Annotated in this window: 114 protein-coding genes, 5 tRNA genes and 6 pseudogenes (2 of these 125 cut by a window edge); 89 read left to right on the top strand and 36 right to left on the bottom strand. The window is 52.2% G+C overall.

Features of this window, described 5'->3' with window-relative positions; all coding sequences use genetic code 11:
- Positions 1–1,611: the 5' portion of an AAA domain-containing protein gene (locus GWK74_04685; protein QHU90770.1), read on the bottom strand. Its footprint begins 624 nt before the window's first position; 1,611 of the gene's 2,235 nt are visible here — the first part of the coding sequence; it begins with the start codon at positions 1,609–1,611; the stop codon falls past the left edge of the window.
- A gap of 73 nt (positions 1,612–1,684) precedes the next feature.
- Here GWK74_04685 and GWK74_04680 point away from each other — a divergent pair, with 73 nt between their 5' ends.
- The gene (locus GWK74_04680) at positions 1,685–2,167 is read left to right on the top strand and encodes an ASCH domain-containing protein (GenBank protein QHU90769.1); all 483 of its coding nucleotides are present in this window, start codon (positions 1,685–1,687) and stop codon (positions 2,165–2,167) included.
- Positions 2,168–2,327: 160 nt separating this feature from the next.
- On the opposite strand, the gene GWK74_04675 is transcribed toward GWK74_04680, so the two are convergent.
- Positions 2,328–2,879 carry a hypothetical protein gene (locus GWK74_04675; protein ID QHU90768.1) on the bottom strand — a complete coding sequence of 184 codons (552 nt, stop codon included), beginning with the start codon at positions 2,877–2,879 and terminating at the stop codon, positions 2,328–2,330.
- 18 nt (positions 2,880–2,897) lie between these two features.
- Between GWK74_04675 and galE the strand changes: the two genes are divergently transcribed.
- Positions 2,898–3,911: a UDP-glucose 4-epimerase GalE gene (galE, locus tag GWK74_04670; GenBank protein QHU90767.1), complete on the top strand. Its 1,014-nt coding sequence runs from the start codon at positions 2,898–2,900 to the stop codon at positions 3,909–3,911.
- Between the two features lie 68 nt (positions 3,912–3,979).
- Here galE and GWK74_04665 read toward each other — a convergent pair whose 3' ends face one another.
- Positions 3,980–5,500, bottom strand: coding sequence for a sulfatase-like hydrolase/transferase (locus tag GWK74_04665; GenBank protein QHU90766.1), 1,521 nt, complete (start codon positions 5,498–5,500; stop codon positions 3,980–3,982).
- A gap of 84 nt (positions 5,501–5,584) precedes the next feature.
- Here GWK74_04665 and GWK74_04660 point away from each other — a divergent pair, with 84 nt between their 5' ends.
- From GWK74_04660 to GWK74_04640, 5 genes are read left to right on the top strand one after another with little or no spacing between them, the layout of a single operon-like run.
- Complete coding sequence (locus GWK74_04660; GenBank protein ID QHU90765.1) at positions 5,585–6,409, top strand: transporter substrate-binding domain-containing protein; 825 nt, start codon at positions 5,585–5,587, stop codon at positions 6,407–6,409.
- Positions 6,403–7,068, top strand: a complete 666-nt coding sequence (locus GWK74_04655) for an ABC transporter permease subunit (protein ID QHU90863.1) — start codon at positions 6,403–6,405, stop codon at positions 7,066–7,068. Before GWK74_04660 ends, GWK74_04655 begins: the two co-directional genes overlap by 7 nt.
- A 40-nt stretch (positions 7,069–7,108) precedes the next feature.
- Positions 7,109–7,834 carry an ATP-binding cassette domain-containing protein gene (locus tag GWK74_04650; protein ID QHU90862.1) on the top strand — a complete coding sequence of 242 codons (726 nt, stop codon included), beginning with the start codon at positions 7,109–7,111 and terminating at the stop codon, positions 7,832–7,834.
- An 11-nt stretch (positions 7,835–7,845) separates the two neighbouring features.
- Positions 7,846–8,457, top strand: a complete 612-nt coding sequence (locus GWK74_04645) for a hypothetical protein (protein ID QHU90764.1) — start codon at positions 7,846–7,848, stop codon at positions 8,455–8,457.
- 49 nt (positions 8,458–8,506) lie between these two features.
- Positions 8,507–9,427: a hypothetical protein gene (locus tag GWK74_04640; protein ID QHU90763.1), complete on the top strand. Its 921-nt coding sequence runs from the start codon at positions 8,507–8,509 to the stop codon at positions 9,425–9,427.
- A 101-nt stretch (positions 9,428–9,528) separates the two neighbouring features.
- Here GWK74_04640 and GWK74_04635 read toward each other — a convergent pair whose 3' ends face one another.
- Together GWK74_04635 and GWK74_04630 are read right to left on the bottom strand one after the other, a co-directional pair.
- Positions 9,529–9,996, bottom strand: coding sequence for an NUDIX domain-containing protein (locus GWK74_04635; protein ID QHU90762.1), 468 nt, complete (start codon positions 9,994–9,996; stop codon positions 9,529–9,531).
- Between the two features lie 67 nt (positions 9,997–10,063).
- Positions 10,064–10,140, bottom strand: a tRNA-Pro gene (locus GWK74_04630).
- A 118-nt stretch (positions 10,141–10,258) separates the two neighbouring features.
- Here GWK74_04630 and GWK74_04625 point away from each other — a divergent pair.
- Both GWK74_04625 and GWK74_04620 read left to right on the top strand, forming a co-directional pair.
- Positions 10,259–12,021: pseudogene (locus tag GWK74_04625) on the top strand (ATP-binding cassette domain-containing protein).
- 149 nt (positions 12,022–12,170) lie between these two features.
- Entirely contained in the window at positions 12,171–14,018 is a 1,848-nt protein-coding gene (locus GWK74_04620) for an ATP-binding cassette domain-containing protein (GenBank protein ID QHU90861.1), read from the top strand.
- A 48-nt stretch (positions 14,019–14,066) separates the two neighbouring features.
- Here GWK74_04620 and GWK74_04615 read toward each other — a convergent pair whose 3' ends face one another.
- Together GWK74_04615 and GWK74_04610 are read right to left on the bottom strand one after the other, a co-directional pair.
- The gene (locus GWK74_04615; GenBank protein QHU90761.1) at positions 14,067–16,349 is read right to left on the bottom strand and encodes a S8 family serine peptidase; all 2,283 of its coding nucleotides are present in this window, start codon (positions 16,347–16,349) and stop codon (positions 14,067–14,069) included.
- 3 nt (positions 16,350–16,352) lie between these two features.
- On the bottom strand, positions 16,353–17,381 hold the full coding sequence (locus GWK74_04610; GenBank protein ID QHU90760.1) for an AAA family ATPase: 1,029 nt from the start codon (positions 17,379–17,381) through the stop codon (positions 16,353–16,355).
- Positions 17,382–17,631: 250 nt separating this feature from the next.
- Between GWK74_04610 and GWK74_04605 the strand changes: the two genes are divergently transcribed.
- On the top strand, positions 17,632–17,913 hold the full coding sequence (locus GWK74_04605; GenBank protein ID QHU90759.1) for a DUF3892 domain-containing protein: 282 nt from the start codon (positions 17,632–17,634) through the stop codon (positions 17,911–17,913).
- Positions 17,914–17,987: 74 nt separating this feature from the next.
- On the opposite strand, the gene GWK74_04600 is transcribed toward GWK74_04605, so the two are convergent.
- From GWK74_04600 to GWK74_04590, 3 genes are all read right to left on the bottom strand, one after another.
- Complete coding sequence (locus GWK74_04600; GenBank protein ID QHU90758.1) at positions 17,988–18,449, bottom strand: YbhB/YbcL family Raf kinase inhibitor-like protein; 462 nt, start codon at positions 18,447–18,449, stop codon at positions 17,988–17,990.
- A 9-nt stretch (positions 18,450–18,458) separates the two neighbouring features.
- A complete protein-coding gene (locus GWK74_04595) occupies positions 18,459–19,193 on the bottom strand; it encodes a hypothetical protein (GenBank protein QHU90757.1) in 735 nt (244 codons plus the stop codon).
- 198 nt (positions 19,194–19,391) lie between these two features.
- Complete coding sequence (locus GWK74_04590; protein ID QHU90756.1) at positions 19,392–20,204, bottom strand: hypothetical protein; 813 nt, start codon at positions 20,202–20,204, stop codon at positions 19,392–19,394.
- A 293-nt stretch (positions 20,205–20,497) separates the two neighbouring features.
- Here GWK74_04590 and GWK74_04585 point away from each other — a divergent pair, with 293 nt between their 5' ends.
- From GWK74_04585 to GWK74_04550, 8 genes are all read left to right on the top strand, one after another.
- Positions 20,498–21,115, top strand: a complete 618-nt coding sequence (locus GWK74_04585; GenBank protein ID QHU90755.1) for a hypothetical protein — start codon at positions 20,498–20,500, stop codon at positions 21,113–21,115.
- A gap of 46 nt (positions 21,116–21,161) precedes the next feature.
- A complete protein-coding gene (locus GWK74_04580; protein ID QHU90754.1) occupies positions 21,162–22,190 on the top strand; it encodes a hypothetical protein in 1,029 nt (342 codons plus the stop codon).
- Positions 22,191–22,279: 89 nt separating this feature from the next.
- The gene (arcA, locus tag GWK74_04575) at positions 22,280–23,515 is read left to right on the top strand and encodes an arginine deiminase (protein QHU90753.1); all 1,236 of its coding nucleotides are present in this window, start codon (positions 22,280–22,282) and stop codon (positions 23,513–23,515) included.
- Positions 23,516–24,505, top strand: a complete 990-nt coding sequence (argF, locus tag GWK74_04570) for an ornithine carbamoyltransferase (protein QHU90752.1) — start codon at positions 23,516–23,518, stop codon at positions 24,503–24,505.
- Between the two features lie 34 nt (positions 24,506–24,539).
- Positions 24,540–26,093 (top strand): YfcC family protein, encoded by a 1,554-nt coding sequence (locus GWK74_04565; protein ID QHU90751.1) that lies wholly within the window; start codon positions 24,540–24,542, stop codon positions 26,091–26,093.
- Entirely contained in the window at positions 26,093–27,046 is a 954-nt protein-coding gene (gene arcC, locus GWK74_04560; protein QHU90750.1) for a carbamate kinase, read from the top strand. The genes GWK74_04565 and arcC overlap by 1 nt, the downstream gene beginning before the upstream one ends.
- A gap of 123 nt (positions 27,047–27,169) precedes the next feature.
- Positions 27,170–28,078: a hypothetical protein gene (locus GWK74_04555; protein ID QHU90749.1), complete on the top strand. Its 909-nt coding sequence runs from the start codon at positions 27,170–27,172 to the stop codon at positions 28,076–28,078.
- 59 nt (positions 28,079–28,137) lie between these two features.
- Entirely contained in the window at positions 28,138–28,710 is a 573-nt protein-coding gene (locus GWK74_04550; protein ID QHU90748.1) for a hypothetical protein, read from the top strand.
- A 49-nt stretch (positions 28,711–28,759) separates the two neighbouring features.
- Here the strand turns inward: GWK74_04550 and GWK74_04545 are convergent, their stop codons facing one another.
- On the bottom strand, positions 28,760–29,329 hold the full coding sequence (locus GWK74_04545; protein QHU90860.1) for a CHAP domain-containing protein: 570 nt from the start codon (positions 29,327–29,329) through the stop codon (positions 28,760–28,762).
- A gap of 243 nt (positions 29,330–29,572) precedes the next feature.
- Between GWK74_04545 and GWK74_04540 the strand changes: the two genes are divergently transcribed.
- The gene (locus tag GWK74_04540) at positions 29,573–30,337 is read left to right on the top strand and encodes an ATP-binding cassette domain-containing protein (GenBank protein QHU90747.1); all 765 of its coding nucleotides are present in this window, start codon (positions 29,573–29,575) and stop codon (positions 30,335–30,337) included.
- A gap of 1 nt (position 30,338) precedes the next feature.
- Complete coding sequence (locus tag GWK74_04535) at positions 30,339–31,457, top strand: ABC transporter permease (protein ID QHU90746.1); 1,119 nt, start codon at positions 30,339–30,341, stop codon at positions 31,455–31,457.
- A gap of 36 nt (positions 31,458–31,493) precedes the next feature.
- Here GWK74_04535 and GWK74_04530 read toward each other — a convergent pair whose 3' ends face one another.
- Complete coding sequence (locus GWK74_04530; GenBank protein ID QHU90745.1) at positions 31,494–31,919, bottom strand: hypothetical protein; 426 nt, start codon at positions 31,917–31,919, stop codon at positions 31,494–31,496.
- Between the two features lie 157 nt (positions 31,920–32,076).
- On the opposite strand from GWK74_04530, the gene lysS reads away from it, so the two are divergent.
- The 3 genes from lysS (at position 32,077) to GWK74_04515 (ending at position 36,385) form a co-directional block, all read left to right on the top strand.
- The gene (lysS, locus tag GWK74_04525) at positions 32,077–33,603 is read left to right on the top strand and encodes a lysine--tRNA ligase (GenBank protein ID QHU90744.1); all 1,527 of its coding nucleotides are present in this window, start codon (positions 32,077–32,079) and stop codon (positions 33,601–33,603) included.
- A gap of 229 nt (positions 33,604–33,832) precedes the next feature.
- Positions 33,833–35,428, top strand: coding sequence for an MFS transporter (locus GWK74_04520; GenBank protein QHU90743.1), 1,596 nt, complete (start codon positions 33,833–33,835; stop codon positions 35,426–35,428).
- 36 nt (positions 35,429–35,464) lie between these two features.
- On the top strand, positions 35,465–36,385 hold the full coding sequence (locus tag GWK74_04515; GenBank protein ID QHU90742.1) for a hypothetical protein: 921 nt from the start codon (positions 35,465–35,467) through the stop codon (positions 36,383–36,385).
- A 364-nt stretch (positions 36,386–36,749) separates the two neighbouring features.
- On the opposite strand, the gene GWK74_04510 is transcribed toward GWK74_04515, so the two are convergent.
- Positions 36,750–37,454, bottom strand: coding sequence for a thioredoxin domain-containing protein (locus GWK74_04510; GenBank protein QHU90741.1), 705 nt, complete (start codon positions 37,452–37,454; stop codon positions 36,750–36,752).
- A 55-nt stretch (positions 37,455–37,509) separates the two neighbouring features.
- On the opposite strand from GWK74_04510, the gene GWK74_04505 reads away from it, so the two are divergent.
- On the top strand, positions 37,510–38,535 hold the full coding sequence (locus tag GWK74_04505) for a CBS domain-containing protein (protein QHU90740.1): 1,026 nt from the start codon (positions 37,510–37,512) through the stop codon (positions 38,533–38,535).
- Positions 38,536–38,562: 27 nt separating this feature from the next.
- Positions 38,563–39,420, top strand: coding sequence for a hypothetical protein (locus GWK74_04500; protein QHU90739.1), 858 nt, complete (start codon positions 38,563–38,565; stop codon positions 39,418–39,420).
- 16 nt (positions 39,421–39,436) lie between these two features.
- Here GWK74_04500 and GWK74_04495 read toward each other — a convergent pair whose 3' ends face one another.
- A complete protein-coding gene (locus GWK74_04495; protein QHU90738.1) occupies positions 39,437–39,829 on the bottom strand; it encodes a prepilin-type N-terminal cleavage/methylation domain-containing protein in 393 nt (130 codons plus the stop codon).
- Positions 39,830–39,917: 88 nt separating this feature from the next.
- On the opposite strand from GWK74_04495, the gene recA reads away from it, so the two are divergent.
- The 3 genes from recA to GWK74_04480 are packed head-to-tail and all read left to right on the top strand — an operon-like array spanning position 39,918 to position 42,217.
- Positions 39,918–40,988 carry a recombinase RecA gene (gene recA / locus GWK74_04490; protein ID QHU90737.1) on the top strand — a complete coding sequence of 357 codons (1,071 nt, stop codon included), beginning with the start codon at positions 39,918–39,920 and terminating at the stop codon, positions 40,986–40,988.
- Positions 40,988–41,512, top strand: a complete 525-nt coding sequence (locus tag GWK74_04485) for a hypothetical protein (protein QHU90736.1) — start codon at positions 40,988–40,990, stop codon at positions 41,510–41,512. Before recA ends, GWK74_04485 begins: the two co-directional genes overlap by 1 nt.
- A 45-nt stretch (positions 41,513–41,557) precedes the next feature.
- Positions 41,558–42,217, top strand: coding sequence for a hypothetical protein (locus tag GWK74_04480; protein ID QHU90735.1), 660 nt, complete (start codon positions 41,558–41,560; stop codon positions 42,215–42,217).
- An 11-nt stretch (positions 42,218–42,228) separates the two neighbouring features.
- Here GWK74_04480 and GWK74_04475 read toward each other — a convergent pair whose 3' ends face one another.
- The gene (locus tag GWK74_04475; protein QHU90734.1) at positions 42,229–43,494 is read right to left on the bottom strand and encodes a hypothetical protein; all 1,266 of its coding nucleotides are present in this window, start codon (positions 43,492–43,494) and stop codon (positions 42,229–42,231) included.
- Between the two features lie 80 nt (positions 43,495–43,574).
- On the opposite strand from GWK74_04475, the gene GWK74_04470 reads away from it, so the two are divergent.
- The 4 genes from GWK74_04470 (at position 43,575) to GWK74_04455 (ending at position 45,159) form a co-directional block, all read left to right on the top strand.
- Positions 43,575–44,237 (top strand): hypothetical protein, encoded by a 663-nt coding sequence (locus GWK74_04470; protein ID QHU90733.1) that lies wholly within the window; start codon positions 43,575–43,577, stop codon positions 44,235–44,237.
- 63 nt (positions 44,238–44,300) lie between these two features.
- The gene (locus GWK74_04465; protein ID QHU90732.1) at positions 44,301–44,507 is read left to right on the top strand and encodes a hypothetical protein; all 207 of its coding nucleotides are present in this window, start codon (positions 44,301–44,303) and stop codon (positions 44,505–44,507) included.
- Between the two features lie 152 nt (positions 44,508–44,659).
- A complete protein-coding gene (locus GWK74_04460; GenBank protein QHU90731.1) occupies positions 44,660–45,016 on the top strand; it encodes a hypothetical protein in 357 nt (118 codons plus the stop codon).
- 67 nt (positions 45,017–45,083) lie between these two features.
- Positions 45,084–45,159: transfer RNA gene (locus GWK74_04455), tRNA-Ile, on the top strand.
- On the opposite strand, the gene GWK74_04450 is transcribed toward GWK74_04455, so the two are convergent.
- Positions 45,116–47,125, bottom strand: a complete 2,010-nt coding sequence (locus GWK74_04450) for a recombinase family protein (GenBank protein QHU90859.1) — start codon at positions 47,123–47,125, stop codon at positions 45,116–45,118. The two genes, GWK74_04455 and GWK74_04450, sit on opposite strands and share 44 nt — an antisense overlap.
- A gap of 746 nt (positions 47,126–47,871) precedes the next feature.
- Between GWK74_04450 and GWK74_04445 the strand changes: the two genes are divergently transcribed.
- A complete protein-coding gene (locus GWK74_04445) occupies positions 47,872–48,522 on the top strand; it encodes a hypothetical protein (protein ID QHU90730.1) in 651 nt (216 codons plus the stop codon).
- Between the two features lie 9 nt (positions 48,523–48,531).
- Complete coding sequence (locus GWK74_04440) at positions 48,532–48,999, top strand: hypothetical protein (protein ID QHU90729.1); 468 nt, start codon at positions 48,532–48,534, stop codon at positions 48,997–48,999.
- 819 nt (positions 49,000–49,818) lie between these two features.
- Here GWK74_04440 and GWK74_04435 read toward each other — a convergent pair.
- The 3 genes and pseudogenes from GWK74_04435 to GWK74_04425 all read right to left on the bottom strand — a co-directional run bounded on the left by GWK74_04435 (position 49,819) and on the right by GWK74_04425 (position 52,750).
- Positions 49,819–50,352, bottom strand: a complete 534-nt coding sequence (locus GWK74_04435) for a hypothetical protein (GenBank protein ID QHU90728.1) — start codon at positions 50,350–50,352, stop codon at positions 49,819–49,821.
- Between the two features lie 668 nt (positions 50,353–51,020).
- Positions 51,021–51,278, bottom strand: a complete 258-nt coding sequence (locus GWK74_04430) for a helix-turn-helix domain-containing protein (GenBank protein ID QHU90727.1) — start codon at positions 51,276–51,278, stop codon at positions 51,021–51,023.
- A gap of 350 nt (positions 51,279–51,628) precedes the next feature.
- Positions 51,629–52,750, bottom strand: a pseudogene (locus GWK74_04425) (hypothetical protein).
- Positions 52,751–52,858: 108 nt separating this feature from the next.
- Between GWK74_04425 and GWK74_04420 the strand changes: the two are divergent.
- Entirely contained in the window at positions 52,859–53,446 is a 588-nt protein-coding gene (locus tag GWK74_04420) for a hypothetical protein (GenBank protein QHU90726.1), read from the top strand.
- Between the two features lie 150 nt (positions 53,447–53,596).
- Here the strand turns inward: GWK74_04420 and GWK74_04415 are convergent, their stop codons facing one another.
- A complete protein-coding gene (locus GWK74_04415; protein QHU90725.1) occupies positions 53,597–54,511 on the bottom strand; it encodes a hypothetical protein in 915 nt (304 codons plus the stop codon).
- 136 nt (positions 54,512–54,647) lie between these two features.
- Between GWK74_04415 and GWK74_04410 the strand changes: the two genes are divergently transcribed.
- Positions 54,648–54,788 (top strand): hypothetical protein, encoded by a 141-nt coding sequence (locus GWK74_04410; GenBank protein QHU90724.1) that lies wholly within the window; start codon positions 54,648–54,650, stop codon positions 54,786–54,788.
- Here GWK74_04410 and GWK74_04405 read toward each other — a convergent pair.
- The 3 genes from GWK74_04405 to GWK74_04395 all read right to left on the bottom strand — a co-directional run bounded on the left by GWK74_04405 (position 54,782) and on the right by GWK74_04395 (position 58,630).
- Positions 54,782–55,681, bottom strand: a complete 900-nt coding sequence (locus GWK74_04405) for a hypothetical protein (protein ID QHU90723.1) — start codon at positions 55,679–55,681, stop codon at positions 54,782–54,784. The two genes, GWK74_04410 and GWK74_04405, sit on opposite strands and share 7 nt — an antisense overlap.
- A 519-nt stretch (positions 55,682–56,200) precedes the next feature.
- Positions 56,201–57,484: a hypothetical protein gene (locus tag GWK74_04400; protein ID QHU90722.1), complete on the bottom strand. Its 1,284-nt coding sequence runs from the start codon at positions 57,482–57,484 to the stop codon at positions 56,201–56,203.
- A 366-nt stretch (positions 57,485–57,850) separates the two neighbouring features.
- On the bottom strand, positions 57,851–58,630 hold the full coding sequence (locus GWK74_04395) for a hypothetical protein (GenBank protein QHU90721.1): 780 nt from the start codon (positions 58,628–58,630) through the stop codon (positions 57,851–57,853).
- A gap of 302 nt (positions 58,631–58,932) precedes the next feature.
- On the opposite strand from GWK74_04395, the gene GWK74_04390 reads away from it, so the two are divergent.
- From GWK74_04390 to GWK74_04345, 10 genes are all read left to right on the top strand, one after another.
- A complete protein-coding gene (locus GWK74_04390) occupies positions 58,933–59,271 on the top strand; it encodes a phosphoenolpyruvate carboxylase (protein ID QHU90720.1) in 339 nt (112 codons plus the stop codon).
- Complete coding sequence (locus tag GWK74_04385; GenBank protein QHU90719.1) at positions 59,268–59,519, top strand: hypothetical protein; 252 nt, start codon at positions 59,268–59,270, stop codon at positions 59,517–59,519. The genes GWK74_04390 and GWK74_04385 overlap by 4 nt, the downstream gene beginning before the upstream one ends.
- A gap of 316 nt (positions 59,520–59,835) precedes the next feature.
- A complete protein-coding gene (locus GWK74_04380) occupies positions 59,836–60,429 on the top strand; it encodes a methyltransferase (protein ID QHU90718.1) in 594 nt (197 codons plus the stop codon).
- Complete coding sequence (locus tag GWK74_04375; protein QHU90717.1) at positions 60,426–60,695, top strand: hypothetical protein; 270 nt, start codon at positions 60,426–60,428, stop codon at positions 60,693–60,695. Before GWK74_04380 ends, GWK74_04375 begins: the two co-directional genes overlap by 4 nt.
- The gene (locus GWK74_04370; GenBank protein ID QHU90716.1) at positions 60,676–60,918 is read left to right on the top strand and encodes a hypothetical protein; all 243 of its coding nucleotides are present in this window, start codon (positions 60,676–60,678) and stop codon (positions 60,916–60,918) included. The genes GWK74_04375 and GWK74_04370 overlap by 20 nt, the downstream gene beginning before the upstream one ends.
- A 62-nt stretch (positions 60,919–60,980) precedes the next feature.
- Positions 60,981–63,131 carry a type IV secretion system DNA-binding domain-containing protein gene (locus GWK74_04365; GenBank protein QHU90858.1) on the top strand — a complete coding sequence of 717 codons (2,151 nt, stop codon included), beginning with the start codon at positions 60,981–60,983 and terminating at the stop codon, positions 63,129–63,131.
- A 187-nt stretch (positions 63,132–63,318) separates the two neighbouring features.
- On the top strand, positions 63,319–64,122 hold the full coding sequence (locus GWK74_04360; protein QHU90715.1) for a hypothetical protein: 804 nt from the start codon (positions 63,319–63,321) through the stop codon (positions 64,120–64,122).
- A 19-nt stretch (positions 64,123–64,141) separates the two neighbouring features.
- Positions 64,142–64,516 (top strand): hypothetical protein, encoded by a 375-nt coding sequence (locus GWK74_04355; protein ID QHU90714.1) that lies wholly within the window; start codon positions 64,142–64,144, stop codon positions 64,514–64,516.
- Between the two features lie 332 nt (positions 64,517–64,848).
- Positions 64,849–66,303, top strand: coding sequence for a hypothetical protein (locus GWK74_04350; protein ID QHU90713.1), 1,455 nt, complete (start codon positions 64,849–64,851; stop codon positions 66,301–66,303).
- A gap of 62 nt (positions 66,304–66,365) precedes the next feature.
- On the top strand, positions 66,366–66,656 hold the full coding sequence (locus GWK74_04345) for a hypothetical protein (protein ID QHU90712.1): 291 nt from the start codon (positions 66,366–66,368) through the stop codon (positions 66,654–66,656).
- Between the two features lie 25 nt (positions 66,657–66,681).
- Here GWK74_04345 and GWK74_04340 read toward each other — a convergent pair whose 3' ends face one another.
- Complete coding sequence (locus GWK74_04340) at positions 66,682–66,972, bottom strand: hypothetical protein (protein QHU90711.1); 291 nt, start codon at positions 66,970–66,972, stop codon at positions 66,682–66,684.
- 215 nt (positions 66,973–67,187) lie between these two features.
- Here GWK74_04340 and GWK74_04335 point away from each other — a divergent pair, with 215 nt between their 5' ends.
- The gene (locus GWK74_04335) at positions 67,188–67,388 is read left to right on the top strand and encodes a hypothetical protein (GenBank protein QHU90710.1); all 201 of its coding nucleotides are present in this window, start codon (positions 67,188–67,190) and stop codon (positions 67,386–67,388) included.
- A 102-nt stretch (positions 67,389–67,490) separates the two neighbouring features.
- On the opposite strand, the gene GWK74_04330 is transcribed toward GWK74_04335, so the two are convergent.
- Complete coding sequence (locus tag GWK74_04330) at positions 67,491–67,925, bottom strand: hypothetical protein (GenBank protein ID QHU90709.1); 435 nt, start codon at positions 67,923–67,925, stop codon at positions 67,491–67,493.
- Between the two features lie 277 nt (positions 67,926–68,202).
- Here GWK74_04330 and GWK74_04325 point away from each other — a divergent pair, with 277 nt between their 5' ends.
- The 4 genes from GWK74_04325 (at position 68,203) to GWK74_04310 (ending at position 70,749) form a co-directional block, all read left to right on the top strand.
- Positions 68,203–68,895 carry a hypothetical protein gene (locus tag GWK74_04325; GenBank protein ID QHU90708.1) on the top strand — a complete coding sequence of 231 codons (693 nt, stop codon included), beginning with the start codon at positions 68,203–68,205 and terminating at the stop codon, positions 68,893–68,895.
- A 624-nt stretch (positions 68,896–69,519) separates the two neighbouring features.
- The gene (locus GWK74_04320; protein QHU90707.1) at positions 69,520–69,960 is read left to right on the top strand and encodes a hypothetical protein; all 441 of its coding nucleotides are present in this window, start codon (positions 69,520–69,522) and stop codon (positions 69,958–69,960) included.
- A gap of 28 nt (positions 69,961–69,988) precedes the next feature.
- Positions 69,989–70,065, top strand: a tRNA-Met gene (locus GWK74_04315).
- 129 nt (positions 70,066–70,194) lie between these two features.
- Complete coding sequence (locus GWK74_04310) at positions 70,195–70,749, top strand: hypothetical protein (protein QHU90706.1); 555 nt, start codon at positions 70,195–70,197, stop codon at positions 70,747–70,749.
- A 3-nt stretch (positions 70,750–70,752) separates the two neighbouring features.
- Here the strand turns inward: GWK74_04310 and GWK74_04305 are convergent.
- The 4 genes and pseudogenes from GWK74_04305 to GWK74_04290 all read right to left on the bottom strand — a co-directional run bounded on the left by GWK74_04305 (position 70,753) and on the right by GWK74_04290 (position 73,484).
- Positions 70,753–71,052, bottom strand: a pseudogene (locus GWK74_04305) (divalent cation tolerance protein CutA).
- 17 nt (positions 71,053–71,069) lie between these two features.
- Positions 71,070–72,446 (bottom strand): FAD-dependent oxidoreductase, encoded by a 1,377-nt coding sequence (locus GWK74_04300; protein ID QHU90705.1) that lies wholly within the window; start codon positions 72,444–72,446, stop codon positions 71,070–71,072.
- 7 nt (positions 72,447–72,453) lie between these two features.
- Positions 72,454–72,753, bottom strand: a complete 300-nt coding sequence (locus tag GWK74_04295) for a hypothetical protein (protein ID QHU90704.1) — start codon at positions 72,751–72,753, stop codon at positions 72,454–72,456.
- Positions 72,753–73,484 (bottom strand): hypothetical protein, encoded by a 732-nt coding sequence (locus tag GWK74_04290; GenBank protein ID QHU90703.1) that lies wholly within the window; start codon positions 73,482–73,484, stop codon positions 72,753–72,755. Before GWK74_04290 ends, GWK74_04295 begins: the two co-directional genes overlap by 1 nt.
- A gap of 164 nt (positions 73,485–73,648) precedes the next feature.
- Here GWK74_04290 and GWK74_04285 point away from each other — a divergent pair, with 164 nt between their 5' ends.
- The 3 genes from GWK74_04285 to GWK74_04275 all read left to right on the top strand — a co-directional run bounded on the left by GWK74_04285 (position 73,649) and on the right by GWK74_04275 (position 74,457).
- Positions 73,649–73,807, top strand: coding sequence for a hypothetical protein (locus GWK74_04285; protein ID QHU90702.1), 159 nt, complete (start codon positions 73,649–73,651; stop codon positions 73,805–73,807).
- Between the two features lie 117 nt (positions 73,808–73,924).
- A tRNA-Met gene (locus tag GWK74_04280) sits at positions 73,925–74,001 on the top strand.
- Positions 74,002–74,136: 135 nt separating this feature from the next.
- A complete protein-coding gene (locus GWK74_04275; protein ID QHU90701.1) occupies positions 74,137–74,457 on the top strand; it encodes a hypothetical protein in 321 nt (106 codons plus the stop codon).
- Positions 74,458–74,462: 5 nt separating this feature from the next.
- Here the strand turns inward: GWK74_04275 and GWK74_04270 are convergent, their stop codons facing one another.
- Complete coding sequence (locus GWK74_04270; GenBank protein ID QHU90700.1) at positions 74,463–75,146, bottom strand: hypothetical protein; 684 nt, start codon at positions 75,144–75,146, stop codon at positions 74,463–74,465.
- A gap of 9 nt (positions 75,147–75,155) precedes the next feature.
- Here GWK74_04270 and tilS point away from each other — a divergent pair, with 9 nt between their 5' ends.
- The 11 genes and pseudogenes from tilS (at position 75,156) to GWK74_04215 (ending at position 87,677) form a co-directional block, all read left to right on the top strand.
- Complete coding sequence (tilS, locus tag GWK74_04265) at positions 75,156–76,001, top strand: tRNA lysidine(34) synthetase TilS (GenBank protein ID QHU90699.1); 846 nt, start codon at positions 75,156–75,158, stop codon at positions 75,999–76,001.
- A gap of 27 nt (positions 76,002–76,028) precedes the next feature.
- The gene (gene hflB / locus GWK74_04260; GenBank protein ID QHU90698.1) at positions 76,029–77,897 is read left to right on the top strand and encodes an ATP-dependent zinc metalloprotease FtsH; all 1,869 of its coding nucleotides are present in this window, start codon (positions 76,029–76,031) and stop codon (positions 77,895–77,897) included.
- A 36-nt stretch (positions 77,898–77,933) separates the two neighbouring features.
- A complete protein-coding gene (gene murJ / locus GWK74_04255) occupies positions 77,934–79,565 on the top strand; it encodes a murein biosynthesis integral membrane protein MurJ (GenBank protein QHU90857.1) in 1,632 nt (543 codons plus the stop codon).
- Positions 79,565–80,539, top strand: coding sequence for a GTP-binding protein (locus tag GWK74_04250; GenBank protein ID QHU90697.1), 975 nt, complete (start codon positions 79,565–79,567; stop codon positions 80,537–80,539). The genes murJ and GWK74_04250 overlap by 1 nt, the downstream gene beginning before the upstream one ends.
- Positions 80,540–80,543: 4 nt before the next feature.
- Positions 80,544–81,191 (top strand): hypothetical protein, encoded by a 648-nt coding sequence (locus GWK74_04245; GenBank protein QHU90696.1) that lies wholly within the window; start codon positions 80,544–80,546, stop codon positions 81,189–81,191.
- Between the two features lie 238 nt (positions 81,192–81,429).
- Positions 81,430–82,302, top strand: coding sequence for a hypothetical protein (locus tag GWK74_04240; GenBank protein ID QHU90695.1), 873 nt, complete (start codon positions 81,430–81,432; stop codon positions 82,300–82,302).
- A 538-nt stretch (positions 82,303–82,840) separates the two neighbouring features.
- A pseudogene (locus GWK74_04235) lies at positions 82,841–83,831 on the top strand (nitroreductase).
- A 178-nt stretch (positions 83,832–84,009) separates the two neighbouring features.
- Complete coding sequence (locus tag GWK74_04230) at positions 84,010–85,713, top strand: hypothetical protein (GenBank protein QHU90694.1); 1,704 nt, start codon at positions 84,010–84,012, stop codon at positions 85,711–85,713.
- Between the two features lie 119 nt (positions 85,714–85,832).
- Entirely contained in the window at positions 85,833–86,198 is a 366-nt protein-coding gene (locus tag GWK74_04225; GenBank protein ID QHU90693.1) for a hypothetical protein, read from the top strand.
- Positions 86,199–86,257: 59 nt separating this feature from the next.
- Positions 86,258–87,217 carry a GTP-binding protein LepA gene (locus GWK74_04220; GenBank protein QHU90692.1) on the top strand — a complete coding sequence of 320 codons (960 nt, stop codon included), beginning with the start codon at positions 86,258–86,260 and terminating at the stop codon, positions 87,215–87,217.
- Positions 87,218–87,219: 2 nt separating this feature from the next.
- Positions 87,220–87,677, top strand: a pseudogene (locus tag GWK74_04215) (hypothetical protein).
- 250 nt (positions 87,678–87,927) lie between these two features.
- On the opposite strand, the gene GWK74_04210 reads toward GWK74_04215, so the two are convergent.
- A complete protein-coding gene (locus tag GWK74_04210) occupies positions 87,928–88,077 on the bottom strand; it encodes a hypothetical protein (GenBank protein QHU90691.1) in 150 nt (49 codons plus the stop codon).
- A 110-nt stretch (positions 88,078–88,187) separates the two neighbouring features.
- On the opposite strand from GWK74_04210, the gene GWK74_04205 reads away from it, so the two are divergent.
- The 6 genes from GWK74_04205 to dnaK all read left to right on the top strand — a co-directional run bounded on the left by GWK74_04205 (position 88,188) and on the right by dnaK (position 94,330).
- Positions 88,188–88,700 (top strand): hypothetical protein, encoded by a 513-nt coding sequence (locus GWK74_04205; protein QHU90690.1) that lies wholly within the window; start codon positions 88,188–88,190, stop codon positions 88,698–88,700.
- Positions 88,701–88,750: 50 nt separating this feature from the next.
- A complete protein-coding gene (locus tag GWK74_04200; GenBank protein ID QHU90689.1) occupies positions 88,751–89,470 on the top strand; it encodes a hypothetical protein in 720 nt (239 codons plus the stop codon).
- Complete coding sequence (locus tag GWK74_04195) at positions 89,471–90,871, top strand: hypothetical protein (GenBank protein QHU90688.1); 1,401 nt, start codon at positions 89,471–89,473, stop codon at positions 90,869–90,871.
- Between the two features lie 43 nt (positions 90,872–90,914).
- A complete protein-coding gene (locus tag GWK74_04190; protein QHU90687.1) occupies positions 90,915–91,625 on the top strand; it encodes a transcriptional regulator in 711 nt (236 codons plus the stop codon).
- A 145-nt stretch (positions 91,626–91,770) separates the two neighbouring features.
- Positions 91,771–92,295 (top strand): nucleotide exchange factor GrpE, encoded by a 525-nt coding sequence (gene grpE, locus GWK74_04185; GenBank protein ID QHU90686.1) that lies wholly within the window; start codon positions 91,771–91,773, stop codon positions 92,293–92,295.
- Between the two features lie 142 nt (positions 92,296–92,437).
- On the top strand, positions 92,438–94,330 hold the full coding sequence (gene dnaK, locus GWK74_04180) for a molecular chaperone DnaK (GenBank protein ID QHU90685.1): 1,893 nt from the start codon (positions 92,438–92,440) through the stop codon (positions 94,328–94,330).
- 45 nt (positions 94,331–94,375) lie between these two features.
- On the opposite strand, the gene GWK74_04175 is transcribed toward dnaK, so the two are convergent.
- Both GWK74_04175 and GWK74_04170 read right to left on the bottom strand, forming a co-directional pair.
- Positions 94,376–95,122 (bottom strand): hypothetical protein, encoded by a 747-nt coding sequence (locus tag GWK74_04175; protein ID QHU90684.1) that lies wholly within the window; start codon positions 95,120–95,122, stop codon positions 94,376–94,378.
- 92 nt (positions 95,123–95,214) lie between these two features.
- Positions 95,215–95,757, bottom strand: a pseudogene (locus GWK74_04170) (CYTH domain-containing protein).
- Between the two features lie 82 nt (positions 95,758–95,839).
- Here GWK74_04170 and dnaJ point away from each other — a divergent pair.
- The 12 genes from dnaJ (at position 95,840) to GWK74_04110 (ending at position 105,612) form a co-directional block, all read left to right on the top strand.
- Complete coding sequence (dnaJ, locus tag GWK74_04165) at positions 95,840–96,955, top strand: molecular chaperone DnaJ (protein QHU90683.1); 1,116 nt, start codon at positions 95,840–95,842, stop codon at positions 96,953–96,955.
- A 40-nt stretch (positions 96,956–96,995) separates the two neighbouring features.
- Positions 96,996–98,498 carry a DUF1704 domain-containing protein gene (locus tag GWK74_04160; protein ID QHU90682.1) on the top strand — a complete coding sequence of 501 codons (1,503 nt, stop codon included), beginning with the start codon at positions 96,996–96,998 and terminating at the stop codon, positions 98,496–98,498.
- 182 nt (positions 98,499–98,680) lie between these two features.
- A complete protein-coding gene (locus tag GWK74_04155; GenBank protein ID QHU90681.1) occupies positions 98,681–98,914 on the top strand; it encodes a hypothetical protein in 234 nt (77 codons plus the stop codon).
- A 5-nt stretch (positions 98,915–98,919) separates the two neighbouring features.
- Positions 98,920–99,192: a hypothetical protein gene (locus GWK74_04150; protein QHU90680.1), complete on the top strand. Its 273-nt coding sequence runs from the start codon at positions 98,920–98,922 to the stop codon at positions 99,190–99,192.
- A gap of 364 nt (positions 99,193–99,556) precedes the next feature.
- On the top strand, positions 99,557–100,063 hold the full coding sequence (locus GWK74_04145) for a hypothetical protein (protein ID QHU90679.1): 507 nt from the start codon (positions 99,557–99,559) through the stop codon (positions 100,061–100,063).
- Positions 100,064–100,065: 2 nt separating this feature from the next.
- Positions 100,066–100,983 (top strand): RimK family alpha-L-glutamate ligase, encoded by a 918-nt coding sequence (locus GWK74_04140; protein QHU90678.1) that lies wholly within the window; start codon positions 100,066–100,068, stop codon positions 100,981–100,983.
- A 24-nt stretch (positions 100,984–101,007) separates the two neighbouring features.
- Positions 101,008–101,496: a DUF192 domain-containing protein gene (locus GWK74_04135; protein QHU90677.1), complete on the top strand. Its 489-nt coding sequence runs from the start codon at positions 101,008–101,010 to the stop codon at positions 101,494–101,496.
- Complete coding sequence (locus GWK74_04130; protein QHU90676.1) at positions 101,493–101,984, top strand: hypothetical protein; 492 nt, start codon at positions 101,493–101,495, stop codon at positions 101,982–101,984. The genes GWK74_04135 and GWK74_04130 overlap by 4 nt, the downstream gene beginning before the upstream one ends.
- 69 nt (positions 101,985–102,053) lie before the next feature.
- Positions 102,054–102,130, top strand: a tRNA-Lys gene (locus GWK74_04125).
- A 98-nt stretch (positions 102,131–102,228) separates the two neighbouring features.
- Positions 102,229–103,683, top strand: a complete 1,455-nt coding sequence (locus GWK74_04120; protein ID QHU90675.1) for a hypothetical protein — start codon at positions 102,229–102,231, stop codon at positions 103,681–103,683.
- A gap of 159 nt (positions 103,684–103,842) precedes the next feature.
- Positions 103,843–104,838, top strand: a complete 996-nt coding sequence (locus GWK74_04115; GenBank protein QHU90674.1) for a hypothetical protein — start codon at positions 103,843–103,845, stop codon at positions 104,836–104,838.
- Positions 104,839–104,895: 57 nt separating this feature from the next.
- Entirely contained in the window at positions 104,896–105,612 is a 717-nt protein-coding gene (locus tag GWK74_04110; protein ID QHU90673.1) for a YebC/PmpR family DNA-binding transcriptional regulator, read from the top strand.
- Between the two features lie 172 nt (positions 105,613–105,784).
- On the opposite strand, the gene GWK74_04105 is transcribed toward GWK74_04110, so the two are convergent.
- A complete protein-coding gene (locus tag GWK74_04105) occupies positions 105,785–106,099 on the bottom strand; it encodes a hypothetical protein (GenBank protein ID QHU90672.1) in 315 nt (104 codons plus the stop codon).
- On the opposite strand from GWK74_04105, the gene GWK74_04100 reads away from it, so the two are divergent.
- The 4 genes from GWK74_04100 (at position 106,092) to ruvA (ending at position 111,188) form a co-directional block, all read left to right on the top strand.
- Complete coding sequence (locus GWK74_04100) at positions 106,092–107,627, top strand: hypothetical protein (protein ID QHU90671.1); 1,536 nt, start codon at positions 106,092–106,094, stop codon at positions 107,625–107,627. The genes GWK74_04105 and GWK74_04100 overlap by 8 nt on opposite strands.
- Positions 107,628–107,696: 69 nt before the next feature.
- On the top strand, positions 107,697–108,179 hold the full coding sequence (ruvC, locus tag GWK74_04095) for a crossover junction endodeoxyribonuclease RuvC (protein ID QHU90670.1): 483 nt from the start codon (positions 107,697–107,699) through the stop codon (positions 108,177–108,179).
- A 7-nt stretch (positions 108,180–108,186) separates the two neighbouring features.
- On the top strand, positions 108,187–110,613 hold the full coding sequence (locus tag GWK74_04090) for a PBP1A family penicillin-binding protein (GenBank protein QHU90669.1): 2,427 nt from the start codon (positions 108,187–108,189) through the stop codon (positions 110,611–110,613).
- Positions 110,610–111,188 (top strand): Holliday junction branch migration protein RuvA, encoded by a 579-nt coding sequence (gene ruvA / locus GWK74_04085; protein QHU90668.1) that lies wholly within the window; start codon positions 110,610–110,612, stop codon positions 111,186–111,188. The genes GWK74_04090 and ruvA overlap by 4 nt, the downstream gene beginning before the upstream one ends.
- Before the next feature lie 82 nt (positions 111,189–111,270).
- Here ruvA and GWK74_04080 read toward each other — a convergent pair whose 3' ends face one another.
- Together GWK74_04080 and GWK74_04075 are read right to left on the bottom strand one after the other, a co-directional pair.
- Entirely contained in the window at positions 111,271–112,107 is an 837-nt protein-coding gene (locus GWK74_04080; protein ID QHU90667.1) for a hypothetical protein, read from the bottom strand.
- An 84-nt stretch (positions 112,108–112,191) separates the two neighbouring features.
- Positions 112,192–112,653, bottom strand: coding sequence for a hypothetical protein (locus GWK74_04075; protein QHU90666.1), 462 nt, complete (start codon positions 112,651–112,653; stop codon positions 112,192–112,194).
- 275 nt (positions 112,654–112,928) lie between these two features.
- Here GWK74_04075 and GWK74_04070 point away from each other — a divergent pair, with 275 nt between their 5' ends.
- Both GWK74_04070 and ruvB read left to right on the top strand, forming a co-directional pair.
- Positions 112,929–113,243 carry an HIT domain-containing protein gene (locus GWK74_04070; GenBank protein QHU90665.1) on the top strand — a complete coding sequence of 105 codons (315 nt, stop codon included), beginning with the start codon at positions 112,929–112,931 and terminating at the stop codon, positions 113,241–113,243.
- Positions 113,244–113,274: 31 nt separating this feature from the next.
- Positions 113,275–113,799, top strand: the 5' portion of a protein-coding gene (ruvB, locus tag GWK74_04065) for a Holliday junction branch migration DNA helicase RuvB (GenBank protein QHU90664.1). Its footprint extends 477 nt past the window's final position; the window shows 525 of its 1,002 coding nt (coding positions 1–525); the start codon lies at positions 113,275–113,277; its stop codon lies off the right edge, out of view.

Raw genomic sequence — 113,799 nt, 5'->3', positions numbered from 1 at the left:
TGGCGGCGAGCCAATCAGGCGGGCCACGGCGTGCCGCTCCATGTACTCACTCATATCGATGCGGATCATAGCGTGTTCGTCGTCGAATAATTCGCGACACAGGCTGCGGGCTACCTCTGTTTTACCAACGCCGGTGGGGCCGAGGAAGAGGAAGGAGCCGATTGGCCGGTTGGTATCACTGAGGCCAGCGCGCGAGCGGCGAATGGCGCTGGCCACCGCGGCGATGGCTTTATCTTGACCAATTACTTGGGTGCTGATATGTTCTTCTAATTTGGTTAATTTGCTTGATTCAGTCTCGATCAGCCGCTCCACCGGGATGCCCGTCCAGCGCGCCACCACGCTGGCGATGTCATCAGGTGTGACTTCTTCGCGCAGCAAGCGGTCAGCCGGCGGGATAGCCGCCAGTTCTTGGCGGGCGCTAGCCAGCTTTTTCTCCAACTCTGGCAGGTCGCCGTATTTGATGCGGCTGGCGGTGGCCAGGTCAGCGTCGCGTTCGGCAATTTCTAGTTGCGAGCGCAGACTATCCATTTTTTCGGTAGCAGTATTGACGGTCTGGAGAATATCCTTTTCGTGCTGCCATTTGCTATCAATCACCTCGGCCTGAGCCCGAAGGTCGGCGATTTGTTGCTTGATTTCCTCTGTGCGGGTCTTGGCGTGGTCAGATTTGTCTTTTTTCAGCGCGGCTTCTTCAATCTCCAGCTGCAAGCGGCGGTTATTCAGCCGATCGAGAGCAATCGGTACACTCTCCAGCTGCATCTTCAGAGCGCTGGTCGCTTCATCCAGGAGGTCAACTGCCTTGTCAGGCAAAAAGCGATCGGGCAGATAGCGGGTGGACAGCCGCACCGCCGCCACGATGGCATCATCAGCAATCTTGACACCGTGGTGGACTTCGTACTTTTCCTTGAGGCCACGCAGGATAGCGATGGTGTCATCAAAGCTTGGCTCACCAACGTAGACTGGCTGAAAGCGCCGCTCTAGGGCTGCGTCTTTCTCGACATGTTGGCGATACTCGGCTAATGTTGTCGCACCGATCATATGTAATTTACCGCGCGCCAGGGCAGGTTTGAGCATATTGCCGGCATCCATGCTGCCTTCGGTTTTGCCGGCGCCGACCATGGTGTGAATTTCATCAACGAACAAAATAATTTCGCCGGCGGCTTCTTCAACTTCTTTCAAAATTGCCTTGAGGCGCTCTTCAAATTGGCCGCGAAAGCTCGCGCCGGCTAGTAAGCTGGAAATTTCCAAGGAAATCAGTCGCTTGTCTTTCAGCGACGCCGGTACGTCGCCCTTGACGATGCGCTGCGCTAGGGCCTCGACGATGGCGGTTTTACCGACGCCCGGCTCGCCGATCAGCACCGGGTTATTCTTGGTGCGCCGGCTCAAGATTTGCATGGTGCGGCGAATTTCTTCGTCGCGCCCGATGACCGGATCCAGTTTATGTTCCCTGGCGAGCGCCGTGATATCAGTGCCGAATTTCTCCAGCGGCTGCTCAAGCTCTTCTTGCATAGTTGGTGGCATAGGTCCTCCTTTGATTTTTTGGGCTTTTTTAAGTCCGTATTTATGACGCGCCGCGGCAAGAGACAGAGCGGGGATAATTGATACAATTATCATAGCAAATTAGCACTCTCAGTGCAAGAGTGCTAACTTAGTTTACCGATTGCTGAACTTGTCCTATACTGTCGGTATGAGTCGTTATATTTTGATGTCGATTCAAACTCGTTATGCCGAGAAAATTTTTCGTGGTGAAAAGCGATGGGAATTTCGTAAATCCTTGCCGCGCCACAGCAAAGACGATGAGCTAACCGTAGTCGTTTATTCGTCGGGGGGTGACCGGGCGGTTATCGGCGAATTTCGGGTTGGACGTGTCATGCGCTGCCCACTGGATGAGTTGATGCGGCTCACTGGGTATGATACGGATGAGCAAGCCGTGCAGTGGTTTTCGCGCTATTATGCGGGGCGGAAACAGTGTGGCGCGTTAGAGATACTGGCGTCGGTGCGCTACGACCAGCCAATTTCTTTATCACAGTTACGTCAGGTTCTGCCAGCATTTCGCCCGCCACAAAACTTCAGGTATATTTGGCCTGATAGCGACCTAGCAGCACAGCTTAGTGAAATGAGCGCGATATGCCCAGATATTCTTTCCAAACTTTCAAAACCTCGTCACTAAATTCCGGCAAGAGCTGCTTCTCACTAATCAATTCTTTTATAAACTCATAATATTTTTGCTCTTTAGCGTGAATATCGCCAGAAAAGAACAGACCTAAGATTTCATCGTTATGTTTCTTGTCTAATTCCTTATATTTATCTGTCGATAACCGACCTGTTATTTACGACTGGGCTAACTGCTCGATAAACCCGCGGTAGCATTTATATGCCGACCAATGTTCCTGGCGATACTGATACTTAACATAGCGCAACGAGCCCATTAACACATCCAGATAATTGTGCTGCTCATCTGATTCTGTCCATATTTTGCCGGATTCTTTGGCGGGCTGGTCTGTGTGGTTGTTTTGGAAAATTAATGTTGAATTTGGAAATAATTTAGTTTTATCAGGTAATAAAAAGCCGATGTCAATTTTATGAAACAAGCTCATGCCGCTTAGGAAAAACGAACGAGCAACTTCGTGATTATTCTGAGCAATAGTATATGTCGCAATGATACTAAATTGATTATCAAGAGTCTTGTGCGTATAATCTTCGGCAACCTCTGGATAGTTAGTTATGGCTGTAAGGTTAATGTCGGAAAATTGGTCATCATCAAATACAGCTCGCGAACCGAAAACATACAGCTCGTTAATGTATGGATTATGGTTCAGTGCTGCGAGTAGGTCTGGCGGGATGGTTACAGTGTGCATCTGATATAATAATACTAGAATCATAGCGAAAGGAATATTTCAATGAACATTCTCGTTACTGGCGGTGCTGGCTATATCGGCAGTCACACTATCATTGAACTACTAGCCTCGGGTCACGGCGTGGTGGTGGTTGATAATTTATCAAATTCATCTGCCGAGAGTTTGCGGCGGGTTGAGGAGATCACCGGCCAGTCGGTGCCGTTTTATGAGTTCGATCTGCGTGATCGAGTGCGACTGGCGGAGTTGTTTAGGTCTGAGACAATTGACGCAGCGATTCATTTTGCGGGCCTGAAAGCCGTCGGCGAGTCGGTGGAAAGGGCGCTGCTCTATTATCAGAACAATCTGGAAAGCACATTGACGCTGCTGGATGTCATGCAGGAATTTGATGTGAAAAAGCTGGTCTTTTCGAGTTCGGCAACAGTGTATGGCGACCCGGCACGGCTGCCGATTACCGAGGATATGCCGTTGTCGGCGACTAATCCGTACGGACAAACCAAGCTGATGATTGAGCAGATTCTGCGCGATGTGGCGGCAACCAGGCAGGGCTGGCAGTTTACCTCGCTGCGCTATTTCAATCCCGTTGGCGCCCATCCGAGCGGCCGTATCGGTGAAGATCCGTCGGGCATTCCGAATAATTTGCTGCCGTTCGTATCGCAAGTGGCAGTCGGCAAGCGCGACCACTTAAGCGTGTTTGGCGACGATTATGACACGCCGGATGGCACGGGCGTGCGCGATTATATTCACGTGGTTGATTTGGCACGGGCGCACGTGGCGGCATTGGAACATTTGGGCGAGCCGGATGAATGTAAGGTGTATAACATCGGCACTGGCCGCGGCACGTCGGTGTTGGAATTGGTGAAAGCGTTTGAAACAGCGTCTGGTAAGGAAGTCCCATACCAAATCACGCCGCGCCGGCCGGGCGACATTGCCGCGTGTTATGCTGACCCGGGTTTGGCGGAGGCAGAACTGGGCTGGCGAGCGGAATTGACCATTGAAGACGCCTGCCGCGACGCCTGGAATTGGCAGAGTAATAATCCGAACGGTTACGAGACGTGATTCCCTTGACATACTTATTCAATCCGGCGGGGCGACTCGTCGGATTTTTATGTAGGCGAGACATGTATTTATGAACTGCTCAAGATTCGCCGCTCGTAGTAAGTTGAGCGTTTGGCAAGTTCTGCATTGAGCTGGTCGATGCCGCCAAATTGTTCGACCAGTGTCTGGCGATTTGAGAATAAATTAGTACCCAGCCCCATACGGTCGCCGTCCACCGTCACGCCCAGTGCCGCCAGGGTCGATGGATACATGTCAAAGGCAGCGAATTGGCGGTTGGTGGCGCGAGTTGGCTGGACAGCGGGGTTAATAAAGGCGTTATAAATGGTTCGTTGGTAGGGAGCGCCCGCAATCTTTTCTTCGTAATAGGGCGTCTGCATGCCGAGGTGGTCGCCGCTAATGATGATGGTGGTATTGGCGTAAAATGGTTGTTGCTTAACCCAGTCAACGAAGGCGGCAATTTGTTTGGAAGCACAGGAGTGGACATTATCATACTTTGCTTCAAACTGCTGTTTGCAGATGTCTTTGTCCATCCAGCCGTCGGTGAAGTGAGTATCAACAGTCAGCATCTGCAGGTTGAATGGCTTGTCGGACTTACTGAGACGGGTGGCCTCGTCGCGGGCAAATTGAAAGAGCTTTTTGTCTTCGTAGCCCCACCATACCTTGTAATCCTGTGGGACTAACCCATGTTTTTGGGCGTAGGTAAGATCAATAATGTGATAATCGCCGTGTTGCTCCAGTAATTTATCGCGGCCGCCGAAGGCTTTGTTTGAGCCCATGAGGAATGATTGGTTGTAGCCAGCCTTTTCAAGTACCTGCCCGAGGGTATAAGCGCCCGGCAAGAATTTATTAAAATCACCCATACCGTTGCGGTCGCGGTCACCGAACACCCCGCCGTCTTTGAGCGGCACGCCGGCGGATTGAGCGGTCATGCCGGCTACCGTCCAAGTGGTGCCGTGTGCAGGCAGGGCGCCGCCGAGACCTGAGGGTCGGTGTGAAAATGAGGTGTTAGTCAGTGCCAATTTCTCTAACTCCGGAATGACTGATTTGTCGCTCATGCCGCCATTGGCTTTGGCGGCGGGCGTATTTTCCAGCGACTCGACGTAGATATAAATTAAGTTGCGTTTGGTACTAGGAAACGTCAATTTGACGCCGCGCGGATCGACATAATGCTGATCATAGATCTTTGACGACTGAGCGAGGGCGATGACGTAGGCGGGGATGCTGAAACTTTGAACTAACAGCGCTAGGCTGATCATGAATAGGCCGCCCGCGTAATACGCTTGGTGGCGTAAGCGGAGCGGTTGTTTTTTCCAACGTAGTTTGAGGATGATTGGTAGTAGTAAAATGATGAGCAGCCCAATGACGTAGGGGATATTTTCCCAGACGGCTGAGGTAAAGCTGCTAGACTGCCCACCCGCCAGGCCGTTCTTGAAATAAAATAAAATCTCGTCAATCTTGGCGTCACGAAATTGCACAATTTTATAACGGCTAGCGACAAAGAAAACAGCGCTACATAGTAATAGCAAGACGATAGCCACGCGAATGATAATGCGGTTGTTGGCGCCGCGGCCAGACGGAGAGGTGCTCATAATGATATTATACAACGTTTGTCTGGGTACGTGGGCTGTTTGGGGGCTTATCATTTCTTTTCAAAGCGCGTATACTAAATAAGCATGAACAGAACGAAAGCGCATCATCGGGGGTTTGGCGTTAGTTGGTGGATAGGCCTGGGGCTGTTTGTGGCGTTGATTGGCTTTATGGCGTTTGACATTTTGCAGCGCGAAGGTGGGTTTGGCAAGAGTGATGACGTATTGGTGATGGGTACCAATGCCGGGTTCAAGCCGTTTGAGTACAAGCAGGGTAATGAAGTTGTTGGTTTTGATGTTGATTTGGCGAAGGAAATTGCCCGCAGTATGAACAAGAAGCTAAAGATTGAAGACATGTCGTTTGACGGATTGCTGCCAGCATTGGAATCAGGGCAAATTGACATGGCGGTGGCTGGTATGTCGGTGACACCGGAGCGCGCCAAAAATGCGCTGTTTTCCGAGCCGTATTATTCCGCCTCGCAGCGGATCATTGTCAAAAAAGGTAGCCCCATTCGCAATAGGTATCAGCTGACGGGCAAGAAGATTGGTGTGCAGTTGGGTACGACGGGTGATACGCTGGCCAGGAAGATTGTCGGCGCTAAGGTGTCGCAATTTCCAACAGCACCAAGTGTATTGACGGAGTTAAATGCTGGTGGCGTCGAGGCGGTTATTTTGGATGATGCGCCGGCTGCTCAGTACACGGCGGGCTTTCCGAACTTAGCGATTTTGCCGGGTGAGTTATCAAGCGAGCACTATGCGATTGCCATCAAAAATAATGATCACGACTTGCTGGAAAAAATTAACCGAGTGTTGGCGGATATGAAAAAAGACGGTCGGTACGACAATCTCGTCCGCAAGCATTTTGGTGTCGCAGCGCTTGAATCGATGAAGAAAAAGGAGCTTGAATCGTGAATTTCCTGGAAGTGATTTTCGGCGATGGCCGGTGGCTGTATTTGTGGCACGGCCTAGAGGTGACCTTGGTGCTAACAGTTCTATCATTGCTCCTCGGTACAATCATTGGCCTCGTGGTAGCGCTGCTTCGTACCTCGACGATCAAACCGCTCAACTGGATTGGCAAGATTTATGTCGACATCATTCGGGGCACACCGCTTCTGGTCCAGCTGTTGATTATGTACTACGTCGTTTTTGGCTCATATCAATTCATGCCGAAGATTTTCGTGGCAGCGATTGCCTTTGGCATCAACAGTGGTGCCTATATTGGCGAGATCATCCGCGGTGGCATCGAAAGCGTTGACAAGGGGCAAATGGAAGCGGCGCGTTCGCTGGGTTTTAGTCGCTGGCAGGCTATGCGTCTGGTGATTTTGCCACAAGCGCTTAAAAATTCATTGCCAGCGCTGATCAGCGAATTCATCGCCCTACTAAAAGAGACCTCGGTGGTTGGCTGGATCGGGCTGAATGACATCATGCGTGGCGCTGACAATATTCGGTTTCAAACGGCCACGGCGTTTCAGTCATTGTTTGCTGCAGCGGTGATGTACTTGGCGTTGACCGCCATATTTACCCGTGTGATGACCCGAGTAGAGAGGAGACTAAAAGATGGCAGTGAATAAGGTGAAGGAAGTGGCGCAACCGAGCATTGAGCACCCAGCAATTATCACGGTGGCTAACCTCAAAAAACAGTTTGGTAGTAACCGCGTGCTCAGGGATATTGATGTTGAAATTTATGAAGGCGAAGTGGTGGTGGTCGTTGGCTCAAGTGGCTCTGGTAAATCAACGTTTTTGCGCTGCTTGAATTTACTGGAGACGCCGACCGGCGGGCGCATTGTCATCGACGGCGTGGAAACGACAGCGCCAAAAGTCGATCTGAACGCTTTGCGCCAAAAAGTTGGCATGGTGTTTCAATCGTTCAATCTGTTCCCAAACTTGAATGTGCTGGATAACATCAAACTAGCGCCGCGGAAACTGCGCAAACTGTCTGATCGGGCGGCGACGCGCCTGGCAAAGAAATTGCTGGCGGACGTGGGGCTGGCGGACAAAGCCAACGCCTTTCCTTCGCAGCTCTCAGGCGGGCAAAAGCAGCGCGTGGCTATCGCGAGAGCCCTCGCTATGGAGCCGGACATCATGTTGTTTGACGAGCCAACCTCAGCGCTTGATCCAGAGATGATTGGTGAAGTGTTGGACGTGATCCGTGAGGTTGCCGCCAAAGGTATGACCATGGTCATCGTCACGCATGAAATGAAGTTTGCGCGCGAAGTGGCTACGCGGATGATTTTCCTGGACAAGGGCGAGATTATCGAAAATGGTCCGCCAGGGCAGGTGATGGATCATCCGGTGACTGAGCGGGCGCGGAAGTTTTTTGGCGTCAAAGGGAAGTGAGGGAGGTTCGGATGAAACATACCAAGCTAGCCAAACGCCAGAACAAACGGCTGTGTTTGGCCATCGGTTTTGTTGGTATCATTGCTATCGTCATATGCGGTTGGTATATGTGGTCGCGCCCGCAGACACCTCCGTCACCGCAGTCCTCAGACGCTGCTCGTTTCAAGACCGCTTACTCCCGGGTGGCTGATGACAATCGCTTCGTCTTTGCTTCGGCTGGCGAGGTTTTGGAGAAGTTTGAATCAGGCAGTGGCTTGATTTTCCTTGGCTTTCAGCAGTGCCCGTGGTGTCAGCAGCTGGCGCCAATTGTCGACACCGCCGCCAAGGCTGAGGGCTTGGACAAGATTTACTATCTCGACATTCGCCATGCCCGCGAAACCAATGATGCTACCTACAAAAAATTGGTTGAGAAACTAAAGCCGCATCTTCGCACCGACGAGAACGGACAACCGCGAGTGTATGTTCCTGATGTGACGGCACTAAAAGACGGCCGTGTCGTCGGTCATTTCCTCCAAGAAACTACCGCTGACGGCGAAAAGGCTACGCCTGATACTTATTGGACAAGGGAACGCCGTGCTCGGGCGGTTGAGCGGCTGAGGCAGATGATTCGGGCCATGCGGTAGTATGATAATAGCTATTTTCAAAATAATAATTTTATGTTATAACACAAATATGGATACCGAGCGTGGAGCAGCATGTCGCCTTCTGGTCGAGACAACTAGAAGGCCGTCTTTGCCTGACATGTCAGAGCAAGTTGATCATATGTCCAGGGAGTTTTATCCAGAGCTTGATTTAGACAATAAACCATTGCTGTATGTTACACCGAACTTCCCCCCTGTCGCTACAGCTGAGCCACACAGAGATTTATCACGTGAAGGCTCGTCTCGCAACGGAGCATTTACTGTAGATGTGAAAACAGTTAGTGGCTCCAAGGAAGAGTTTGCTATTAAGCGGCTTCCACTGACAACTGCTCTTGCCGAGGTCGCCATGACCCAGTATGTTAGTACGCAGGGACTGGCCCCCTTCTCAATTCAAGCACTTATGATAGCAGGGAAGCCCATTAGTTCCAAGTACCGTTCGGCATGGATCATGACTCGATTCGATGAAAAAGCGGTCAACTTTGAGGGTCTTGCATGGCGTGAAATGAGCTCAGAGAATATCAAACAGCATTTAATGGATGCTCTTTTGGCATTATCTGCGTTGCATAAAATACATATTGCTCACAAGGATGCCTTTATGCGTAATCTTGTCCGGCTGTCGGGTTCTGATGGTGATAATTCAGCGACTCGCTATATTGACTTTGAATATGCGAGGAGTTTTCGTGATTATGTTGAGCAAGTTAATCACGGTGAGGATATTCTTCGTGCGCAAGGATATATCAATAGATCAGTTCAAGGTGACCTCCGGTCGTTACTTATTGACGCTATATCAGTTTTGGCGAATCAGCTCAACCAGTCTCCGGCCGATAGGTGGAAGCTATTAGAAAAATGTCTAGATAGTTACCAGGAAATGATGTCTGCGAGTGGAAATTCAACTGCACTTAGGGAAGCGGCCGACCATGCAATAAATACCCTACAGCGTGACTATATGTAGCAAATTATTGGGGTGTTAGCTAAAAATGGTACGTTAAGCACGATAGATTATCCGAAAACTGGCTATAGCAAAATCTTTGGTAAATAGTCTCGGTGGGATTGTTACAATTCGCTCATCATCTGAACGTCGGTCGACTCATTAACCAGCCAGTTGAGGTCAACCTCCGTTAGGTAGCTCGGCAAAATCCGCGTAGTTTTTGGATCGACAAAGCCGCACTCCGCTACTTCCTCAACGCCGTGCGATGTTTGCTCCAGGTCGATGTGCCGGTAATCACGCCAGTTGGTGATGGCAAAGAAAAACTCGAGCTGCTCGGTAGCGCCGTGTTTAGACGAGGGGTTGGTGTCGGTGAATTGTTGGATGAATAATAGCTTGCCGATGGTTGGCTTGACGCCAGTTTCCTCAATCATCTCTCGGCGTAAACCGTCCAGTAAACTTTCACCCAGCTCCAAACCACCGCCCGGTGCACACCAAAACTCTCGCCCCGTGCCGTTATTTGCGGTTAATTTCTGGCAAAAAATCTCGCCCTGATCGCTGATAATAATTCCGCGTACGTTAACTCGTCGCTGCATATAGCCTCCTTTATTTTGCTTATAGCCAGAGGTTCTTGCCAGTGAACGTACGCTTCAAATAATTTCCTGGTCGGGGTGATCCGATTTGAACGGACGACCTCACCGTCCCGAACGGTGCGCGCTACCAAACTGCGCCACACCCCGACGCTAAAAATAGTATAAGCCGAGCGGGTGATTTTGTCCAATCACCGTCCGCCAGAGTGGAGCTGGGCCGCCGCTTAGTGTTATAATAGAAGTTGGCTTTGGGTGGTAAAGGAATAATATGAAACATATTTTACGGATTTTTAGCGGCTACTGGCTGATGTTTATCATCTTGGTCGGTTTTACCTACGCTATGGTCATGGCGAATTTGTGGCTGCCTGATAAGATGTCAGAAATTGTCAATAACGGCATCATCAAGCAAGATATGCCGGCGATTTGGCACAACGGACTAGCGATGATTTTGGTGACGGCGGCGGGCGGACTGTGCTCGATTATCGTAGGATTTTTGGCCTCCCGGATTGCCACTGGTGTGGCGCAGAAACTACGAATGGAACTATTTGAGCGGGTCGAGAGTTTTGCGCTAGCGGACTTCAATAAATTTTCGACCGCCTCGCTAGTTACCCGATCGACCAATGATATTCAGCAAATTCAAATGACGTCAATTCTGCTGCTGAGCATGGCTTTACTGGCGCCAATTATGGCGGTCGGCGGTCTGCAAAAGCCATTCATAATGCGCCAAATTTGAGCTGGATCATCGCGCTGGCGGTGTCGGTGCTGCTGGTGGTCATTGCCGTGTTGTTTGTCATTGCTGTGCCGCGGTTCAAGAAATTGCAAACGCTGGTGGATAAACTGAATCTGGTGACGCGTGAAAACTTGGTGGGTTTGAAAGTCATCCGGGCGTTTCACAATGAAAAAATTGAGCAGAAAAAGTTCCAGCAGGCTAATGCCGAGCTGAATAAGATGAATTTATTTGTCAATCGGCTGATGATGCTGCTTGAGCCGATCATGACGCTGGTGATGAACTTTTCTAGCGTGGCGATTGTCTGGTTTGGTGCGCATTTGATCAGCAGCAGCACGTTGCAAATCGGTAATATGATGGCGTTTTTGGAATATGCCATGCAGGTGATTATTTCCTTCTTGCTGCTGTCAATGGTGTTTATCATGGTGCCGCGGGCGGCCGTGTCGGTAAAGCGGGTGGGCGAGGTGCTCGACACGCTGCCGTCAATTGTTGACCCGCAGTCGCCGCAGCAATTGCCAAATGACGCTACGGGTAAAATTGAATTCAAAGACGTCACTTTTACCTATCCAGACGCTGATCTGCCAGTGCTCTCTAATATCAATTTTACAGCCGAACCAGGGCAAACCACGGCGTTCATTGGCAGTACCGGCTCCGGCAAATCAACGTTGATCAATTTGATCCCGCGCTTTTATGATGTGTCGGCGGGACAAATTTTGCTGGATGGCATGGATATTCGCCAGCTCAAACTGGAAGAATTGTACGATCAAATCGGTTATGTGCCGCAAAAGGGCGTGCTGTTTAGCGGCACCATTGCCAGTAATATCAAGTACGGCAACGCCAAAGCCAGCCAAGAATTGGTTGAAAAATCCGCTAAAATTGCTCAAGCCACCGAATTCATCAGTGAGCTGAAAAACGGCTACAAAAATGACATCGCTCAAGGCGGCAGCAATGTTTCCGGCGGTCAGCGGCAGCGTTTGTCGATTGCTCGGGCGATTGCTGTTGAGCCGAATGTCTACATTTTTGACGATTCGTTTTCGGCGCTGGATTTCAAGACTGACGCTAAATTACGCTCGGCACTGGCCAAAGAAACCAAACATAAAACCGTGCTGATCGTCGGTCAGCGCATCAACACCATCATGAACGCTGACAAAATCATTGTGCTGGACGAAGGCAAAATTGTCGGTCAAGGCACGCACCAGGAATTGATGAAAAATTGCCAAGTCTATCAAGAAATTGCCGCTTCCCAGCTCTCAGAAGACGACCTACAGAAAATGTCGGCAACGACCGCGAAAGGGGCGGCATAATGGCTCAGCAAAGCATGAAAAAACGCCAGCCAGTGAAGATGGGCGGTCCAATGGGCGGCGGTATGGGCGCCGGCGAAAAAGCCAAAGATTTCAAAGGCACGGTCAAGAAGTTAGCTAAATATTTGGCAGAGTTTCGCTGGCAAATGCTCATGGTGGCGATTTTTGCGGTCGGCAGCACAATTTTTGCCATTGTCAGCCCGAAGATTTTGGGTGGCGCTACCAACCAAATTGTCGAAGATTTTGTCAGCATCAAAGCCTACGAAACCATCACTGAGAAATTACCAAAAGGAGCGTCGTTGCCGGCGGGCACGACCGGTGCTGATGTTCTGAAGCGGCTACCGAACAAGTCGGAAATTGAAAGTCAAATTCCGTCGAGCCAGCTCGATACGATCAAAAAACTTGACCTCAGCCAGCGTCCGGAATTTCATTTTGATGCCATTTGGCGGATTGTGCTATTACTGGCCGGTTTGTACGTGCTTAGCGCCATTTTCCGCTACATTCAAACTTGGCTGATGACCCAAGTGACGCAGACAGTCACTTTCAGAATGCGCCGGCAATTGTCCGAAAAAATTAACCGTTTGCCGCTGAGCTATTTTGACAAGCAAACCTACGGCGAAGTCCTCAGCCGCGTCACCAATGATGTCGATACCATCAGCCAAACACTCAACCAAAGCCTGTCGCAGGTCGTGTCTTCGACAGTGATGGTCCTGGGAATTTTGGTGATGATGTTTTCCATCAGCTGGCAAATGTCGCTGGTGGCGCTATTGGTGCTGCCGCTGGCTGGCGGCGTGGTGACGTTGATTGCCAAAAGTTCGCAAAAGCAATTCCTTCGCCAACAGACACAGCTGGGAGAACTGAACGGCCACATCGAGGAAATGTATGGCGGCCACCAGGTGATGCGAGTGTTCAACGGCCAGAAAAAGTCGCTGGCTAAGTTTTCGCGGGTGAACGATCAGTTGCAGGAAAGCGCCTGGAAAGCTCAGTTCTTGTCGGGGTTGATTTATCCGATCATGAATTTCATCGGCAACATCGGCTACGTCATCATGGCGATTTTGGGCGGCTGGCTGGCGATTGAAGGCCGGCTGAAAATTGGCGACATTCAAGCTTTCATCCAATACATCGACCAGTTCAATCAGCCGCTGGTGCAGGTCGCCAACATCGCCAACATCTTGCAATCAACAGCGGCGGCGGCCGAGCGGGTGTTTGAATTTTTGGACGAGCCTGAGGAAAAGGCGGAGGGCAAGGATTTGGTGAAATTGACTCACGTCAAGGGCGAAGTCGAATTTGACAACGTGGTCTTTGGCTATAAGCCTGACCAAACCATCATCAAAGGTTTGTCGGCGCACATCAAGCCAGGTCAGCGCGTGGCGATCGTCGGTCCAACGGGCGCGGGCAAAACCACCTTGGTCAATTTACTGATGCGATTTTACGAAATTAACAGCGGCGCGATCAAAATCGACGGCGTCAATATAGCCCAGATGAAGCGCAGCGACGTGCGGCAAATGTTTGGTATGGTGTTGCAGGATACTTGGTTGTTTAACGGCACGATTCGCCAAAATTTGCTCTACGGCAATCCAACAGCCAGTGAAGAAGAGATGGTCGCCACCGCCAAGGAGGCGCATGTTGATCACTTCGTGCGGTCGCTGCCGGGTGGTTATGACATGATGCTGGGTGAGGAAGCCACGAACATTTCACAGGGCGAAAAGCAGCTATTGACGATTGCCCGGGCAATGCTGGAGCGCACGCCGATGCTGATTTTGGACGAAGCCACCAGCTCGGTTGACACCCGCACCGAAGTGCTTATCCAAAAAGCTATGGATAAGTTGATGCAGGGCAAAACTAGCTTCGTCATCGCCCACCGCCTGAGCACCATCCGCGACGCTGATCTGATCTTGGTCGTCCGCGACGGCAACATCATTGAGCAAGGCAAGCACGACGAACTACTGCAGCAGAACGGCTTTTACGCTGAGCTGTATAATAGTCAGTTTGCTGAGTGATTGGGCGTTGATTATAGAATAACATCTCTTAATATTATAAATACAGATCTAGTCAAAGTGAATTACCTCCTGTGATTTTTCATGTAGGTCAACTTGAGTATCAATATCTATCTCATTAACAATCCATCCCGCCAAGCGTGCTTTTTGAATAAAATCGTGAACTCTGTTTATGTCGTTAATTTCTTTAAGGGTAACTACAAGTCCAAACTTAATACCGTACCCGTCGCGTTTTTCTAATCGTTCCTTAGTTTTTATGCTTACGCCCCACATGCCAGATTCATATGCTTTTCGGGCTCTTAATTTGGATCCATACTTTTCACGTATATGCTTAGTATTGTCCCATTTGCGAAATAATTTTCTTGCCTCACCTTCATATACAAAACCACCAGTAGTTTGAGTATTCTTGTTGATTGTTTTTATACCCCTGTGATTAATCCTTCCTATTGATATATCCAGCTCCGTATTAGTGTAGTCCACACCCTGGTTAATTGAGCACTTGGGGAAGTAACACAGAGTAGCTTTGGCGACAAAAGGGTGGGTCTCTTTATTAACAGGTACTGGTATGTTATATGCATAAGTGTCATACTCCTTAGAGATGCCGTTTATCACAAACTTGATTTCATTGTCCTTAGACTTAACGATATCGTCGATTTTTATTGGCACCGATCCATGTCCAATAAGTGGAGCTATACTTTGATTATTGCCGGTATCTTCCCAGCCTGTAGCCACATCGACAATTAGCGCCTTTGCTACTTCGCGGCTCAATCCTAGTATTTCTATAAGGTATGCTAACTTACGAGTAACCCACGGTGCGGCAAATGATGTGCCAGACAGAAACTTGTAAGTGTCTGCGGATATACATACATGGATATTATCTCTGTAATCGCTGCCGTCTCCACCATATGCACTAACGTCAGGCTTGTTAAAGAATGAGAGCACACGCCCCTTTCGAGAATAAGAGGCTGGGTTATTTTCCTTATCTACGGAGTTTACTACTATGGAGTTTATTGAATCTGCGGGTGCTCCAATTAGCATTTCTCTCTTATGCATATCTGGTTTATTAGTTCCGGCGATTACGAATATCACATCGTTATCAAATTGAATTCTATCTAACTCTGCAGCCTCTGGCGAAATAAAGTTGTCATTGATTTCTTGATCAGACCCTAGCGACAGATTCCACACCTTAATGTCTCGGTTATTAGCGACAATTTCTCGAATAAGTTTGACTACTGTAAACGAACTAAATTTTCCGCTAACCGCCACGCCAAAGTGCCGAACTCTAAAATTTCCGCATCCATCATCTAGAGCGGGGTTTAGCCTGTGACCGTCGACAATAATTGACGAAACCGCCGTTCCATGCCCGTAGTCTTTTGGCTGCTTTTCTATATCGTTTGACACCATATCTCGATAATCTACCCACTCACTAAAGTAAACGCTTGTGTCAAATAGTGTATCAATGACGCCAATAATCGGTTGATTACTTGGCTTATCTATAGTGTCCGCTTGATTAGCATATTGAGAGACCTCCACAGCAGCGTTACTGCCGCTGGTTGGGATATTCTCTAGGTTTAACTTGGTGAAATCGTTGACGGACATTGCGATAAGGTAGGGAGCTTTGCTCTGGAGCAGCTCTATCTCATCTGGTTGTAGTAAAAGTGTAGGTGCAGTCTCGTTATTGCCAAGCATCTTCCCTGGATTAATTGTGATGCCAATAGACTGTAATATAGATAAAATATTGTCATCTGTCTTGTAGATTGTAATGATCTGATTATTATTGGCATTTGCTTCACGGTTTGGTACACTAAAACTCTCAATATAGTATGAATCGACTACTATATTAAGGAAGACTGACTCACTTAGGTTATAGTCCTCAAATTTTATGTTTTTATGTTTTATTTTATCTATCTGATTGTGTTTTATTGTGCCATCAAAAATGGTATCTAGGAGCCGTATACTATTCTCGACCTTTACTATTGTGTCGGTCAGTGCTTCATTGCTAATATAGTGCGTAATGATGTGTTTCGGATGTTTTACGTCTGTTTTGTCAAAGCACGCACCAACCACAGATTCGTTTGATTTTTTTCCTTTGTTGAAGTAGCCGCTAATACGATTACTTTTTGCAATTACATCTATATAGTGTATATCTATCAAGGCGCCAGTGATCAATTTTTCGGTCTGCCAGTAACTGTCTAATCCTTTTAATTCTTTAAGTAGCCTTTTCAGATGAATGGATTCCACTGATTTTGTGCCTTTTGGTATGTTGGGGGGTCCTGGGCGACCACTGCTTGGTCTTTGATTAAGGGTGCCGCGAAGCTGTAGAATGCTGTTCATGAGTTATCCTTGTAGCTCTCTTGCAACTTGGCTTTTTGATATGCTTGTTAATATTTCTATCTCACGTACTGAAAAACCTTGATTTTGAAGTGTCTTGATATCGCTTGGACCCGAGATGGCCTCGTAGAGCTTTTTCAAGTAAGCATATTCATTAGTCGGATCGCTAAATGCGACTGAAGTCTTTATGATATTCTTCAATTCGCCTGGGTAGGGTATTTTATCCATTGTAGATATAATCTTTCTAAATAAACGCATGTTGCGGCCGGCAAACTTAAACTGGATTAAGAGATCGTTTAGTATTGACTCTGCGATATCAAGCAGTTCGTTCTTGTTGTACCTATTAAAATTGACAATGGCGTCAAAACGCCTAGTCAATGCCTTGTCGAATTGAGCGAATAGGTTAGTAGTAGCGATAAGAACAATACTGCCATTTAAACCATCCAATCCCTTAAGAACAGACGAAGTGACTCGTCCCATCTCGCGTAAGTCATTAGAATTTATACGGTCTAGAGCAATGGCATCAATTTCATCAAACATGATTATTGCTTTTTCCGGATTTGGTAAAGCTCGTATTTCCTGAAATACCGAAGCTATATTTTTAGACGTCTGCCCAAGCTTGCTGTCAATAACACTATCAAAATCAACAGAGTAGAGATCACGGTTGAGAATGCGAGCGATCTGCTTTACTGTCTCTGTCTTGCCAGTGCCTGGGTCACCCTCAAATAAGAACTTATTAAAGCCAGCGTGGTGCCTAATGGAGTTAATGACGCCAATGATATCATTCATAATGAAAGTGGGTAGCGGTAATGAATCTCCTGTCAGGCTTACTTTATTAAAGAAGGATGATTGGTATTCATTGCTTTGCGGAACGAATGTGTTAGCGCCGGACAATAGAGCCATAATATACTCGGCTAATTGGGAATCTCCAGCTTGATCAAATAGCTTAGCAATGATATACGCTTCATTTCGAAAACCTGCATCATTATGCTCTGCGTAGTATTTAATTAGGTTGAGTATATTCTTCTTGCGCATTTGTTCCCTCATATTATTAGAGTATCATCTCTGGGACACAAATACAATATTTTGGGACACATCATCCCATTGCTTTATTTGTGCAGATGCTATATTATAGTGGTAATCGGGGTAGGAACCTCGGGGGTAGAAATAGGAAAAGCGCCTATGTGGCGCTTCCTTACACAATAGTTTTCCAACAAATTGTACAGTTCCTATAATACCACACATATTAATAAGTGGTAATTCCGCCACAGAAAGGATAGTTATCATGGCTGTTCGAATTAGGGCAATCACAAAGCCCGAAGGTGATGAGCGATATGAAGCGATCTCACACTATTGGGCGAACAATGACAGAGGTGCACTGATTCCTCTTGAGCGTAACTGGTTTATTGACTGGCTTGACGCTAACGGAACTTACGCTTTTGTATCGGAAGATGGTGATGAAGCACGTTGTGATGTGAAATACAATGGACATATTCGTTTTTTGCAGACACGCGCAGACGCTTCGTGGGCGAATAATCTACTAAACTTACCTCGTAAGCGAGTATAGACAAATAGGGGGTAATATTCGTTAAAAACATCTCGGTAAATCCGGGATGTTTTTGCGGGGGTGTAAGATTGTATCTAGCCCCGCCGCAAAATATCCAACACACCAAACCTTCCAGTCAATACGGCCCGGTCGATGATGTGCGGCGTGAGGGCGGCGATGAGTTCTTTAGGTTTGGTGTCGCTTGGTAAATCCAGTGTTGTATCCAGCGCGTACACGTAAAATTGATAGCGGTGCGTGCCAAACGGCGGTTGCGGTCCGTTCCAGCCAGGGCGACCCCAGCTGGTGATGCCTTCGACGGCACCAGCGGGCAATGACTCGCTGGCAATTTCTGCGGTTTCTGCCGGCAAGTTCCACACTGTCCAGTGATAAAACCCGTCACGTCCAGGCGCGTCAGGGTCGTGGCAGACGATTGCCAGGCTTTTGGCGTCTGACGGCACGTCGCTGATCTCGAGCGGCGGGCGTTGGTTGCCGCCGAGCTTGGAGTAAACTTTTGGTATTTTAGCGTTTTCGGCGAACGCAGGGCTAGTTATTTTCATACTATGATTTTAGCATAGTGATATTTTTGTCGCTTCGGGTACGTGAAGGTCAAAATCAATATCGGTTTTCTGGACAATCTCGTAACAAGACGACACTGCTGGGTTGTCTGGTAATTCAATTATTTTTCCATCATTAAATAGCTGTCCTTGTCGGTAGATGTTGTGAATAAACGGTACATTTGGTTTTGTTTTTCTCAAGCGATATAACGCTGATTCATGCCGTGTTTCGCCATCTGTAACAACTTCGGGCTGCGTATGCCATTGTCCCATAATGCATAATGTTGGTAGAGAGCCGTCAATTCCGAGGATATTTTTAGCTAGCTGCTCTTCTCGTTCTTGCGGGCTTGGTGGTATGATGGCATCCTCATCTAAATTGTCAAAAAATGTATCAATAAAAACGAGCTCTTTAAGTTGATTTTGCTGCAGAAGAATTGCTATCGTTTTTATCATCTCAAGAGATAGAACGCTTAAGTCAAAAAGGTCTTCATCAACTAAGGAAAAATCATAAGAATTGATCTTTACTGAATTGATGAAGTCAAACACAGTAGGGCTAGCTTCAATGGCCAATCGTTGTATGCAAGTTTTTTTAACCAAGGTATAGACGATATTGGCTTTTTCTTTTATGCCGTGAATTTCACCATAAACAATTAGGTTTGACTTTTGTAAGCCAGGTAGCAGGAGATCGAGGTGTTTTATGTCTAATTGTTTCGGCAAGAATGTTTTGATGATTTTGTGCTTGTTCATAATATACTCTTTGATAGGTTACCCCGTGCCCTTGCAAAAACACAAGGGCACGGGGTGTGACGTGGGACTAGTCGTCCGTCGTCTTGGGCTTGCCGGATCGGGTCAGGAAGGTCGACGAGTCGACCTCCGAATCAACGATCGTGGCAACTTTCGCGGAAAAGATCTCGGCGTTGTTCATGCTTCACCTCCTTTCGATTGTCAGAGTAGATTTTTTTCCACCAAGCAGCGCGCCATGTGTGCGGCTGCCGGGAGGCCTATCTCATCGGTGTACCCCAACCATTGACCATTTGGGTTTGCCTCAAGGAAATACAAGTCTCCGATTTCGTCTATTGCGAAATCAATTGCAGCAAATCCAAGACCTAGCGAAGTCAGCAGAGAACGAACCTTTCGTTCAATGTCTTCGGGAAGGGTGTAATCAATGACATACCGACTACCAGACTCCTGTAGAGACCTCCAGTCTACTGCTCTGGGCATTGTCTCTTGTGGAATCTGGCGGGCGACGAAGATCTGTTTTCCGATACAAGTGACCCGTAACTCACTTGTTTTTCTGATAAACCTTTGCAGGATGATCGGTTGTGATTTAATCAATTCCAAGGAGTCTATCAGTTCATCTGTCATGAGCGTGGTTTCTATCATGTAGCCTGTATCATCAAGATCTAGGCTAGATACAGATACCGGTTTGAATACGGTTGGCGCTTCTAGACAGAACTGGCGAGCTGCGTCTGGATCTGATGTAATCAGCGTGTCGGGCATTGGCAGCCCAATACGCTTTGCAATCGACAATTGATATGGCTTAATCCTAGCCGCATGAATGGAGATAGGGTGATTAATCCAAAACTTGTCGTGTAGCAGAAAACACAGACCATTTAATACGTCATGTATCTCTTTGTCTACGATAGACCTTTGAACTGGATCCTGGATACTCTCAAGAAATCCGTAGGTTTGACTGAACCCGAACGGCTTTCTGTACCATACGCTATCAATACTACGAAGATCTGTAATTTCTCCCAATTGCTTATATAGTATACTACCGTTTGAATAGTCAAAAGAGATACTACATTGTCCTTGGATTAAAAGATCCGTATCGATCCGTATAATACGATCTACCTCTGAGTCAATGCATTGGCTCACCGCTCCAACATGAGGGTCGTCCAGAGAATTGGTCAGTATGAGAATTGTAGTCATGGTCTACTCCTGAACGAATAGATGATGGTAAGGAACGCGTTTAGAAATTCTCGATGCTTGTTTCAGCATATATATATCGATTATTTGTCAATACTCCGGAGGTTATTTATAATGACGTTATGAATAAAGTTGACCAACTCCTCGCCAGACATCCCATCATTTCCGACCAAGTTGACGCCAAAGAGCTCGGCGTCTTGCTACGAGAATTGGAAAAGGTGCTGCAAAGCGGCGCGGCAGGCAACATCGTGGAGTTTGGCTGTTATGTCGGCACGACGAGTTTGTTCATTCGGCGGCTGCTGGACGCTTATGATTTTACCGGTGAATTTCATGTTTACGATTCGTTTATGGGCTTGCCAGAAAAAACTCAAGCAGATACCAGTGCTGCAGGTGAGCAGTTTAAGGCGGGTGAACTGCTCGCGCCACGCAAGACCTTCGTCCAGAATTTCAAAAAGGCAGGACTAAAACTGCCGATCATTCACAAAGGTTGGTTTGCTGATGTTACTCCTAACGACGTACCGGAAAGTATCATCTTTGCGTTTTTTGACGGCGATTTTTATGAGTCAATTGCCGATTCGTTTCGTGTGTGTGACGGCAAATTTCAGGAAACAGCGACCATCATCGTTGATGACTACGCCAATGAGGCGCTCCCAGGCGCCGCGCGGGCGGTTGATGAATGGCTGAAGTACCATCTGGCTCGGCTGACAGTCGAGGCATCCTTGGCGATCATTCGAGAATGAGGCATATTTGACGATAGCTAATTTTTCCTGCATAATAATTAAGGCTATGATGACATTTTTTACTACATTCTCCTCGTCATTCCAGCTGGCGATATCATTCTGGCCATTTGCCGCACTGCTCTTGACATTTCCGCTGCTCGTTGTACAGTATATGCGATTACGACGGCTAGTAGTCGGCAGGATGGTCATGGTGTATCTGGTTGTATTGTATGCACTGGGACTCGTGGCGTTTACGCTCTATCCGATGCCAGATAATCCAGCATGGTTCTGTGCGCATCATGCAGTCTCACCACAACTACATCCGCTCGCATCAATTATGGACATACAGGCTGAAGGGTTGCGGGCTGTTCTACAGGTAGTGATGAATATAGTCTTTTTTATGCCGTTCGGTATGTTTTTACGAGTGATGTACCCTGTACGCTGGTACATGGTTGTACTATTAGGACTCGTTCTATCACTAACGATTGAAGTGACCCAGCTAACGGGTGCGTTTGGCTTGTATCCATGTAGTTATAGGCTGTTTGATGTTGATGACTTGTTGCTCAATACCGGAGGTGCTTTGGTCGGCTATTGGTGTGGTCGGTTGCTGCCGGATCTGCGCAATGTAAAGCATGGCGAGACCGTGACAACACAGCCGGGCCTAGTGCGGCGATTAGTGGCGTTTATACTTGATGTGGTTGTGGTGCTTGTAGTGAGGACGTGTATCGGTATTATATTGTATATCACGATGCCGGGTTTAGCGGGAAATACTGTTGCGGGACTGTCATATGGTATTCTCGCTGGCGGTGAGTTAGTAGTCCAGCTGATCATGCCGCTCATGATGAGTGGGCAAACGATTGGCGGCTGGATGACGGGAATATCATTGGATGATCGTGAACGTTCTTGGCCTCATCGATTGACAATGTATCTGCTGCGATTGGGGTATATTGGCTTGTTCATGTATGGCATTATACTGGGGCCTAGGGCCGGTATGCCTATTGTCATTGGCTGGCTTGGGGTGACATTAGTTAGCTGGTGGCGATACCGGCGTTTGCCGTATACGATTATTGATGCAGTTTGGCCTCGTAGGCGGTAATTCACACGGCTCGCTAAGCGATGCTTGTGTTCTTGGACGTATATGCTACTATTGTTAGTATAACCATAAACAAAAAGGGGATGGGGGGTATGGATCCATTACATATTACATCAGAAATTGGCCGACTCAAGGCGGTGCTGTTGCATCGTCCGGGCGAAGAATTAGAAAACTTAACACCAGACTACTTGACTGATCTGCTGTTTGACGACATTCCGTATTTGCAGGTCGCCCAAAAGGAGCATGATGCGTTTGCTCAGGTATTGCGTGATCACGGTGTCGAGGTGTTGTATCTCGATCAGCTGGTGACCGAGGCGCTATATACTGATCAACTACGTGAGCAGTTTGTTGATGAAATGTTGGCAAATTCGAAGCAAGGGTCACGCCGTGTTACCAGAGTGCTGCGCCAATTCCTGCTGGACCTGCCAACGAACGCGATGGTGCGTAAAATTATGGCCGGTGTGCGCAAGGACGAGATTACGCTGCCGCCAGACCAGCACCAGCAATTGCATAATATGATCGAGAAAAATCACTATCCATTCTACCTCGATCCGATGCCAAATCTGTACTTTACCCGCGACCCGGCTGCAACCATCGGTCATGGTCTGACGATCAACAAGATGCACTGGCCGGCCCGCCGCCGCGAATCGCTGTTCATGCGCTATATCATTGATCATCATCCACGGTTTGCCGGCAAGAATGTGCCGGTGTGGTATGATCGCCATGAAAAATTCTCAATTGAAGGTGGCGATGAGCTAGTCTTGAGCAGTGAAGTGATGGCCATCGGTGTATCGGAGCGCACCACGGCTGAGGCGATTGAAAAGATGGCGACGAAACTGTTTGCTGGCTCTGGCTTTAAGAAAGTCGTTGCCATGGAAATTCCGAAGTCGCATGCCTTTATGCACCTGGATACGGTGTTTACCATGATCGATCGGGACAAGTTTACCATTCATCCAGAAATTCGCGATCGTGGCGGCAAGATGAATTGTTTCGTATTGGAAAAGGTTGAGGGACAGCCGTTCCCGCGCATTACGCACGAGACGGATCTCGAGCATGTCTTGCGGGTGGCCTTGGGTCTGCCGAGCGTTACCTTGATCGAATGTGGTGGCGGTGATCCGATCGCAGCAGCCCGCGAGCAGTGGAACGACGGCTCGAACACCTTGGCGATTGCGCCGGGCGTGGTGGTGACCTATGACCGCAACTATGTCACTAACCAAAAATTGCGCGAGCACGGCGTTGAAGTTATCGAAGTCAGCGGTGCTGAGCTTGGCCGCGGCCGTGGTGGTCCGCGCTGTATGAGCATGCCGCTAGTAAGGGAGGATGTATAAATGGCACAAAGTTTGAAAGGGCGATCATTCCTAACACTGGGTGATTTTACGGCCAGTGACATTCGATTGCTACTAACGACGGCAAATGAGTATAAGCGGATGAAGTACGCTGGTACGCCGCATCGGATTCATGAGGGCAAGAATATTGCGCTACTATTTGAGAAAACCTCGACGCGGACGCGCTGTGCCTTTACGGTGGCAGCCAACGACCTCGGTATTGCGCCGGAATATCTCGGCAAGGACGATATTCAGCTTGGCAAGAAAGAGACGGTCGAAGACACCGCCAAGGTGCTGGGCCGGATGTTTGATGGCATTGAGTTTCGCGGTTTTGCGCACAAAACGGTAGAAGATTTGGCGAAGCACGCCGGCGTGCCAGTGTGGAACGGATTGACTGATAAGTTCCACCCGACGCAGATTCTAGCCGACTTTATGACTATCGAGGAGCACCTCGGTCGGCTGCACGGCGTCAAGCTGGTGTTTATCGGCGACGGCCGCAATAACATGGCCAATAGTTTGCTGCTCGGCTCGGCCATCATGGGGCTGGATTTCCGGATTTTGGCGCCGCGTGAATTGTTCCCTGAAGAGGGCCTTGTCCATCGTGCGCACGAATTAGCGCATCAGAGTCATGGGCGGATTACTATCACTGATAATTTTGAGGAAGCCCTGCGCGGTGCCGATGCCATCTATACCGATGTTTGGGTATCGATGGGTGAAGAAGATAAGTTCGCTGAGCGCATCAATCAGCTGCGTCACTTCCAGGTTAATCGTGACATGCTGAACCTCACCGGTAATCCTGAGGTCAAGTTCATGCACTGCCTGCCGGCCTTTCATGATGCATTGACCACGACCGGTCAGCACATCAGGGACGACTTCGGACTGGAGTCAATGGAGGTGACGGATGATGTCTTCCGCTCGCCAAATTCGATTGTCTTTGACCAGGCGGAAAATCGTATGCATACCATCAAGGCGGTTATCGCTTTGACGCTGTAGATGTCGTAATACAGGAGTAAAGGAGGCTCCGGACATGGTAGAAAAAATGAAAAAAATTAAGAAAAAGCTGCGCTCGCCCTCAGCCTTTACCGTGCTGTTTGTGGTGATTGCCTTGATGGCAGTCCTGACGTGGATTATCCCGTCTGGTGTGTACAACACAAAACCAGATCCAAATGATGCGGAAAAGACAGTGCGCATCGCTGGTACGTATAAACAGACCGATAAAGTCACTACTAAAAAAGCCGATGACGGCACCGAGACAACCACCGACTCCCGCCAGGGTTTGTGGGATGCAGCACTTGCGCCGATCAAGGGCATGAGTGAGAAGCTCGACGTCATCGTCTTTGTGTTGATCCTTGGTGGCTTCCTCGGGGTGACGATGAAAACTGGTGCGCTGGATGCGACGCTCGGTGCCATGCTGCGCAAGATGAAGGGCAAGGAGAAATGGCTTATCCCAATTCTCATGACGTTCTTCGCTATCGGTGGTACCACCTACGGCATGCAGGAAGAGGCGGTGGCCTTTTATGCGCTGGTGGTGCCGATCATGATGGCGGCTGGCTACAACGCTATGACCGCGGTGATGGTGATCGTGCTCGGTGGTGGTGTTGGTGTGCTTGGCTCGACCTTGAATCCATTTTCGACTGGTATTGCTGCCAAGTCGGCTGACGTGCCGCTCGGTAATGTGTTGGGTCTTCAATCAATAATTTTGCTGCTCTGTTTGGTCGCAGCTATCGTGTTCACCATGCGATACGCGTCAAAGGTAAAGGCCGGTAAGTATAAAGATGATGTTCGGTATAAGCCAGCCACCACCGCACTTGATATGAGCAACGTGCCAGAGTTTACCGGTCCGCGTAAAGCAGTGATGGCGGTCTTTGGCGTCACCTTCCTATTGATGATCATCTCGCTGATCCCGTGGGGCAACTGGGGGATCACGCTGTTCGCTGATATCCATAAGTGGTTTGCGGGGCTACCGGTCGTTGGTGCTATCTTGGGTCTCGATCATGTCTTACCATTTGGTGAGTGGTACTTCAACGAGATCTCGACCCTGTTCCTGTTGTCAACCTTAGTCATCGCAGCGATTTATTATCGCCAATTCAAAAAAGAGGAAGTCTTCGTTGTTGACACCTTCCTGAAAGGTACAGCCGATCTACTGAGTGTGGCACTGATCATCGCAGTAGCAGCTGGTGTTGGCGTGGTGATGCAGAATGGTGCCATCCAAGACACGATCATTAGCTGGGGTGAATCTGCACTGAAGGGCGCGGGTAGTTTCGTCGGTGTTCTCGCCTACATCTTCTACTTGCCGATGAGCTTTATCATTCCGTCGTCATCAGGTCTAGCGGCAGCGACTATGCCAGTTATCGCGCCGGTGGCTGACCTAGTCGGCTCCAGCAAGGAGATCATCGTTGTCGCATTTGCAACAGCATCGGGTCTGTTGAATATGATGGCGCCAACCATTGCTTCGTTGATGGGCGGTCTGGCCCTAGCCGGCGTGTCGTACCGTGCATGGTTGAAGCGCTCAATGCCAATCATGGTGGTCTTTGCGATCATTAGCCTCGTAGCTATCATGGTATACGGAGCCATCGCCTAATGAATCAGCAGCGAACCATTGTCGTCGCACTGGGAGGTAACGCCCTGCAACGTCAGGGCGAGGCCTCGTCCCAAGCGCAGCAGCGAGTGGCCGACGAAACAATCGCTCAGCTCCTGCCGCTGATTCAAGCTGGCCACCGCGTAGCCATTGTCCACGGCAATGGCCCGCAGGTCGGCAACATCGTCCTACACGAGGAAGCGATTAACACTGAGGCGGTGCCGAGCTTACCGCTGGAGGATTCTGGTGCGATGAGCCAGGGCCTCATTGGTTTTTGGCTGCAGCAAGCGATCCACGATGCGCTGGCGACTCGTGGTGTGCATGATAAGTATGCAGTGAGTATCGTTACCCAGACGGTGGTTGATCAAGCTGATCCGGCATTTCAAAATCCGACCAAGCCAATCGGGCCATTCTATTCAGAAGAAGAGGCCAAGAAGGTACAGGCCGAGCGCGGTTATACGGTGCGCGAGGACTCGGGTCGTGGCTGGCGGCGCGTTGTGCCATCACCAAAGCCTCAGGAGATTGTCGAGGCTCCCGTCATCAAGGCGCTGGTTGATGCCGGCGTGTTGGTGGTCTCGACTGGTGGTGGCGGCATTCCGGTGCTGCGTGACGCATCGGGCCAGTTAAGCGGCGTGGCGGCGGTGATCGACAAAGATTTTGGGGCGGCCAAGCTAGCGGACACACTCAGAGCGGATACACTATTGATCCTAACTTCGGTTGATGCAGCCAAGATCAACTTTGGTCAGCCAACAGAGCAGTCGCTCGGCGAGGTATCGGTCGAGGAGCTGCAGCAGCACATTGATGCTGGGCAATTTGCGGCCGGCTCAATGCTACCGAAAACCCAAGCGGCACTGAGTTTTGTGGCTGGTGCTTCGGGGCGCACGGCGATCATTACCTCGCTCGAAAAAACTGCTGATGCCATTAACGGTGCCGCCGGTACGCGCATCAAGAGTTAGCTCTCATATGAACACTCAAAACCACCAGTCGGATAGCTCGGCTGGTGGTTTTTGATGATGGCCTCCGAAGCTTATTGTCATCTAACCGGTACCAAAATATCTCAAATGAGCTATACTAAGAACATGATAGAATACCTGCATTCAACAGGCGAGGTGATCGCACCGATTCAGACATTGCGTAGCGGCAGTTGGCTGCGCTGCGAACGGCCAACCGAAGAGGAAGTGTCCGAGCTGCTGACGCTGGGGATGGATGAGGACATGATTAGCGACGCGCTTGACCCGCATGAGGTACCGCGTATTGAGTTTGATGATGAGTGGACGTACTTGATCGCCCGGCTGCCGGATACCGACGATGATTTTAATGATTTTACTACGCCAATTTTGTTCGGCATTCACAAAGAGTATGTGGTGACATTGTCGCGCGATAGTCTGGGTCGGCTGTGGCAGCCGTTTATTGATAAGACACGGGTACGGACGTCGCGGCGGATTGAACTGGTGGTGGCGATGATCGAGGCGGTGTCGGGTCAGTACCAGCGGCGGGTGGCGACCATCAATCGCCAGATGAGAGCGGCGACTGACGATATTCACACCTTGCGGGCGCGTGATATCGTCACCCTGACCGAGTATGAGCGCAAGTTAAATGACTACCTGGATGCCTTGCTGCCGATGAACTGGGCAATTGAGCGGTTGATCGCCAATCGCAGCTTGCGACTCAAGGACGACGACAAGGATGACGTCGAAGATATTTCCATCGACCTCGAGCAGGTGATTAGCCGGTGTAAATCGCTGCTGCGAACCATCACCAATGTGCGTGATAGCTACCGGGCGGTGATGGATACCCGACTGAATGAGACGATTCGGTTGCTGACGGTGATCACGGTGGCGCTGACTATCCCGACGATGGTGGCCGGGCTGTATGGCATGAATGTGCCCTTGCCGGCCGCGGAGAGCCCGGTGACCTTTTGGGTGGTTATTGGCGGTAGCGCGCTAGCGGCGCTGGCGATTGGCTATTATTTTTTGAAGCGGCGCTGAGATCCCTCGGGCGGGATGGCGCTTGTGCTTACCATTGTTTTTGGGTATAATAAAGCAACATGGACATCAAGAAACTAATTCACTTTTTTAAGGATAAATTAGCGCAGCTACCGGCTATGCGCGAGCTGCATGATCCTGAAAATTCGCGGTTCGTTGCCTGGTGGAGTGAGGTGATGGCGACCGGCGAGGAAATGGGCGACGCGTATATGCACCGAGTGATGCGGATCGAGTTTTTGCCGGCGATCGTTTCCGAAGGTGGGGATAATTCCGAGGAATTTGCTCAGGCCTATCAGCGTGGTATGGATGAGGCGGAAACGTTGATGCGGGCGACGATTGAAGGCCTGGAAAACCTCCAACGCAAGGCTGAAGCCGCCAAGCGCAGCCCCAAGCATGCGCACGAAGTGGTCTCGCCTTACGTTGCTCTTAGCGACGAGCAGGTCAAGCAAGTCACTCAGGCGATGCGCCTCGATCGGTATGATGGCCAGACGCAGCGGACGGTCAAGCGCCTCCTCGAGGAGCTCAAAAATGGTGGCACAAACAAGGATGCTATCGTTGACGCCGTAACGTGGCTGGCTGAGCAGCAGCCCGATGCATTGGTGGCGTTTCTGCTAGCGGCAAGTCACGCGGCGTAATGCGGCCACTCGGTTAGGCGTGGGCGATCCCGCATCAGACGGGCTAGGCTTATTCTGCTAGCACGCCATATCCCAGTAGTCCATCGTAGCGCTTATCGTGGTTGATGAATACGCGAATGCGGTTCATCTCATTACCGCCAACCGTCGTGAGAACGCCACTGTCATTTTTCAGTACAATATTAGTATGGTCACCAAACACCGGCGAATTGCGGTAAATTGCCACGTCACCGGGACGCGGTTGATAGCCAGAGCCAGCAGGTTTGAATCGACTGTCCGCTTCGTAATATTCACGCAGGGTAAATGTTCCCGGAATGCGCCAGCCGCCAGTGTGCGGATTCTTTAATGGCGCGCCCGCCTGCTGCATGATCCAGCTCACAAAATCGGCGCACCAGGCTTCACTGACGCCTTGGCTGAACTTGGTGCCGGCGGATTGTGCTTCGAACTCGGTTTTGGCGAGGCTGATAATTTTTTGCCGGGTCGGATGTAAATTTGTGGTATCAAGCTGCGGGAACGTCGCCTCGCCGCGTGATGAATCAATGCTGCCAGCGGCTGCTAGCGAATGAAGTTTATGAGTAATTTTTGGCCAATACAGCGCACCGAGACTGATACAAACAGCCATTAGCGGTACTAGTACCAACGCGAACACGTACCGTTTCTTGAGGCGACTGTGCGGCCGCGTGATAGAGAGGTGGGGCTTCTTTGGCATGTGGTTAGTATAACGGCATCGTGTCGGTTTGGCTAGCCCTCTCGGGTTGCATACCCCACGCAGAGTGCTATAATAACTAACTAAAGATAGGCTGGCAGGGAGTCGTTCTATCACTAAGGTATGCAGTGCTGAAACAGAGCGCGGAAAGGAGTTTGTATGGCTCAACCCGAACCAATCATAACAGTTGACCAACTCGTCAAGACGTACGATGGCAAGAATGTCGTCGACAGCGTGTCGTTTGAGGTCAAGAAAGGCGAGATCTTCGGCATCCTCGGCCCGAATGGCGCTGGTAAGACGACGACGCTAGAAATGCTCGAGGCACTGAGGACAATTGATGGCGGCACGGCGACCATCGACGGGATTAACGTTGCCAAGCAGCCGAAGCATATTAAAAACATCATCGGTATCCAGCTGCAATCGACGACGTTTTACGACAAGCTAACCTTGCGCGAACAACTGAAAATGTTTGCCAGCTTGTACGGACAAATGGTCGACGCCGATGCGCTGCTGGCCAAGGTGCAATTGACCGACAAAGCCAAAAGCTATGTCGAGCAGCTCTCAGGCGGGCAAAAGCAACGCTTCGCTATCGCTTCGACGCTGGTTAACAATCCGACGGTGCTGTTCCTCGACGAGCCGACCACTGGGCTGGATCCGCAGGCTCGCCGCAATCTCTGGGATTTAATCAAAGAGATTCGCGATGAAGGCATCACTATCGTGCTGACCACGCATTATATGGACGAGGCTGAGCTGCTGTGCGACCGCTTGGCGATTATGGATAATGGTAAAATCATCACCATTGACACGCCGCACAATCTGATCCAGCAGCTATTGGCGCGCGGTTTCAAGAAAAAGCAAGTTGTCGAGCAGGCCAATTTGGAAGACGTATTTATTGACTTAACAGGAAAGGCGATTCGGGATTAGTATGAAAAAATATTGGACTGGTGTATTCGGGCAAGTACGCGCCCAGCAAAAACGCTTTATCCGCGATAAAATGTCGCTGTTCTTTACCTTCCTGTTTCCGTTGCTATTCTTGTTTATATTTGGCTCAATCTTTAAGGATCAATCAACCAGCTTTAATGTGGCGATTATCAATAATTCACAAACAGAATTTGCGAAAAATTTTGTCGATAGCGCCAAGGGAAACGCTAAAGATTCGGTTCTCAAGATCAAAGATGTCAAGGATATGGACGATGCCCGTGAGAAGCTCAAGCGCTCGGAGCTGAACGGCATCATTGAACTACCGAGTAGTTTTGGCGAAGTAAAGGGAGAGGGCAATAATGCCAAGCCAGCCGGTACGATCAATGTGCTGTACGGCAAGGGATCGGAGCAGACTGGTAGTGCGCTGACGGCAGTGATGGGTCAGGTTGCTGATGAGATCAATAAGCACCTGGGCCAGCCGGAAGCACCAATTAAAGCCGCCGGTAAAGCAGTTGGCGATGAGCAGCTAAAATCGTTTGACTATACCTTTACGGGACTGCTCGCCTTTAGCTTGATGAGCATGGGTATCTTTGGCCTGGCTAATCAAATGCCGGCTGAAAAGCAGCGCGGCTCTTACCGTCGGCTACGGGCGGCACCATTTACCTCGGGTCAGCTGATTATTTCTATGGCGATTCACTACACGATTATTTCGCTACTCAGCTTGACGATGATGGTTGTTGTCGGTATGTTAGTATTCCAATTTAATATGCGCGGCGATTGGGGACTCTTTGTCCTTATGGCGGTGCTGGCGGCCTTTATGATGGTAGGACTGGGCCTGTTGATTGGCGGCTGGGCGAAGAACGAAAATCAGTCCGCACCGCTGAGCAACTTGCTTTCTTTCCCGATGATGTTCTTGTCTGGTGCATTTTTCCCGATTTATTTATTCCCAGAGTGGCTGCGCGGTGTGACTCAGTTTATCCCAATGACGCCGATTACCGAGGGATTCCGTTTGATCATGACTGAGCATGCCAGTTTGATCGAGGTCCTACCGCAACTTGGTGCTGTGACTGCGTGGATTCTCGTTGTTTACATTGCGGCGATCAAGCTATTTCGGTGGGAATAATCGAGTTAGGTAGTTTGAGGGTGGATGGTAGGATAGCTACCGCTCCTGCTCTTGTCCTGTTAATCCAGACTTAATTCTATGTGCTACTAGCCACGCATCGAGTTCGGTGTAAAACTTCTCAGGATTACAACCAAAGAATTGATGTCGCAATCGCGACGAAATACGCTCATGTAGGGAATGCGGTTGGTAGATTCGCAGACGCTTGAGCGGTGCCATAGCTATCGTACTCGAAATTCCATCCCATTGAGCTATTGGTAAAATTGATACGAGTTTGTTATCAATTGATGGATCAATATTACAGACTGATCCATCAATAAATACACGAAGCATAATGTGTCGCTCGTTTCGACATTGACGTAGTTTAAGAATACGATCAGGTATTGGTAAATCCTGCCAATTAAATACGCCAATCAACAACTGGCTTGCTATGTCAACTTTTTGTAATTCTCGCTGTAAATACATGCATTTTTGGTAGCAGGACCACATCCCACTATTACCACTTGTTCCGTATGGCAAGTCGCGGATCTTCTCGAATAAGATAATTGCTTTTTGAATATTCATAAGGCGAATGGTTGGGCTAATGCGCAGAGTAATATTTTCATGGTGTATAATAACACATATGAAGTGGCTTGATGATATCGTAGATCAGTTTCGAAGTGTAGATAAAGAAGTACTCGTTTCCTCGGGCGCATCGCCGTCGGGCGTGTATCATGTGGGGCATTTGCGTGAAATTGTTATCGCTGATGCCGTAGTGCGGGCACTGAAGCGGGCAGGCATCCGGGCGCGCCACGTTCACGTTTCGGATAACCTCGACGCCTTTCGTAAAGTGCCGGTCAATCTGCCGGCTAGCTATGAGCAGTACCTCGGCATGCCGCTCTGCACGGTGCCATCACCAGATGATCGGTATGATTCGTGGGGAGATTTTTGCCTGAAGCCATTTTTAGAGAGCGCCGATAAAATTGGCGTCACCATGGACGTGGTCTATGCTAGCGATAAATATCGGAGCGGGTTTTTTGTGCCGGCCATTGAGCGCTCGTTGAGCCGCATTGACAAGGCCAAATCGGCCATCCAGGAAGTGTCGGGTCGGCAGCTGGATGATCAGTGGTCGCCAATCCAAATCATGGAGCATGGTCGGCTGAAAAATCGTCGGTTCATCAGCATGGATAGTGATGCTAAAACGATTACCTATCGTAGCCACGATGACTCGGAGCACACGGTTCGGTACGATGACGGGCAGGTAAAGCTGGACTGGCGGCTGGACTGGCCGGGGCGGTGGTGGCTGCTCGGTGTTGATGTTGAGCCGTTTGGCCGTGATCACGCCACGAAGGGCGGCTCGTATGATACCGGCAAGCGGATCGCTCGTGAAGTTTATGACATTGAGGCGCCAGTACCGGTGCCGTATGATTTTATCAATCGCACCGGCGATACCAAAAAGATGAGTGCCAGTAAAGGCACCGGTGTGAATGCGCATGATGTTGTCGATATGTTGCCACCTGAGGTGGTACGCTATTTCATGCTCCGGTATTCGCCGGCCAAGCGGCTGTATTTTGATGAGACCGATAGCCTGGTGCGGCTGGTTGACGACTTCGCGGCGATGAAGCAGCAGCCGCAAAATGAGCTCGATGAACGGCTATTATTCTTGTGCACTGACGGGCTGAGTCATCCAGCGGTCAGCTCAATTCCATTCTCGCATCTGGTCATTTCATACCAAGCGGCGTTGTGCGACACGGCAAAAACGGTGGAAATTTTGCGGCGCAGTCCGGAATACGCTCGCATCGTCGACGAGGAAGAGGCGGTGATTATCACGGAACTAGGCTATGTCAGTCGGTGGCTGGAACAATGGGCGCCTGAGTCATTGAAGTTTCGCCTAGCGGATGAGGTACATCCCGATGAGTTTTCGCCAGAACAAAAAGAATACCTGCGGCGATTAGCTGACGATATCGCCGGGGCGCCGGCTGAGGCTGATGGTAATTGGTTTCATCAAGCAATTTACACCTACAAGGAAAACGGTTTGCTGCCGCCGCGGGAACTATTCACCACCATCTACCGTGTGCTCATCGGCAAAGATTCCGGCCCGCGTGCTGGCTGGTTCTTGTCGATCCTGCCAAGAGACTGGCTGGTTGAGCGGCTGCGACTGGTTAAGTAAGAATTTTAGCGAGGCCGGGTTGGGGCGGATTCTGTCCGCCTGGTATTTCTTGACACCAACCGCCCGTCCGGCGTAAAATATTACACTTGGGTGCAGGATGTAATCGTACTAAGTAGTTGAGTTGGAGAGTTCTTATACTTTATGGGCTACTGATACTTGAATAACGTGAAAGGTAACAATGCTACACGAATTATCAATCAGAAATAAATTAATCGTTATGAGTGCGGTGATGAGCGCACTGTTTTTGGTAGCGCTGGATCAGACGATTGTCTCGACGGCGTTGGCGGCGATTGTCAAGGAATTTAATAGCTTTTCATCGCTTGGCTTCATCGTGACTGCTTACATGTTGACCACCACGGTGACCGTGCCGCTGGCTGGTAAGTTGAGCGACATGTATGGCCGCAAGCCGCTGCTGCTGGCTGGAGTAAGCATCTTTACCATCGGCTCGCTACTGAGTGGCCTGGCACCGACGGTCGAGTGGTTGATTGTGTGGCGGGCGCTACAGGGTATTGGCGGCGGCATCATCACTGCGAATGCCTTTACTATTGTTGGTGATCTCTTTCCGCCAAAGGAACGTAGTAAATGGCAAGGACTTTTTGGTGCGGTTTTTGGGATGAGTTCGGTAGCCGGGCCATTAATCGGTGGTTGGCTGACGGATGGTGTGTCGCTGTTTGGCATGGTGAGTAACTGGCGCTGGACATTCTTGATCAATGTGCCGATCGGGGTGATCGCTACCATACTCATCATTCGCTACTGCCCGCAGATCAAGCACGACCGCACGCACAAGCCCGATTACCTCGGTGCGCTGTTTATCACCATCGCTCTGGCGACACTGGTGCTGGCGGTAGACAACACAGAGATGATCTTTAAGGGACTAATCGAGCGCGGTGTTAGCCTAGCGTTGGTTCAGGGCATGTTACTAACGATATCAGTACTGGCGGCGCTGGGCTTTATTGTGATTGAGCGGCGAGCCAAGCAGCCGATTCTGCCGCTACGGTTCTTTGCCAATCGGACATATAGTTTGATTATGGCGGCGGCTAGCCTGTTTGGCGCGGCCTTTATGGGGGCAATTTTATATCTAACACAGTTTAACCAGCAGGTGTTTGGCGCCACTGCCTCGCAGGCTGGGCTGATGCTGCTACCGATGGTAGCAGGCAGTATAGCAAGCTCGATAACTATCGGTCGGCTGGTTGCTAAAACCGGTGCATATAAACGCTGGATAGTGGCCGGTTTTGGGCTAACGGCGGTCGGTGTCGCCGTGCTAACAATTCTACAGCCAGAATCGCCATATTGGCACGAAGCTATCGTGGCGGTATTTGTTGGGCTTGGATTCGGCGCAGCGATGCCGATCTTGACCTTGGCGGTGCAGAATGAGTTTACGCAAAAAGACCTCGGTGCGGCGACCTCCAGTGTGCAGCTATTTCGCGGGCTGGGTTCGACAATTGGTGCGGCAGTATTATCGGGCGTATTAACCGCTGGTATCCTAGCCCATGTCGGTGATCCACATCAGCTGCCATATATTCAGAGTTTACAGCGCTCACCGGCTGCCCAGCAGATGCTGTCTGGTGAGCTGAACGCTGATGTGTTGCTGCGGCTGAATGCCCAAAAAGAGACAATTGCCAAGGCGGCAGCTCAAGAGTTTGAGCGGCTACCAGCACCGGCCCAGGCAAAACAGCAATTCAGCCGGCAGCAGGATGAATTTACCAATGTCATCCTCCATGCGTTTACCGATGGTCTGCATCAGGTATTTTTGATCAGTTCAGGGCTGATGGTTGTTGCGATGATTGCGGTAATGCCGGTCAGGGAAAAGCGACTGCACGGCTAATTGCCAGAGTGGTGTTTTCTGGGGTATAATTTTCTCATGACGGTGGGCTACTTTGAGCGGCGGTGTGTGAGCGATTCGTTAGGGCGAACGCATCAGTTTCATCGTGGCGTGTGGGCGCATGTTAGCGGCACGCTACGTCCAAGCGAACTCGCTGAGCAGTTTGGCCTTGACGAAAATATCGTCCGTGACGCGGCCGATGTGCGCGAACTACCGCGGATGGAATATAGCGGCGGCATTGAGTATGTCTTTGTGCGGCTACCGTTGGTTCGGGATGATATGGTCAAGACCGCACCGCTGCTGGCCGCTGTATCAAAAACCCAGTTTGTAACGATTAATCCTGCCAATAATTTCTCGCCACAAGCCGCCGAGCCGTTTCTCACAACCACGACCGATAAGCCTGGTGCGCTCCTCGCAGCGACCATCGCTTGCGTGGTGGCTGCGTATGAGCAGCAGATCCATGACCTCGCTAGTAATATTGCTGCCGCCCGACACCGGCTGTCGCGCCACGAGGTAAAAAATGCTGACTTTATTGAGTTTGTGGCTATTGAAGATAGCCTCAACGAATTTCATTCCAGCCTCGAGGGCTTAGCGAGCGTGCTCGGCCAATTAGCGCTCAATCGTCGCAGCCTATTCACAGTGCGCGACCTCGAGGCGCTGGGTGATCTGGTGCTGCACGTCAAGCAATTACTCGTCATGGTCGCCGCCAACAGCCAGACCATCACCAGTATCCAGAACGCCTATTCAACCATCGCCAACAATGTCCTCAACCAGCGAATGAAAGTCTTGACCGCCATCACCATTCTCCTGGCGATCCCGAATGTGTTTTATGGTATGTACGGCATGAATATTACCTTGCCGTTTCAGGGTGAGGCGTGGGCCTATCCGGTGATTACTGGGTTTACGGTGCTGCTCATCGGTATTGTGTATATCTTTGCCAAGCGGCTGCGCTTGTTTTGAGGCTGGTATCAGGGGTCAGATCAGAGGTGGGACTTGCTTGACGTTCGTATCAGTCTTTGCTATCATGGCTGATGTGTCTCGCGCCGAAGCATATCGCTGCTTATAAATAAGTGGGCAATAAAGGTCGAAGCGCGTGAGGCTGCACTAGTACAAAGGAGTACGAAACACATGCCAATAGCAATCAATGTTGTGTCGACCAGTCGGCGCAAAAAGGTCGCAGTGGATGTGGTGCCTGCCAAATGGCAAACATACATAGCACAATAAGTGCGCTCGTCCATAAAAAGGGACGGCATAAAAATCACCCCACAGGCACCGGGGTGATTTTTTCATTGAGTTTGTTTTGGTCAATGGTTTTGGCTTGAGGCTAGCTTTTTGCTTCATCAACTGCGACGCCGGCCTTTTTCAGGGCGTCTTTGACGGCATTTTCAATAGAGCTAGCGTCACCGAGGTTAAGCTTGTTGCCATTGATGAAAAAGGTTGGTGTGCCATCAATTTGTAACTGTCGCCCGACCGCCACGTCAAAGTCAATTTTCTTTGTGACAGCACCGGAGGCTAGGTCAGCATTGAATTTATCGACATTCAGGCCCAGCTGCTTGGCGTAGCCACTGAAGACGTCGGTGCGTTCTTTGGCGCGGGCATTACTCCATGCGCCTTGGTTGGTGTAGAGTAGATCGTGCATTTCCCAGAACTTACCCTGCAGCCCAGCTGCTTCGGCGACCGCCGCCGCCGCTCGGGCGTTTGGATGGAGCGACGGGATCGGATAATTACGAAAGACCAGCGCGACGTGATCCTTGTATTTCTCGGCCACGCGCTTGGCTTCTGGTGCAGCGGTGCGGCAGCCCGGGCACTGGTAGTCGCCGTATTCGATCATCACAACTTTGCCATTGGTGTTGCCGATAGTGTGCTCGCTAATGTCACCAGTGCGTGCTTCGGCTGGTATAATATGATGCATGGCTGTGTCATTCGAGATATCGCTGACGTTCAAGCGATTCTGTGTTGACAGATAAATCATACCGCCGACGACAGCCGCGACAACGATTGCAAAGATAGCCCAGGTTTTTCCGTTCATACTTCCTCCAAATTAACTCTGGCTATTATAGCATAAAAAGTATACAATGAACAGCATGAGCGATATTTTGCTAGGAATCCTGTATGTGGTGGTGCTGATATTGCTCGTAATGGTCATGGGCGTCCATCCGCAGGCCTCGTCACACAGTAAGTTCGAGCTGCAGCGGCGAGCGCACCGTGGTGATCAGGATGCGCAGCATCTGTTAAAGCGGCACGCACTGATGCGGGATATTTTCTCATTGCAGCGGGTGATCGCAGCGGTGCTGCTGGTGACACTCAGTGTCATCGGTGTGGAGTTGTTTCATTGGCTACTGGGTATTATTATCTCGCTAGTGATCGCATTGGAGATAGGAGCAGTGGCGCGGATTTCATTATGGCAACAATATTCTCAGCGGCTTTACGAGCGGTATGAGGGGCGAATTTTGGTGCTGATCGAGAAGTTTCCGACGTTATTTGCGATGATTCGCTCGGTGGCGCCAATGCCCAATGACGGCTATGATATTGAGTCAAAAGAAGAGCTCGTCACTATGGTCAAGCAGGCGGGCGAGGCGCTCAGTCGGGATGAGAAAAAGATGGTCATCGGCGTGCTGTCGTTTGATACGGTGCCGGTCAAGGAAGTGATGACGCCGCGTAGCGTGATTGATACGGTGGATCAGGACGAGGTGTTGGGGCCGCTGGTGCTGGACGCGCTGCACAAGACCGGGCATAGCCGCTTTCCGGTGACGAAGGGTGATATTGATCATGTGGTAGGGATGCTATACATTCAGGATCTGCTGACAATTAACCGTTCGTCGACGAGCAAGCGGGCACGAACCGTCATGGAGAAAAAGGTGTATTATATCCGCGAGGATCAGACGTTGCAGCATGCACTGGCGGCATTTTTGCGAGTGCGGCATCACTTGTTCATCGTGGTGAATGAGTTTCGCGAGACGGTTGGTATCGTCAGCCTGGAGGACGTGACCGAACGGATATTGGGGCGTAAAATCATCGATGAGTTTGATGCGCACGAGGATCTGCGGCGAGTGGCGCAGCGTAATCCACGGCATAACAATCGGACAAAACATGCTCGTGACGTCGCATAGTCCGGCCGATATGCTATACTAGAACTAATGAATCCGAACCAGACTAACCCCGAGCCTGATTACACCCAGCCGGTTGCGTATGATTCTGATGGTCGGCCGCTGTATCATCATCCGCCGGCTGCTGTGACACCGCCACCGGTGACGACTGCGCCGCCAATCGAGCCTCAGCCAGCCTCGCACGTCACCGTCCAGCCAGAGATGATCGAGGGGCAGAATTTTAATCCACAAATTCGTGCCCAGTACGCTAACGAGCCAAATGTTGTTCATGCTGCGCGGCCGCTTGAGCCGACCGTTCCCGCAGTTAGCCCAGAGACCAAGGCGCGTCACGACCAGTCCGTTCGTGATTATCCGCAGCTTAATCTCAGCGAGGGCGAGTATGTCATCCTCGACATCAAGCGCCACCCCATCGGCATGGTCATTCCGAGCGCCATCACCTTGCTATTAGTCGTCGTGCTGCTGGTATTTGCGGCCTCGTTTTCATCACTAACCGCCAACCTCCCACTGTTTCCGACGGTGAATCCGGGAGCAGTGCTCGGTATTGCGCTACTGCTCGTCGCTTTGGTGGTGATGGGTGGTGCGATCGCCTTGTGGGTGTATTTACAAAATCATTTTTTCATGACCAATGAAAGTGTCATCCAGGAAATCCAACAGAGCCTCTTCGTTCGGCACGAGCAGACAGTCAGCCTCGGTAGCATTGAGGATGCTAGCTTTTTCCAGGCCGGCATCGCCCAGACGATCTTTAACTACGGCACGATTCGTCTCAGTACTGAGGGCGAAGAGACGACTTACATTTTTCACTACGTGGCTAACCCCAAGCATCAGGTAGCTATTCTTAATAACGCCATCGAGGCCTTCAAGAACGGCCGGCCAGTCTGTTACGATTAGTTTGGCTACAATTTAGTTATTTGTGGCGGCTGTCTTTGACGAAATCTGCCTCACCATCAAGCGTGGCTCTGAGCGAATATGATTTGCACTTACCGCCGGTACAGTTTGTTGGCTCGTAGCGATAGGTGCTGCCATTGTCGCCAAGCTTTTTACCACTCGGATCTTTGAGTAGCTCCTTGTCCATGGTCGGTAGTGTCTCGTCGGTAATCTTTTCCGGATAAGAGCCGTGCTGCTTGTAATAGGCTTCTTCGAGGCTGTAATGCATGGCGTTAATAGCAATTTTTTTCCGGTCGTTTTGGTGCTCGCGCTGGATCGTCACCAGCTGGGTGAATGCCACTGCGGTAGCCACGCCGAGAAATATAATTGCCACTAGCACCTCGATTACCGTAAAGCCTGCTTGTCGTTTCATATGATTCCATTATAGCAAAGTTTCACCACTCGCGGTAGGCGCTTGATTTATGGTATACTATACAGCATAAGATAACGGAGGGAGAGGTATGGCTAGCACAGCGAAAACCGATAATAAACACCAAACAGACGCCGCAACTGGCACGGCTCAGGTGACAGAGAAAAAGATTGATGATGGGAAATTGAAAGCGCTGGGTCTAGCCATGGATCAAATCACCAAGCAGTTTGGTGACGGCTCAATCATGAAGCTTGGCGAGGCGCACAAAGTTGATGTTGAAGTGATTCCATCGGGTTCGCTAAGCCTCGATTTGGCATTGGGTGGCGGCTATCCAAAGGGTCGCATCATTGAGATTTATGGTCCAGAAAGCTCTGGTAAGACGACGTTGACACTACATGCCATTGCCGAAATCCAAAAGCAGGGCGGTACGGCAGCGTTCATCGACGCTGAGCACGCGCTTGACCCGAGCTACGCCAAGCGGTTGGGCGTGGATACCGAAAATCTGCTGGTATCGCAGCCAGACAACGGTGAACAGGCGCTGGAGATTACCGAAACCTTGGTACGTTCAAACGCGGTGGATCTGATTGTGGTGGACTCGGTGGCGGCACTGACCCCGCAAGCAGAAATTGATGGCGACATGGGTGATTCGCACATGGGTCTACAGGCACGGCTGATGAGCCAGGCACTGCGTAAACTGACTGGTATCATCAACAAGTCGAAAGCCACGGTGATTTTCATCAACCAGATTCGCATGAAGATTGGCGTGATGTTTGGCAATCCTGAAACCACGACGGGTGGTAACGCGTTGAAGTTTTACGCCTCGCAGCGGGTGGATATTCGTCGGATCGGGCAGATCAAGGTTGGTGATGATATCCTCGGTAACCGCACCAAGATCAAGGTGGTGAAAAATAAGATTGCGCCGCCATTTCGCATCGCTGAGTTTGACATTATGTATAACGAAGGCATCTCTAAAACTGGCGATATTCTGGATTTGGCGGCTACGCACGGCATTGTCGAAAAATCTGGCGCCTTTTACAAATATAACGGTGAAACCATCGGTCAGGGTCGCGACAAAACCAAATTATATCTGAAAGAACATCCTGAGGTTCTGGCGGAAATTGATCAGAAGGTTCGGGAGAAGGTCAAAGAAGGAGAGAACTAATGCGCGCAGCAGAAACCGCATATCCAGTCGAAAAACATATGGCGTCAGTCAGCCTGGTCTTTGATGATGAGCAGAATGCGTATCTTCGAGAATTATCAGAAAAAATGAACCTTGACTTTGGTGAGTTTATCCCACACGTGACACTGATTAACGTGACTGAACAGGACATGCCACGCCTCAAGGCGGCCGCTGCGGCACTGCCTGTTCTCGATAAGTTGGTGCTTGATGGTGTTAATTTCTTACCAGACAAGGCTGGTAACTGCGTTTGGGTTGAGCTACGCACGCAGAAAATTGACTGGATGATTAAGGCGCGTCAGCAATTACTCGCGGCACTGGATGGTGTTCACCCAGGGCTGGATGTTGATGGGTTCCGCCCGCACATCACGCTCGGTTGTGTCGAGGCCGGTACGCTTGACGACGTTAATATGAGCGCTATTCCAGGGCAACTGCCAGTCATCACTGAGCCGCGTGCTGCTGCTTGCTATAACGGCGTGCATGGCAAGGTGATCGAGGTAGTCGAGTAGCCTCTGCTGGTAGCTAGCCTAGCGTCTTCGCGGTATAATAGCTTCATGAAAATCACTGACATCTCGCTTCAGGCTCGCGATAACAACCGTGTTAATGTGAGTGTTGACGGCACCTATCGCTTTAGCCTCGATGTGTTTCAGGTGGGCGAGCTGGGGATTAAAGTTGGGCGCGAATATACCGACGACGAATTGACAGCACTGGAGAACGAGAGTCAGTTTGGTAAGTTGTACGCCCGGGCCATGGAGTATTGCTTGACGCGGCCGCGCTCGGTTAAAGAAGTGCGTGACTATTTGTGGCGTAAAACTAGGCCGACTAAGAAGCGCTCGCCAAAGGCCGGTGAAATTACTGAGCGTCCAGGCGTGAAGCCGGAAATTACCAAGCGGGTACTGGCGCGGCTGATCGAGAAACAGTACCTCGATGATGAAAAGTTTGCCCGCTTTTGGCTGGAGCATCGATTTATGCAAAAAGGCACCAGTGTCAGGCGGCTAAAATTGGAACTAGCGCAAAAGGGGATTGAGCGCGAGACGATAGAACAGTTAGTTAGCGAAAATATCCGCTCCGACGACGAGGAACTGCAAAAAATTATCGCTAAAAAACGCCACAAATACGCCGGCGATCAGCAAAAGTTCATGGCGTATCTGGCCCGTCAGGGATTTTCGTATGATGATATCCGGGCGGCGCTTGGTGGTGAGCCTGACGAGTAGGCGAACCGTGATCAGGCGCTGCGACCTAATTGCTCGCGCAGCCACCCGTCGATTGTCCCGGCACCCATACCGAGTACCAGCGCGCCGCGCGCTCGTTGCTGTTCAATCGTGTGCCATAGCGCCTCGTCTAGCTGCGCGATATGTACCTTGTCCGTTGTCAATTGGCGCGTCAATTCCTCCGGTGTCAGCACCGGCAGGCTCGGGTCTTCGCGGGTCAAGTACGTCGGCAGCCAATATATCTCGTCAGCATGCATAAAAACCTCGTCGGTGTAGCGCTCGTGCACTTCGTGCTGGCGAATATTTTGGTGCGGCTGGTAGACGAGTATCACGTGGTCGTTTAGTTCATGAGCCAGCTGCAACGTAGCAGCAATCTCTGACGGATGATGGCCATAATCGGTGTAGAGATTGTCAGCCAGTTTCTCAAAGCGCCGGCCTGTACCCGGAAAGGTATTGAGTGCCGTGATAATCGCCTCATCCTCAATCTCAAGGGCAGCCGCCTCTCGCACCAGCATCGCTGCCCGTGCTGCCAGCGTGCCGTTACGCCGGTTGTGTTCGCCAGCCAGCGTTATTTGTGGATCAGTCTGTTCGAGCACCGTCACATTGGCCGGCGTAAATACGTCAGCATCCTCTCGCCACGTGATCACCTGCGTCGACTGCTCGCCAAATTGCCGAAACGCTGCTCGGTAATCATCTGGCGTCGGAAAGGTGTCGGGATGGTCGTAGTCAACTGAAGTAATGAGGCTCAGCCACGGCGAAAAGTGAAGGAAGTTGCGGTCAAATTCGTCGCATTCATACACCAAAAACTGGCTAGCCGGATCAAACCGGCCGCTCGGGCCAAAACTAAGCGTCGAGCCAACCAAGTAGCTCACCGGCATGCCAAGCTGCTGCAACATCCACACCAGCATGCTGGTCGTCGTCGTCTTGCCGTGCGTACCGGTGACGGCAATGAGCTTGAGCTGCTTGTCGGCGATAATCTGAGCGAGTAGCTCATCGCGCTTGCTGGTGCGAATCCCTAGCTGCCTGGCCAGCACCAACTCTGGATGATCCGCCGGTAGGGCCGCCGTATAGACAAACCAGTCAAAGGGCGCCTGCTGATGTTCGCTGCGCAAAAACTCGCCCGACTGATCAAACGACACGGTGATCCCATCCCGTCTGAGTGCCTCCGTCATCAAGCCGGCCGCCCGGTCAGAGCCACAGACCTCGTGTCCAGCGCCGATGGCCATTTCTGCTAGTGGCCCGATCGCCACACCACCAATTCCCGAAAAATAAATCCTCATAGCGTCATTATACCACTGACGCTAGCCCCGTGTCGCATTCACCTAGTATCTTTGGTATAATGAGGTGAGAAAGGTGGGGAATGGCAGATAAGCGAGGCACGCGTCGGGCGATCCGGCGGCTAGAAGAAATCAAGACATGGCAGCTGGTCATTTTGCTAGTGATGGCGTCGTTTATCAGTGCGACATTCCTCAGGCTAAATAATATCGGCATGATCGAGCGCCGTGACGCCGTCATCAATGCTGACAAGGAGGGCGACGAGGGCGCGCTGGAGCGGCGGGTGTATGACTTGCAGCGCTATGTGGTCGCGCACATGAACGCCGATCCGGGACGCATCGCGCTGGAGCACTCGTACAAGCGGGCCTACGAGGCGGCCTGGAAAGAATTTGAGTCAAAGTCAGCCTCTCGTTCCAGCAACGACACGGTCGCCAAAGTCCGCCAAGTCTGCGACGCTCGAGCACAGGCTGGTGGTTGGGGGCGATTTTATGCTACGGCCGACCCGCGCTACGTCAGCTGCATCAATGATGAATGGGCGAAGTACCCGGCCGCCTCGTCACTTGACCTCAAATTTACGCCGCCATCCACCGCGCCGTATTATCAGACATTTGTGCCGCCACTCTGGTCATCGGACTTGGCTGGCTGGTCATTGGTGGTAACAGGGGTAATTATGCTGATTATCATTGCTCGACTGGTAGTTTTGGCGGTACTGAAACTGCTGCTTCGGTATCGTCAAAAACCGCTTTAGGCTTGACAGGGGTCAACAGAGACGCTAATCTAGAATAGTATAATACTAACAGGAGGTATACGAATGGCTTATAAGCACACAAACTCAAAAGGCATTACATACTACTTGCATAAAACCGAAGTCACGCTGCGCGGTGGCAAAACGCAGACGATTTATTTTTTCGCCAAGGTTGAAAAGAACGCCAAGGGCGAGCCATGCGACTTGCCAGATGACCGGATCGTTACCGAAAATCCACGCAACGGCTTTTTGACGATCAAGAAGAAGAAATAAGCACTTGCATTATACACCTGGTTACCGGTACAATGGTATCAAACAAACAGGTGCCTCAAAGACTCTCGCTCATGCGGGAGTCTTTTTGTGGTGAAGCATTGAGGCACTGAGATAGTATTGCTTTTATGAGTAAAATGTGATATTTAATAATTATGAATGAACTGTTGCAGGTTGGCGATGAGTGGGACTGTGAATTGACCGCGGAGGAGTGGGAGAAGGTTGATGAACTTGTCGATAAAACAGGCTGTTCATATTATGGAGCGCGATGGGCACTTGGGTTTAAACCGCCGTCTTGTCAGATTGTTCATGCGAATAGTCAGCCATTGTCTGATCAAAGTACCTCTGTTAATAAGAAAACACCCCCTCGTGAACGTAGTCGTTTTGATACGCGCACGCAACAAGCCCATGAAGCATCAGGACAGGGCCCGTTAACTGAGAAACAAAAACAGACAAATAGGGATGGAATTAGGATGGTGCGCACTGCCCTCAGGAATGCACGAACAGCTTGACGGTCGGTAGTGGGGTAAATTGACGCCACTTCTCACTCGGCCACTTTTACGGTATAATATCGCTCATGGGGGTGTAGCTCAGCGGTTAGAGCAGCGGGCTCATAACCTGTTGGTCGCTGGTTCGATCCCAGCCACCCCCACCACAAGCGACTTACACGAAACATCACCCAAGTGAATGTGGGTGTCGCCCTCCGGGAGTTCCTCCTGGAGGGTTTTTTGGTTGCTGGGGAGCTGGGTGGTGGCGGTGCGGGCGGCTGTGCCGGCTGTGCTGCCACGAGAGGTTGCGGTGGTGCTTGCTTGGTTGGGGTGGCTGGTGATGTCGGTACTGCTGTGGGTAGCGGCTATGGCGGCGACAGGGCTGATGGTGGCGGTGCCGGTGCGGGCGGTTGTTTGGTCGAGGTGAGCGCTGTTGCTGCCGATGTGGATGCTGCCATTGTCTTGGTCGCCGTGCCTGTCCCGGCTGTCGTCATTGCCTTGGTCGCTGCTGTCGTTCCGGCGGGCGGATTCGCTGCGTCTGTTCTTTCCTGGGTTTGTGAGTCCGGCGTCGTGTCGCAGGGTTGGGTTGGTGAGTTGGTCAAAGGGTGGTCGGGGTGTGGGGTGGATGGGGCGTTGTGGGGTGCTGGTTGGGGTGTTGTCGTCTGGGTTGATGAGGATTTCGGTGAAGAAGATGGTGTTGAGGAGTTTCTTGAGGCTGGGTGGGGTGTCTGGGTGGGTGTAGAGGTGGTGGCAGTGTTCGAGGAGGGTGAGGGCTTCTTTGAGGTGTTGTTCGACGCGTTCGCGGTCGGCGGTGAGGGTGGCCAGTTCTTGGGTGATGTGGTCGAGCTCACGGGTGAGGCGGGTTTGTTCGGTTTTGAGGAGGTCGAGGGGGATGGCGTCGGCGTAGTGGGCTTCGAGGAGTTTGGCTTGTTGGGTTTTGAGTTTGCGGGCTTGGGTGGTGAGTGTTTGGGTGTGGGTGTGTTGGCGGGCGTAGATGTGGTCGAGTTCGATGCGGAGGTATTTCTCGATGGTGCGTCGGTCTTCGGGGGTGATGTGGATGTGGTGGTAGAGGTCGGCGATGCGAGCGTCGACTTCGTCGATGAGGACGGCTTTGAAGGAGCATTTGGTGCGGTGGCGTTGGCGGTAGGAGCAGACGAAGTATGGATAGATATGGCCGTTTCTGGCTTTGGCGTTGTGGATGATGAGTCGGCCGCCGCATTGGCCGCAGCGGATGGTGGTTTTGAGGTGGTGGTTATGGATGCGTTGGCGTTCGCCGTGGCGGTGTTGGTTGAGGATGGTTTGGACGCGCTGCCAGGTGGCGTCGTCGATGAGGGGTTGGTGTTTGCCGGGGTATTGAACGCCTTGGTAGGTGACGATGCCGCGGTAATAGGGGTTACGGAGGATGGCGAGGAGTTTGTTGTGGCCGAGGGGATGAGACGGCCGGCTGGGCGTGGGGACAGTGGTCAGGCCTTGAGCGGTGAGGTGGTCAGTGAGGGTGGATAGCGTCCAGCGGTCGGTGGCGTATTCGGTGAAGGCTTGGGTGATGAGTGGGCCGCGAACAGGGTCGATGTCGACCCGGCGGGCTTCCCTGCCTTGCTCGTCGCGGCCTTGTTTGTTGAGGTAGCCGAGTGGGGCGCGGCCAATGGTGCCGCCGGCGCGGGCTTTTTGGCTGAGGCCTTTGACGACTTCGTTGGCGAGGTTGCGGGAGTAGAACTCGGCGATGGAGCTCATGATGCCGTGCAGGAGGATGCCGCCGGGGGTTTGGTCGATGTTCTCGGTGGTGGAGATCAGGCGGGTGCCGGTTTGGTCGAGGATGCGGTTGATGTCGACGTCGTCGGCGCGGTTGCGGGCGAGGCGGTCGAGTTTGTGGACGATGACGTAGTCGATGTCGCCGGCGTCTTGGAGGTAGTGGAGCATCTTTTGTAGTTCGGGGCGGTTGGCGCTGCGGGCGGATTCGCCGCGGTCGACGAACTCTTTGACGATGAGAGCGCCCAGGGCCATGGCCTTCTTCTTGTTGGCTTCGCGTTGGGCGGGGATGGAGAAGCCCTCGGCAGCGCCGCTTCGTTGGGCTTGTTCGCGGGTGGAGACCCGCAGGTAGGAGACGGCCCGCTTCGGGGTGAGTGAGGCGGCCATGGCGGCAAACGGATCGGTGGTCATGGGCGGACTCCGTGCCGGTGGCTTGTGGGGTTGGTGATGGTGTTGGTCATGAGCGCCTTCTCCTTTCTCACCCGCTACCCGCCTGCGTCCTCGGGGCCGTGGCTATGGGGTGTTATGGCTTGTCAGGGCGGAAACCGGCGGCTCGTCCGGGACTGCCCTACTTCTATTGACGCTCAGATGGAACGAAAAGTCCAGAGGGTTGAGGGGGTGATGGGGGTAGACGTGAGCCTTGGCGCTGGGTTGGTACCGTGCAGGGCCACCTGCTGGGATGTGGTTAGATATTACCTAGACAAACCTCTACCCTTCCCGCGGGGGAGAGTGCTTGTCAGCACACGTTTATCCATCGCTCCTGTCGTAATGGCTGTACTCGCTCCTTATTTCTATATACAAGCCCCTTCGTAAGAATGCAGTATGTCTATCCGTACACTCAGCAACGAGGGAGTGTTTATGTAACGAAATGATAACGTTTTTGATAAAGTATCGAAGTTTGTGCTGGGCAATGTTAAAGTTCGTGCAAGTCGTAAAATCGTCATTCTCATTGAGGCGAAAGGGTGGGGGCGATGTTTGGGGGATTGCGATGGCTTCGATTGCCGCTGCTTATAGCGGTCACAGTGGTGTTGGGGATGCTGACGCCCCAGCCCGCGGTAAATGCAAAATCTCCTCTCTCTCCTTTTCTAGTAACTATCTGGTCTAGCTTTCGACCACGTGCAATGAGTGCGGGAGTGTCGCAGTATGCTGTCGCGCGCTTCAGCAATGCTGGTGAGCAGGAGGAGACTATCAACTTTCGCGTCAAAGCCTGGTGTTATTCAGAGGCGAAAGGAAAAATAGATTTCAGCAGCGAATGGAAAACTATTACAATTCCAATAGGAGATAAGCGTCCGGGTGTTGTGGTGAAAACCCATGAGGTTTCTGTTACTCCCCCGTCGACTTGTAGCCCACCGATGTCCTTCGTCAGGAGGGCATTATTGCCCAGCTCATTTCTTGGTTTTGAGATGGTCAGTGTGATTGAGGGTCGTTACCAAGGGCTTGACCCGTTTAACAACTATGTTTACGGCCCCTTCACTAAAGATTGGTATCGCTACAACCTGCTTGCTAAAAAACCATATCCGACAACAACTGGCGAATACCAAGCGCACCACATGCTTCCTCAGAAATTCGAGCCGCGGTTCAATGCTGCTGGATTTAACATTCATCATCCTAGTAATCTGCGGTGGTGGTGCTCAACTAAGGGGCTGCCGACAAATCACCAGAGTCAGGCGTATGCCTACAATCAGTTGTGGGAGAATTTTTTTGCAACTACTCCGTATATTACACAGCAGCACATTATAGTATTCATGCAAAACATCCAAGGACGATTCACCTACACCTGCTAGGATAGATTCATGCCATATGAACTAGTCGCTAAATCTGATGGACCGAGCGCGTGGGTTTTCCCGGCGAATCCCAGTCTGCCAAAGATCGGCCCCTTCATGCTGGATGACGGACGAGATATCTATCAGCTTATCGCTGACGGCGATATTGCGGATCTCGACTTCACTCCAACATTCCGCCACACGCAAGGATCACATTTTGGAGACCTGCTCTGGACGGGTTGTACGATGAAAGTGGCTTCGAATAGGTTCATTAACGCACTTTTCGGCTTCTCCGGGTGGCGTTCCTTCGACATCCATCTCTTGGGGCTTAAAGGTGAAATCATGGACGGATATAAAGGCTTTGCCGTGGTTGACGGATCAGTCGATGTTTTCCATACGACCGGTTTTCAATTTTGGCGTTTCGGCGTAAGCGACGACGTCATGGCAGCGCTGCACGCTAATTCAGCCGACGATCTTGAGATCAGGAACCTTCCATGAGTGAACGTCGGCACAACTGATGCTCATTGAACGCTTACGAGCACAGAGCTCGTAAATCTACTCCGTGCTTGCAGCCCATGGAATCACTCAGCCCCGAATTAGTAGTCGGGTGAGCGACCACTGGCTACATCCAACAGTTATCCCGGTTGAGCTATTTGTGGATATTGCTGGCGCACACGACTGGACTACTGCCGACCTTATTCCTCTTGAGAAAGAGTTGAGTCAGTTTGTCGGCCGCCCTATCCTTCTTGTTTCCGAGTCACACGCTGAACGGCTCATAGACAAAGCGGAACAAATGATAGGGCTAGAAGAGATAGTTGACTAGCGATTAAAATGCCCATCCCTAGAGATAATGCATCCGTGAGTGCTTTACCTCATTGAGGCTTATCTGCAAGCAGCGTGTCGGCAAGTACTCCCTAGTCAAACCACGCTTGATTACGGTCATTAATAAAATGATCTCAAACCAGACAAGCTGTTCTATACATCCCCTCAGGGCGAAGAGCTAGTTGGAGAAACCCAAAGCGCCCCCGTGTGAGTAAGCCTCGATATATTCAGTTTAAGTGTGGTGACATCTGGGCATCGCCCAGATGTCACCACATGCGAATTATCTAATTGCCAGCAGTATAGCCAAGAAGAAGGCAAGCATGGCAACACAGATAACCGTCTTGCAAAGCCATCTAACGGTGGCAGCCCACAATGGTTCCATTGGAGCACTCCTTACAGTAAGTACGCTCAACAATGGATCTCATTGCGAGCCTCCGTCAAATCTTTATACAGCTTCACCGGAGACTCGCAACAAGCTCTATTATTTTATCACTCCTAGGATTTCTCCTCAAGGAATTTAAACACCTCCAATCGTTCAGCAATACCATTAGGAACAGAGTCGATTCTTATGACAGAATGTGACCGAAAGGCTTCACCTGGATTTCCGGCCGCAAAAGAGCCACGAACCGGACTCCATGTTCTACCATGCTTCTCTAGTTCAATAAACCCAAATCCCGTATAGCCCCTATGTCCAGAGTCTTCATGCGTATTCAAGAATATGTAATAATATCTACCAGCAACCCTGTCTACATGACTGGAAATCGTGCGCCAATGACAATATGGCCTTCCATCATTGTGAAAATTAGTGCCATCGAAAACCCACATTTGCCGCCGTAGGTCGTATCTAATGCTCCCAATGCTATTCAACCTTTCACCATATCCAGAAACACGCTCACCCCAAACGCCCTTCAAATCCAAACGATCGGTAAAGGAAGCGAGCATGTTTCTTATCCATTGATAAAAAGCATTCCCCAGTACTCCGGTAATAATACCCACGATCAAGGCCACGGCTAGTTGCAATAACGACATGAGAGAATACTATCAGTACGTTCGGCCAAGTGGGTAGTCGTCCATGACAGTTTTTCGGGAAACTCCGCTATGGTCGGTGAGCCCCGGTCAGAGTGAGTTGCACGAGATGACCTTAGGAGAGTCGAGTAAAAATCGTGCTTAGCCAAGCATCTCGGCACTGATGTCGTCGGTGCTGTCCAGGACTGCTTGGTACGGCGCGGAGTGAGAATACGGATCCGCTCACCCCACCACCCTCCCCAAAACCCTCACTAGTCGGCGCACGCTCTCGATGCTCAGGTCTAGGCCATGGTGGCCGTCGCCGATGTAGATCCATTCGTCGGGGTCATCCGGGTACTGGTAGCGGGTGATGGCGATCTCTGTCGCGACGGCGTGGCGGGCGATGCCATTTGGCGTTTCCCCTGGCGAGCGTTCAAGGGTGATGGCCCCGAGTAGCCGCGTGCGGCCTTCGTGAAGCTGGTCGTCGGGATCTTGGTCAGCGTGGTCACGAACGCACCACGATGGACAGGGCGGCGCTTCGGTGTGAGTGCTAGGGCGACTGCTGCTCGTGGCGGTGGGGTTGGCGGGAGCGGGATCCATAACTGCCTCCTGGTCGGCTCAAGCAGTCAGGAAAGCGCGAAGAGGAGAGGAAGTCCAGCGCTGGCCCGCACCCTGAGGATTGGTCACTCACCTCAAGGCGAAATTTGTCCGCCTAGCCCCCGCACCAGCTCCCCGGCATCCACGTCGAGGCCGCCGGCGATCTTCAGGATGTTGTGGAGGCTGAGGTTTCGCTGGCCGCGTTCGACCTGCCCGATGTAGGTCCAATGCAGTCCTGCTCGTTCGGCCAAGCTCTCCTGGCTGAGCCCCTTCGCCTCCCGGGTGGCACGAACGCGGTCGCCAAAGGCCCCAGTCACGGGTGACAGGGGCGGCTTCCGCGCAGGGTTGGGCACCTGCCAATCCCAGTCGCCCGAAGACGGAGTATCCAGAGACGATAGGTCCTGTGACGATGTATCCTGTTAGGACCGTCGACGGAAAGGAGACCACCATGGGTGGCGACTGACCGGCCGCATCATGGCCTCGCGGCGTGATGGCAAGAGTCCCGACGAGACAGTGAGGGAGGTGACGGCTCATGGGTGGCGAGTGATTACTAAACGGCGCTGACCCATCTCTTGGTGTCGGTGAACGGCGCCCGCTAGACCGTCTTGGCTGAGCGGGCGCTTCCGTTCTCTCGCCCCCGCTTCTTGCCAGCGGTTTGCGCCGCGCCCTCTTGTGTTTCATGCGCTTGAACTGACTTGTCTAGGCTCTCATCCTCCAGGATCCACACAAACGCCACACCAGCCCGCGGCAGCACCCAGCCGTCGTAGCTCATGGTGTACTTCTTCACCCCAGCGACGTCTGGAGCCTCGCTCACCCGAGCACGCCGGGTGCTTGAGATGAAGTCCACCAGTTTCATCTTGGCTATTCCAGCGTCCTGATAGTTCAGCTCTAGCTCAAACCCCTTCGTCGGGCGGTCGACATCGAAGTGGACCATGTGCCCGTCCCGCCGTAGCCGTGACCGGTACGTGAACGACATGACCACCGGCTGCTCGGCCTCCACGACGGCCTCGCCAATATCCACGGTGTACACCTGCCCATGTTCATCTGTCGTCCGGATAATCTTCAGCGGCTCCCCATCCACCACGAACTCAATGAGTGCAAAGTTGTCCAGATCTGTCACGTCAAGCTTCGTCCCAGCAGGTTTGAACCACACACTCGTCTCCCCGTGCTCAGCCACCATCTGGTCATACCGCTGCCGATCCGAGACCATGGCGAACTTCCGGAACCGGTGCTTGGGCACCACCGTGTATTCCCAGCGGACCAGTAAGTCAAAGAACAGGTTAGGGGTTACACCCCTAACCCTAGGTATACCTAGGGTCGCGTCGACTCGTGCGTCATACCAGCGCTCCTCAGCCGTGATCGCCTGGTGCTTGATATCTCCATAGACTTCCCGCCCGAAGGCCGTATCGCCAAAGCGCATGCCCAAGCTATTGACTGCCAACTCATCCAACAGCCGGGGCGTGGCAATACGCTCCAGATCGTCAGTGTTGAACCGGAACCCTTCGATCACCGCATCCCGCATGGCCGGCGCTTCGTCGTGAATGATCTGACGGAACTGGCGAGCGGTGGCAGCTTCCTGATCCTTACGGAAAGAGTACTCGAACAACGTACCGAGGAGCCCGGCACCAAACAGCGTGCCGCCTAGTTCCCCGAGTGGCAGCGCGTGCAGCCACGACCAGTCACCCAAAGACAGACCAGTGAGCCAGCCGTTCAGCATGATGAGGAGGATGCCAGCCAAGGTCAAGACTGTTGCCAGCAGCGCCGCTTTGGTCTTGCGGAGACGAGCATGAAGCGATGGCTTATTGTCAGGATTTGGGTGCGACATTACTGGTTATGATTATATACCAGAATGAAGTGCCTGCATAGGCTTTATGCTATTGCTCAAGGTGGCTATTTCACGGTAAAATAGATACCAGAAAGGGGCGAATATGCGATGCAAGATGGTTTACAAGAAATAAAGGAACTTATTACACGCGAGGTAGGTTCGCTTAAGAGCGAGGTTACTTCTGTTTGCAAGCGACTCGATGCGCTTGAAGAGGGTCAGAACGGATTTCGCGAGGAGATCGAGGCGGTAAAGACTGATCTCAAGGCGGAGATTAGCGACGTGAAGAGCGAGCTCAAGGCGGAGATCGGCGCTGTCAAGCTCGAGCTGCGGGAAGAAAGCGGCAAAACGCACGAGCGGCTAGACAAGATGGACGAGCGGTTTGAAGATATTGATGAACAGCTCGAGACGCTTACTACCTCAGTCAACGCGACACAAGAAACGGTTCTGCGGACGCGCGATCATATGGATAATCGCTTCGAACGGGTGGAAGCGCGGATGGATCACGCCATCGCTGACCTGAAGGTAGCGCGCTCCGACATCAGTGCTCTTCGCCATGACCTCCAGATGGAAGAAGAAAGCCGCGGACTTTCAGACGCAACCCTGTTCGTAGGTCAGCGGGAAACTAACCAAAACCTAGAGAAGCGAGTCGCCGCCCTCGAAGCCCAATTCTCGGCACTGCGGGAACGAGCGGTGTAGTCAGGCAGGGGGTTCCGCCACGCCGCGCAAGCCTTGCCCCGCCTACTCTTCCAGCCGCAGCGCCTCTTGCAACTGCTCCACCCGGATAGGTGCATAGCCCTGACCAGGGATGCGAGCGCCTTTGAACAACCTCATGAACAAGGACGGAAATTACACTGGCAGCAAAGGCAGAATTGATACCGTCAAGAAGGTCATTAGCTTCTGCCCCGCCTCCGTTCCAAGAGCTTTTGCCGCGGCGGTCAGTGCTTTATCTACCAGACTTCGAACACGACCTCGCTCGGTTGATGGATTCTTCGCTAGATCCAATGCATCCGCAAGCGCTTTTTTCGTTTCAGGAGCATCAACTTCACTGGCCAGCTTTTGGGCTTCTGTCAGGAGCTCAACCAGCTGGGCCGAGTCACTTCCGATAGTGACAGTCACGTTCTGAACATTATGACTGCCGCCTTGTACGCCGCCGCTCACGTCCCCTGAAACAGAGATGCTCCCACGATTGTCTGTATAGGTCACTTTAGCTCCTCCGATTGGTACGACTGGCGAATCGAGCAGAAGGCGGTTAGACTTCAACCATTCCCTGCCACTAGCAGTGAGTGCTTTTGCAACTTTTCCTCCCCAATGTTCAAAACCCTCAAGAAGCCCATGGCGGTCACACCAGCTGAACGCGTCGAGGAAGTCATTCTCGGATATGTCAGGGAACGGCTCTTCCAAGAAAGTGGGGATTCCGGCAGCACTGTCAACAGGGTTTCCGCTACTCACTGCTTGAAGCAAGGCGCGACGGATACGCTCATCTCGTCGTTCGCCATTTTCGAGGGAGCGCTGCACGCGACTAGCTACCTCTCTTCCTGTAGTCGTTATATGCATGAGGCCTTGGTAGCTCCCCGTGACTAGACCTAGTTCCTTCAGCTGGTGAATGATCCATCTAGGGGTACTACTAATCTTGTCATCAAGTAGGGTGTCGATCATCGCCACGCCGCTATTGGTAGTTGCTAGACCTAGAAGAACCTTTTCTTCATCAGAACCTGCAATGTCCGCCATGACTTGGTGGATGTTAAGTTGTTGACTAGTCATGGGTGAAGCATATCATGTATATGGGTTGTTCGCGGTTGACCGTGGCGCTTAGGCTAATCAAGTTATGCGACCGCGTCCGGTGGGCGCTATGTAACAGAATAAGGGTTTGACAGACTGACTGTCTAGTGCGTTTGATATGTTTGACAGCAGCATTCACGACTCCGGCATGGGCGTTGGTGGCGCTAAGCTGATGGCCAACTTTGATGCGGGGATACTAGGCGGCGAGAGGGGCCTCGGGGTCGGCGTCCGTAATGCAGGTGTCGAAGCAGGTTACTGAGACCACAACAGCTTGATAGCCAGGCGGTCGGCCAAAAAATCATACTGCTCCAAATTAAGCAATGCCTCAAAAACAGGATCTGCCTGCTCCTCCAGGTTCAGGCACTTTTCGCTCAATGCATAATCTTGCGTTGCCTTACCGAAGGTTTTGGCGGCCTCTGAAAGCCTCTCCATTGCCCCTTTAGCTTTGACACTCGCCTTAGCCCATTGTGGACCACTCTGCCTGCTACATTGCGAGATTAGTGTAAACATAATTTGTGGATGCCGCTTGCCGTAACTCGCCCAAGCCATTTCGAGTTGATTATGCCATCCAGCTTTAATGGATCTCATTTCAGACTCAACCGCTTCTCGAACAGATGTAATATAAGCCCTCCGCCATCGGCGATGAGCCCTATCCATTGCCGCTAGCTCGCCGGAGATCTCTCCGGAAAACGCTTTTGTTAGATTCTTAACTGCGGTCTCTCTTGACGCTTCCTCTGATTTTGATTCAAGGTGAGCCTCTCTCGCAGACTCTGCCCCGCTGGATTTATCCTCGCCCTCAAGAGTGGAATTTCGTAAACGCTTAAAAAAGTCACAGTCTGGAACCAATCCGAACCCAAATACCCCGATGGCCCCGCCTAGTACATAGGGTACCAGTTCTGCGGGCACAATCCACGGATTTCCCGGTTTAAAACAAGAGCACGAAAGAGCGACGCCAATAAGCTGACCCACTACTAACCCTGATAAGACCAAGTCAATAGCGACAATCAAGAGTAACATTCGCCATCGTTTGCGGAATACTGGCCAAAGTACTGCCTTAGGGCGAGTCACGCAATCGCCAAAACCAAGAGCGAGAATACTAGTCACACTAGCAACCAACGCTCCAAACAGAGCTCCCCCTATTTTGAGAAGCATGGCTTACGCACTCATGATCAGCCTAGTGCGAGCTTCGCCATAGATACCCGAGTCCGTTCAGCACGTGTGCTCTCCGTGGGTCGGCTTATCTGATAGAGTAGTTCGCCCTTCGGATTTCTGTCTACTTCGACAAACCCTAATTGTCTCAAGACACTGAGGTCACGTCGAATCTCGGGGATATCCCCTCTTGCCAATGAGGCAATCTCAAGAAGAGTCATCGGTATGCCATGAACAAGCACCCCCAGCACGGTCTGCTTTGCGCTGATGGATCCCGGGGAATATACCAAGTCTTGAACCTGACGCCTTAGCAGATCCAAGAGATGCCGTTCCTCTACTTCTATTGAAGATGGATCCGAATCAAGCACATTGCCTTCATCCATAGATCGTGATCGATCTGACCTCTGAAGAACCACAAGCTCTTCGTAGGGCTTATTTGGTTGAGGGTTAAGACGTACCGTCACGTGATCATTCTCCATTTGTGACAATTTTATACAACCTCCTTGTAATATAACCGTTTTATCAATCAGGGTTTTCAAGCAATTCTTCGAGAGATATCTGAATCTTGATGGCGATGATCAAGTCAGTGAGTATTTCCCACATTTCATCGTCGAGACTCTCCTTTAGTGCCAAGTCAAGAATGACGCCATGGGCGTATCGATCACGAAGTCCTTGGATCATCTCTGCATGAATTACACACTCCTCCAAGGGTGCATCATCCCCTGTATAGTCAATAATACCATCTCTGCGGAGCGAGTCAATATATGCAATCATGATTGGCAGATCAAGCGATTTTAGAAACTCCAAGGTGGTAATTTCTTCGCGCGCAAGAGCCTCTCTCCATTTTGAGGTGCTCTTCTCTTGAAGAGGGTGACTAGACACATCTGGCCACCTACTCAATTCACTAAGTGAAACATTGGCCTTGGCGAGTTTCGTCAAGTATCCACGTATGTTACTCTCAATACTAATCAGGAAAGAGAGTCGCTGATTGATCGATCGGGCATCGCGCGCAAATACTCCACACAGAATGCTGCTAAAACGTTGCCGACCTCGTTGTCCATTGAGGTTTCTCTCGGCCTTCTGGATCAGCTCCCTAACGCGCTCTCTAGTTGCCTCTTTTCCAAGGGCACCCTCAATTTTGACAGAAAGGGCTGGTTTTTCATTTTCAGGTATATCGGCGCTGACCATGAGGCTTGTAGCCAGACTCTCAGCCTCGCTATCCGGCAGGTGTAGAGTCTCGCCTTCTTCGGTCTCGTTACGTCCAGGCGGAACGAGAGACCAACAGTAGAGGCCTCCTTGCGCCAGTGCCTCCTGAGCCGCCTGAACAGCCTTCAGGGTGTCATCGTAGTCGTCAGATATAAACTTAACAACACCGATACAGAAACCTGCGCCCCGGTAGACTGTGATATGCCTTGCTTTCTCTCTGTGTAGGGCACGACTGAGAGTCTCCACTTCAGTCTTCTCTAGGATTCTCCCCTTAGCCCCGTAAACGAATAAGTATACCTTACAACCTGCCGGAGACTGGTAGTTATGAAGTATTTTCCTCTCTAATGCATGCTGCACAGCTGTTTCAAGCTTGGCTTGGTCCTCTTCGCTGGTGTCCCAGAATGCTTCAACCAATGATTTAACTGCATCTAAACTTGGCGGAGAATCCGCCTGGCTAATCCCGCAATCGACGTAATCAACGGCTTCAGCCTTGAATTCGACAAATTGATCCAACCGAAGATCAAGTACTGGCTGCTGAACAGTTCTCAGAAAAGCCATGCGTTTCGATTCACTAAGCCATGCGCGAATTAGTAGATCCATGGGTCCATAAACGATATGGCATGTAGCACCATGAATGCCGATACTGCGAAGAGAGGAAGTAACAGCTTCCATGAGATCGGCACCACGACCATCTCGACTACTCAACAAGTAGAAGTGGCAGAACTCTCCCACAGTGCTATGTGCTTGAGGATCCCAGAGCAGCCTTGAATTACCAGGTTTCGCCCGGAAATTCGTCGTCAGCGAAGGTGCGTTTGGTGCTTTCCCCTCGGGTACCATGGCACATTATGACATGCTTGACTGCTCTTAGGCAAATCGTCGCGGGCGTGTCGCAGTGATCCCCTCCGTCATCTAGCAGGAGGGACAGTCCTAAGTCCTGTCTTGAAGATGTCAACGTGTTGCAGGAGCTCAGTGAGGCTGCTCCGTATCCACCACTGTCACTGCACAAGCTGCCCCTAGCGTCTGGCTCTTGATCATGTCCGCGTGGATGTTGCCGGTGAGGACGATGGTGAATTTGGGCCAGGTTTCGCCTCGCCAGACCAGCCGGATGGTGGTCTGGCCTTGGAGCTGGACAACGACTGGTTCAGCCAGCTCCTGCTCGTGCCACAGGGCCTCTGGTTGGGAGGTGGTGGTCCAGGCCGGGGTTAGGGGTGTGGGCTGGGGTGCGTTGTCTTGCCACAGGCTGAGCTGTGGTGGGTGCATGTGGATGTGGTGTTGGCAGCGGAGTTGGATGGTGAAGCCGACTTGGGTTTCGTCCAAGCCGATGAGGATGAGGGTGGCTTCGGGGACGGTTTGGGTGGTCCAGTGGGTGGAGATCAGCCGGGCAAGCTGGAGCAGGCCGCGGTCGCTGTAGCGGCGGGCTTGGCGTTGGTCGAGGAAGTGTTTGGCCCCGAATTCTTCGAGCCGGGCGAGGTGGGTGTCGGCGTCGGTACACAGCCCGAGGGAGTAGCTGGCGGCCTCCACGGCGGTGATGTCGTCGTCGGAGTCGATCAGTTCCATGATCTTGTGGTTCAGCTCTACCAAGGCGACTTCGGGGTCGCCGTTGCCGAGTAGGTCGCACATGACCGGGCACTGGGCCATGGTCTGCGGCGACAGGCCACCGGGGCGTTTACGGGCAGCGCGGAGTTCCTGGTGGATGGCATCTTCGGCGGCGCGGCCGCTCCTTTCAGCACTGTCGCTGCTGCTCATCTGGGCAGCCTAGCCGAGGACGCTTAGGGCTTATTCACGAGCCTCTTTGACTGCCTGCTGGCTAGGGATTCTGCGGCTGACGTGCTGCCTTGCGGCCAAGCCCCACCGGGGGTCGTTCTGTGCGCGGAGGGAGGCACGTCCTGGTTCCTCGGGGCTTCTGGTGCTCGGGGGATGTCACTTTCATGTCACGACAGGTCGTGGGGTTGTGGGTTGGACTTGGGGCGTGAAGTCAAACCGGCTTCCTACGCAAGTTACACCGGCTCCGCTGCTTGGTGGTGGCGGGTGGTGTGGAAGGAGTTCTCATGTCGGATCTCATCCCTACGTCTGGGTTTGGTGCTGGATCGGCTCGGGCGGCTGGGCCTGGTTTGGCCTCGTCGGTGACCGGGGCGGGTGGGCGACCGCGGGGGCTGGCCCGGGCGGTGCAGCGTGAGCTGGAGTGGACGGCTGGTCGAGGTGATGTGGTCAGGGCGGTTGACGGAGCTCGGGCGGAGCTGACGAATCAGGCGATGGGCAATGTCGGCAACCTGGTGATGACCGGTCAGGCGTTGGTGCAGGTTGCGCCGGAGAGTGCGCCGTATTTGGAAGCGTTGTTGGGTGCGTATGCCACTGGTGCAGCGCAGGCTATTGCGAGGTTCCAGTGACCGGCCTGGCAGTCCTCGGGCTGGTTGGCATGGCGGTCCTCGGACTGGTGGGTTTGGGGTTGGTGGTGTGGGGGTTGGTGGAGGTTTGGCGGGATGAGCGGCGGCTGACCAAGGAGCGGGCTCGAGCGGAGCGGCGGCGTATTGAGCGCGAGGCCAGCCTGGTGGCTGGGCGGCTCAGGCAGCAGGCTTTCCGGGTTCAGGGGGAGATGATGCGGCGGGTGGTTGAGGAGTTGCAGCGCCGGTCGTGATGGTTGAGGACGCGGCACCCAGCCCACCTAGGGCGGATGATCGTGGTTGGTGGCTGGGTGTTGCGTTTTCTACAATAGCGGTTTTTGTGTCCCTTAATTACTGAATGTGCCCTGCTATTTCTGTGGTGGGGCTGGGTGGTCGGGGTGTCCGATCGGTGGGAATTGTGTCCGAGTGGATGGTTGTTTTCTCGGGTTGAGTGCGTCGTAATACAGGTAGCGCCCCGGGCGGATGCCGTCTTCCGGAGGTGCCGGGTTGAGACGAGGTATATCCGGGGCGCTTATACCAACCAATTGTAATGAAGAAGGAGGAGGTTGTATGCAGTATGCAGGTTGTGACAAGCAGTTCCGAACGGTGTTGGCGGATCCGCCGTGGCCGGGTCAGTCGAGTGGGAAACACTATCCGATGATGAGCCTGGAGCAGATCAGGCAGTTGCCGGTGGCAAGTTTGGTGGGAGCGGATGCGCATTTGTGGTTGTGGACGACGAATGGCCTGCTCCGGGAGGCCTATGAGGTGGCGGAGGCGTGGGGGTTCACGGTGCGCTCGCCGCTGACGTGGGTCAAGTTCCGGCTGGGGCTAGGTGGGCGGTATTCCTTGCGTAACGCTACGGAGCAGTTGTTGTTTTGTACGCGTGGTCGAGAGCCGGTGAATTTCCGGTCGCAGCCGACGTGGTTCACCGCGCCGGTGCGGGAGCATTCCCGTAAACCGGCTGAACAGTTCGCGGTTATCGAGAGGGTGTCGCGGGGGCCGTATCTGGAGTTGTTTGCGCGCCGGCGTCCGGAGTCACGGGCGGATTGGTCGGTGTGGGGTAACCAGGTTGATGCTGACATTGTCATTCCGGGGTATCCGGTGCCCAGTGATACCGGCCGCAACCAGGACGGAATGAAACAGCTCGGGGGACTGCAGCGATGAAACGGATGCGAGGAGGAACTGATGTCTGGTGGTGGGATGAACAACCGATCTACGAGGCTACTCGCCGGCGCGCTGTCGCTGCTGGTAAGCGCCGTATGCGTCGAGATGACGTTGTGCGTTCTGGGCAGGATTTGGCTGCCCGTGATGCTGGTTGCCGGCGGCATCGGGCTCGTCGCCGCCGGGGCGTGGGGGCTGATGTGGTGGTGGCGAAACCGGTTCTGGTGGTGAAACGACGAGGAGGTCGACATGGCAAGGCGTGGACGTAAACGAGAGGTCGGCCGCGGCACGTCCCGGTCATCGCAGGTGCGGGTGGTGCCGCTGTGGCAAACCCCGATCTCGCGGCGTGAACTGGCCAAAGCCTTGGCGATGTACCTGCTGTGGCGGATCGAACAAACCCCAGAAGCAACCACCGAGGCCAACGGCCCTGCTGGGTCTGATGAGGCTGGCGGAGTCAGTGCCCCTGCCCCGGATGATGGAGGCGCATCGTGAGTAGCAAGCGGCGATGGTGCTGGCGTGAGTTGTATTGGCCGCGGCCGCTGAAATGGACGATGGTGCAGCAGCTGATGCATCGGCTGGTGGCTGATCCTGGTCTGGGGTCGCTGGTCATTGAAACCCGGGCAACGAACGAGACGATCCGCTTTCAGATCGCGGCCGACGTCAGGTGTATCCGCGTGGTGGAGTCGCTGCTGGGTGAGCTAGTTCCCGGTATGCAGACGGTGAAGGCCGGGGTGCGGCGGGCGGTGACCCGGGCGGCACGCCTCAAGGTGACGCATCCGTTACTGGCGCTGGATACCAGCCGGATTGAAGCGGTGACTCGGGCGCTGCTGGCTGGCTTGTCGGGGCTCCGAACCGGCGAGCAGCTGGTGTTGCAGCTGTTTATCGGTGGGCGGGTTGCGCCGATGCTGTCGCGGCGTCCGCCCCTCGAGGCGCGGCAGTCGTGGTGGAGTCTGCTCAACCACGGAGCCCGAACTGCCAGTGGTGATGAACTCGCCCGGGTACGCGAACGCCGCCGGCAGCACGGCGCGTTGGTGAGTGTGCGACTTGGCGCCGAAGCAGCCACACCCCAAAAGGCCCGGGCACTGATCCAGCGGCTGTTCGGGGCGCTGTGCACCATCGAGGCGGCCGGCGTGCGGTTGCGGTTGTGGCCTGAGGATCCCGCCAAACTCCACCAGGTACGGCGGCCGTGGTACTACGGATTGCAGCTGAGCAGCACCGAGATCGCCTCCCTCACCGGTTGGCCGGTTGGCGAGGGAGACTTGCCCGGCCTGCCGCCGGTATCGCCTCGGCAGATCCCGCCACCGAACTGGCTGGCTGGCATGCATCAACGACTGGCGGGGCGGGTATTCGCTCGCTCCAGTGCACCCGGCAGGCCGGTCGCGTTGGGGATTCCTCCGCGGGATGCACTGCTCCACACGGTCTTGCTCGGCCCGACTGGGGCTGGTAAATCGACGGCGCTGGAGCATCTGGCACTGGCCGACATCACGGCCGGCCGCGGCGTGGTGGTCATTGACCCCAAAAGCGACCTGGTCACCGATCTACTGGAGCGGATCCCGACCGAGCGTGTGGATGATGTCGTGGTGCTGGATCCCACCGACCCCGGCCCGGTTGGATTGAATCCGCTGGCAGCCGCTACAAGGCAGCCGGAGCTGACCGTCGATGCGCTCCTGGCAACCTGCAAGGCCGTGTTCGCCGACTCGTGGGGTATCCGCACCGAGGAAATCCTGACCGCCGCGCTGTTGACCCTCGCCAAGGTAGGCGGCCCGGCAGCCACCCTAGTGATGATCCCCAGCCTGCTGACTAACCCTGCCTTCCGGCGCATGGTCACCCGCAAGCTTCACGACCCGCTCGGTGTATCAGCATTCTGGGCGAAATTCGACGCTAAAAGCCCAGAGCAGCAAGCCACAGAGATAGCGCCAGTCCTCAACAAACTCCAGCAATTCGTCATCCGCCCGCAGCTGCGCGCCGTGCTCGGACAGACCCAGCCACGCTTCCAACTCCGAGAGGTATTCACCAACCGCACCATCCTGCTGGTCAGCCTCAACAAAGGGGTGATCGGCAGCGAGGCCGCCCGGCTCCTCGGGTCGCTGCTCATCGGGCAACTCTGGCCACTCATCTTGTCCCGCGCCGCACTACCGCCAGAACGCCGCCACTTGGTCAGCATCTACGTCGACGAAGTCCACGACTTCCTCCACGGTATCCCCGGCGACCTGGCAGACGCCCTGGCACAATCCCGCTCGCTCGGCGTGGCCTGGCACCTGGCGCACCAATACCGCAACCAACTCACCCCAGCAATGCGCGCGGCCATCGATGCCAACGCCCGCAACAAAATCTGTTTCGGCCTGGCCGCCCCTGACGCCCGCGACATGGCCGCCATGACATCCGGCCTTGAACCGCTCGACTTCATCCGCCTACCGCGCTACGCCACCTACTCGACCGCGTGGGTCGACGGCCAGGAAACCGGCTGGATCTCCGGCATCACCCTGCCACCACACCCGAGCCAACGCCCCGCCATCGACGCACGCGCCGCCAGCCGCCACCGCTACGGCATCCCCGCCAAGGAAACCGAAACTGCCCTGACCCAACTCACCAGCCACCCCATCCCCACAGCACCAGCCACCGAAACGACCTCACCACCAGCACCACCAACATCACCGGGTGAATTCGGCCGTCGCCTAGCTCCGACCAAACGCCGCCAGAAGTGACCAATCGCCTGACCAGTCGCGTCACTGAACCAACCAGCCTTCACCCCGCCAACCGGCCCTCAACCACCAACTACGGGACACGACTGTCTACCTCTTCACCGAGGCAGCCACCACACCGGCACCGGCCAGCGACCAGCGGCACTAGAGCCGGGCCTCTCTCTAACCACATCGTGAAAGGAGGACTCCCATGATTCGTATCTCCGAGCACCAACTTCACCACCTCATGGCACGTCTCAGCCAGCGCGCCATGACCGTCCTGCGATTCCTCGCCCAGCAACGCTTCGCCACCACCAGCCACCTTGCCCGGCTGCTCAGGCCCCACCACGCCAGCCCCGCCTCGGCCCTACGTCAAACCAGCCGCCTGACAAAACACCTGGCCACGCTTCACCTCATCCGTGCCCTCACCAGACGCATCGGCGGCATGCGCGCCGGCTCCGCCGCCGCCACCTGGCACCTGACCGAACCCGGCCACCGCCTCATCACCCGCCACGACGCCGACACCGGCACCCCAACCCGACGACGCTGGCACGAACCATCCCTCGGCTTCCTCACCCATACCCTCGCCATCACCGAAACACGCATCACCATCGAAGAAACCGCCCGCCACAGCCACTTCACCATCCACCACATCGAACCCGAACCCACCTGCTGGCGCAGCCACCTCGGCCCCTACGGCCAACCCGAATGGGTCAAACCCGACCTTGGCCTCATCACCGAAACCAACGGCTACCAAGACCACTGGTGGTGCGAAATCGACCTCGCCACCGAAAACCCCGCCCGCATCACCACCAAAGCCCGCGCCTACCACCGCCACTACCAAGCCGGCACCGAACAAGCCACCCGAGGCATCTTCCCCCGCGTGCTCTGGATCACCCCACACCCCGCCCGCAAGCAACAACTCCACCGCATCCTGACCAGCGACACCACACTACCGACCGGCATGCACAGCGCCATCACCCTAGAAGAGGTAAAAGACGTGCTGAACAACTAACCAGAAAGGAGAAGACACCATGAACCACCAACCACGACACACCCAAACCGGCAATCACCAGCCAGACAACACACCCGAAACCACACCACACAACTACCCAGCAGGCGCCATCACCGCCTGGCGCCAACTCACCGGACAACCACCAAACCAACCCCTCGACCCAGACTGGCACCACAACTTCACCAACTGCTACCACGGCAGCTGGCCAAACCGCAGCGCCTACATCGAAACCCTCGTCGAAGACATCTTCAGCCAACAACTCGAAACCATCACCAACACCATCGGCATCCCAACCGACTACATCCGCTGGAACTACCAAGCCATCTGGGAAGACGTCACCCGCTGCTTCGACATCATCGAAAACGAAGATGGGGTGCATGTGTTTGAGCGATAGGGCCATCGCCTCGACATGTTACTGGAGTCCCTGATGCTAGAAGCCAGCACGACAGGACGGTCGTGGCGGGCGGACGGCACGATACAGCCCTAGATGGCGAGGGGTTAACTCAACATTACTCTACGGGCTGCCACCCCGTCGAGTCAGTGCATCAACCGCCATCACCCATCGCCTCTGCCGACTTCTGGGAACAGCGGCACAACATTTTAACCTGAAACAACATTAGGAAGACGCTTGTTCATATTGTAGACTACTCTGGTTGGGGAGCTCGCTGGTAAGCGCTGCGGGCGTCACTTTGGCATGGCTAAATTTTAGACAAGGAGACCGCGAGAGTGTCGGAAGAGCCATTTATTTCCGTTGAGGAAACAAATACTAGCCCAGCAGTAGTCGCACTATTAGAAGTTATGCGAAGTCCCGAGCATCTGATCCATAGTATTCACGAAACATGCGATTTTCTTGGAGATGCAGTTATGGCCAAGACTACATTGCACATATCCGCGCCCGAGTACGCAGTTGAACCTGGGTTTATCTACATAGATATTCAGCATCCGCGAAAAGGATTTATGGCTACAATTTCTCATGTTGGCGATCAAGGCTTTTCGACTCTCACGCATCAACAACACATTTCCGTCTCGAAAGAGCTTATCATTTGGCAGCTTTCGAAGTTAGGCGGCAGCATAAAAATGTCTCCTGTGGGTAGCTCTAAACATGCTGGCGATATATGTGAAGAATTATACAGAGCGCAGAGCAGTCTCTTGGCGATTCCTGACGCATCCGAATCTAGGGCCAAGAACCTGCTCGCAGATGTATTTGACAACAGCGGAAGGCTGAAGATATTCGATAAGTATGACGGAGTTAATTTTAATTCAATGATAGCTCAAGGAATATATGAGCTATGCGCCAGACTTACTGAGAGATACCTTTATCTCGTCCAAGTCCCCCTATCATCTAGCGGCGAAGCAACTCTTTCATTCACGGCGGTTCGACACCTGACTGAGGGAAAACTGGAATACTTGAGCGGTCAATCCTCCAAGGGAACCCTGCCGGCCCGCTACTACGCCCTTGGCGGCCGCCCAACCTCTCTCCGAATGCACTTACCCTGGGCAAAACGTACTAAGAATTATACTGTTTCTGCCGACTCGCCTTGTGGACAATTTTTTAAACGGGTGTCTGTGGTCAAGCGTAAAAGAAGACGCGAGCATTCGGATGGAGCTTATGGTGGGAGGAGAGGCTCCCGCTCGGCGCTAGCTGAGATCAGGAAGAAAACTCCTGATGCCTTCTCTTGGGCGGTAAATTATCGCGGAGGAATGTCCTTTCGAGTTTTTATTGGAGACGCAAGGAAAGAAGCTTATCCTATATATCTAGGAATACGTCATCACGAACTTCCCGGGCGATCAACTCTGCGTATGGCATTTTTGGCAACAGTGGCCACTCTCATGACTATTTGCGGCATTCTGGTTCAATCTTCTGATCTATCCTCGATACTACTCGCCCTTGTGGCAGTAGGGGCAATAGCCAATCCGTCGCCTAGTGGGAAGAGTGGCCATCAGCTGCCAATTTTGTCTCGCGGAATGCCGGGATTCATTGGTATCACGACAGGGATCCTTTTAGTCTGGCTTCATACGAAGCAGTCCTCGATATTCCTGTGGTCAGACCTAGGAGGATGGATAATATTTGTGCTACAAGCAATTGCCGCCATCTGGCTGATCGGAAGAGCTGTCAATATTGCTTATTCATTGAAAAAGGTTTCAACTTCGGGGGAGTATTTCGGCGGAGCTCTTTATTGAAACCTTGACTTGCTGTCGTATCTATGGAAAACTAGACATATATGGGAAGGAAATTCTTCAACATGAAGAGGCGAAGTAAGGACAAGGAAATTCCTTGGAAGCCAAGCGGCGGCGTTGAAACCTATGTCCACTCAGGGCTCACGGAGCCCGAAGGCTTCACATCTGACATATTTATGGGTGTTCCCGACCCGCGAACTCGCGAGGTGTATAGGATCCTCAAGGGAACATATGAGGCTGAACAAGCAGCCAACGGGGATCCTGATGCTATCCGCGAAATACGTAAAAGAGGAACTGCTGCTTTTATAGCCCTGGGAGGGTTTGAAATAGAGGATGGGGAGGAAGAGAGCTCCTAATTTAGATAGCTCGTGCTGCGACCCGCTACGCCCCGTTCCTCCTCCGCATCCTCACCCCGCGCCGCAGCAGGCAGCCTCGGACGGCGCCGACGCCGGTGCCAAAATGCTTGGCGATGGTCAAGAGGGACTTGCCCGAGATGTACATTGCTTCAGCCTCGTCGCCTTGAGCTTCATTGAGGCCGCGCTCCCGTTGAGGGACGCCAGCCTGCTTGCGAAGGCGGATGACCGTGTTCTTCGTGATGTTAAAGCGCGCGCAGATGTCCGGCACCGACACGCCGATCGCGTAGAGACGAGCAACCTCAGCGCGCTGAGCCAAGGTAAGCGAAGTGAACTTGACCCTATGAGGCAGGCGCGACACAGCAGAACCCTGATCAGAGGTTGTAAAATTGGGCGGCAAGCTCGCGACCAAGTCGAGGAGCGGCTGCCATTGTTTCGAGAGGGTGTCAGTGAGGGCCACCACGAATATAACCCAAGCGAACGGAGACAGGAGATAATATGAGGGATTTGGAGCTTCCAGAGGAAAGAACCGTAATGCGGAATATTAAGGAAATGCTGCGCGAGGAACACGAGCTTTATGTTAATCTGTCTCGGGCTGCAACTAGGCTGTTGGATCAGAACCCCGATATGCACTACAAGGATTTGACTGCCGAACTCAAAAGAGAATTTCCAGAAGCGAGTATGTACCCGATCCGCTTCGCTGCTGATGATGCGCAGGAGTCTTTGAGGAGATAATTCCTGGGCATTACGGATTTTGAAGTAGCTAAGTCGGCATATTCCAGTGAAGTTACTGGCGGGGGAAGGTCGGGGCAAGTTGCAACATGTCGAGCAGGTTTATCATCGCCGCTGGCTGCTATGCCGACCTTCTTGGCGAAGCTTTGGATAAGGTATAGTGGGCTCAAATACCACTTCTTCTCTCCCATCATCACCCCTCTCGAAGATGACTAGGCGCTTTCCGTCGGTACGACCGCTCTCTAGGGTGTTGATGGTGGCAACGCCGATATTCGAAAAAGTCTTATTGTTGCGCTTCTCGATAGCCCTATTTGCGCGCCATACTCGAAAAACCTTAACAAGCCAAGGAATTCCAGGTTCGTGGGCCTTGCTTTTAAGGGCTTCGATGTGTGGCAAGTTATAACTTGTCCATGACTCTGCTGTTGCGGCATCACTAGTCATCGCTGCGCTCTCCTTCTTGGAGTCGTCCAGCGGATTGGGGCCAAGAGGGTGTGTTTGTCCTAGGTCTAAACGCGGCAATGGCTTGAATTCTGAGCTCATATTTACTGTAAATATAAGCTAGCTGTGCAAATAAAGCAATAGCTACTCGGATCTTTGGGTGCAAGAAATGGTGTCCTTAAGCTGGAGTTTTGTGCTATCAAGATTCGTAATGTTATCCCTTTAGGTAACCATTTTCTAAAGCCTTGGTAAAAGCATCTATGTGAGTTAAAATCGTCCCAGGAGGATACGTAAGTCGATGCACCTGAGAACAAACTTGCAGTGAGCGGAACGCCCGTTTGGTGACCCAGAGCGCCCGTTTGGTCGGGAACGAAGTCTCGTGGCTGCGCTCGATGTTGAGTGGACAAAGAATTTCCGGGTTCGGGGAGCATCAAAACCGTTTTGCTACTCGTGGGCCATCATTGACCTTGCACATTTTGATTCACTGGAGGATCAGAGCCTGCTCGAATTTGGGTTCAAGTCAGTCTATCTGGAATCAGAGGACGAGGTGCCGCGGCTTCTGGAAATGATCGAGTCAGATATCGCTTCCTCGCGGACATTGTCCAGCGTGACCTTTGCGGGTCACCAACTCTGCGCCGATTTATCAGTACTGAAACGGTCGTCGCCAGTTGCAACAGAGCAGGTGGATTGGCTGTACAACCAGTGGAGAGAGCGGCGGCAAAATCAGGCGGTAATTGACACGAGGTACGACGTCGATTGTCTGACGCCGATAGCCAGCCGGCGCCTCGTCGATGTGGCCGAGGATCTGGGGCTTGACGTGACGCAGCCAGAACTCGCGAAAGGCTCGATGACCAAGCTACACAAAACCTACCTCGAAACACATCAAGCGGATATTTTTGAAAAGCTTGCCGTACTCAATCTTCGCCACAGCTTATCGACGGCGCTCATTGCCGCCATATATCTCGGCGCTGCGGTGCCGCGCCCCTTGAATGTTAACAACCTCCTGAGCGACCATCTGGCATGTGAGTTTGACTATGTGAATTCTTCCGAGTTTGCGGAACTGGTGCATTGAGATCGTTTCAGGCCGTCGGAATGGACTGGTAATTTCGCTAGATTGCTACGAGCTGGTCTCTCCTAATTTTTAACCATCCATGCTACAATCAAGTATTATGACGGAGAATTTATATCCAAATCAGTCATCAGTACAAGAACAGCAGGTGGCGCCAGCAGACAGAGGGGTGGAGACAGCGAAGTGCAGAGAATGCGGACAGCCATATCCGTGCGAGAGACAGCTTGGGAAGGAAGCTCTGAGTGCAGTAAATAGTGAACCTTCCGGCAGAGGGTGGAGAAGGCGTGCTGCTTTTCAAAGAACCCCTTTACCCAACCCCTCATTGACAGGGCGAAGACGTAGGATATCCAAAATAGAGAGACAGCAAAGAGAAAAGGCCATGCAAGAAAAAGAAAGGGCCATCGCAAAGAGCCGTAGACTTCGAATGTATCCTCCCGCAGGCTTGGCAACCTTGGAGGACTTGAAGAATAACTACATAAGTCATCAAGGCCGAACTCCTCGCAGAAGTATGCTTGTAGAAGACTAGCCTGATTTTACACATCCAATAGCATCCTTTGAGTATACCCCCATCTTGACTAACCCCACCCAACCCCTCATAATATAGCCATACCTTCTGATAAAACCAACATGAACATGCTGAAACTCAAACGATTTTGGTACCACGTGCGTCACGATTATTTGACGCTGAATAATGTTGTGGTTGCGGCGGCGGCGCTGATCGCGCTGAGTTGGGCGTGGGGGTCGATTGAGTCGATGCAGCGTAATTATGAACTGCAACAGATGGTCGATCAAAAAAAGTACCAGCTGACGGTCGAGAAATTACGCACCGAGCTGTTGGCATATGAATCGAAATATTATGAAAGTGACGAATACCTCGATCTCGCAGTGCGCCAGCGCCTGGGCCGTGGCTCGCCTGGCGAAAAGTTGCTGATCGTGCCGTCAACCGACGCGGCCAAGCAGCAACCGACCGCCCAAAACACCCCGCAAAAACAACCGACCAGTAACTTCCAGCAGTGGATTAATTTCCTCTTTGGCTCGCGGCGGACGAGTCAGAACTTGCAAAAATAATTCGTGTTTGCTAAGATGGACAATGTGCCGCGGGGTAGAGCAGCCTGGTAGCTCGTTTGGCTCATAACCAAAAGGTCGTAGGTTCAAATCCTACCCCCGCAACCATGTTTATTGATTTTTCGGCCTCATGAGTTGAGGTCGTTTTTGTTTTTGATACATGTGAAGTCGTGGTGTAAATTGGCTGGGGTGGCTACGTCTAGCCTTTTTGACCTGGTCATGCTATATTAGAACATCATGACAGAGCGTCTAAGTTCATTGCCTCAACTACCCGCTAGACAGTTTCCTTCAGAAATCGATGCTCAGTGGAGGAATCAGATTGATAGAGATTTTAGAGAGGGCTGTCCTGATGGTTTGAGTAATTCGAGGTCGCCAGGGTATCAGATGTACCTCAGGGCAATTGCACGCGCCAATGAGGCGAGAAATCAACTCTTGAAAGAAAATCAATTCCTGACGACAGAAGAGGCAGTCAAAGAACTTGGTGGTGGGGAGTATGCTTCCAGCATTACACTTGCTGCGGTGCGCCGCGGTAGCGTTCTTGCAGTTCCTGATCACGGATATCACCTTTATCCGACCTTTCAGTTTGATAGTAATAGAGTATCGCCGTTGGTAGGTTTACTTCATGATGTGCAGATGCAACGTTTGGACGGGGAGAAGCCCGATCCCTGGGATTTATTAACTTTTTTCAGTGTTAGAAGGAAGCTTCTCGGGGGTGCGGCCTTAAAGGATCGTCTGTGGAAAGAGAAACTTGCAGATGCCTCTCAATATATTGTTGAGAATGCTCTTGTTTAGCATTCATCTACATGTCTCATCGATCCAGTCAAGATACGGCCGTGATCCAGCAGCGATATCAAACGATATTATCTCTGCCACGTCATAGCTATGGAGCGACCTGACTACTCTTTCAATTGCTGCGAAGTTATCCTTACGCGACTTGATAAGCATCAAGATCTCTGCATCGCATTCAAAATTTCCTTGCCAAATGTAGGTTGACTAAATCGGCAGCAGCTGCACACACGCGGCCAGTTTTTGCTCGACGAGAGCCTTGGCGATGTTCTTCGCTTCGCTCTCTTTTCCTACTGACACCATGGTCATGGAGTATCCACTCCTCATCACGCTGCCAATTTCCCCGCCGCAATGCGTACCGCCTCTGACCAGGCGGTGAAACAGTTTGGTGTGCTCATCAGTTGTTTGGCGGTCAGGCCGTGGCGGATGGCGAGGCTGAGGCCAGTCATCAAGTCGCTAGCGCCTGGTGCGACGATGGTGGCGCCGAGCAGGACGCCTTTTTTGTCGCTGATCAATTTGACGAACCCACTGCGTCGGTCGGTGATGTTGCTGCGAGCGGTCAAGGTCAGTGGCGCAAGGGCAATACTTACTTTCAAATCACGGCGCAGACAGTCGTCCTCGTCTAGTCCCGTTCGGGCGATCTGCGGGTCGGTGAAGGCGATCGTCAAACGCGGCCTATCGTCAAGCGCGATGAAATTACGGTGTAGTAAGTTGTGTGCAGCGGTGCGGCTGTGGCTGAGAATGGTGTGTGTCTGTGCCTGAAGGTCAACGACGCTGCCAGCCGCAAAGATGTGCCGTGCCGAAGTCTGCATCGCTTCGCTGACTTGAATACCATGTTCAGTATATGCTACGCCCGCATTTTCTAGGCCAATGTCGGTCGTCGGTAGGCGGTCGTCGGCGACGAGGATTTCATCAACGCGCACTGAATGCTGCTGGCCGCCACGAGCGTAGGTGACGCGCTTTGCGATGCCGTCTTTCTGGACGGCGACCAGCTTTGTCTGGGTGAGGATGTTCATACCGCGCTGTGCCTTGGCGTCAGCGGCGATCAGCTCGCCAACTTCCTGGTCAAACTCGGGCAAGATGCGCCCGGCGGTCTCGGCGACATACACCTTGCTGCCAAAGGTCGAGAATAAATATGCCAACTCCATCGCTGTCGTGCCAGAGCCGACAACGAACAGTGTTTTGGGCGGGCGCTTGAGCGAGAGGATGGTTTGTGGCGTGTGATGGGCCACTTCGTCGAGGCCCGGGATGTGATCATCGCGCCAGGTTGAGCCGCTGGCGATCAGGAATTTGCGCGCGGATAAGTGGCGGCGATTGACGGTAATCTCGTTGGGACTGAGAAAGTGGGCGCTACCGGTAAAGACGCTGATGCCTTGTTTCTCGTAGTAACTGCGGTTGCCGCCGGTGCCAGTGCGCTTGATGGCGGTGTCTTTCCAGGCGAGGAGCGATGGATAATTATAGCCGACTGTACTGGTGCGCAGGCCGAACTTGGCCGCTGTTTTGGCCTCGTGATAGACGTCGGCAGTGTAGAGCAGGGCGCCGGTCGGAATGTCGCCCCAGTTTGGGGATTCGCCGCCAAAGGTACCGCGCTCGATGATGGCGACTTTCTTGCCAGCGCGTGCCAAGACAGTTGCGGCCGGTGAACCGCCAGCGCCGCTGCCGATAACAATTACATCATAGTCAAAAGTTGGTTTTTGTGCCATGTGCCCCCTACATGATCGTCTTATGGTGTTGATAAACAAATGCTGCGTCGGTGTGTAGTTTCTGTAGTAACTGCGCCGCGCGGTGTCGGATGTCGTTTGTGGTAATTTCTGGCCGGGTCTCGCACCAACTCATCACGCCGAGGGTGACTGACTTGGCGATGTCATCAGCCTGGCCTTCGGGCGTGCGGATACTCAGGCAGGTCGCCATGATAGAGTGGTGGAGTTTTGTCGGGTCAAACTCTTCGCTCGGTCGCTTGCCGCGCTTGACGACATCGATGATTGGTCGGTTTGGGTGTTCGCTTGGCATCAAAAACCTCCGTAGCTGACGATGCCGAGCACTCGATCAACGAACAAAAAGCCGCCCAAGATGATCAAGCTGCCGCCAGCTGCAAATTGCAAGAAACGTTTATGCGCCATCCGCCACTGTTGCAGATGGGCGAGGGAATGGCCGCTGCCGACCAGCACTAATACGACGATCAGTGATAGTAGTGATATGACGACGTAAAGGGCAATGGCGATGAGGCGCCACTCGGCTGATGGTAATAGGACCGTTGCCAGCCCCGCCGCTGTCATCGGCCCGATGATGAACAGTAATTCAGCCACCACGCTCGCCATCCCGAGACTAAAGGCCTCGGCGCTGTGACGCGTCGCTTTTGAGCGCTTTGATAGGTAGGTCGCGAAGTTCCGCGGTAGCCACAAGGCTGTACCTTCACCCCGCCGGTAGTACACTGCCCAAGTCGCCACGCCCAGCCCGACCATCAGCCCGCAGACAATGGCTGCCACTAGTTGCTCAGCCTGCGCGGCATGATGAATGACGAGCGACAGATAGTAAACGATCGCTGATATCAGCAGCGCCGTCAGCACCAACACTCCACACACAAACCCATTCATCAGTCGCAATACTTTCCGGCGGGCGGTTTGCTTGCCGAGGGAATGGCCACTGAGCAAGGTCAAGACGCTGACGCTGAGCTGAAAACTAGCGTGGATCAGTGCCGAGAAGGCGACGATGGCGAGTGATGAAATGATAGCCGGGGTCATGTTTGTGTAAAATCCTCTCCCTCCAGTTTATCACAAGCGGTTTGCCGAGGGAAGACGATAGGTGATGTCGAGCGAGTGATTGTGTGAGCTGTCATACTATTGCACTTATGTCAAATCTGTGCTATAGTAAAACCACGGTTTAACAAACACAGAAAGGTAACAATATGGATATCGCTGAGCACGAGCTTGGGCAATTTTTAGCTACGGTCAATAACGATCGGCTGCGGACGTGGCAGCGCCGGCGGACCTGCGAGGAGTTGCGTTCATTGGTGATGCGGCGACTGGAGCTGCTGGACGAAGAGGGCGTAGAGCTGGTGGCCTAGTCGCCGGGGGCGAAACTTGCCTGGCCTTATTTGATGAGCAGTTGAGGCCCCGCCTGATGAGTAGGCTTTCGAGGCGGTTGAGATTTTCTGATTCGTTTGGTACAATTGGTGACGTGTGGCACCGTAGCTCAGCTGGTTAGAGCGCAGGACTCATAAGCCTGAGGTCGGTGGTTCGGGTCCACCCGGTGCTACCAAAATTGTTTTTTATCCGCGGTCTGCATGGGCCGCGGTATTTTCATATGTGGATGACATATTACGTACTCTATTGCAAGAGTTGACGATAGGATGATATACTTGTGAAAATAATATTGAGGAGGATATAGATAGCTATGAGCGAGATACCACTAACTACACCAAGGAAGGAATTACCGCCTCAGGGACGTGAGGAATGGGATGCTCTACGAGAGGTTAGAGTTTCGCCGGAAGAGGTTAAAATTATTAGCAAAGTGGCAGAGTATATTCTACGTCGTGCCAGTGATGCCGGTATGGAAAAAGCTGATTTTTTCAAAAACCCAGCCTTTAAGGAGTTAACAGAGAAACAAATTTCCTCAGCACTGGAGACTGCGGCGACACCTATTTTTGAGGTTGGTGATCGAGTTTATTGGTTGGGGCCCAGCGAAATCGAAGACATCAAACTAACTGACGTTTGAGTATTCTACGCGATTTCACGTATCATCTGGGCGATTGCTCGGGCAAATCGCTCGTGACCTGCTGCTGTCCAGTGCAGCCCGTCTACACCGGCCTCGGCATATGTGTTGGCGTCGAAAAACGCAACACCATGCTTGGCGGCATAGGTTCGAATTTTTTCAGGCAGTGCAGTTAGTGTCGCCACGGCTGTATCATCAAAGTGCCACGCCGATCGCGGTACGATTGCCTCGTTGAACAGTCCAGTAGAGTCTGGAATGAGTGGCGCAACGAGCAGCGGTGTGACGTCCGATTCATGACAACAGGTTACGTAACGTGCCAGTGCCGTCACGATCGCCTCGGCTGGTCGCTGGTGGCAAATTTGGGCATCATTTGTTCCCAGCATGATGATGGCGATGTCGGGCTGATGACTGGCCAGGCACGGCGGAAAGTACATCCAGCCATTTCTCGACGGCTTGGCTGGGTTAGGATGATCAAGGTCAGTCCGCCGACCGCCCAGCCCCTCCTCAATGACATAATATTGGCGTGTCTCATCCGCTAGCAGCGCCCCCAGTCGCCGTGGCCAGCGCACCGATCCGTCGTACCGCGCATTCGTATCGGGCCGCTGCCCAAGGGTGTTGGAATCACCAAAGCAGAGGATGGTTATCTCGCGCATAGTGATTATTGTATCACGTAACTTTGCGCTGTGTGTCATAATATCCTCATGAGGCGACTGATTGCGGTATCGGGTGGCGTGGACAGCGTGGTGCTCCTCGATAATATACTAAGGCATGGGCAGGACGAGGTGGCGGTGGCTCACTTTGATCATGGAATTCGGTTGGAGTCGGCGGCCGATGCACGGTTTGTGGCGGGGCTGGCGCGCCAGTATAATGTGCCATATGTTGCGAAGCGTGAGGAATTGGGGCCGGCAGTCAGCGAAGATATGGCGCGTCAGCGGCGGTATCAATTTCTCTTTGACGCGGCGGCACGCTGGGGCGGGCGCGTGACGACAGCCCATCACCAGGATGACGTGATTGAGACGATAGCACTCAACTTGCGGCGTGGTACGCGCTGGCGGGGCTTGGCGGTGATGGGTGATCAGCGGATCGAGCGGCCGCTGCTGGAATGGACGAAGCATGACATATATGACTACGCGCTGCGCCACCGGCTGGAATGGGTGGAGGACGCGACGAATCAATCAAATGCTTATCTACGTAATCAGCTGCGCCGACAGCTGCAAGCGAAATTGACCGACGAGCAGCGCGCAATACTTGGTCAGTTATGGCGCCAGCAGTGGCAGCTACGCCGAGCAATTGACCGAGAGACATTGCGGTTGTCACCACGCCTCAGTAGCCGTTATTTTTGGGCGCATATCCCGATTGAGCCAGCGTGTGAGCTACTCCACCGAGAGGTGCAGCGACTGACTGGTGTGTCGCTGCTCTCAGCACAGCTGGATCGACTGCTGATCGCCATCAAAACTGGCCACGCAGGAACGGTGTGGCAGCCGGCCGGCGGTGTGCGGGTGAAATTATCCGTAGAAAGTGTTACAATAAAACGAGTGACTCGCTAGGACGAAAGAGAAAGGATTATGTGACGTATGGCAGGAAAGACGCCAAAGAATACTAAGAAAGGGGTCGGGCAGGTTGCTCGCTTGGGGTTGTTTTGGGCAATCATTGTGTTTCTTGGGCTGGCAGTGTACGCGGCGCTGTCGCCAAATAGCAATCTGAAGAACGTGGCATTGACTGAGGTAGTGCGTCGGGCAAATGCCGGGGAAATTGCCAAGATCGACATCCAGGGCAACGATCTGAAAATTACCCCCAAAGGCCAAAAACAGCCGACCGAGAAATCAGTCAAGGAATCCGGCAGTACGATTTATGAGCAAGGCTTGAACAAAGACGCCAAGGTTGAGATCAATGTTCTGCCGCCATCGCAAACTGGTGAGGTGCTGTGGAATCTGACGGTGATGATCGTGCCGGTGGTGATCATCGTGATCTTCTTCATGTTCATGATGCGCCAGGCCCAGGGGCAGAATAATCAAGCGATGGGCTTTGGTAAGTCAAAGGCACGTCTGTATGGCGAGGATAAAGAGAAAATTGTGTTTGAGGATATTGCTGGCAATGATAACGCCAAGCAGGATTTACAAGAGGTTGTCGATTTCCTGAAGCATCCAAAGAAGTACAAGGAACTAGGCGCTAAGATTCCGAAAGGTGTCTTGCTGGTCGGTAATCCGGGTACTGGTAAAACCATGCTGGCCCGGGCAGTGGCTGGCGAGGCGGGCGTGCCGTTCTTCTCAATTTCTGGCTCGGAGTTTGTGGAGATGTTTGTCGGCGTTGGTGCCAGCCGGGTGCGCGATCTCTTTTCAAAGGCCAAGAAAAATGCGCCATGTATCATTTTCATCGACGAGATTGACGCGGTGGGCCGCAAGCGCGGCTCGGGTATGGGCGGCGGTCACGATGAGCGCGAGCAGACTTTGAACCAGATTTTGGTGGAAATGGATGGCTTTGATGGTGACACTAATGTGATTGTACTGGCAGCCACCAACCGCGCGGATGTGCTCGACCCTGCGTTGCTGCGCCCGGGGCGGTTTGATCGGCGAGTGACGATCACCCTGCCGGAGCGTAAAGACCGCGAGGCGATTCTGAAAGTTCATTTCAAGAAAAAGCCAACCGACGAGACAGTTGACCTCGATAAATTGGCCGCCAAGACAGCTGGCTCATCGGGGGCGGATCTCGCTAATATCGCTAATGAAGCAGCAATTATCGCTGCACGCCGTAACAAGAAGAAAATTACCAACGAGGAGTTGACCGAGGCGTTCGAGCGGGTGGCCATCGGCCCAGAGCGCAAAGCCAAGGTGATGAATGACCACGAGAAGGAGTTGACGGCGTATCATGAGGCAGGCCACGCCATCGTCGGTCATGTCTTGCCAGACTCCGACCCAGTTCACAAAGTGACGATCATTCCGCGCGGCGGCACCGGCGGTGTCACCTGGTTCTTGCCGCCAGAGGATAAGAGCTACACTAATGTTTATGAGTTCAAGGATATCTTGGCTCGGGCCATGGGCGGCCGAATTGCCGAGCAAATTATTTACGGTGATGATGGTATCACCACCGGTGCTGGCTCAGACCTGCGTAAAGCCACCGAGATTGCCCGTGATATGATCATCGAGCAGGGTATGGGTAAGGGCCTACGCGACCAAGTATTTCACGAAGACAACGGCGGGCTGATGTTTGATAAGATGACCCGCGAGCGGCCGTACTCGGATGAGACTGCTAAACTGATCGACCAGGAAGTGTCGCAGCTGATCACCGAGGCTAAACAACGGGCAATGCTGGTGCTCAAAGCCAACCGTCCGTTCCTCGATAAATTGGCCGAGGCACTGCTCAAAGACGAAACCTTGGAGGAAGCGGCGGTGGATGAGATTCTTTCGGGAACGAAACTGCCAAAGGAGGCAAAGCTGCACGCATAAATTGTTATGGGGCGCGTTCGTAATGTTGTCAACAAGATCAATCAGCGGCTGACAGTCAAGTTAGCCGCCACGATTTTAGCGAGCTCGATGTTGCTGTCAAGCCTGCTGGGGCTGCTGCGCGATCGCTTTTTGAACGCGGCGTATTTTCCCAACGAGAAGGCTCACTTGGCTGGCTATCCAGTCGGGCTGGACGCTTATACGGCGGCGTTCATGGTGCCGGATTTTATGTTTGCGATTCTAGTGTCGGGGGCACTGAGCGTCACTTTCATCCCGGTATTTAACGAGCGGTGGGTCAAAGGCAACAAGCAGTCAGCCTGGCAAATTAGCTCAAGTATGATCAATCTCATGGCATTGGTGACGCTGGTGACCAGCGTTCTAATCATCATTTTTGCTGATCCGCTGATGAAATATCTGATCGCGCCGGGGCTGAGCGAGGCTGGTCACGCATTGGCAGTCAGTATGATGCGAGTGATCGCGGTAAATCCGCTGATCTTTGCGGTGGCAGCGGTGATTGCTAGCATCCAGCAAGCGGTCGGTCGCTTCACCTTCTATGCGCTGGCGCCGATGCTGTACAATGTCGGGATTATCATCGGTACGCTATGGTTTACCAACGGCATCAACCTGTTCGGCTGGCAAATTTTTGACGGCGGCATTATGGGCGTGGCGCTTGGTGTGGTACTTGGGTCGGTGTTGCAGCTCATCGTCAGTGCGGTCGGGCTAATCGGACTCGGCTTTGATTATGATTTCAAGATTTATTGGCGCAATCGCGGCTTTCGTAAAGTTTTGTCGCTGCTGCCGGCGCGCTCGATTGATCAGGGAATGGATTATGTGGTCAGCCTGGCCGAAGTCAACTTGGCGTCGCGGATGGGTGATGGTATTATTCGTCGTTATAATCAAGCATTGACACTACACATGATGCCGATCAACCTCATCGGCGTTGCTATTTCCAACGCTGCCTTTCCACAACTAACTGAGCGCCTCGCCTCGGAGCGGCCGGATCTATTTCGTAGAGATCTGCGGTCATTTCTCAGGACGGTGATTTGGATGATTATCCCGATTTGTGTGGTGACGTTTTTCGCGCGTGGCTACGTGGTGCACTTTATCAATAATAACGGCGATCCGGTTATGGCGAACATTCTCGGTTGTCTGGTAATGGCAATTTTATTCAGGACGGTGTATCACATGGTGGCGCGCGGATTTTATGCACAGCAGGATACCAAGACACCGATGTATGTGTCGATTTTTGCGATTGTGCTGAATGTGGCGCTGGCCGTGATACTTGGCTACTATGCGAAGCTTGGCCCGTATGGCCTGGCATGGGCGCAGTCAATTGTCGCCTTTGTTGAGGTGGTGATTTTGTGCGTCATTTTAGGTCGGCGCATGCCACAGCTGTTTGACGCGACGTTTGTCAAAGCGGTCGCCAAGATGGCGTTAGCCGCGGTGCCACTAGCAGTGGCGTGCTATGTCAGCGTGCTGGTAATTCCATTTCGGGCCTCAGACGATAGTTTTTTGGGGGCGCTGCCCAAGTTTGGGGCAATTACGATTTTCAATTTTGTCGTGTATGGCGCGCTGTCCAAGTGGCTAAAGTTGCCAGAGATCGACCCGGTCTTGGCGCGAATGAAACGTCTGCTGTTTTCGCGATTTGATATGAGTAAGTTGAGGCGCTGATGAAACCGCTGACCAGTATTCGTAATTTTTGCATCATTGCCCACATCGACCACGGCAAGTCGACGCTCGCCGATCGGATGATGGAGATGACGGGGACGGTGGAGAAGCGCGAGATGAAGTCACAGCTGCTGGATAGTATGGATCTCGAGCGTGAGAAAGGGATCACGATCAAGCTCGCGCCGGTGCGGATGAAGTATCACTACCGCCAGCCAGCGGCAACCGCTTCCTCTCAATCGAATGTCGCAGGCAACGCCAGCGACAGGGTTATCGATTCATCGGAGGGATTGCCGCTGGCTGGACCTTACGACCTCAACCTCATCGACACGCCTGGCCACGTCGATTTTAGCTATGAAGTTAGCCGCTCGTTGCAGGCCTGCGAGGGCGCAGTGTTGGTGGTTGACGCCAGCCAAGGCATTCAGGCGCAGACGTTAGCGAATGTGTACCTGGCAATGGAACAGGACCTCACGATTATTCCTGTGCTCAATAAAGTTGATTTACCAGCTGCCGATGTGCCACGGGTGTCCAAGCAGGTGATGAATCTGCTGGGCTGCGATGAAAGCGAGATTATTCATATTTCCGCCAAAACCGGGCAGAATGTCGATCAAGTTTTGGCGGCGATCGTTGAGCGAATCCCGGCGCCGACTTCACCACTGGCGGTCGAGCATCCTGATGTTGCGTTGGCTGATCTCCCAACTCGGGTGCTAATTTTTGATAGTTATTATGATGATTATCGCGGCGTGATTTTGTACGTCAGGGTGGTTGACGGTCAGATCAAAAAGGGTGAAGCGATTCATATGATGGCGACCAGTGCGAATGGGTTGGCATTGGAGGTTGGCCATCTCAGTCCCGGTATGATCCCCGACCCGTCGCTGGACACTGGCGAAATTGGCTACATTGTCACCAACCTAAAAACCACCCGTGAAGCGCGGGTGGGTGATACGGTGACGCTAAAGAAATATATGACGAAGGAGTGAGAGGGTGGTAAAACAAAGTAGTCGGCATATTTCGTATATCGGTAATATTATATGGCTGATGAGCTTTGGTTTGCTTGCCACGGCTTGCATTAGTATCGCAGTGTCACTGCCGATACCCTCAGCAAACGCTCCAGGTGTGCTAGCGTGGGTGCAGCAACATCAGGTCGCCTTGCAGGCGGCAAGTGAAATGCTAGCATGTGGAGCGTCGATATTGTTAGCTGTCGTCGTGGTTTTGTACTCTAAACTGAGGGGGCGATATCCTGTTGGCATGGGTATCGTGCTTGCTCTAGGTATCGTTGTGGCAATTGGTGCATTTCATGCGATGATGGCGCTCGGACGCCTCGTTTATCCGGTGAATGGATTGCCGATTACTCCAGAAATAAGTGTATTATCTGCGAGTCAACTGTTCGCAGGACTGCACTGGATGGCACTGGCGTTGGCTGCATTTGTTACTGCGGCAGGGATCATTACGAAATCTTGGATAGTTATATTAACGAGCGTGTGTGTTGCATTTCTAAAGATGGTCGGTACATACTATGCAGGTGAAGTCTCGGTACCGCTGACGGTGGTGTCGGAGGTGGTATTGTTTGGCTGGTCTATTGTGATGGTGGTGTGGCAGTTGAGTAAATTAGTGATAAGGAGTAAGCCATGAATCCACAAACAATTGGCCTAACTGAATTGCAAAAGCACCCCGCGGATACGTGTTGCGAAAAGGGCTGGGATAAAGTTTGGTCAATGTGGTCAGGTGGCCCATTTGACAAAAAGTAAGTGCTATCCCATAATTAAGTTTACTATGATGCTAGCAGGTTTTTGTATGGGCTTTCTCAGTTTTAAGGTCCAGAAGGATTGGCGGCGTGTCATCTAGCGAGGCGCTTGTTCTACCAGAAAGAATGGCGCAATATGTTGATGCCGGTCGATTGCGCGATAATTTTCATAACCATCCGGAGAGTCAGAGAGATTTATCAGAGGGTGAGCAGTTAGCTGTTCGGGAGATACGAGCACGTCTTGAGCGATTGCCACTTTTGCACTATACTAACTCAGGTGATTTCCCTGGGCGGTTCATGGAGATGGGGATACTGCCGAGCAGTCAGTTATCAGGCCGTAGAACTAATACATACAGGCTTGATTGCCACTTTGGTCTTGACCAGTTCGTATTTTCGAGCCTTTATCCGAGCAATGCCTGTTACTATGGCGCAAAAATGGTATTTATAGATCCACGGCTAAAAACAATCGACACCATGCTCGTCACGCCTCGTGACTTAAACGATACGGTGCCTACTGCCAAAACCGACCCAAATAACCTCAGTAAAGAAGATTGTAGAAAAATTGACGAGTATTTCGACTCGATGATGTTTGGGGCGGATTGGCTCGATATTCTTGCTCGTCAAGCGCTGGATTCATTTGTAGAGGAGATGCGGACATCTAGAGATAAGGGGGGAGAGGGTGTCGAAATGGCTCTTCTGCCACTAGGTTTTGATTTTTGCTATGGGGAGTGGAAGCATTATGGAGCAATTGATCCAGGAAATATTGTTGATACATATGATTGCTCTTTTCCTATATTGGAATATCCATGTGCCAACGATGATGTCATAAGCATGGCATGGCTACCGCATGGTTTTGTGTTCAGCAAGTACCGTCTACTAGATAAGAGCGCTGTGCCCAGCACGTGGCATGGTGTGCTTTCAAACTACGGTATTGAAGGCGTAGACGTTAAGGATCTGCGTCAGTTTTGGAGGCATATTGGCGAGCTGGCGCTCTCATAAGTAATTTGTCGGTGAACCGTGATAATGTAAGCTATGGCGTGGCCTGATCGCTGAAAGAGAGTTGTAAAGCTTGCGGCCAACTAAGCTTTGCTTGACAATAATAGCTTATTTTTGTGTAGTCGGTGCTGTCGTATAATATCAGAAAGAAGGGATATGAAAAAGGCAGGATTATTTATGGTAGGTATCGTGATGGCTATTGTGCTGTCTTTTGGATGACAATGGTGAAGTCAAGTACGACACACGCAAATCCAGCAAACTATAGCAGAATATACAGGTCACGGGGCCAGTGTAAGATAGCCAGGACAAAGATGAACCGGTATACGGCGGTGATCCTTGGCTTTTCTCCCCTCGTCGTTGCTAGCTTCGGACGGGGGAGTTTTTTGTTTCCCCCGGTGCTGATAAGGTTTTCAAAGCGCTGAGCCTTGGCAGTGCGGATAGTAGAGAGTATCTTGGTCATAGGGGCTTTTATTTGACACCATTTTTTTGGTAAGTATACTGGGTTCAACAGTAACAATATGAGAGGGTATTTGAGAAGATTATGACGAAGAAAACAGGAAACATTATATCATTAGACGATTTTAAGTTTCTAGTTAAGCAGGCAGTCAAAGCACCGTCAGGGCACAATACCCAACCTTGGAAATTCCATCGCGACGGGTCGGTGGTAGAAATTCATCCTGATTTTGACAGGAAGCTGCCAGTAGTCGACCCTGACAATAGGGAGTTATTCGTGAGTCTGGGTTGTGCGGCCGAGAACTTCTGCTTGGCGGCGCAAACTAAGGGCTATAAATCTGCCGTTTCGGTTGGTGATAAGGGGGTTATCACGGTTTCGCTCGCGGAAGAGGCAGGCGTCAAACCAAGCCCATTGTTCAATCAGATAGACGCGCGGCAGACTAACCGCAGTGTTTATAACGGTGAGGAAATTGCCTTAGATGTACTAAAGAAATTACAATCTATCCGCAGTGAAAAGGGCATCTCGGTTCATTATCACGCGCGTCAAACCAAACAGTTTAATGATATTGAACAATACGTTCTTCAGGGGAATACGAATCAAATGCAAAATGAGGCATTTAAGGCTGAGCTGAAAAGCTGGATGCGATTTAACAAAAAGCATCAAGATCAGACACTTGATGGGCTGAGCTATGCCGTGTTTGGCGCACCTAATGTGCCGCGTTGGATGGCTGAGCCGATCATGTCGATGGCTATCAATGCTAAGACGCAGAATAAGGCCGATCGCGAAAAGATAGCATCGGCTTCTCATCTGGTTCTTTTTACGAACGAGAGAAAATAGTCGGTGCGAATGGGTGGATCTAGGTCGGACGCTGCAGCGTTTCTTGCTGACTGCCACGGAGCTCGGGATCGCTCATGCCTATCTAAATCAACCAAACGAGCAGCCAGAAATTGCCGCAGAAATGGCAAAAACTCTTGATCTTGATGGGGAATATCCAACTATTTTGCTGCGCATTGGTTATGGCAAGCAGCAGGCCTATTCTAAACGTCGACCTGTTGAAGACGTTATTATAGAGGATTGAGCGCCCTCATTGACCCGATAATCCACCAATGAGAACTAAATTTTCAATTTGATAAAGACACGAGTGTGTCATGATGGGATTCAGTAAAGAATATGTGACCGGATTAAGGCGATTAGTTGTAGTTGAGGGAAAGAGCTCACTATTTACAATAATAGTATAAGATGCTATAATATCGCACATGGAGCGACTCGGTGGTATTGATCATGGCAAGGACTTTGCAAGCAGCGTAGAGGAAATTATTAATCAACCGTTGACGGTTGAAAATGTCGATACCTACGCTGAGGATGCCTTGGATAAATTGATCCAGCTGGTTGATGAGATGGTGCAGACATACGAGCACCAGCCGACGATTTGGCTAGACAATTCTGCTGAAAGGGAGGATGCGGCGTTTGCTTACTACGGTGTGGAGGAAATCGGCGAGCTACTTGACCATATTGCTGCCAAAGCGGAGCAACTCATAGCTATTGATACGGCTATTGGCCAAATCGAATCGACTGACCATGTCTTTGTGCCACCCGATGAGCGGCCCGGGCCTACCACCAGTGTGTCTGAGGCACCAAACCATGAGAGAGTGACTTACCAGCCACGGCTGAAAATACTGCTGTTCATATTGGCAAATGAATTTGGTATTGAGCCGAGCGACGAATCATTACAGATTCGTCGCGGGTCAGTGGAGACAGCGATGATGCGCCAGGAGCCATACCATGAGGTAACTATCCCACCACTCGAGAGGACGGTGCTGATCTGTGACGTCTACGGTAATGGTACCTTTGTATTTGATACAGCGCGGCTGCCAGAAGAAGAGCGGGCAAAGCTGACTGCATATACGAAAACACAGCTTGCGGGGGTGATGGAGCAATATCCAGGCTGTGGTGCGATGGTGCGTTGTGATGATTACTTTGTTCCACACTTAGTGGGGGCATTAGCAGATGATCTGCGGCAACCAGTTGAGATGGGTAGGCAACATCAAGGTAATTATTTGAGCCCTCGTCGAATGATTGAGGCAATGGGAGGCCTGACGATCAATGGGCTAGCAGATAAGCTCGGTGTGAAGTATCGTGTCGTTGCGACCATTGCCACCCAGTTGGAGCGGGATGGCTTCTTGGGGGAGGTGGCCAAGCGGGATTGGTGTGGCAAGCAAAAACCAGTTTTTACTAGAGAGCAGGCCGAATTGATAGAAGAAGTACTTAAGCAAAAAGGCATGTTTAATCTACCGCCACCAGAAGGGTATTTGACGCTCAAAGCTCTCGCCAATGTTCTGGGTGTCAGTGATATGACGATAGCAAAGATAGCGAGGAGTCTTAAAGAAGACGGTATCCTGTCCGAGGGTGCATGGCATCGTTCTCCTCAGGTTCGCGAGTTTTTTAGTCCAGAACAGCAAGCGGTGATCATAGAAAAAGCACATGATAGGGGATTGTTTGCGCCTCCACCCCCGGAGGGATGTATTATGGTAAGTGCGGCAATGAAGCGCTTTGGGGTGTGTCGAAAGACAATTAAAAATGCCATGCACTCATTGGGCTTGCAACCTTCAATCTATAGATTTTCTTGTCAAAAGGGTCGGGTAAAAATTTGTGAAGGCCTTTCGCGGGAGCAAGTAGAGGCTATAGGTGACTATTTCTTAAAAAGAGGCTATATGCGCCCAGCTCCCGAAGACTATCTAGCAACGTCAGACCTTATGAACGCTTTGCATTGTGGATCACCAGCGTTTCAGAAGGCGATTAAGGTTTTGAATGAGGTTGATCCTGACTTCGGGGAACCGCTGGCGTGTCGTGGTAGAAGGGCGAATGGTGTGAATAGCTCAATAGGTTACTTCTACAGTCCTGAGCAACAGGCGAAGATTGATGCAATGCTCGAGAAAATTCGCCAGAGCGCTCAACGATAAAATTCAGACTATGAGTCAACTGAATTTTAATCGCTTGAGGAATGATATTGGGGAGCCTGTTGTCTATGATGTAGTCCCAGATTCAGAGAGAGAGTTATAGGTACTGGCGCGGCTTGAGCTTGGCGCGATTAGCGCTGGAGCTTTCACGAGGTAATCGTACCTTTCAGTTTGGTACGGATGGCGTCCATTTCGCAGATTTTCATTTATATGCGTACAATGTAGCGCGTGACATTGCTGCTGGTGCAAGTCCTTTGCAGACTCAGCCAGAAGATTGTTCCGCCATTCAGCAGGCTATTGGCGAACGGTTTACTAGTAAAACACCCCATCCAGCATTAGTTGTCGCATACGCGCGACCAAATGCTTATGTGGTGCCGTCCGATAGAGGACTGTGTCATGGTGTTACATTGTACGGTCAACTGACCGACTTGGATAAGCATTCCCAAGAGTTTGTTCAAGATTATTTTGGTCTCAGCTCGCTTACATAGGAAACGAGCGAGCGGCGGTATTATCTCACCTAGTAATTGATGGTATAATCATCAAATAGATGCCTAAAATTACCGTCCAACCATTGCCGGGCTACAAAGAAGTCAAACCCTTTGTCTATGCGGGGTTTTTCCCGGTGAGCAATGAAGATTATAATGACCTGAAAGAGGCTATTGAAAAGCTGAGCTTGAGTGATTCAGCGCTGCAGTTTGAGCCGGAGAATTCACCGGTGTTGGGATATGGTGTGCGAATTGGTTTTTTGGGATTGCTACACATGGATATCATTCGCGAGCGGTTGGAGCGCGAGTACAATTTGGATCTCATCGTTACTAATCCCAGTACTGACTACCAGGTGAGTTTGACGAATGGCGATGAATTGGATATCAAATCAGCCAGCGAATTACCCGATCCGGCGCAGATTAAAGAAATCCGCGAGCCGTGGATTAATGGCGAAATTGTGGTGCCACAAGACTACATCGGCGCGGTGATTCAGCTGATTGTCGCCAAGCGCGGCCGGCAGGAAAACCTCAGCTACATCGATGAGCGGGCGCTGATTTCCTTTACGGCGCCGCTGGCCAATTTGCTGACGGATTTTTATGATCAATTGAAGTCGGTGACCAGCGGCTATGGTTCGTTCAATTATGAGCTGGCGGGTTATCGGCCGGAAGATTTGGTGCGGGTTGATTTTTATGTGGCAGGCGAAATGGTTGATGCGCTGAGTGTCATGTGCCACCGCTCGGAGGCGCCAGGCTTGGGTCGTGAGATCGTTAAGAAATTGAAAGAAGTCATACCGCGCCAGAGTTTTGAGGTGGCGCTGCAGGCGGCGATTGGCGGCAGATTCATCGCCCGCGAAAACATCGGTGCTTACCGCAAAGATGTCACCGGCTATCTGTATGGTGGTGACGTCAGCCGTAAAAAGAAGCTCCTCGCCAAACAGGCTCGCGGTAAAAAGCGTATGAAACGCTTCGGTAAAGTTGACATTCCGTCAGAAGCGTTTACGGTGATGTTAAAGAGGGATTGATCATGAAGAAACCAATTATTTATCTTGACATGGACGGCGTGCTGGTAGATTTTATGTCGGCCACGACGAAGGTTCCGCCCGAGATGCTCGAGGAGTTTGCGGGTGAATACGACAATATCCCGGGCGTTTTTGCGCTGATGGATCCGATGCCGGGCGCCCTCGAAGCGGTCGACAAGTTAAAGGAAAAGTATGATCTATATATTCTCTCATCATCGCCATGGGGAAATCAGACGGCGCTGGGTGATAAGCTGGCGTGGGTGAAACAGTATTTTGGCGGCGATGGGCCGGAGAATATTTTTTTCGCAAAGTTATTTTTTCGTCGATCAAACAGCTGAGCCGCGGTGATATCTTGATTGATGATCGGACGGCCAGGGGTGCTGCTGAGTTTGTTGGCTGGCACATCCATTTCGGTACTCCGCAGTTTCCTGATTGGCAATCAGTGCTGGATGAGTTGCTCTAGCGGCTCCGGCGGTTGGCCGCTTGAAATCACTGAGCATAACCAGTATAATGGTAACAGAATCAATCAGAGGAAGGAGAGTCATATCGACCAGCTGACCGTAATCATTTTCGGTATCGACATCTCCCAGAGGATGGGGTGGCGCTGATGAAGTTGACAAAGCTATTCAAAAAAGCTCGGCTCGGCAACCGTCGTAAGGGCGAGGTGTCAGATGTTGATACTGAAGCCCCAGTGCCGCGTCAGCGTCCGGTGGCTACATCAGTACCCGCCGCATCTCCCACATCGCCCGCGCCACGCTCTCTTCACTCTGTGGCTGCTCCGGCTCGGCGTCATAGTATTCAACGGCAAACTGTAGCCGCGCAGCCAGCTCATCCTTCGGCTGCGTCTCGCGTTGTGCCGCCACAACCTTCTACTCAGTTACCTTGCTCGCGTTCTGCCGCTCCTCAAAAAACTCCCGCTCCCAATCCGCCGGCTAAACCCCACCCTAAAAAGCCGGCAGTCTTTCATGACATTATGCCGCCGCGTGGCGTCCAGCGCTCGCGAAGCGCATCATTTACCAAGCCGTCCGTCAAGCCCCAGCCGCCAAAGCACGCCCTCTCGCCGTCACGCGCTTCACTGATCAAGCCCACTGCTTCGGCGCCAGCCCCGGCCAAGCGTCCGCTCAACAAACTTTCTTCCGTCAAGGCTCAGCCAGTCAAGCCGCTCTCATCACATCCGCCACACCCGCCGCTGACGAAGCCGCCGCTTTCATCTCAGCCTTCGAGTCCGACTCGTCCGCTCAATCCTGCGGCGGCCGCACCTCGTGCTAATGCACCACGCACCGATACGCAACCGACTGTCAAGCGCCCGCTATCCCAGCCACACCAATTGCCGACCCAGCCAAACTTACCGCCGCAGCCAAAGGAGCTGACCCACCCGCAAGTCACTGCTCATTCCCGCGCTCACATCGCTGTGCCGTCTCGCCGCCATCCTCAGCTAGCGCATCGTCCGCCGCATATTCGAGCGATGGACATGGTGCATAGGTAGGAAGTCGTAACTGCCCGGAAGCTTAGTCAATAATCTGGTATAATACTCATATGTCAGATCTTGAACGTGTCATCAGGGAGTACCAGCCGACCGAAGCGGCCGTAGCGCTGGTCCGAGATACTAAAATTGCGCTGCTAACCGGTATTTCCGGCGCGGGCAAGGATACCATCAAAAGGCGGTTATTGCGATCGCCGTCATTTCGTGATATCGTGTCGCACACCACGCGGGAGCCGCGGGCAAATAACGGTCAGCCAGAGCGCGACGGCATCGATTATCATTTTATTGATCAAGCAACCGCACTGACCATGCTCAGAAGTCATCAGTTTATTGAGGCCAAGTTCGTTCACGGCAAGGTGTATGGCACCTCGACAGCCGAGCTGCAATTGGCGCATGATCATCAGCAAACAGCGATCACCGACATTGACGTACAGGGCGTGGCTGAGTATGAGCAATTGGCGCCGGGCTGTATCGCTATCTTTATCGTACCGCCGGATTATCCGACATGGCTGGAGCGATTGAAGCAGCGGTACGTAACGGAAGCAGAGTTTCAAGCGGCCTGGCCGAAACGCCGCCAGTCGGCCATCGCTGAGCTCAGTCATGCGCTGGAAGTGCCGTATTACCACGTGATTATCAATGATGATTTGACCCGAGCGGTGCGGGTTTGCGGCGAGATTATTGAGCGCGGTGACGTGTTTAATCGGCGTGATGACGAGGCGCGGTTGATAGCGCGGGATCTTCTTGATTATTTGATGGGTGAGGACACGGTCTAGATGGCGACGAAGAAGTCGTCGTTTTCGCTGAGACGACCATTTTGGTCGCTGTCGGGGTTGCTTGACCAGATCTTTTTCTTATTAGCCGGTGCGGCGTCGTTCTGGCTGGCGTGGCTGGTGTGGCGTGAGGGCTGGCATTCGGGCGGCTGGTGGATGGTTGGGCTGTTTGTGGTAGTGTGGCTAATCACGGCTTACTTGGCACTGCCGCGGCTGCATCGTATCCTGAGCAGCTTGTATGTGCCGAATTATTTCATCGGGCGAACGCGGACGGCGGACGGGCTGCTCGGTGATCCTGTCAATCTGGCTTTGCGCGGCTCGGAGGCGCAGGTCCATCAAGCGATGACCGCGGCTGGCTGGACGTTAGCGGAGGAAATAACCGTGCGTTCATCGTGGCGGATGATGGTGGCAATATTGACGCGGTGTAGTTATCCGCAAGCGCCGGTTTCGTCACTATTTCTATTTGGGCGGCGGCAAGATTTTGCCTACCAGCAGGAGGTTGACGGTAATCCCGGCAAGCGCCATCACGTGCGTTTCTGGCGTTGTCCACAGGGCTGGCTGCTGCCGGGCGGTCATCAGGTGGATTGGCTGGCGGCGGGAACATACGACAAGAGTGTCGGTCTTAGCTTGTTTACCCTACAAATCACCCATAAGGTTGATGAGAATACTGACATCGAGCGGGACTATATTGTCCAGTCGGCGCTCAAGGCACGCGCTTCAATCGAGGTGACTACCTTGAAAGATTTTTCCACCGGGTATCATTCGCGCAACGGCGGCGGCGATACCATCCAGACAGACGGTGATTTGCCGGTACTTGAGGTCGGGCGAGTGCGCGCCAACCAGTCCTTGATAGAGGAGCGCGACGAGGTGATTCTCGATGCTACTTCGCACGAGGTGATGCCAGTGGCGCACGATACATTGATACAACAATTTTGGAGTCGGCGGCCGCCACAGATCGCGTTTGGCGTGGTGGCAATGTTTACGGCGCTGGCGGTCAGTATCATCAATGCCGTTGTTGAATTACTTGCGATTGACCAATTTCATAGCCAGACGGTGGCTGAACTGATGGTGGACGGTCAGGTGAATGACGCGGCGGTGATTGCTAATTGGCTGATTGGTTCGTCAATTGTCCTCGGCGCAGTGTGGGTGATCACGACTATCGTGCTGGTGAGTCGGACATTTAGCGGTAGCAATCGATTGCGGCTGGTATTGATGATGATATCCGGGCTGGCAGTTATCGCTAATTCATTCACCTTGACCATCGGCAAGATAACCTGGTCGACAGCCAGTACGCTGCTGTTCATCGGACTGAATATTGTAGCGGTGCTAATGTTTTCGTCAGACGCCGCCCGGCGATTTACGCGGGCGCGTAGCCAGGCCAGGCGCGCGGCAAGGTCGCATTAGCACTCGCTTGCGATGAGTGCTAGATTCATGCTACAATGAGCCTATGACCGAACGTCAACAGGCTATCTTGGCCGCCATCATTGAGCAGTATGCCGAAATTGCGGCGCCAGTTGGTAGCGTGACGCTGGCCAAATTGTTTGGCGTGTCCAGCGCCACTATTCGCAGCGAAATGGCCAAGCTGGAGGAGATGGGTTTTATCGAGGCGCCGCACACCAGTGCTGGTCGAATTCCCACCGACAAGGGCTACCGGTTGTATGTCAATGGCATCACCGATGCTCAGATGACGGAGCTGCCGAGCGGTATCGATCGCAGTGCGAGAGCGATCGAAGCGCATGTCAATTCACACATTGATACGTCTGATCGAGCGATTCGTAGTGCTGTCGATAGCCTGGTTGAATTGACTGGTAATTTTGGTTTCGCCTCATTTGGCGATCATCTATACATGAATGGTATGACGCAGCTGTTTTCTCAGCCGGAATTTATTGAGGGCGATCACGTGCAAGCGATTGCCAGGTTGATTGATAACATCGAGCCGTGGCTGCGTGAAGCAGCGCCGAACCAGCCGCTGAATGTGTTTATCGGCAGCGAAAATCCGATTGGTAAAAGCTCTGGCGCCACGTTGATTATCAGTAAGTTTCGCTCACAGTTTAGCGATAGTAGCTATATCGGCGTGATCGGCCCAACGCGGCAAAATTATCGCCGAACGATGGAATTAGTGCACCGGACGGGCGCTATGCTGGAGGGAATATTGTAATGGCTGAATGGATTGGCGGACTACTGAGCGGCTTACCGACGTGGCTAGTCGTGATGATTTTGATTATTATTTTCATAGCTATGATCGTACTCTTCCCCTGCACATATGGCCACGAGCCGTTTTGGCCGTTCAGAAGGAGGAAAAAATGACAAAGAATAAAGCTAACAAAACTGAAGATTTAGAGCAGCAATTGGGCGAGTTGACGCTGGATTTGCAGCGGACGCGGGCGGATTTTGAGAACTATCGCAAGCGTGTCGAGGCGGAAAAGCAGTCGGCGCATCAAATGGGCCAGGCGAAGTCGGTGATGAAACTATTGCCAGTGATCGATACGATTGAGCGGGCGATCGCCAACGTTCCGGAGGAACTGAAAGATAATCCATGGGCGAAAGGCGTGGCTGGCCTGAATAAACAGCTCGACAAGCAACTCAAAGAAATCGGCCTTGAGAAAATTGACACCAAACCCGGTACGCCGTTTAACCCTGAACTGCATCAAGCCGTTCAATTTGATGAAGAAGCCGAAGGCGACAAAGAGGTGATTGCTGAGGAACTACGTGCCGGTTATACGTTAGATGGCACAGTGATTCGCGATGCGATGGTCAAAGTGACGCGCCAGTCATCGGAATCAACGCGGGCGGATGTCAAAGAAAATACTGACGCATCAGAGAAATAACTGGTTGTCACAAAATGAATTAGCACTCTTGACACGGGAGTGCTAATTATTTATACTGAAACAGTTGGCACTCGTGAATAAAGAGTGCTAAAATGGATATAAGCAAATACCAGATGTGATCAAAACAAGAAAGGGGAATCATATGGGTAAAATCATCGGAATTGACCTCGGTACAACCAACAGTGCCTTTGCATACATGCTGGCCGGCAAGCCAGAAGTTATCGCTAATGCTGAGGGTAACCGCACCACGCCGTCGGTAGTGGCGATTAATAAAAAGGGCGAGCGCTTAGTCGGACAAGTGGCGCAGCGTCAGCGTGTGACTAATCCAAAGGATACAATTTATGGTGTCAAGCGCTTGATTGGTCGTAAGTTTGACGACAAAGAAGTCCAAAAAGACCGTGGCCTTATGCCGTTTAAGATCGTCAAGAAAGGTGCGGGTGTGGCCGTGGAAATGGATGGCAAGGAATACACGCCAGAAGAGGTTTCAGCCATGATCCTCGGCAAAATCAAAGCTGATGCTGAGGCGTTCCTGGGTGAAAAAGTTACCGAAGCGGTCATCACTGTGCCGGCCTACTTCGACGATTCGCAGCGCCAGGCGACCAAGGATGCTGGTAAAATTGCTGGCCTGGAAGTCAAGCGTATCATTAATGAGCCAACGGCGGCAGCTCTGGCGTACGGCCTGGAAAAAGGTAAAAATGACGAAACCATCGTGGTGTTTGACCTTGGTGGCGGTACCTTTGACGTTTCCATTCTGGAACTTGGCGATGGCGTGTTTGAGGTGAAAGCGACAAATGGTGACACCCACCTGGGCGGTGAGGACTTTGACAATATCATCGTTAACTATTTCCTGGATGACTTTAAGTCTAAAGAAGGCATCGATCTGCGTAAAGACAATGCAGCCATGCAGCGCTTGAAGGACGAAGCCGAAAAAGCCAAGAAGGAACTGTCAACGGTTACTGAATACGAAGTTAACATTCCATTCATTACCGCTGATGCTGACGGCCCGAAGCACTTTGAGTTGAGCCTGACACGGGCTAAACTGGAAGATTTGGTGAAAGATCTGCTAGCGCGCCTTGACGGCCCAGTTGAAAAAGCGCTCAAAGACGCCAAACTCTCTAAATCAGACATCCAAAACGTGGTGATGGTTGGCGGTATGACCCGCATGCCGGCAGTGGTTGAGCGCGTCAAGAAATTGTTTGGTAAAGACCCAATGCAAGGCGTCAACCCAGACGAAGTGGTGGCCGTCGGTGCGGCGATTCAAGGCGGCGTGCTGGCCGGCGACGTCAAGGATGTGTTGCTGCTGGATGTGACGCCGCTGAGCCTCGGCATTGAAACTATGGGCGGTGTCTCGACCAAGCTGATCGAGCGCAACACTACCGTGCCGACCAGCAAATCGGAAGTATTCTCGACCGCTGCTGACAATCAGCCGCAGGTGGAGATTCACGTCTTGCAGGGTGAGCGCGAATTCGCTAATGACAACAAGAGTTTGGGTCGCTTCGTGCTTGACGGTATCGCGCCAGCACCGCGCGGTGTGCCGCAGATTGAAGTGACGTTTAACATCGACGCCAACGGTATCCTTAATGTTACTGCTAAAGACAAAGGTACTGGCAAGGAGCAATCGATTACCATCCAAAACTCTGGCAACATGAGTAAGGAAGATATCGAAAAAGCTCAGAAAGAAGCCGAACTCCACGCTGATGAGGACAAGAAAAAGCGTGAAACCGTTGACGCTAAAAACCAGCTAGAAAACGCCATCTACCAAGCAAAGAAAATGCCGGACGAGTTCAAGGATAAGATTTCTGACGACGACAAGAAGGCGATTGACGAAGCGGTCAAGGAAGCGGAGAAGCACAAAGATGCTGACGACAAAGATGAGCTAGAAGCAGCAGCCAAAGCACTGCAGGATGCCATCATGCCAATTGGCGCCAAGATGTACCAGCAAGCTGCTGAGGACAACAAGGCTGACGAATCTAAGGACGATAAAAAGTCTGACAAGGACGAGCCAGTCGAAGGTGAGGTGGTTGACGAGAAGTAACAGAGTCTAATGCAGGCTGATATAATACCCCAAGTCTCCGGGGTATTATATTTTTCGCTGGACGATACAGTTGAGCGGTGGAATTTCGGTAGTCGGCGGCGTACGATCAACTACGACAAGATCTTGGACAGAGTGAGCGGTAAAAAGTTGATTAATCGCATAGATCATTGCATCTGTATAGCGCTCCTCATCTGGCGGCGGCTGGTAGTTGGGATGGCTAAAGCTAGGTGTTGCCCAACAGGCGCTAACCTGTACATGACGAGTATCTTCATGCAGAAAGGATGGCGCCACGATCATGTCGGCGCAGATTAATGACTGAGTTGAATATGGCTGTTGGAGTGCCTGAGTAGTTAAGGCTGGCCAAAAGTTGCCCTCTTCACTGGGTGTAAGTAGCCATTTCCGTACGTTTGTTTTGTATTGACCGTTGGTGATCTTCACGAGAGTATTATAGGGCAATTCCGTATCATCATAAAAACTGGGCGTGCCAACCATGAAGTCAGCATTGGGTAAATCGTGTGAAATCTCACATAGCTGCAAAATCCTCTCGCCAATTTCTTGTCGAAATCTTGCCACTTTCTCAAATGGTATATCAGTAATGGTTATCAATTCTGGACTAATGACTTGTCCTGAAACTTTGCTTGGCAAATTTTCGATATGATCTAGATAATCTTCCCATGTCTGAGCTGATACACCCGTCACTGGCTCGTTGTCTGAGTTAGTGAAATTAAACACCCCATTCTGGCGATACCAGGTGATTTCAAGATCGGGACGAGGCATTGTGCGGAAGATCATAGTAACTTAAATATAACAATAATATATAGTATGTCAAATCACAACTATACTAAATACAGACTGGGCTAAAGAAAGGTCAGCGTAGAAGGGCCCTATGTCGCTTGAATATCGTCACCATGCTCCAGCAAATCACTATACGAGCCAACCACTAAATCCGTATCCCTGATACCAAGCTCACGCATGTAGTGTGAGCATTGTTGCTCCAGCTGCTCGGCGTTTCGTTTGCCGTCGGTATCAATGGCCTCAATTTCGACAAAATTCCCGAGACCCTTAACAGTGTCGATATGAAACTTGACATTGTCGATGAAGTAAATTTCGCGCTGCTTATCGACAACCACACGTACACCGAGAGCCGCTGTTAGCACCTCACCAATATTTGAGTCCGGTGCCACGGGTGATAAGTTGATGGTCGATTACTTCGGCCCATCGGTATCGGCCCGCTGATAAAAGATAAGGTTATTTTCGATTGGCCCTTGACGTAGCTTCAGGCGCCCTTCGGGTACATCAAAATATGTGTCAATTTGATGGTCAGTCCCCTTAAAGTCCGCGCCGTGCTCACGTAGATATTGGCGCACCGACTCTTGATCCGCGCACCGGGCCTTGATTTCTGAATTGATAATTGCTGTCTGTTTCATAACACCTCCTATATTTTAAGTATAGCACGGGTGATGCTAGCACTCTTGCATGTCGAGTGCTAAAAGTGTATAATAAACGCATATGAGTAAGCGCGATTATTATGAAGTGTTAGGTGTGTCGAAAACTGCTTCTGAGGATGAGATTAAGAAGGCCTTTCGTAAGGCAGCGGTGAAGTACCACCCCGACAAAGAAGGCGGTGATGAAGCCAAATTCAAAGAAGTCAACGAGGCATATGAAGTCTTAAAAGACAAGCAAAAGCGCCAGCGCTACGATCAATTTGGCCATGCTGGGGTCGGCGGTGCAGCAGGCGGTGGCTTTGGCGGCAATCCATTCGAAGGATTTGGTGGCTTTGGTGGGCAAAACGTGCAGTTCGACTTTGGTGGCGATGGCGGCATGTTTGGCGATATTTTCAGTCAATTTTTCGGTGGCGGCGCGACTAGTTCACGGGGTGGTGCGCGGCGCGGTCGTGATGTTGAAACTAATGTAACTCTGAGTTTTGAAGAGGCGGTGTTTGGTACAGAAAAGAAGTTGAATGTAACCCTAGATGCCGAGTGTGAACACTGTCATGGCGATGGCGTCGAGCCGGGCCATAGTCTCAAGACGTGTCCAGACTGTCAGGGTTCTGGTCAGCAGACTCGCGTCATGAACTCAATTTTTGGGCAGATTCAGCAAGCAGTCACTTGTCCGACCTGTCACGGTCGCGGTAAGATTCCGGAGCAAAACTGTTCAGTCTGTGGCGGCAAGGGTACGACTCGCCAGCGCCAGGATATAACCGTCAAGATTCCAGCTGGTATTGATGATGGTGCGACGATCCGCCTGCGTGATCGCGGCGAAGCTGTTCAAGGTGGCCCGCGCGGCGACCTGTACGTTCACATTCGTGTCAAAGCGCATAAGAAGTTCACGCGTGAGGGCGATATCATCCTTTCGGAAGAGCATATCTCGATGGTCGATGCGGCGTTGGGAACGGAAATTGATGTGGAAACCGTGGACGGTATGGTGCGGATGAAAATCCCGGCTGGCACCCAGTCGGGGACAGACTTTAAGCTATCAGGCCACGGTGTGCCGCACTTGAGAAATGATGAACGCGGCCCGCACATCGTTGGCGTCATCGTCGATACGCCAACCAAACTGAGCAGGAAGCAGCGGGAACTACTGGAACAGTTTGATGGCGCAAGGAGGCGGGGGTTGTTTTCGTAATGCGTACTTGCTTTTTGCATAAATATGCTATCATAAAAAAATGAGTATAGCGCCTGAAATAGCACCGCGCCAACCGCGAACGATCGAAGAGATTATTAATCCTCACAATCTTCCTGAAGCTGGGTTTCAGTCGTACACAGAGCTTGTTAATAATGCACTTGATCTGCGAAAGTCTTTTATCGCTGGCGAGTTTCGCAACCCCCGCTTTGAACACTCGCATTTTCACGATATGTCGGCACTGGATAGGGGTATTATAGCGCTTGGCCAAGCTCGTGAAGTGGCAACTGATCGTGAGTCTAACTCGGTATTTCGTGGGGCGATTGATTCGTCTCTTGGGTTTCGTATGGCGGAGATGGAATATGTGAAGTTGCTCGGTCAGCTAGAGTTTTTGCATCATGAAGGGGGAAATCAAGAAGAGTTGAGTGAGGTGCAGGAGCAGGCTCGACAACTCGGTCATGAACTGTATGGCCAGCCGCAGCCAGAGATTCGTGATGCGGCACTTAATGAGCTGTGGAACATACTAGACGGCAAAGCCTATCACCCGACCGCCCAGGTTTTGTACGATGAGTTGGCAAATGGCTTTACCTGGCAGGGTCAAGAGATGCCGGCAATGCTTCGTGCTGAAGATGGTGAAGCACGACTCCCTCGTTTTGAGAAAAATGAGGCACTAGAGTGGGCGGGTGAGCAGATTATTGAGCAAAATGCTGACATTCAAGCCTTGGTGCAGGAGTTTTGGGATCAGAAAGTTGAAGAGAATGGCGAAGGTTATAAATGTAGCCCAGCTGATATCGTCGAAGCGTTTCAAGCGGTGATCAATCTGCGCGACCCTGATCATACCAGCGGCGTAACGGTGAAGCTAGTAGAAAACAAGACCGCGCTATCTTGGGAGTCTCCTGAGATGGCGGTGGTGGTCGGTGGTAAGCGGGCGCCGATCGCGACAAGTGATCAGCTATTTCGCAAGGTGCTACACGAATTTGGAGTACATGGACAACGGTCAATTAATGGGCTTAAGACAAAACTACCAGTCCTGGGAATGGGTTTATTTACCGACACTCCGCGACCAGATTATCTGACATTTGAAGAGGGACTGGCAACGACGGTTGAAGAAATGAATGGTAATGATGCACCAGAATGGACAGCTGCAAAACTTGGTCACTACATTAATATCTCGCTGGCGGAGCAGGGTGCAGATTTTCGCACGGTGTTCGAGACAGCGTGGCGATATCGTCTGCTGGCGAAATTAAAGAATAATCAAGAAGTAACGCAGGAGATGATAAATAAAGAACAGCGAATGACATATGGGTCCTGTGTAAGGATATTCCGTGGCACACAGCCTGATATGGCGGACCGCCAGCCCGGGGTAGTACCGCTAACCTTTAATAAAGACCTTGCTTATCTTGAGGGCCGTGTTCTGGCGATGCGACATTTGGAGAGTTTATACGCTAATCAGGACGTTGATGGGGTTACTCGTCTCTTTGCTGGTAAGTATGATCCAACCAACCCCAAGCAGCAAGAGTTGATGATGGGGGCGCTTGCGGCGTAGGTACAAGAAGGGTATTCTTATACAAGATAATAGAGGTACTATCACTGTATGACAAATCAACTACAAGGGACATCGCTTGCAATCTATAATGAGCTAAAGAAGCGCAGTATCCCGGTAGTTGGATATAAGTCCGGGGGAGTGTCGTGTATTGCGTTTCGTTACGCAGGTCGCAGCGATTTATAATGGGCAGCTCACCAGATGTGTCTAATGGTACTGGCCGATTAATTTCTGATAACAAAGAGCTGACCGATAAGCTTTTAGTGCAGTCGGGTGAATTTGATCGGTGGTTAGCGCCTTCGGTGGTAGTGGGCGACATGGCTACTGCTGAGCAGTTTTTAAAGGAGCAGGGTGTGGCAGTGGTGAAGCCTATTGATGCCGCACATGGTGATGGGGTAACGACAAAATCCGCCATATAGATGAATTGCGACAGGCGGTTAAGCGAGCGCAACAATACGCAAGGAAAGAGGGTGTACTGCTGCAGCGTCACATTGAGGGAAATGATTATCGGCTTATTGTGATAGACGGTGAGGTGGTTACAGCAATTCAGCGCTGTCCCGCAGAAGTCTGGGGCGATGGGGTGCATACAACTCGTGAGCTGATTGACCTGGATAATATGACAAATCCTCGTTGCGGTCAGCTACCTCATGAAAAGTCCATGAATCTAATTGACCCAGAGGCCGTGCGGGCTTTTTGAGCGATGTTGAGTTGCGATGTATTCCATCCGATGGGACACGAGTACAAGTAACTGGTGTAGCGAATATTTCTAGTGGTGGCTATGCGCTAGAGTGCCTCAATAAAGTACCGAATGAAGTGAAGCAGATGGCTGTGCGAGTTACTGAATACTTCGGCCTGTTTATCTGCGGTGTTGACATTATAGCTCCCGATAATTTCCGAGGGTTGAAATAAATGCATCCTCGGGCCTTATGCCGTACTATGATCCACTTGTCGGCATGCCTGCTAATGTTCCGGCTGTCTACGTCGACAAGCTTCTGGCTGCCTACAAATGAGCAGCTTCGTAGCTTGACTGATGTAGGTTTTTAGATTATAGTATATGGTGCATGACAGCACAAAAAACCATCATTGGTCGAAATGTGAAGGTGGACTTTGGTCGGCGGGCGGTTAATGTGCCAGCTAAAGTTGACACCGGTGCAGACGGCTCATCAGTGTGGGCAAGTAATATCCGCGTTGATAAAGACGGTGTCTTGAAGTTCTCGCTATTTGGTAAAGGCTCACCGTATTATAACGGCAAGGTGTTTCGGCGTACCGATTATTCGGTAGCGATGGTTAAGAGCGCCTCTGGCCATGAAATTATAAAATATCGGACACATTTTACCATTATATTGGCTGGCAAGAAGATTAAAGCGTTATTTAGCCTGTCTGATAGGGCTGTGCATAATTTTCCAGTGCTAATTGGACGACGGACATTAAGCGGTAAGTTTTTGGTTGACGTAAGTATGAATGAAGTAAGGAACCAGAAGAAATCACAGACTATAAGGCTAAATAAAGAACTAGCTAAAAATCCTCACAAGTTTTATAAAAAATACCATAAACCAAAGGATACGTAGTTATGAATATTGCGATTCTATCTAACGGTAACATCAACTACTCCACCCTTCGTCTCAAGGAAGAAGCTGAAAAGCATGGTCATCGAGTTAAAGTTATCAAGTATAAAAATTGTTATGTGTCAATTGATGAGCGGCATCCAAAGGTTATTTATCGCGGCGGGGAAATCGGTAACTTTGACGTGTTCATCCCGCGAATTGCTAGCTATATGACGCGCTACGGGACGGCAGTGCTGCGGCAATTGGAAATGGCGAATCCGCAAGCATTTTTTATGAATCGGTCTATCGCCATCAGTCGTTCGCGCGATAAACTACGATCGGTGCAGCTGCTGGCCCGGGCTGGGGTGTCGATCCCAAAGACGGTGTTCTCGCGCAATGAAACGGATATCGATGTGCTGCTGGATGAGATTGGCGGTACGCCGGCGATCATCAAGTTGGCGCGCGGGACACATGGCAATGGTGTGGTACTGGCGGAGACAATTAAAGCCGCTAAGTCGGTTATGCAAGCGTTTTACCTCAGTGATTCTGACGGCACAAACGTGCTATTACAGGAATTTATCAAGGAGTCGGCCGGCACCGATATTCGGGCATTTGTGGTCGGTAGTCAAGTGGTGGCTAGTATGAAGCGGCAGAGTTTGGATGATGATTTTCGCAGCAATTTGCATAAAGGCGGCGAGGGGACGGTCGTCAAGTTGACGCCCGATGAGCGAAAAATGTGCGTCAAGGCTGCCAAGGCGATGGGCCTGGTAGTGGCCGGCGTCGACTTCATGCGCTCGAACCGTGGGGCGCTGGTATTAGAAGTGAATGCCAGTCCAGGATTTGGCATCGAAAAAGTCACGGGCCGCAATGTGGCTGGTCGAATCATCGACTATATTGATCGCAACGCCAAGCGCGGTAACAAAAAAGATAAAGTCGGCGCCTGAAGCTAAACTTGCTATAATGGGAGTATGAATGCGAAGTCGGCGTCGATAGTGCAGCGGATCATCGTTTGGGTGATCGTGCTTGGTGTGTTGGCTGGGGTTGGCTATTGTGTCTGGGCGGTGGTGCAGCAGATGAATAAAACGTACACGACTGTTGATATCGGCAAAGGCACATTTCGAGTAGAGGTCGCTGATACGGACGAGACGCGGGCGCGAGGCTTGGGCGGTCGGCAAGAGCTGGGCAAGAGCGAGGGGATGTTGTTTGTAGCGGAGAAAGATGGCGATATACCAATTTGGATGAAGGATATGCGCGTCCCGATTGATATTATCTGGCTAGACGCCAAGAAAAAGGTCGTGCACGTCAAGCGTGATGTCTGGCCCGACAACGAGCCGCATGAAGTATATCACACGCCAGTGCCAGCGCGGTACGTGTTGGAGCTGCCGGCGGGCAGTGCCAAGGAACATAGCATCAAACCGGGCGTCACCGCGCGGTTTACGACGGAGGGGAAGCGATGAGCATAGTGTTGTTATTTGGTGGCGTGGCCGTGGTGGTGACGGCACTAGCGTTCGTGTTGAACCGGCGATTTGGTGTGTTGGCACTAGCGCTGGCAGCCGGTGCACTGCTGGCGGAATTGTGGGCCGAGTGGTTGGCCGGGGTGATCGGTGGGCTGGGCATCAGTAACGTAGCAGGGCTACCGAATGGTGTCGTGGCGACGATTATCCTGACGGTGGGGCCGCTGGTGCTATTATTAATCACTGGGCCAAAGGGACCTGGCAAGTTGCTACGGCTGATCTCGGCGGTGCTGGTCGGTGTCTTAGCAGCGGCGGTGCTGGTGCGGCCGCTGGGCAAATTTATGACCTTGGACGCGGAGGCGATGCAGACGTACAAATTGCTGAGCGACTGGTGGTACTATGCGGCGACCGTTGGACTAGTGGCGGGGCTACTTGATATGAGCTTGCCGCTTCATACCAAGGCGCCCGCTGCCAAGAAAACAAAGCGTTGAAAATGCCGCTCCTCTGTGATAAAATGTGAAAAGTCGCGTTCTCGCTTCGTTGCGCTGCGCGTCATGTGCGGGCCCATAGCTCAGTTGGTTAGAGCACCTGCCTTTTAAGCAGGGTGTCCCGGGTTCAAGCCCCGGTGGGCCCTCCAAGTGGAGTACAATCCTAGTTCATGAACTAGGATTTTTTATTGTATCCATTTCAGGTGATTTGATGTAAGTCTGGCCGCACTTCGCGTATACTAACAATATGAAGTCTCTCGGCCTCACTCAGCGTTTGCATGTGTCGTGGCTGTTGGCGGCAGCTGGCGTCGGCATCGTCATCGGCGTTATCAGCGTGATGCGAGCGCCGTACGGGCTGTTTGCTGGTTGGATGTGGTTGGGGGCGGGAATGGTATTGGCCCTAGCGTCGCTCGTTGGGGCGCGGCGCTGGCTGGTCGTAGTAGCTCTAGTCGGTGGGGTGCTGGTTGGGCTGTGGCGAGGTAGTGTGGGGCAGATTGGCCTGGAGCACTATCAAACGCTGATCGGTCAAATGGTACGGCTGAGTGGACGGGTGCTAGAAGATCCTGATGTTGATAAAAGGGGGCAGACAGTGCTGCGGTTGGGTGACATCGTGAGTAACGATCGGCGGCTGCCTGGCAGTGTCTGGGTAGTGACGAGGCATAGCCAGGCGATTAAACGTAGCGACGTGGTCACCGTGCGGGGCGCGTTGACCGATGGGTTTGGGGCGTTTGCGGCGCGGATGTCCAGGGCAGCGGTTGAACGAGTGACGCGTGAGCAACCGGGCGACGTGGCGGTGGGCGTGCGTGACTGGTTCGCGGAGCGGGTGCGACGGTACGTGCCGGAGTCGGAGGCGGCGCTGGGCCTCGGGTTCTTGATGGGCTTACGGCGGGCATTACCGCTGGAATTGATGACGGCGCTGCAGGTCGCAGGCTTGACGCACGTCATCGTGGCCAGCGGCTATAACTTAACGATTTTGGTGCGGCTGGCGCGGCGACTGTTCATCAAAGTGTCGAAATATCTGGCAGCACTGAGCGCTGGTGTGATGATCATTGGCTTTATGGCGATGACCGGCCTCAGTCCGAGCATGTCGCGGGCTGGGTTGGTGGCGGGCCTGAGCCTAGCCGCGTGGTATTATGGCCGGACGATTCATCCGCTGGTGCTGCTACCGGTCGCTGCGGCGATGACGCTACTCATCAATCCGCAGTTCGGCTGGAACGACCTTGGTTGGCAATTGAGCTTTGCGGCGTTTAGCGGGGTGATTATCCTGGCGCCGCTGCTGCAGCGATACTTTTTTGGCACGAAGCTGCCCGGGGTGATCCGGCAGATTATCGGCGAGACGGTGTCGGCTCAGATCATGACGTGGCCGCTCTTGGTGGCGTCGTTTGGCGTGATCAGTAACGTGGCGCTGATCGCGAATGTGCTCATCTTGCCATTGGTGCCGCTGGCGATGCTACTGACCTTTGTGGTTGGCGTGTGCGCAGATGTGCCGGTGGTGGCTGGACTCATCGCTGTGCCGACGACGTGGCTGCTCCAGTATATGGTCGGCGTCGCCACGTGGCTGGCGAGGTTGGACTGGGCGCAGCTGGAGGTGAACTTGAGCTGGCTATGGGTAATCATCGTCTACCTTGTCATTATCGGGGTGATGTGGTGGATGCGGCGACAGACCGGGCTGCGACTGCGTGAGAGTAATGTGGTTGAGTAGCGTGGACGATTGTGGTAGGCTATCCCGCTCATGCTTGAGGAAACCTGATGGATGTACTACTATGGGTTCATTCAGCTAATCCCTCGGGGTTAACTAGTATGGACTTGTCCTGACTGGTGGCTGGTGAGTACTAAACGTTATTTTGTTTGGAGGAATGAAATGGGCAAAGAAAGAGTAGGCGGAAGTAACGGTAATCAAGGTTCAATGGATTCATGGGAGGGCCTGGCGGCCGTATCGAATAATTATAGTGAGCAACAGCCTGATGGGGCTGAAGTCCATGAGGATGCACAGGGCGGTGATAAGGCACAGAGAGAGCAGGAGGTGGCTGCTCCGATGACGTTTGATGATCTTTGCCGAACAGTTGCTGCAATGAACGACGTATATTGGGAATACAACGATGAGAAACGCAATACCAAGCCGGATACTCAACGGCAACGCGAGGAAATTTTGACTCACCGAGCAGAACGGATCAGACAAGCTAGAAAGGAGTTTGACGAGCGGTGCAGGATAATTAGAGAGGCAGCATCTGCGCGGCTAAAGCAAATTGAGGAATCGACGGAGGCCGCCCGGGCATATGCCCAGAAACTAGCCCTAATTAAAGAAGACAGTTCGAAACTCATGGGCGAGGTGATGGCGCCCCTCGTTGCAGCTGATAAGGCTAGTGATGAGACGTTACGTCAATTTATTCATGACTTTAATGAGCAGCGGGAGCGAGGCGAGCTGACACTTGATGACATACAGTTATCGGATTTTGTGATGGCTATTGCCAAAAGGAACTCTTGGCAGCGAAAAGACGTCCTGCGGATCAGTGCAGACCTTGAGTGTGAGGAGGCTGCCCCCTGGGAAGCGAAATTAAGTGAGGCGTCTCCTGTAGCATATGTCACAAATGATTGTGAAGCTTTGTCGGGGAGTCGCCAGCGTGCTGCTCTACAACTTCCACCGGTTGTTCTGGAGCTGGGTGAGGGAGCGATCGAGGGATATATCAGGAGGATGCTGGAGCCGTATGCTCGTGAGGGTATTATCTCTTCTCGATATAGTGTACATGTCGATGAAGGAAGCTATTACGACGGGGTACATATCAGGGAGGTACGCATAGAATCAAATTGTGGTGGCTTCGTTCTCTCAGAAGACACCGCCAACCAGATCGATAGTTAACCCCTCGCCCATTTTCTGCTATACTAAAAGAAACGAATTTTCTGGAGGCATAGACACATGGCAGGACACAGTAAATGGGCGACCACGCACCGGCAGAAGGCAATTGTTGATGCGAAGCGTGGCGCGATTTTCACGAAGTTGGGTAATCAAATTGCGATCGCGGCGCGCGGCGGTACCGACCCGACACTCAATGCAAGTTTGGCAATGGCGATCGAAAAGGCTAAGGCCGCCAACATGCCAAGTGCTAATATCCAGCGGGCGATTGACCGCGTGGCCGACAAAAGCGCTGCGGCGCTGGAGGAGATTACCTATGAAGGCTACGGCCCGGGCGGCGTCGGCATCATCATCGAAACGGCGACCGACAATCGCAATCGTACTTTACCAGAAGTGAAAACCGCGCTGGTCAAAAACGGTGGGCGCATCGCTGACGCTGGCAGTGTGGCGTTTCAGTTTACCCGTAAGGGCGTGATCACCGTGGAGGGCACGGGTGAGGAATTGCTCCTCCAGATTTTGGATGCTGGTGCTGAGGATGCAGTTGAAGAAGACGGCGAGATTATTGTTTACACGGAGCTGAAAGATTTGGCGAGCGTTAGGAATACGCTGGTCGAGCAGGGCTTGAAGGTAAAAGACGCCGAGCTGCGCTACATCGCCAACACGCCAGTTGAGATCGCGGATGCAGAAACGGCGCAGAAATTGATGAAGGTAGTTGATGCGCTGGATGATCTGGACGACGTGGTGAATGTGCATACCAATGCCGACATCACTGCGGAGTAATCTTCGCTCAGGCTATACATTGACTATGTATTGAGCGTCCCCGACGGCGCTCTTTTGCGTTTGGGAGGAATTTCTTTTACAATATAATCAGTCAACATAAGCCAAGCAGGGAGTTCACAATGAAGGTTTTGACCCGCCTACTACTTATGTCAACGATAATTGCGCTGGTGTTTCAGCCGGTGGTAGCGTTTGCCAGTGACTCCCCACCGGAGGCTGCACCTCCTGCTAGCGGCTCAACATCGGTTGCGCCAACGGACACGCCTGCGCCGCGTCCAGCCAAGCCAACGCCCAGCCCGGTAGCTCCGACTAGGCCACTAGTCCCAGCAGCGGCGACGCCGGACACAGCTTCTGGCGGTACGTCTACGCCTACACCCGCTCCGTCAATACCGCCCAGAGATCCATCAACACCCACACCAGTCAAGCCAACGCCTTCTGAACCTCCTGCGCCACCAGCTGCGGCTCGCACATCGGCCAAACTCTTGATCACCAAAGTCGGCCTCGATACAGCGCGCGGCACCTACGTCGAACTCTATAATCCGTCATCGCAACCTGTCAATCTGACGGGCTGGACGCTGCAGTATGTTAATCAGAAGGGACAGGTGACGACGCTCAAAACAATCTCGACCGACCTAGTAGTGCCGGCGGGCGGGGCGTTGGTGGTCGGTGATAGCCGGCTAACCGATGAGCAGGCCGACCTGCGGTTTGATAGCCAGAAAGTGCTGGCAAAAACCGGCGGCTCTGTCAAATTGGTGATGAGTGATGGGCGGGTGTCGGATCTGGTGGGCTGGGGCGCGGTGTCAGCGCGCGAAGGTAGTCCAATTACGCTAGGTGGCAAGCTACACGCCTGGCGCTGCCAAACAAATGGCGTGGTGACTGATACGGATAATAACGTCAGCGATTTTTCGGTCGGCGAGGCGCCGCACTTACGTGAACTGCCAGCCTGTACCGAGCCTGACGAGCCACGTCCGCCAGTTGATCCGACGCCACCGAGTAATCGTTGCAGCGGCTTGAAGTTGCATGAGATCGCGACCAATGTCGACACACCGTTTATCGAGATCATTAACGCCGGGACTAGTGACCTCGACCTTACGGGCTGCACCATTCTCGTCAAAGGTCGGGGTAAGCACAAGGACACGACGCATACATTCAAGAATATTGAGCTGGCAGCCGGGGCGCTGCATGTCGTTCGGCTGGCAGAGACAAATCTCAAACTGGCAAAAACCGACGCCGGCGAGGTGTACGTGCTGGACGAGAGCGGCAATGAGATCGACCAGACGTCATTTACTGGCCTGGCCAAGGATTCGTCGTGGAGTTTGCTTGACGGGGAATGGAAGGTAACATTTTCACCGACACCGGCTCGGCCTAATGAATTCAAGCAGTGGCCAGATTGCAAGGCGGGCTATGTGCGTCACGAGCTCACGGGCCGTTGCGTCAAGGAGTCGGTGGAGCCAGTGCCGACGCCGTGCCGTCCGGGGCAGTACCGTTCACCGGAGACGGGTCGCTGCCGTAATATCGTGAACGAGCCAGAGCTCGCGCCGTGTAAGCCCGGTCAATATCGTTCATCAGAAACTGGTCGGTGCCGCAATATCAGCAAGCTCAAAACCCAAACGCCGTGCCGTGAAGGGTACTATCGGAGCGAGATAACCGGTCGGTGTCGGTCGATTGCAGCCGCAGCCGCCAAAACTCTGAAGCCATGTCCCGACGGTAAGTTTCGTAATCCCGCCACCGGGCGCTGTAAAAAAATTGCCGCTGATAGTGACGTGTTGAAGGAGTGTGCCGAAGGCTTTGAGCGCAATCCAAAGACAAAGCGCTGCCGCAAGGTCGCGCTGGCTACTGCACCAAAAACTGGCTTTGCGCCGGAACAGGTCAAGCAGGTGACGGGCGCGATGTGGGGCTGGTGGGTGCTCGGCGGCGTCAGTCTGCTGGCGGTTGGTTATGCTGGCTGGCAGTGGCGCTGGGAAATTGGCCGAGCTGCTACGCGGCTAAAACACGCCATCACGCGCGGCAAGCGATAACCTGGCACGAGCTCGTCGAGGTGGCCCTCGCATTAATTATTGTCACCGGCCGGGTGCTATAATAAACGCATGAGAATTATTGGCATTGATCCGGGGACTGGTATCTTGGGCTTTGGTGTGATTGACACGAAGCGGGGCGGCTACCGGCTGGTGACGGCTGGTGTGATCAAGACGCCAGCGCACACGCCACTGGACGAGCGGCTGGCGGAGATTTTTGATGGCCTGACGGAGATCATCGCTGAGACCAGACCTGAGGTGATGTCAATTGAAAAGTTGTTTTTTGCGCGTAATGTCACCACTGCTATTTCTGTGGCCCATGCTCGTGGCGTGGCCATGCTGACTGGACACAAAGCGGGCCTCGTGATCAGTGAATACACGCCGCTCCAGATCAAACAGACACTGACTGGCTATGGCAAGGCTGACAAAAAGCAGATCCAAGAAATGGTGCGCCTCAATCTAGGTCTCAGCCAAGCACCAAAACCAGATGACTGCGCCGATGCGCTGGCGGCGGCCATCACCCACGCAGCGATGACGCGCCCCAGCGTGGTATAATTGATATATGGTGCAATTAGGCAAGGGAAAACGAGCTCCGATAAAGAAGCAGCCGCCGCACATGGGTCGGTATGCCAATCTCGGTCAAGTCAAGGCAAAACCCGGTAAATTACCGCGTCAACACAAACACTTTTTGTGGTTTTGGCGGCTGAGTCGGCCGAAAAAAATTATGGTGTGCCTGCTGCCGATTCTACTGTTTTTGATCATCGTGCCAATTGCTAGCTATTTTTATTATGCGCGCGACATCGGTGATCAGGAGCGGCTGATGAACCGCAATAATACCGGTATCGTGCTGACTGACGCCAAGGATAAGGTGATTTATAGCGTTGGTAATGCCGAGCGGCGGAACTTGGTGCAGCTCAAAGACATCTCTGAGAGTATGAAAAAGGCGCTGATCGCCAGTGAGGATAAAGATTTTTATAAGCACAGCGGCTTTAATATCTTTAGTATTTTCCGAGCGGCGATTACGCGGCACGGTGGCGGGTCGACCTTGACGCAGCAGTTGGTCAAGAATAACTTGCTCAGCAATGAGCATAGCTTTATGCGCAAATACCAAGAGCTATTTATGGCCATCGCCATTGAACAGAATTATAGTAAAGAGCAGATCTTGATGATGTACCTCAACTCGGTGTACTTTGGTGAAAACGCCTTTGGTATCGAGGAGGCGGCCAAGGTTTATTTCAATAAGTCCCCGAAGGATTTGACACTGGCCGAGAGCAGTATGCTGGTTGGTGTGCTGCCGGCGCCAAGCCGCTATTCGCCGATCAGCGGCAACGCCGAATACGCCAAGCAGCGCCAAAGGACGGTGCTCGGTCGGATGCAGACCGAAGGCTTTATCACCGAGGAACAGAAGCAGCAGGCGGAAGCCACACAGCTAGCATACGCCGGTGGCGGCGCGGCTCACACAAATTCCGCAGCGCCGCATTTTGCCGAGATGGTCATCAAACAGCTCAGCGACAAATATGGCTACGAAAAAGTCATGCGCTCGGGCTACCGCGTCAAGACCTCGCTGAATCTCGACACCCAACAGCTCCTCCAAGAAAATATCGCCAAACAAATGAAGCAGATCAATCGCCTCGGCGGCACCAACGCCAGTGGTATCGTCATTGATCCAAAAACCGGCGAGGTGCGGGCACTGGTTGGCAGTGCTGATTACAATAACGCCGAGTGGGGTAAGGTCAATATGGTGACCACGCCGCGTCAGCCCGGCTCGAGCTTCAAGCCGCTGTATTATGCGCAAGCGATGGCTGATGGCGCCATCACGCCGGCGACAGTTTTTGATGATAAATTAACTGACTTCAATGGTTACGTGCCCTACAACGCTACTCGCCGCTGGAACGGCAAGGTGACGACGCGCAAGTCGCTCAGCTGGTCGCTGAATATCCCGAGCGTTTTGATCATGCAAAAGTATGGCATCAATCGCTCCATCCAAGCTGTCAAGAAACTCGGTATCAGCACGCTGGACGAAAACAAAAATTACGGATTGTCACTGGCGCTTGGCTCGGCCGAGGTGCGCCTAAGCGAGATGACAAACGCCTACGCGGCCTTTGCCAATGGCGGTACGCAGTACGAATCGCTCAATCTCATCACTGAAGTCAAGGACAAGTTCAACAAAAACGCGTCGTGGAAAACAGCCAGTACGCGCCAAGCGATTAGCCAAGGTGGCGCCTATCTCATCTCCAGCATTCTGTCGGATAACGCCGCGCGGGCGGGGATGTTTGGTAGCAGCCTGACGGTGGGCGGTAAAACGGTCGCGGTCAAGACGGGTACCACCAATGATAACCGCGATGCCTGGACGATTGGCTATACGCTGCAATACGCTGTCGGCGTGTGGGTTGGTAATAACAATAATAAGGTCATGAACAGCGGTGGATCGGATGTGGCAGCACCAATTTGGCGGGCGACGATGACCAAGCTGCTGGCAGGCGCAAAAACTGGCTTCGACGTGCCAAGCGGTGTTGTTCAGCGAAGTGTGTGTAGTAGTAATGGTGGCCTGGCTGATGATTCCAGCCCCGGTGCTTACAAAGAATATTTCCTCTCGAGCGCCATTCCGACCGAGAAATGTGATCAGACCAAGCCAAAGATCGAGGTCTGTAACCTCGCGACCAAGCAAGTGGAGTCAATTTTTGAAGATCAATTTGATGCCGCTAAATATTCCAAGAATGCTGCGGATTGTCGGCAAACGCCCACCACTAAGCAGATCACCGTCTGTGACCTAGCTACCAAGCGGCTCATCACCATCAGCGAAGACAAATTTGATGCGACGAAACATTCGCGAAAGACTGCGTCGTGTGGCAGCACAGGTAATGACGACCAAAATCCAGGCGGCGGCAATGGCAGTGGCGGTGGCAGCGGTGGCGGTTCGGGTGGTGGCAGTGGCGGCACCTCGCCCGGCCCAACCAATCCTCCGGGCGGCGGAGACAGACGACCGTGATCGCCCACCTCTCTGGCACGATCGCTGAAAAGTTTGGCGCGGGCAGCATCGTGCTTGATGTTCACGGCGTCGGCTATGAAGTGAGCGTGTCGGCTGGTGACTTCGAGGCGGTGGTGCTCAGCCAAGACGCTAAGTTTTATACCTACCACCATGTACGCGAGCAGGCGGAAGAGCTATTCGGTTTTTCTAGTTTGGCTGCAAAAAAGCTGTTTGAAATGCTGATTACTGTTCAGGGTGTCGGCCCAAAAGCGGCACTGGCCATTCTTAGCCTCGGCGACGCAGAGCAGGTGCGCAACGCCATCGCCAATGCTGATAGTGCGTTTGTGCAACAAGCTGCTGGCGTCGGTAAAAAAACTGCCGAACGAGTGGTGGTTGATTTGAGTGATAAGGTTGGTTTGCCGACGCAGTATGGTCGAGTAGAAACTATAGTCCAGACCGAACTGAACACCTCTGACGAAGCACTGGAGGCGTTGATGGCGTTGGGCTACACCTTGGCTGATGCTACCAAGGCGCTTGAGAATGTTGATGTTAATCTGCCGACGGCGCAACGAGTGACCGAGGCGCTGAAGAAATGAGTAGCGGTAGCTTTTGATACAGTCATTGACAATAAATGCAGCTAGTTATGCTGCAGCAGAGCAGCAGCGAGTGGTCTGTTTGCTATCTATCGAAGGGCTGTACGCGAAGTTCCGTCTTCCCGTCGACTAATCGCGCTGCGACACTCACTCCAGTAGCACTGTCGTTATATAGATAGTTCCACCGCTCTTTTTCTAGGATGTTTTTTGTTGATGGAGAATAATATAATTTGTCATATTTTGGTGCATCTATCTCTATCAGGCTACCGTCTTTATTGACGGCGATAATAGTTGTGCCAAAGCCTGGCGCGCTATCAATGAGTGAATAGTATATGTGGTTAATTCCGATAACAATGTGGGTAACTGATTCGCAGCCCTTAATTTGGTGAATTGGATGGTCGGCTGGTAGCGGTATGCGGACACCAGAAATGCTGTGTGGCTCTGGGGATACTGTGAGGCTAATGGGATCATCTGGTAGCGTCGCAGGGTCAATATCGCGAATCGGGAATTTTTCTGGATCAAGCCTATTTCTTTCTACGAAATTGAGCACGTGAGAGCAGGTATTTTTCTCAGTACACCAAGAATCAATACCATAATGGTAGCCTGTAACGGTCTCTTGTCCACTCGCTGGATCAATGTCGCCATTTTGTAGTTTAGGAAATTGACCATACCCATTAGTTATATCTTCTATAATATCGTAATCCTCTGGCTTGACATTACGCCACTCCGAGCTTGGGGTTGAATCTGAGTCTGGATATCTGACACTCAGTCTTCTCGTGTGATCAAGTCCAAAAGTATGCGCAGCTTCATGCATAATGACACCAGCCTCAATAGTGTGTGGACTTGTCGTGGTGATAATAAGCTTGCTGTAATGGTAGGCATAGGCGGACCACGGTTGACCTTCGCACGCGTGAGGCGGCAAAATAACGTAACTAACCTAACCGCGTTGTCAAGATAGGGAGCATTTTTGACAACTTCCCGTATTTCTTTGCCAGAAAAGCACGGATTACCCGTCTTCGGGTCGATCGGCGCACTTGGGCATCACCATTGTTACTGGCTCAAGGACGTTACTCTCGGGAACGCTCATGGTCGTGGCTAGGGTTCCAATAGCCTTCTTGAGCTGTTCCTGTGAACGTTGACCCACGTCAGTAACGTGCTCGGTCGTTGTTGAGGGATCGGTGATAATAACTGGCCGGAAATCGGGCAGAGTGAAGGGCCGATGAGGTTCAGCCTGTTGTGCTGTTGCTGTTTCAGTCGGTGTCGCTGCGGCGGTTGCTGATGGATGACTATCTGGACTGCCGGTGGGCATAATCTTCCAGCCTGTACCAATACTCAGGGCTGTACCCATTGCCCAGCCGACAACGCATACTCCCACTCTCATCCACATTGGTGGCTTGGATGTATTTGGGCGATCTATTGTCTCCTCAGTCTCAAACTGGGGTGTAGCTTCTGCGCACCGCCTGTTCATAATGGTACCAATTCTACAATATAATTTATAATTATGCAATAATATGGTACGGATTGTGGACAGACACTCCTCGCCAAGTAATATAATTCATACCAGGAGGTATCATGAATACATGCGCAACGAAGACGAACTGTGAAATCTGTCCACTGCTCGTTGGCCAGACAACAGCCGACAACAATGTCATACTATAAACCGAACGTTGGGTGGCAGTGCTTGACAGAAATCAATGCTATTGAGGTAAGTCATTTATCACCCTGCGTCAGCACAAGGAAACATTGTCGGATCTGGACGAGGTGGATTGGGCGGAGCTGCATCAGGTGATTCGTCAACTCGAGCAGGCGGTCAAAGAAGCGTTTGGTACTGATGTGTGTAACTGGGAGTGCCTGATGAATAATGCAGTGAAGGCTGGTCAGTCGACACATGTGCACTGGCATTTGTACCCGCGCTATCTCGGCGGTGCCACCTTTGCCGGTGAGGAATTTCCTGATCCGAAATGGCCACGACACCTAGAGGATGCGGTACATATGGTGGGTGATGAGACCTTTCGCGAAATTATGCAGGCATTGCGTAGCCGGCTTGCAGGAGATTAGTTCGCTCCGCTGTGGATGATATAATGAATGTATGGCAATTGAGAGAATAGTCGATACCAGTTCGCATAGTGATGACGCCGAGGAGCAGCGGATTGAAGTCAGCCTGCGCCCGCAGAGTTTTAGTGAGTATGTCGGCCAGGAACGATTGAAGCGCAATTTACGCTTGGCAATTGAGGCGGCCAAGAAGCGCGGTGAGCCACTGGATCATGTGCTGCTGTACGGCCCACCAGGGCTGGGCAAGACCACCATGGCGACAGTGATCGCTAATGAGATGGGTACGAACTTGCGTATCACCAGTGGCCCGGCGATTGAAAAGGCGGGTGATCTGGCGTCAATTTTGACGAATTTGGCGGACGGCGATATTTTGTTCATCGATGAGATTCATCGCCTCGGCCGGGCGGTGGAGGAGATTTTATACTCGGCCATGGAAGATTTCAAACTGGACATCGTCATCGGCAAAGGCCCGGCTGCCCGGTCGATTCGGCTGGACTTGCCGCGGTTTACGGTCATCGGCGCGACGACGCGGACGGGTAGCTTGGCAGCGCCGCTGCGCGAC

This window comes from Candidatus Saccharibacteria bacterium oral taxon 488 (assembly GCA_010202115.1).
Classification (GTDB): domain Bacteria; phylum Patescibacteriota; class Saccharimonadia; order Saccharimonadales; family Saccharimonadaceae; genus Nanosynbacter.
This window is presented reverse-complemented; position numbering and strand designations above follow the sequence as displayed.

What these genes read in the sequence shown, in the direction of transcription:
- GWK74_04680 (QHU90769.1), top strand. Translation starts at nt 1,685, where the DNA reads ATGAGTCGTTATATTTTGATGTCGATTCAAACTCGTTATGCCGAGAAA.
- GWK74_04675 (QHU90768.1), bottom strand. Translation starts at nt 2,879, where the DNA reads ATGATTCTAGTATTATTATATCAGATGCACACTGTAACCATCCCGCCA.
- galE (QHU90767.1), top strand. Translation starts at nt 2,898, where the DNA reads ATGAACATTCTCGTTACTGGCGGTGCTGGCTATATCGGCAGTCACACT.
- GWK74_04665 (QHU90766.1), bottom strand. Translation starts at nt 5,500, where the DNA reads ATGAGCACCTCTCCGTCTGGCCGCGGCGCCAACAACCGCATTATCATT.
- GWK74_04660 (QHU90765.1), top strand. Translation starts at nt 5,585, where the DNA reads ATGAACAGAACGAAAGCGCATCATCGGGGGTTTGGCGTTAGTTGGTGG.
- GWK74_04645 (QHU90764.1), top strand. Translation starts at nt 7,846, where the DNA reads ATGAAACATACCAAGCTAGCCAAACGCCAGAACAAACGGCTGTGTTTG.
- GWK74_04640 (QHU90763.1), top strand. Translation starts at nt 8,507, where the DNA reads ATGGATACCGAGCGTGGAGCAGCATGTCGCCTTCTGGTCGAGACAACT.
- GWK74_04635 (QHU90762.1), bottom strand. Translation starts at nt 9,996, where the DNA reads ATGCAGCGACGAGTTAACGTACGCGGAATTATTATCAGCGATCAGGGC.
- GWK74_04620 (QHU90861.1), top strand. Translation starts at nt 12,171, where the DNA reads ATGGTGGCGATTTTTGCGGTCGGCAGCACAATTTTTGCCATTGTCAGC.
- GWK74_04615 (QHU90761.1), bottom strand. Translation starts at nt 16,349, where the DNA reads ATGAACAGCATTCTACAGCTTCGCGGCACCCTTAATCAAAGACCAAGC.
- GWK74_04610 (QHU90760.1), bottom strand. Translation starts at nt 17,381, where the DNA reads ATGCGCAAGAAGAATATACTCAACCTAATTAAATACTACGCAGAGCAT.
- GWK74_04605 (QHU90759.1), top strand. Translation starts at nt 17,632, where the DNA reads ATGGCTGTTCGAATTAGGGCAATCACAAAGCCCGAAGGTGATGAGCGA.
- GWK74_04600 (QHU90758.1), bottom strand. Translation starts at nt 18,449, where the DNA reads ATGAAAATAACTAGCCCTGCGTTCGCCGAAAACGCTAAAATACCAAAA.
- GWK74_04595 (QHU90757.1), bottom strand. Translation starts at nt 19,193, where the DNA reads ATGAACAAGCACAAAATCATCAAAACATTCTTGCCGAAACAATTAGAC.
- GWK74_04585 (QHU90755.1), top strand. Translation starts at nt 20,498, where the DNA reads ATGAATAAAGTTGACCAACTCCTCGCCAGACATCCCATCATTTCCGAC.
- GWK74_04580 (QHU90754.1), top strand. Translation starts at nt 21,162, where the DNA reads ATGATGACATTTTTTACTACATTCTCCTCGTCATTCCAGCTGGCGATA.
- arcA (QHU90753.1), top strand. Translation starts at nt 22,280, where the DNA reads ATGGATCCATTACATATTACATCAGAAATTGGCCGACTCAAGGCGGTG.
- argF (QHU90752.1), top strand. Translation starts at nt 23,516, where the DNA reads ATGGCACAAAGTTTGAAAGGGCGATCATTCCTAACACTGGGTGATTTT.
- GWK74_04565 (QHU90751.1), top strand. Translation starts at nt 24,540, where the DNA reads ATGGTAGAAAAAATGAAAAAAATTAAGAAAAAGCTGCGCTCGCCCTCA.
- arcC (QHU90750.1), top strand. Translation starts at nt 26,093, where the DNA reads ATGAATCAGCAGCGAACCATTGTCGTCGCACTGGGAGGTAACGCCCTG.
- GWK74_04555 (QHU90749.1), top strand. Translation starts at nt 27,170, where the DNA reads ATGATAGAATACCTGCATTCAACAGGCGAGGTGATCGCACCGATTCAG.
- GWK74_04550 (QHU90748.1), top strand. Translation starts at nt 28,138, where the DNA reads ATGGACATCAAGAAACTAATTCACTTTTTTAAGGATAAATTAGCGCAG.
- GWK74_04545 (QHU90860.1), bottom strand. Translation starts at nt 29,329, where the DNA reads ATGGCTGTTTGTATCAGTCTCGGTGCGCTGTATTGGCCAAAAATTACT.
- GWK74_04540 (QHU90747.1), top strand. Translation starts at nt 29,573, where the DNA reads ATGGCTCAACCCGAACCAATCATAACAGTTGACCAACTCGTCAAGACG.
- GWK74_04535 (QHU90746.1), top strand. Translation starts at nt 30,339, where the DNA reads ATGAAAAAATATTGGACTGGTGTATTCGGGCAAGTACGCGCCCAGCAA.
- GWK74_04530 (QHU90745.1), bottom strand. Translation starts at nt 31,919, where the DNA reads ATGTATTTACAGCGAGAATTACAAAAAGTTGACATAGCAAGCCAGTTG.
- lysS (QHU90744.1), top strand. Translation starts at nt 32,077, where the DNA reads ATGAAGTGGCTTGATGATATCGTAGATCAGTTTCGAAGTGTAGATAAA.
- GWK74_04520 (QHU90743.1), top strand. Translation starts at nt 33,833, where the DNA reads ATGAGCGCACTGTTTTTGGTAGCGCTGGATCAGACGATTGTCTCGACG.
- GWK74_04515 (QHU90742.1), top strand. Translation starts at nt 35,465, where the DNA reads ATGACGGTGGGCTACTTTGAGCGGCGGTGTGTGAGCGATTCGTTAGGG.
- GWK74_04510 (QHU90741.1), bottom strand. Translation starts at nt 37,454, where the DNA reads ATGAACGGAAAAACCTGGGCTATCTTTGCAATCGTTGTCGCGGCTGTC.
- GWK74_04505 (QHU90740.1), top strand. Translation starts at nt 37,510, where the DNA reads ATGAGCGATATTTTGCTAGGAATCCTGTATGTGGTGGTGCTGATATTG.
- GWK74_04500 (QHU90739.1), top strand. Translation starts at nt 38,563, where the DNA reads ATGAATCCGAACCAGACTAACCCCGAGCCTGATTACACCCAGCCGGTT.
- GWK74_04495 (QHU90738.1), bottom strand. Translation starts at nt 39,829, where the DNA reads ATGAAACGACAAGCAGGCTTTACGGTAATCGAGGTGCTAGTGGCAATT.
- recA (QHU90737.1), top strand. Translation starts at nt 39,918, where the DNA reads ATGGCTAGCACAGCGAAAACCGATAATAAACACCAAACAGACGCCGCA.
- GWK74_04485 (QHU90736.1), top strand. Translation starts at nt 40,988, where the DNA reads ATGCGCGCAGCAGAAACCGCATATCCAGTCGAAAAACATATGGCGTCA.
- GWK74_04480 (QHU90735.1), top strand. Translation starts at nt 41,558, where the DNA reads ATGAAAATCACTGACATCTCGCTTCAGGCTCGCGATAACAACCGTGTT.
- GWK74_04475 (QHU90734.1), bottom strand. Translation starts at nt 43,494, where the DNA reads ATGAGGATTTATTTTTCGGGAATTGGTGGTGTGGCGATCGGGCCACTA.
- GWK74_04470 (QHU90733.1), top strand. Translation starts at nt 43,575, where the DNA reads ATGGCAGATAAGCGAGGCACGCGTCGGGCGATCCGGCGGCTAGAAGAA.
- GWK74_04465 (QHU90732.1), top strand. Translation starts at nt 44,301, where the DNA reads ATGGCTTATAAGCACACAAACTCAAAAGGCATTACATACTACTTGCAT.
- GWK74_04460 (QHU90731.1), top strand. Translation starts at nt 44,660, where the DNA reads ATGAATGAACTGTTGCAGGTTGGCGATGAGTGGGACTGTGAATTGACC.
- GWK74_04450 (QHU90859.1), bottom strand. Translation starts at nt 47,125, where the DNA reads ATGGCCGCCTCACTCACCCCGAAGCGGGCCGTCTCCTACCTGCGGGTC.
- GWK74_04440 (QHU90729.1), top strand. Translation starts at nt 48,532, where the DNA reads ATGCCATATGAACTAGTCGCTAAATCTGATGGACCGAGCGCGTGGGTT.
- GWK74_04435 (QHU90728.1), bottom strand. Translation starts at nt 50,352, where the DNA reads ATGTCGTTATTGCAACTAGCCGTGGCCTTGATCGTGGGTATTATTACC.
- GWK74_04420 (QHU90726.1), top strand. Translation starts at nt 52,859, where the DNA reads ATGCAAGATGGTTTACAAGAAATAAAGGAACTTATTACACGCGAGGTA.
- GWK74_04415 (QHU90725.1), bottom strand. Translation starts at nt 54,511, where the DNA reads ATGACTAGTCAACAACTTAACATCCACCAAGTCATGGCGGACATTGCA.
- GWK74_04410 (QHU90724.1), top strand. Translation starts at nt 54,648, where the DNA reads ATGTTTGACAGCAGCATTCACGACTCCGGCATGGGCGTTGGTGGCGCT.
- GWK74_04405 (QHU90723.1), bottom strand. Translation starts at nt 55,681, where the DNA reads ATGCTTCTCAAAATAGGGGGAGCTCTGTTTGGAGCGTTGGTTGCTAGT.
- GWK74_04400 (QHU90722.1), bottom strand. Translation starts at nt 57,484, where the DNA reads ATGGATCTACTAATTCGCGCATGGCTTAGTGAATCGAAACGCATGGCT.
- GWK74_04395 (QHU90721.1), bottom strand. Translation starts at nt 58,630, where the DNA reads ATGAGCAGCAGCGACAGTGCTGAAAGGAGCGGCCGCGCCGCCGAAGAT.
- GWK74_04390 (QHU90720.1), top strand. Translation starts at nt 58,933, where the DNA reads ATGTCGGATCTCATCCCTACGTCTGGGTTTGGTGCTGGATCGGCTCGG.
- GWK74_04380 (QHU90718.1), top strand. Translation starts at nt 59,836, where the DNA reads ATGCAGTATGCAGGTTGTGACAAGCAGTTCCGAACGGTGTTGGCGGAT.
- GWK74_04375 (QHU90717.1), top strand. Translation starts at nt 60,426, where the DNA reads ATGAAACGGATGCGAGGAGGAACTGATGTCTGGTGGTGGGATGAACAA.
- GWK74_04370 (QHU90716.1), top strand. Translation starts at nt 60,676, where the DNA reads ATGGCAAGGCGTGGACGTAAACGAGAGGTCGGCCGCGGCACGTCCCGG.
- GWK74_04360 (QHU90715.1), top strand. Translation starts at nt 63,319, where the DNA reads ATGATTCGTATCTCCGAGCACCAACTTCACCACCTCATGGCACGTCTC.
- GWK74_04355 (QHU90714.1), top strand. Translation starts at nt 64,142, where the DNA reads ATGAACCACCAACCACGACACACCCAAACCGGCAATCACCAGCCAGAC.
- GWK74_04345 (QHU90712.1), top strand. Translation starts at nt 66,366, where the DNA reads ATGAAGAGGCGAAGTAAGGACAAGGAAATTCCTTGGAAGCCAAGCGGC.
- GWK74_04335 (QHU90710.1), top strand. Translation starts at nt 67,188, where the DNA reads ATGCGGAATATTAAGGAAATGCTGCGCGAGGAACACGAGCTTTATGTT.
- GWK74_04330 (QHU90709.1), bottom strand. Translation starts at nt 67,925, where the DNA reads ATGAGCTCAGAATTCAAGCCATTGCCGCGTTTAGACCTAGGACAAACA.
- GWK74_04320 (QHU90707.1), top strand. Translation starts at nt 69,520, where the DNA reads ATGAACATGCTGAAACTCAAACGATTTTGGTACCACGTGCGTCACGAT.
- GWK74_04310 (QHU90706.1), top strand. Translation starts at nt 70,195, where the DNA reads ATGACAGAGCGTCTAAGTTCATTGCCTCAACTACCCGCTAGACAGTTT.
- GWK74_04300 (QHU90705.1), bottom strand. Translation starts at nt 72,446, where the DNA reads ATGGCACAAAAACCAACTTTTGACTATGATGTAATTGTTATCGGCAGC.
- GWK74_04295 (QHU90704.1), bottom strand. Translation starts at nt 72,753, where the DNA reads ATGCCAAGCGAACACCCAAACCGACCAATCATCGATGTCGTCAAGCGC.
- GWK74_04290 (QHU90703.1), bottom strand. Translation starts at nt 73,484, where the DNA reads ATGACCCCGGCTATCATTTCATCACTCGCCATCGTCGCCTTCTCGGCA.
- GWK74_04285 (QHU90702.1), top strand. Translation starts at nt 73,649, where the DNA reads ATGGATATCGCTGAGCACGAGCTTGGGCAATTTTTAGCTACGGTCAAT.
- GWK74_04275 (QHU90701.1), top strand. Translation starts at nt 74,137, where the DNA reads ATGAGCGAGATACCACTAACTACACCAAGGAAGGAATTACCGCCTCAG.
- GWK74_04270 (QHU90700.1), bottom strand. Translation starts at nt 75,146, where the DNA reads ATGACACACAGCGCAAAGTTACGTGATACAATAATCACTATGCGCGAG.
- tilS (QHU90699.1), top strand. Translation starts at nt 75,156, where the DNA reads ATGAGGCGACTGATTGCGGTATCGGGTGGCGTGGACAGCGTGGTGCTC.
- hflB (QHU90698.1), top strand. Translation starts at nt 76,029, where the DNA reads ATGGCAGGAAAGACGCCAAAGAATACTAAGAAAGGGGTCGGGCAGGTT.
- GWK74_04250 (QHU90697.1), top strand. Translation starts at nt 79,565, where the DNA reads ATGAAACCGCTGACCAGTATTCGTAATTTTTGCATCATTGCCCACATC.
- GWK74_04240 (QHU90695.1), top strand. Translation starts at nt 81,430, where the DNA reads ATGGCGCAATATGTTGATGCCGGTCGATTGCGCGATAATTTTCATAAC.
- GWK74_04230 (QHU90694.1), top strand. Translation starts at nt 84,010, where the DNA reads ATGGAGCGACTCGGTGGTATTGATCATGGCAAGGACTTTGCAAGCAGC.
- GWK74_04220 (QHU90692.1), top strand. Translation starts at nt 86,258, where the DNA reads ATGCCTAAAATTACCGTCCAACCATTGCCGGGCTACAAAGAAGTCAAA.
- GWK74_04205 (QHU90690.1), top strand. Translation starts at nt 88,188, where the DNA reads ATGCCGCCGCGTGGCGTCCAGCGCTCGCGAAGCGCATCATTTACCAAG.
- GWK74_04200 (QHU90689.1), top strand. Translation starts at nt 88,751, where the DNA reads ATGTCAGATCTTGAACGTGTCATCAGGGAGTACCAGCCGACCGAAGCG.
- GWK74_04195 (QHU90688.1), top strand. Translation starts at nt 89,471, where the DNA reads ATGGCGACGAAGAAGTCGTCGTTTTCGCTGAGACGACCATTTTGGTCG.
- GWK74_04190 (QHU90687.1), top strand. Translation starts at nt 90,915, where the DNA reads ATGACCGAACGTCAACAGGCTATCTTGGCCGCCATCATTGAGCAGTAT.
- grpE (QHU90686.1), top strand. Translation starts at nt 91,771, where the DNA reads ATGACAAAGAATAAAGCTAACAAAACTGAAGATTTAGAGCAGCAATTG.
- dnaK (QHU90685.1), top strand. Translation starts at nt 92,438, where the DNA reads ATGGGTAAAATCATCGGAATTGACCTCGGTACAACCAACAGTGCCTTT.
- GWK74_04175 (QHU90684.1), bottom strand. Translation starts at nt 95,122, where the DNA reads ATGATCTTCCGCACAATGCCTCGTCCCGATCTTGAAATCACCTGGTAT.
- dnaJ (QHU90683.1), top strand. Translation starts at nt 95,840, where the DNA reads ATGAGTAAGCGCGATTATTATGAAGTGTTAGGTGTGTCGAAAACTGCT.
- GWK74_04160 (QHU90682.1), top strand. Translation starts at nt 96,996, where the DNA reads ATGAGTATAGCGCCTGAAATAGCACCGCGCCAACCGCGAACGATCGAA.
- GWK74_04155 (QHU90681.1), top strand. Translation starts at nt 98,681, where the DNA reads ATGGGCAGCTCACCAGATGTGTCTAATGGTACTGGCCGATTAATTTCT.
- GWK74_04145 (QHU90679.1), top strand. Translation starts at nt 99,557, where the DNA reads ATGACAGCACAAAAAACCATCATTGGTCGAAATGTGAAGGTGGACTTT.
- GWK74_04140 (QHU90678.1), top strand. Translation starts at nt 100,066, where the DNA reads ATGAATATTGCGATTCTATCTAACGGTAACATCAACTACTCCACCCTT.
- GWK74_04135 (QHU90677.1), top strand. Translation starts at nt 101,008, where the DNA reads ATGAATGCGAAGTCGGCGTCGATAGTGCAGCGGATCATCGTTTGGGTG.
- GWK74_04130 (QHU90676.1), top strand. Translation starts at nt 101,493, where the DNA reads ATGAGCATAGTGTTGTTATTTGGTGGCGTGGCCGTGGTGGTGACGGCA.
- GWK74_04120 (QHU90675.1), top strand. Translation starts at nt 102,229, where the DNA reads ATGAAGTCTCTCGGCCTCACTCAGCGTTTGCATGTGTCGTGGCTGTTG.
- GWK74_04115 (QHU90674.1), top strand. Translation starts at nt 103,843, where the DNA reads ATGGGCAAAGAAAGAGTAGGCGGAAGTAACGGTAATCAAGGTTCAATG.
- GWK74_04110 (QHU90673.1), top strand. Translation starts at nt 104,896, where the DNA reads ATGGCAGGACACAGTAAATGGGCGACCACGCACCGGCAGAAGGCAATT.
- ruvC (QHU90670.1), top strand. Translation starts at nt 107,697, where the DNA reads ATGAGAATTATTGGCATTGATCCGGGGACTGGTATCTTGGGCTTTGGT.
- GWK74_04090 (QHU90669.1), top strand. Translation starts at nt 108,187, where the DNA reads ATGGTGCAATTAGGCAAGGGAAAACGAGCTCCGATAAAGAAGCAGCCG.
- GWK74_04075 (QHU90666.1), bottom strand. Translation starts at nt 112,653, where the DNA reads ATGAACAGGCGGTGCGCAGAAGCTACACCCCAGTTTGAGACTGAGGAG.